The sequence below is a fragment of the Gilliamella sp. B2838 genome, from assembly GCF_026536185.1.
Lineage (GTDB): Bacteria > Pseudomonadota > Gammaproteobacteria > Enterobacterales > Orbaceae > Gilliamella.
On record NZ_JAFNOO010000007.1, the window covers coordinates 57,672 to 150,692 of the forward strand.

The window sequence follows — 93,021 nt, forward strand, 5'->3', positions numbered from 1 at the left end:
ATCAAACGATATAGAATGTTTGTCTTTTGTTTTTTCACCCATTTTATCAAAATATCGCCACATACCATATTGGGCTTTCATATCTGATAATTTATGATTTGCGTATTCGGTACCAAAACGAACAAAATTGTTCTCACTAATTGGAAAACCTAAATTAGCTGCGGCTCCCCATGTTTTACTCGAATATTCTGATTCATCTTTATCATCATCAGCTTTATAGGTATTATAATAAATACTTCCACCTAAACTAACACCATCCACCGTAAAATATGGGTCAACAATTGAGATAGATGCAGTTTTGTCAGTATCTGTAGTATTCACATCAAACGATACACTGTTACCTGTACCTAACCAGTTATCTTGTGAAATACCAGCATTGAAACTTATTCCACTATCTGAGCCAATACCAACACCAAATTTGATACTACCCGTATTGCGTTCACTCACTTTATAAATGATATCAACTTGATCATCAACGCCCGGAACGCGTTCAGTGTTTGCTTCGACTGTATCAAAAAAGCCAAGTCGATTTAATCGATCTTTACCTAGTTCCACTAAACCGTTACTTAACCAAGCCCCTTCCATTTGACGAAGTTCACGACGAACAACACTCTCACTAGTAACAGTGTTACCAACGATTTTAATATTACGAACATAATAACGTTGGCCTACATCAACCATGACAGTTAATTTGACCTGATGGTTGGCATCATCCATCTCTGGTTGGATAGCCACTCGGGGATAAGCATAACCAAAATTAGCAAGTAAACGTTTAATGTTATCTTCAACATCGGTAATTTTTTTGCCGTTATACAGCTCACCAATTGTTACGTTTTCTTTTGCTATTTTAGCAATAGCATCTTTATGACCAGCGAAATTGCCTTTAAAATCAAGGCCTGATAGTTTGTACTGCTCACCTTCATGAATATTAATGGTGACGTAAATGCCTTTTTTATCTGGCGTTAAACTTACTTGAGTTGATTCAATATTAAATCGAGCATATCCACGATTGAGGTAAAAACTTTGTAATTCATCTAGATCGTTAGCTAATTTTTGTTTTTGATATTTACGATCACCAAGCATATTCCACCAAGGAACTTCATCTCGCAAAGAAAAACGGGCAATAAGCTCTTCAGAAGAAAAAGCTTTCGCACCGACAATATTGATTTGATCGATTAATGCGGATTTTCCTTCTGCAATAACTAATTTCAGATCAACACGATTTCGAGATAATGGTGTAACAACAGCTTTGATTTTTGCGTTATATTTACCGACACTATAGTAAAAGTCTTCTAGCCCTTTTTCTATTCCTGAAAGCATTGTACGATCCAACGCTTCACCTTCTCGAATTCCAGAACTATCTAAATTCTTTTTTAACATGTCATCTTTGACTGATTTATTACCAGAAAAAGTAATACTTGCAATAGTTGGCCGTTCTTGAACATGAACAATTAATCGATCACCATCACGAGAAACACTAATGTTTTCAAAATTGCCACTCGCATAAAGTGATTTGATGATACGCCCTAGATCGGCCTCATTCACATAATCACCAACTTGAACAGGCATTTCAAGCAATGCCGCTCCCGGAGTAACCCGTTGTAATCCTTCGAATTTAATATCCTTTACCACAAAATCATCAACACAAAATGCGTTAGAACTGTATACCGCTGTGGTACTAAACAGCAAAGATGCTATAAGTAATTTATTTATTTTCATTGTAAATGTTTATAACCTCATCCCATCACAATCGTAAAACATCATTAAATAGTGCAATTCCCATTATTACCATTAATAATAAAAACCCTATACGAAATAATCGTTCCTGAGTTATATTAGATAAAGCTTTTCCCTTAATCTTTTCACATAATAATAAGACAAGGTGACCGCCATCTAGCATTGGTAATGGAACAAGATTGATAACCCCCAAACTTACACTGATAAAAGCAAGAAAGTATAAGTAAGGTGTGAAACCATAACTTGCTGTTTGCCCTGCGCTTTTTGCTATCGTTATTGGTCCAGATAAATGCTTAAGCCCAATAACACCTGTCACTAGCTGATAAAGTGAACCTACAGTTAATTTTGTTGTTAATACTGTTTGCTCAATGCCTTTACCTAATCCTTCAAAAAAACCATACTGCTTAACTACCGCGTTTGAAGAAGGATATAAACCCGCTACACCCTCTCCATTTTTTTGAATGGTCGGTGTAAGAAGCAGTTCAACATCATGATTCTTCCGTTCGACCTTCAATGTTAGTTTATTTGCTTTTTTTATCTCAGCTGAAAAATCATCCCAATTAGTATAAAGTTTATTATTATAACTGATAATTTTATCACCAATTTGTAATCCTGCTTTTTCTGCTGCAGATTCTGGCACAATTTTACTCACAATTGGATAAATTTCCAACGCTTTAGGAATAAAACCAAATGTTGTAATTGCTGATTCTTTCTCTACATCAAATCGCCAATGGCTAATATCGACAGTTTTTCTAATTTCGTCTGTACTATTTTTGGTTGATACTAAGTAAATTAAAGACACATTATGTTGCCCCATAACCGACATCAGAGCTAGATTTACATCATTCCAACTGTCTATCTGAATATCATTTACTTTTTTCAACTCTGCATCGACCGGTAGATTTATTGTCGATGCTGGCGTATTGGGTATCGTTTCTTTAATTTTGACAGGATAAACTGTCACACCAAGTAAAAAAATACCCCAATAAATTACTGCCGCTAGAACAAAATTAGCTATAGGACCTGCAAATACGATTGCAGCTCTTTGCCATAGTTTTTTATTATCAAAAGCCGAGCTTTTATCAATGGTTGCTAATTCTTTCGATCTTCCATCTAGCATTCTAACATAACCACCAAGAGGAATCATAGCAATAACCAATTCAGTTCCACTTGAAAATTTATGCGACCATATTTTTTTTCCAAATCCAATGGAAAAACATTCAACACGAACTCCACATAAACGAGCTACAAAAAAGTGGCCGAATTCATGTATAGTCACTAATATACTGATAGTAATGATAAATAACAACAGTGACCAAAGCAAAATCTATAACCTTTTTATAGTAAATGCAAAGATAATACAGTAAAAATAGGCACCGCAGCTGTTAAACTATCTATTCGATCTAAAAGACCACCATGACCAGGTATCAGATTGCCACTATCTTTTATACCTGCTTCTCGTTTAAACATACTTTCAGTGAGATCACCTAATACTGAAACCAAAATTGCCAATAATGAACTAATAAAAAATACATTAAATTTAATATTAATAAGATTCGAAAAATAAGCAAGAACACTAATAACCACTGCCAGACTTACTCCACCAATAAATCCTTCTACTGTTTTACCGGGTGAAACTTTTGGTGCCAATTTTCTTTTTCCAAAACTTCGTCCAGCAAAATATGCGCCTGTATCGGTAGCCCATACAAGAACAAATACATATAACAACAAAGTCGCTCCTGTATAACAATTTGAACTATAATTGACCGACCTTAACCCCACCATACCAAGGAAAAAAGGCACTAATGTAAAAAAAGCAAACAGTAATTTTAATGTAATTGAATTAAACCAATAATGTGCAGTTTTGGGATAAGTCATAACTAAAATCAGTGCAATTAACCACCAAATAATGGATAATGATAATATTACGCTATAGAGTGTTATTTTTAATTCAATTGGAATTGGAATAAAATAAAGTACAGCCAATATCACTACAATTAGAAGAGCAAATAACAATTTATTTTGTTGGTTAGTAATATGTAAGAATTGAGCCCACTCCCATGCAGCGATACCACCAATTATCATCATAATAACAACAAAAACGGATAATGGAGCAAAAAAAAGTATAATTAACACAAGTGGAATGAGCGCAATTGCAGCCAATAATCGTTGAATTAACATGAATGTTCCTCTGCTTGAATACCACCAAAACGTCGTTCTCGGGTATTAAAAACATCAATTGCTTTATCAAATAAAGCTTGATCAAAATCCGGCCATAAAACATCAGTAAAATAAAATTCTGAATATGCTATTTGCCATAACAAAAAATTACTAATTCGATACTCACCGCCAGTGCGAATAACGAGATCGACATCGGGTAATTCGTTCATACTTATTTGTGAAGCAAAGTATGTTTCGGTAATATCATCTAAAGTGATTTTTCCATCTAAAACATGTTTAACCATTTTTTTCGTTGATTGAATAATATCCCATCGCCCACCATAATTAGCTGCAATATTCAATACTAACCCAGAATTGTCTTTTGTTAGTTGTTCCGCTTTAATGATCATAGTTTGCAATCGTTCATTAAATTGCGAAATATCACCAATAATATTTAACTTCACATTATTATTATGCAGACTTTTCATTTCACGATTTAACGCGTAAATAAAAAGTGAAAGTAATGCTGAAACTTCATTTTGAGGACGCTTCCAATTTTCACTACTAAATGCATATAAAGTCAAAGCTCTAACACCTAAGGTTGATGCATAACTGACAATTTTACGAACAGCTTTTAAACCAGCCCTATGCCCAACTGCGCGTAACTGCTCTCGTTGTTGGGCCCAACGACCATTACCGTCCATAATAATTGCTACATGATTGGGAATAGATCTTTGTTGAATCATGAGACATGCCAATCCATATATAGCTTTTTATAAATGTTTTGATCAAATATAGCCATCATCAATTAACGGGTTCCATAAACCACAATGGTTTTACCATGTGCTGAAATTAAATGTTGGTCTTCTAGCATTTTTAAAATTCGACCAACAGTTTCACGCGAACAGCCAACAATTTGACCTATTTCTTGACGGGTAATTTTGATTTGCATACCATCGGGATGAGTCATTGCATCGGGTTGTTTGGCTAGATTTAATAGCGTTTGCGCAATGCGACCAGCAACATCTAGAAAGGCTAAATTACTCACTTTTTCTGATGTTACTTGTAAACGGCTTGCCATTTGACTTGCAAGTCGCATTAAAATATCAGGATTGACTTGAACAAGTTGCTTAAATTTTTTGTAAGAAATTTCGGCCACTTCACAACTTGTTTTAGCTTTAACCCAAGCGCTTCGTTCTGTACCTTCTTCAAACAAACCTAATTCGCCCAAAAATTGATTTTGATTCAAATAAGATAAAATCATCTCATTGCCTTCATCATCTTTAATTAATACCGCAACAGAGCCTTTTACAATGTAATAGAGAGTTTCTGCTTTTTCGCCTTGATGAATGAGAGTGCTTTTGGCGGGATACTTATGAATATGACAATGCGATAAAAACCATTCTAATGTTGTATCCGTGTGCTGTTTACCAATCATTATTCCTTCCTCTCAATCCAATTTCCAATTTACACACTATAACAAAGTTGAGCGATAAATTATATACTAAGCTATAAGGAATTTAGTGATTATTTAACAAGCTTGATGTCGATCGTTTGGTGCAGTTCAGACCAAAAAATTGCCGCTTTTCCCGCAATCAATTGAGATTTAACATTATCTACTTTTTCTATAAGTGATATTTCTTGCAAACCGTAATCCGTACCTTCACGTAACACAAAATATTCAATTAAATTATTCAGCGTATTTGAATCTAGTTCTTGCCAAGGAATGATCATAATATTATCAAATAAGTGATTGTGATATTTATTCTATAATAGAAATAGCATGCTATAAAGATAGTAACTTACAAAAAACTAATAAAAAAACCACTCATAAGAGTGGTTTTTAATCTGTTAAAAAACAGAACTATATTAATTCAATACGAATAATATTATCTGTCTGTTGCAACTTTCAACAAGTAACCTTGCGCACCAGCTTTGTATTTAGTGTTATAAAGCTCATTATTATTCTTGGCACCGTCTTCACTACCTAAATAGATTGTATCATTCGTACCTGTTGTAGTAGTGGTTCCGGTTAAAGCTTCAGTAGTTACAGCATCCTGATAATCAGCTGTTGCTGCTGGATCATTAGATAGCGTCCAAGTGTATGTATACGAAGATGTTTTCACTAACTCACCTGCATCAGGAATATTGTTTTTGTTTGCGTCGTCCCATACTACAGCACCATATTTTTCGCCATATTTAGGTGTTGGTGCATCGCCTGTCGCAGGTTTAACTGTATAGTTAACAGTTAAATCTAAACTACCGTCAGTACCATATTTGAAAATACCAACTCTATAGCCATCATCGATAATAGGACCTTTACTAGGAGGGGTATCACCAGGACCATGTTTTTCCTCTGAAGGTTTTGTTGGCTGATTATTATCAACTTCAGGTGGCACTTTTGACCAGATATCAGATACGTTCAACCATTTATTCGTATTTGGTAAACCAAATTCTGTCTGTTCTTGTAAGGTGAAACCAATTTCATCAGCACCACTAAATTCACTATTGATCTTGAATATAATTGTACCTTCAGACACACCATTTACATTTTTTGTTGCTGTTGATGTTAAACCTTCAAGTGTATTGATTTTTTTCCAATCACCAAAATTACCAGTAGCATCTTTTTGTCTGACGAAAAAAGTAACTGTTTTTTCAATGTTTTTATTATCAACATCACCATCTTTATCTTTCAAATTATATGAAATTTTAAAATACTGACCAACTTTAACCTGATCTGTATCTGCAATTGGTGTTAGACCTGCGGCATCAGTTGTAATTGTTAAGGACACAGTATGATCTACATCCGCACTTGTCTTTGAAAGTATTGGCGCATTACCGTGAATTGGCGCTGATGTCTCTGCTGTTAGTACAGCAGCAAATGCACTACTTGAAGCATAACCAGCTAATAATAAGCCGAATGCGACTTTTTTTAACGTTAAATTTTTCATGTTTAACTTCCTATTTTATTTCTAAATTAACATGTTGTATTTATATAAATACACCACTTTGGTTGGTGTTCCCAGTAATAGGCTGCCGATTAACTTCGACAACCTAAAATCTATTATTAATTAACAACGACTTGCAATTTAAACCCTTGATCCCCAGCACAAGCTAATGGCGATGCATTAAGTGTTGCTAAATTCAAATAAGTCGGCGCTCCTTCACTCTTTTCAATACTCATTCCAGAAGACGCATAACTTTGTGTTCTTAAACTTCTTAATGTGTAATGAGCATCAACACCCATAGCGACATTAAACCAAGGTCCATTAGGGTTCTTCACAAAATCTGGTAATGCACTTGTTGCCTTACTACCAGGACATGCAAGCTCATTTGAACCCACTAATGACCAAATTATAAATGGATTTTTAATTTCATGCGCTTCATCTTCGTAACCCATAGGATAAGCTTTTACATAATATTCAGAATCAACTTTCCACTCATTTGGACCGCTTGGATCAAATTGAAGAAGATGACCTTCGCTTCTTGCTACTAATACACCATCACTACGATAAACTTTTACTATTCCTGCTTTACCGCCAGAGAAATCTACGATCGCTTTATTGAACGATGTCCCAAACTGATCAATTGTGATAGAAAACTCAACAACACCTTCAATGTTAGAAGCAACATCTAAAAGATAACTATCACCTATGACCTCTGTACCTGCTGCTGTTGCTGACTTGGAAGAAGCTTTTTGTCCCATTTTTACTTTTTCAAACCCTTTAACAATAATACAAGGTTCTTGTGTCGGACAAGAGTTAACATTACCAGAAACACCATTAATTAAACTAATTTTTTTACCATTACTAGTCGCTGTCCAGCCTTTTAATACTGCATCAAAAGTTTCTGGAATACGATTCATTAAATCATCATCACTAAAACCTATTACATCTTGTGCAGAGGTAATTGAACCATTAATAACCTTTGGTTTAACTAACGTTGCTAATACGGTTATTGCACTTTGCCCATCTGCTGGATTCATTGCTAAAGCAGTTTTATTCCCACCTTTATCTACAGCCCAAACTCCAATTTTGCGCATTGAAGGATTAGGCAAAACTTCGAAAGTAACAGAGTTAGATGTCGCCGATTTACCTTTACCATCAGTCACTGTAACAGATAAAGTATATTTACCATTAGTACTGATTGGGTGACGCTGACCGTTTGCATCAACATAATTCGGCGCGACAATCTTCCAATTATTTGTATCAGCAGGAGGCGTCATCCAACTAGAAGCTGTACATATTCCAACAGTAGAGCATAGAAAGCCGCCTCCAGCATCAATTTCCATCATGTCACCAGACCATGAAAGGCTATTTAAACCTTTAGCATTATGTACACCAATAGTAACGCCGTAAGACTCACCTTCAAGTAACTGAAGTGCTTCAAGTCCTAGATCGACGCTCATTTTTTTATCTTTATATTCAAGTACAATATAGTTATTACGATCGACAAGATCATAACGGCTACCTTTAACTGAACGAGCAGCCTGAACCATATCAGGATCCAACTGATCTTTTAAAGGTGTACCAATACGATAGTTCATCGTCAATTCAGCTTTAGTTGCCTTTTTATTATCTTGTCCACGCTTATGTTCAGCTTTGATCGTAAAAAGCGGAACTGGCGTATAATCAATACTAGCCGTGATTGCTCTTGGGTCTTTTTGCAAATTATCTTTTCCAAACAATGCGACTTTATCACCATAGTATTGTTCATACATTAAAGAACCACCAAGATGTGGATATTGAGGTAAATAGCCTTGGAAACGGATATCAAATCCTCTAGCTGCACGTTCTAAATAATCATCAAAGTCTTTAGATTCTTTCCAATCTGATAATGGATGATAATAGTTAACAGCAAACTTCATGTAATCGGTCCAAGCTTCAGCACCTACCCCTAAACGGTTATGAGATCGTTGAAAATCATGGTCGAAAAATACGTTATAACCCAATAACCACTTTTTATCTGCTACATCCCAACGTTGACCTATACCAAAGTTACCAATACGCCGATTATGTTCATATTCTTGAAACGAAAGTTGAGTAAATATCAACGTATCTTCTGTATCCAACCAAGGGCTAAACAATTTAAGATTGACGTTATTAAACGTACCTTTATCGCTTAAATCGAATTGCAATTGCGCAGTACCAAAACGACCTAAAAAGTCTTGTGCTGCACTTTTGATTGGATCAACAACTTGGTTTCTAACACCACCGCGGACATAATCCTCAGCATAATCTTTAGCTTTACTCTTTATATGACCTGACAAACCGCCATTATCTGGAGAGGTTATCTGTTTCCAATCTTGACTTGCTAAAGTTTGAATTGTTGATGCAACTTGGCTGGCTAAAGCACTTCTATCCACTTTAGGATCATATGTATCATCGGATCCTAATTTAGGCAGATTAGCATATTTATTTTGGCTATCAGGATCCACTTTCTTTATTGCTGGTAATAATGGCGAATTTTCAGGAAGAACCAATCGTTCGCCAATCTCAACCACATCTTTCTTGTCATAACGACCAGCGTTCATTGCTCTTAATTCAGCAATAGATATACTACTTAGTAAAGCAATTTGATATAAGCTGCGTTGTTGGTTATTCACCATTTCACGAACTTTAGTACCATCTTTTAACTCAATTATCTTATTGCTATCAACAGCAGTTACTGGGCTAGAAGTGTTACTACCCGTAGCCCATGTTGTTTGACAACCTAGAGCTATAACAATTAGTGCAGAGATAACTTTTAAATTAAGATTGTTTCTCATCTTAATTATTCCTTATATTTCACCGGCAACATTGCTACAAAGTAACAAGTTATTTTTATTCTAAATAAGCATAGTTATAATTAAACCTTGTACACTTACAGTTCAAATTTATTGTTTTTCTATACTTAAATTTATTTAAAGATTGTGGATTTTTTTACAAAACCTCTTATTGGGTAGGATCATATTACAAAACTGTCATTTATCAAAATGATTTTATAATTTTTTTTTGATTTTTTTTTGTAAAAATATTAAATATTGTTTTTTTTCAAGTAATTAATATTATTTAATTATTAAAAGGCTCTTTTACATAAAATTATAATTAATTGATTTATATGAATATTATTTTTATGACTTTTTTGTTATTGAAAAAAATCGAGAGGGAATAATAGAAAATAAATAAAAAAAACAGACAAATTAGCAAAAATTTATCTGTTTTTGAGATGTCTTCAACTGATCAATTATACGATTGATCTTCATTATAAATTTCTAAATTTTCCGATTCCTTTTGGCAAAACACTTTTTTATCATCGTTGCGTTTTTTTTCTAAAAGTGACAAATAAGTATCATTTATACCTTGAGTAATATACTTGCCATCAAAGACCGAACATTCAAAATGAGTAATGTTAGGATTTAATTCTCGTATCGCAGCAATTAAATCATCAAGGTTTTGGAAAATAAGTTTATCTGCACCAATATCTTTAGCGATTTGATCAACGTTACGATTATAAGCAATAAGTTCTCTGGCAACAGGCATATCGATGCCATAAACATTAGGGTGTCTTATTTCTGGTGCAGCCGAAGCCAAATACACTTTTTTAGCACCACAAGAGCGTACCATTTGAAGTATCTTTTCTGACGTAGTGCCTCGTACAATTGAATCATCTACCAGAAGAACATTTTTTCCTTCAAATTCTATACGATTGGCGTTGAGCTTTCTTCTTACTGAAAGTTTACGTGCACTTTGCCCTGGCATAATAAATGTACGACCAATATAACGATTTTTAACAAATCCTTGTCGATAAGGTTTATTTAAAATGCGTGCAATTTCGAGCGCAGCATCACATGAGGTTTCAGGAATGGGAATAACGACATCAATATCGATATCTTTCCATTCTCTCGCTATTTTTTGACCTAACTTTTGCCCCATTAAAATGCGAGATTGATAAACAGATACCCCATTCATTAGCGAATCAGGTCGGGCAAAATAGACATATTCAAAAATACATGGATAATATTGGGGGTTATCTGCACATTGTTGTGCATAAAATTGGCCATCTTGGGTAATGTAAATAGCTTCCCCTGGTTCAACATCACGCATCAATTCAAAATCAAGAATATCTAATGCAACGCTTTCTGACGCAACCATATATTCAGTTTTACCATTATCAAGTACGCGTTTTCCTATCACTAAAGGACGAATACCATATGGATCACGAAAAGCAACAAGTCCATGTCCAATAATCATAGCAACACAGGCATAAGCACCCTGAATAATATTATGTACTTGATGAACAGCCTGAAAGATATTATCAGCCGTTAACGGGTAAGTTGGAAATTTATCCAGTTCATTAGCTAAAATATTTAATAAGACTTCTGAATCCGAATTAGTATTGATATGGCGGCGTGCAAGTTCAAATACTTTATGGCGTAATTGGTCGGTATTAGTCAAATTTCCATTGTGCGCAAGCGCAATACCGTAAGGTGAATTAACATAAAAGGGTTGAGCTTCGGATGGACTAGAACTACCTGCTGTAGGGTAACGAATATGACCTATACCCAGTTTGCCTTGAAGTCGTTGCATATGATGTTCTTGAAAAACATCTTTAACCAAACCATTAGCCTTACGTAGACGAAAGCGATTTTGTTCATCAATAGTAACGATTCCGGCCGCATCTTGCCCTCGATGTTGTAACACCGTTAGAGCATCATAAATTGATTGATTAACTGTACTACATCCTACAATACCAACTACACCACACATATAACAATTACCTCAAATCTAATGCGCTAAAAAAGAAGACGAATTTTGGATATAATCAAAAAACCAACGAATAATAAAATGAAAATGTGGAATAAGCTGAGACTGAGTCCAATATTGAGATTGTGATAAAGGAGTAAAAGTATCAATAAAGAAAAGTACTGCAGCAACGACTAAAATACCACGTAACACACCAAAACAAATTCCTAAAACGCGGTCTGTACCTGATAACCCCGTTTTTTGAACCAACTGACCAATAATATAAGACACTATAGTACAAACTAATAATGTAGCAATAAACAAAATAGCAATAGCAACCGCAATTTTAACCACATCACTATCAAAATAGGTCAAATACTGGGTAATATGAGAATAAAATCGGCTAGCAATAAAAAAAGCAAGTATCCAACTGATAAGGGATAACGCTTCTCGAACAAAACCTCGAACAATGCTAATTAATGCAGAAAAAACAATGACCCCAATAATCGTAAAATCAACCCAATTCATCATCATAATCACTCACAATCTTATGTTAAGAATTTATTTTATTATAGTTACTGTATTTAGTTAGCCACTATAATACCTTTAAGTTTTGTCAAAGTATCTAGATCAACAATAACTTGTTCTGCTTGTTCTCTTTTAGCGTAAGGCCCAATCTGCAATTTAATAAGCTGGTTGGGTTCAGGATTTTTGGGAATTAGCCTAACGTTATAGTTATTTAATCGTAATAAAGCTACAAGCTCTTCTATTTTTTGTCTATTTTTTAACGCAGTAAGTTGAATCATGTAAGGTTTAGTTTCTTGACTTGATACAACTGACTTATTATTTACTGATGAAACACTATCATCATTTGTTGAAATATTATTTGAAGATAATGTATTTGAATTTTGGTCATCTTCCGGAATATAAGGAATATCAGCAACCTCATTATTTGGATTACCAAGTTGGCTTCCAGATTCAGTTGGTGATGTCATAACTTGATTTTGCTGGTTAACAATTTCAGGTTGTAAAATAGGCGTTGAAGAAATGGGTAAATTGGATTTATCGGTTAAAATCGATGGCGCTACTGCTGCTAAAATTAACAATAAAGTAGCAAAACCGACCCATCGATTTCGAACCCTATTTGGAGTGCTATTATTATTTTTTTTATTTTCCATAAAATTAATCATCAATTTCAGCTAAGACTGCAGATACCGTATGAAAAGATCCACATACCACAATAATATCATTTTTTAGAGCATCTTGAAGTGCTGCTCGGTAAGCATCACAAACATGATCAAATGTTAAAACGTTTTGGGCATTATTCTCGACTAAATATTGTTTTAATACATCACAACCACATCCTCGATCGCCATAAAGTGATGCACAATACCAAGCATCTCCATTTAATAACGACAATGTACCTTTGATATCCTTATCTTTCAACATGCCAATTACAAACATGACTCGACCAATATCCTTATTTTCGGTTTTTAAAGAATTTAACTGATTAGCTAAATAATGAGCTGCATGAGGATTATGTGCAACGTCTAAAATAACAAGTGGATGAGTTTTTACAATTTGAAATCGTCCCGTTAGGCTTGCTTTACCTAATCCTTCATTTATTTGTTGCTCAGCAATCTTAAATGATGAATAATTTAGGGCTGCAATAGCAGTGGCTGCATTTGCTAACGGCACATGAGGAGTCACTAAAGATGAATATTGATATTTGTCAGAATAAAATTCCCAAACATTTTTATCTTTTTGCTCATAAGACCAATTTTGGTTTACCGCATATAAAGGACAATCGACAGTATTTGCCACATCAAAAATTGATTGAGGAATGTCTGGCTCCCCAACAATAGCAATACTTTTAGGCTTAAATATACCTGCTTTTTCTCGACCAATGCTTTCACGAGTATTACCTAAATAATCGACATGATCTATAGCTATCGAAGTAATAATAGCCACATCAGCATCAACAATATTAGTCGCATCAAAACGCCCACCTAACCCGACTTCTAAAATAACAACATCTAAATTGGCTTGCTTAAATTGATATAAAGCCGCAAGTGTTGCAAATTCAAAATAAGTCAGTGATATATCACCTCGAGCATTTTCAATTTCAATAAATGCATTTATTGTTTCTGCCTCGGTCGATTCTTGATTATTGATTCGTACGCGTTCAGTAAAACGTAAAAGGTGAGGAGAACTATACACACCTACTTGCATATCTGCTGCAAGCAATATCATTTCAAGTGTTTTACACGTTGTGCCTTTACCATTTGTTCCTGCAACAGTAAATACATAAGGAGCTGGTTGTAATAAGTTAAGCCTTTGAGCAACGGCTCTAACACGATCTAACCCCAAATCAATGGTCAATGGGTGTAGTTGCTCTAAATAACTAAGCCATGATTGTAAATCAGACTTAGCATTAGGTTTCGTATTTTGTATGCTCACTTAATTTGTCTCATTATTGGTGACATCATAAAAAGGGCTTGGTAATTTCATTAATTTAGCTAATAAACTGGCAATTTTAGAGCGCATGTCTTTACGATGAATGATCATATCTAACGCGCCTTTTTCAAGTAAAAATTCGCTACGCTGAAAACCTTCAGGTAAGGTTTCACGTACAGTTTGCTGAATGACTCTGGGACCAGCAAAGCCAATTAATGCCTTAGGTTCAGCAATATTAATATCACCTAGCATAGCTAAACTTGCTGATACGCCGCCCATAGTAGGATCGGTCATCACCGAAATATAAGGTAAACCTTCATCTTGCATTTTAGCTAAAATTGCACTTGTTTTTGCCATTTGCATGAGTGAAAAAAGTGCTTCTTGCATGCGAGCACCACCACTAGTTGAAAAACAAATTAATGGGCATTTATCAGCAATGGCTTGTTCTGCTGCACGTGTAAATAAAGCTCCTACAACAGAAGACATTGACCCACCAATAAAAGCAAATTCAAAACAAGCTACCACAACAGGAATCCCCAATAAAGTGCCTTTCATTACAACCATAGCTTCTTTTTCGTGCGTTTCTTTTTGAGCCGCTAATAAGCGATCTTTATACTTTTTAGTATCTTTAAATTTTAGAATATCTTTAGGCGCTAATTCAGATCCAATTTCAACATCAGAACCTTCATCTAAAAACCGATATAATCTTACACGTGCAGGAATATGCATATGATGATCGCATTTAGGACATACCTCTAAGTTACGATCTAATTCAGCTTGATAAATAATTTGCTCACAGTTACTACATTTGGTCCAAACACCACCAGGAATATTCGCTTTTTTATGATCTGACGATATATTATTTTTACTTAGAATTTTCTCAATCCAGCTCATTATGATTCTCTCATTTGATACGCTTTTAGAAATATCGGGGTATTGTATAATATTTTGGAATAATTCTTAATAGTTGTTTTAACTTTTATCTTTTTAATCAATTTTTTTCGAAAATTATCTGCATTTAAATATAAAAATAATCAAAATAAAAGCTATAAAAAATAAATATATCTATCACAGCATAATGACGAAATAAAATCACCATACCATCGTAACAACATTAAAAATATAATTAATATGATCTTGAAAAATTATTAGTATATAATTGCCTTTAATATATTTTTCCATTTTTTTGAAATAAGGGGTTACAGATGGACAAGGAAAAAGCAAGCGCACCATCGTTTCAAGATGTTTTAGAGTACATTCGTCTATCACGTCGATTAAATAAATTAAAACGTGAAATAGCAGACAACGAGAAAAAGATTCGTGACAACCAAAAACGCGTTCTATTACTTGAAAACTTAAGTGAATATATTAAGCCTGATATGACATACGAAGAGCTTCAAGCGATTATTGCTAACATGAAAAGTGACTATGATGATCGTGTTGATGATTATATTATCAAAAATGCTGAAATTTCTAAAGAACGCCGTGATATTAGCAAAAAAATGCGAACATATCGCTCAAATTAATTGCAATTAAATAACTCCCACAATGGGAGTTATTTTTTTAGCTAATAACGTTAACCACCTGCTAGTTTTACCTTAAAACCTTTTTCTTCTAACAATGTTTTCAGTAAATCTCGTTTATCACCTTGAATCTCGATGGTTTCATCTTTGATAGACCCGCCACAACCACAGCGTTTTTTAAGTTCTGCTGCTAACTTTGATAATTGGCCATCATCCAAATCAAAACCCGAAATCACACAAACACCCTTGCCTTTACGCCCCGAAGTTTGCCGTTGAATACGAATAATACCATCACCTTTATCACGAGATAATTGTGTCTCTTTCGGTTTTATTCGACCTTTATCGGTTGAATATACAACTAGATTATCAGACATGCTTTGCTTAGCTCTTAGTTAAATCAAGTGTAGTTAAAATGGACTGTAATGCCTTAGCAGGATCTTCAGCTTGAGTAATTGGTCGACCAATGACAAGATAATCAGCACCCGCAGCTTGAGCTCGTTGAGGCGTCATGATACGACGTTGATCATCTGGCGTCGAACCGGCTGGACGAATACCTGGAGTAACTAATTTAAAATCACTGCCAAGCCGAGTTCTAAAACTTTGAACTTCTTTCGCCGAACATACGACGCCATCAAGGCCACAATTCTTAGCTAGTATAGCTAATTTTGTCGCCTGTTCTAAAGGTGAAACATGAATACCAATTTCTTGAAGATCAGAAGACTCCATACTCGTCAATACTGTCACTGCAATTAATATTGGTGCTTGTTTACCATAAGGATAAAGTGCATCTTTTGCTGCTTGCATCATGCGAGCACCACCACTTGCGTGTACATTAGTCATCCAAACCCCTAAATCGGCAGCGGCAGAGACGGCTTTAGCTACCGTATTTGGAATATCATGAAATTTAAGATCTAAAAAAATATCAAAGCCTTTATTCATAATTTGTTTAATAAATTCAGGCCCGGCATGGGTAAATAACTCTTTGCCAATTTTAAGACGGCAATCTTTTGGATCAACACGATCAATAAAATTCCATGCTGATTTAACATCAGCAAAATCAACAGCAACAATAATTGGAGATGACATAACTTAGTTATTCCTTTTTAGTCTTAAATTTTGTCTATTTTTTTTGTACAAAGTCATTCAAATCAGCATAAAACATTCGAGCACTCTCTTTATAACCTTGTAATGTTTGATGAACTAAATCTGCACGAGCCAGTCCCCGCTGTCGCCACTCTTTAACTGCAAATTTACCCCCCATTGCCAGTTGCCAATCCCAAAATAATGTCTTTTCGGATTTAGCGACTTGTCTTTGAATATTTTTAATTGTTGAAAAAGATTTCGGGGTATCTTTTTCATTCGCCATGGTATCTGGAGGTGACATTAATAAAATCGTTGCATCAGGCAAAGATTTACGAATTTGTCTTATACTATTCACTAAATTTTTGCGATAAGCAGTAGGATCTAACGTTTCATCAAAACTCTCATTTGTCCCATATTCAAGAATCACTAAATCAGTTTTTGATAAAGCTAATTCTTTAAACCAATTAGGGCTCCATTTTTGCCATATGGTTTGCTTAGCGCCATTAGTGGCTATAGCCGATACAACTACGCCAGGTTGTTGATAACGCGTTAACCATATTCCACCGAGTTCAACATCATTTTGCCCTTTTATCATTAAAGGCATTTTCGACACAATAGAAGCCGTTTGCCACACATTCGCTTGAGGCACATAATTAAAATTAATCTTTTTATTATTAACATCATAAATTCCAAATACATTAGGCGTATTTTTTGATGTTTTAAAAGTGAATTTTACTTGCCAATCTTTATTGGCTAATGATTTTGGTGAAATTTGTATTACAGCAGAATCCTTCAACGGTTTGGCAATAAACCCCCCCATAGGAAAATCTAAATTGCTTAGTGTTCTACTACTTAATACATCCCAATTTTTATTTTTCCAGGTAACCGCTGCATGGCTTTGTCCTTTAATTGCAACAGGCGTTATCCAGCCAATACCCGCATCACCATATTTGCCTTGCATTAACGTTCTAAATTCACCAGTGAAAAAATCTGCTGCGGTATGCGAATCACCAAATTGGGTTATATTAACAACATCATCGCTATTTCTGTTCGCTGCTAACGATTTTAACCGTGTTGCAAATTGTTTAGCGTTGGGATCGCCAAAATCAATAATCCCCGATACAGTTGTTGTGGTCGTACTTTCTGCTACACTACATCCAACAGTGAATGTCACCGCAATAATAGCTAGAATATACTTTAAAAACTTAATCACTATGGGTACCCTCTAATTCTTTAAAAATTATTTTTTCCATAATGGCCTTTGCCAGAATTTTTTGGCCAGTTGGTGTAAAATGAACCCCATCATCCACCCTTACTTTTATTTTTTCATTATTTGTTTCAATAAAACTATTGAATTTTTCGTATGTACAACCAAGTAACTCATTGGTTGTTAAAAAATGCTGTTGCGTTTTGTCAATCTCAGATTTATATAATGTATTAAGGTAAACCATGCCATCATTTAATTTAGGTTTACGCATACATGGTGCAGCTAGCCAAAGCACTTGTATATGATGTTCACGAGCATTACTCAAAATATTGGCTATACGTAAACGGTATTGTTCTTCCCATAATTCAGATTTGAATTTCGCGTATTTAGCGTATCCTTTAACGGGAAAATCCCAAGGGTCATTAGGCCCTAAAAAAACCACAAGCAGCTTTATTGTAGGATCGTCGGCTAGTGTATCACTAATAGTTTTTGGCCAATCAAAAGCATTGGGATAAGCAAGTCCGGTGCTTTGTTTACTCAAATCTATACTTTCTATTTTATACTGTTTGAATAACATTTTTTTAACATATGGTGCAACACCTTGCATTAATGAGTCACCCGCAAAAAAAACCTTATCATTTTCAGTTAAAACAATTGGCAACGGTTGATGAATCAACGGGACATCATGTATTTGAACTTTTGGTAATTCATCTTTTTCTTTTGCTGGTAATAACGTTGGCGCTTTGTTAGATTTTTCAAGTGGTTTTTTAATACTACTTTCAACCTGTTTATTTTTATCTGATAATGATTTATCTTTTGGTAAGATTTCATCTTTAATCTTATCTTTACTTAATCGTTTAATCGCATCAGGTTGAATAATTATAGGTTTAACAGGATGGCTTTGCTCTATTGGATTTACATTTTTATCAACTTGTGGTTCATGTTTACTATCTTTTGTTATAGTTGAATCTTGGGTTTGAGCTATAGCATCTTCACTCGATTCTTCACCTTGTTCTTCTGGAAAAGAGTCTTGTATTAAAGTATTAGAATGAAATAGATCAGAATGGTAAGTTTGCTGCCAATAAATCAGTATTGATTTATAATAAAGCACCATTAAAGCTATTCCAGTTACAAACAATAAAATAAAAATATATCTTGCTGATAAACAAGTATTGATATTTACCGCAACATCTCTCTTTTTATAAGACTTATTAGCTACTTCTTTTTTATTGATCGTATTATGACGTCGCCGTTTCACATTCGATCTGTTTTTTTTCTTATTTTTAGAAAACGATTTCTTATATAGCATAATGAATTAACATCATAATTAAAAGTTAGCATAAATAAAGTTTGGCACACCTGATGGTGCAATATATATAGTAACCCACAATATCAAAATAAAAATAAAAGGCAAATACCATGGTTTTATTTTACCTAATTGCAAAGTAAACCAATCAGGAATATTTTTAAACAATGGATAAGTAAAAAATATAATACATATAAATAAAAAAGCACCAATATAATTGGGTTCAATAAAGAAGTTATGTGTTAATGCAGTTAAATAATCGATGGCATCAGGCAAACTTTCACTATTAAAAAATAGCCATGTAAAGCAGACATAATGCCAAGTAATTAACCTTGCTATTATTGGTGAACGTGCAGTTATCCAATTTCGACCGAAATAACGATCACCAATATTAAGGGCAATAATACCTATGCCATGACACGCACCCCAAATGATAAAGTTAATGCCTGCTCCATGCCATAACCCAGATAATAACATCGCTAACAAGACATTTATTTGTGTGCGAATAAATCCTTTTCGACTACCACCTAGTGGTATATAAATATAATCACGAATCCAATGCGATAAACTGATGTGCCAACGTTCCCAAAATTCACGTAAATTCAGAGCTAAATAAGGAAAGTTGAAATTGATTGGTAAACGAAAACCTAATAATAAAGCTATTGCTGTCACTAAATCAGTATAACCAGAAAAATTCAAATAGATTTGCATTGCATAACCATAAAGACCCACTAACAAATCAATAACATTAAATTCCAATGGATTAGCAAAAATTGGTTTTACCCAGTTTTCACTAACTAAACCACCTAAACAATACACTTTAATCACGGCTAAAATTATTAAAGTAAAAGCTCGAAACGGTTGTAATATTTCACGAGGTTGACTCACCGCAATTTGAGGCAGGAAATCTTTAGCACGATTAATTGGACCGGCAATAATACTAGGAAAAAAAGACAAAAACAGAGCAAAATCCCAAAATTTAGCTACAGGTAACGCTTTTTTTTGCACCGATACTAAGTAACTTACAGAATGAAAAGTATAAAATGAAATTCCGATTGGAATCAGTACGGTGATAACGGGTAATAAAATAGGTAAATGGCAAAAATTCAGTAATGCTTGTAATTCATATCGGAAAAAATCAAAATATTTAAATAAAGCTAAATTAATTATCGATACACACAAAGCCAAAATTAGCCATCGCTTTGCATGACGTTGTGATGAGGCAATAGCAAGTGAAAATAGATAAATAATGCAGGTGTAAACAAGCAAAATTAGCGCGAACAGCCAACTATAACTAGCAACAATCAAATAGCTTGCTATTAATAGTAATTTATTTTGTAAATTAGGTGAAAAACAGCATCCCCAATACAAAGCAAAGAAAGCAATAAAAAGTAGGCCAAATTCAATAGATAAATAACTCACAGTTATCCTTTTAACTTAAACATACATCAAACTAAAATGTAGTTACAAAATATAATTAGCTTATCATTGACTAATTAATTCCGATTGAGCAAGCACATTATAAACCATTAATTCTTTATTCAAACCTGTAACCGATAATAATAATATTCTTGCCTGCAACCATAAATCATAAAGAGCTAGAATTTTTTCATTATCCATTCTCGCCAATAACCTTACCAATGGCACCTGATCGCGATTAATAATAAAACGTCCCGCTTTTTGCTGTGCTTTTAAAGCATCACTTAACAAACTTGAAAACCAGATTATATATTCAATCACTTGCTCATTATTAAGTGTTTTGGCCAATTGCCAATAATCATTTTGTGGTAAAACGTTTAATAACTGCTCACAAAAAAGTTTTCGTTGTTGCCATTTTTCAGGCGCTAATAACGCTTCAGCTGTTATTGGTGCATTTTCGCTCAATAACAATGCACAGGCAAGTTCATTATCATTATACGGCTGAATGTGTTGTTTTTTTAACCACAAAACAGATTGTTCTAATTCAGGAACAGGTAAAAAATAACGAAAACACCGACTATGTATAGTCGGTAATAAATGACTATTATGCTCACTACTTAAAATAAAATAAGTATTTTCAGGGGGTTCTTCTAGCGTTTTTAATAATGCATTTGCTGCGGCCTCTGTCATTAATGCCGCATTCTCAATCCAAATAACTTTATTACCACCCTGTTGCGATTTTTCATAAATTTTAGTGGTAAGCGTTCGTATTTGATCGATACCGATGGATTGCTTACCTTGCTCATTAGTGACTATATAAAAATCAGGATGATGCTGCGATAAAAATAATCGACAACTGTGACAGTTTAAACATGGTTCTAACTGATGTGACGATTGACACAACAAACGATTAGCAAGCAAACTAACAAACTTATCTTCGCCACTGCCTTGTACATAATTGATTAACCAAGCATGATGAGCTCGCTGATGTAAAATACTATCAGCTAATTGTTGATAAGGTAAAGAAAGCCAAGGATAATCATTAAAAATCATATATATATCAAACCTGTGTTGACAACCATTGAGTTAATACTGTTTCAATCTGTTTAGTCACTACTTCAATTGATTGTGAAGCATCAATTGTTACAATAGTATTATCTTGTGCCGCAAGTGTTAAATAACGCTCGCGTATTCTATCAAAAAAAGATAAAGACTGTTGTTCAATCCGATCGAGTTCACCTCTCGATCTTGCTCGTAATAAACCAATTTTAGGTTCAATATCCAAATATAGCGTCAAATCCGGTTTAAAATTGCCAAGCACCTGATCTTTTAATGTTTTAATAAAAACATCATCTAATTGACGACCACCACCTTGATAGGCTTGCGTCGACAAATCATGTCGATCACCTATCACCCAATTCCCCAATTTAAGTGCAGGCTTAATCACATTTTCAATAAGTTGAATGCGTGCAGCATATAACATCAATAATTCGGCTTTATCTGTCAAAGGTTCATTATCTAAACCATTTTTAATAATATTACGTAGTGCTTCTGCAATTGGCGTTCCACCAGGTTCACGAGTAAATTGAATATCGCCAACGTTATGCTGACTTAAAATATGAGCAACAGTATCAATTGCAGTGGTTTTACCAGCCCCTTCCAGTCCCTCGATGACAATAAATTTACCTGTCATATTCATTTCCTACTATATTAATGAACGTTTATTGAATAATGACTATTGTACGCTATTTTTTAATTTTCGTTGAATTCAATTGTGATCGGTATCGAGTATGGCATCTGCAATATCCTGATCAGTTGTAATTCCCAACTGTGATTGCTCAATAAGTTGTTTTAACGTTTCACAGTCTGATTCATACTCGTTAGCAATCATTGGCACAAATTCAACTAATGTTAATGTTGGATCGATATCAAACATTTCAGCATCAGAGGTAAATTTCATTTTAATAAAAGAGTAAATAGCCAGCATTGGGCGATTGATAAAATTGACATCAACATTTCGTAATGTACGTTCAACAATAACATATAAACTATCTCCTCGTTGATCTTTTATTGAAGGATAGCGTGATGACAAATTAACTAAATTTTGTTGCTCCATTCTAGTTGCAATTAATTGTACATATTGTTCAACGTGCATGTCGACTTTAAAACCAATATTTAAATCGATACGAAAAACTTTATATGGCACTAAAACTTCAACTTGATACTCAAATTTATAGGGTTCATCCATGCGATTAATTGAAACAAACCAATATGTATCAGCACGCTTAGGTTTTCGTTCAAATAACGAGTAAGTGATTTTACTTTCAACTGCATGTAACCCTTGTGCTCGGGTTAAGTAAAAAAGATGGGTTGCGGTTTTATCAATAGTTTTATCATGGCTAATTGCTACAATTTTAGATAAATATTCAGCATCTAATTTGACAAATGAATTATGCTCACGTTTCAAACGACGCCCAGTAAACCATGAGTACATAATAATAAATATAAAACCAGCAATTAAAATAGAGGCAAACCCACCATGGAAGAATTTTTGGATATTAGCGACAAAAAAACCAATTTCAATTACCATAAAAAATAATGTCAATGGGACACTATACCAAAGTGGCTTATTATTTTTCATAAAATAGAAGAATAACAATACAGTGGTCATCAACATGCTAAGAGTAATGGCTAATCCATAAGCCGCTTCTAAATTAATTGAGGATTGGAAGCTTATTACCATCAATGCAGAAAGGGTAAACAATATATAATTAATTGATCTTATATACATCTGGCCTTTAATCAAAGTTGGATATTTTACCCGCACATTTGGCCATAAATCCAATGAAATAGCTTCGCTAATTATGGTAAAGGCACCGCTGATTAAAGCTTGACACGCAATAAACGCAGCCAATGCCGACATAATAATTCCCGTTAATCTAAACCACTCTGGCATCATCATAAAAAATGGATTGACTTCAGGACCAATTATTTGCGGATGAGAAATCACCCACGCCGCTTGCCCCAAATAATTGATAATCAAGCAGCTCTTTACATATCCCCAAGAAATACGAATATTTTTCAGTCCGCAGTGGCCTAAATCAGAATAAAGTGCTTCAGCCCCTGTTGTGCACATAAAAATAGCACCTAAGATAACTAGTGCATCGGGCGCTTCAATAATAAATCTTATCGCATACATAGGATTAAAAGCGGCTAACACATTCAAATGCGGCAATAATCGATACAGTCCTAAAATACCCAATGTTGAAAACCAAATCAGCATGCCAACGCCAAAAAATCGTCCTAAGGAGCCCGTGCCAAAAGGTTGGATAAAAAATAGTACTGCAATTAAAAGTAAGGTGACTGGAATGATTGGAATACTAGAATAAATAACATTTAGTCCTTCAATTGCAGTGATAATGGTAATAGCAGGTGTGATAGCGCCATCGGCTAGTAACGCTGCTGCCCCAATAATTGCAATAATAAATGTCCACTGGTAACGCCGCCGAATTAAAGCATATAAGGATAAAATTCCTCCTTCACCTTTATTATCAGCTCGCAATGTGATAATCACATATTTTAAGGTAGTTTGAATAGTCAATGTCCAAATTACACAAGACACGGCGCCCAAAATATAGAAAGGGTTTGCCCATTGATTATTAGGTAAACCATGAATGATAGACTTTAGCACATATAGCGGCGATGTACCGATATCCCCATAGACAATACCAATGGCACTAATAATACCCACAATTCCGACCGGAATTTTATGACTTGAGTTGTTCATTTTCGTTTAAATCAAAACATCCTTGTTATAACTAGCATAATATCGAGGATGCAAATAATATCGCGTTAGTAAGTTTTGTTGCTATATTATTCAATTATCCAAAAAATACAAATAATAATTAACCGTTGCATAAAATTTGTGACAGTTAATACTAAATTACATCTATCCTTAAAATAATTAACTATATCTTTATGAAAACATTTGATATTTTCTAAATTATTAATTCTAATAATCATCATTAATACAGATATTTTATTGGTGCAACTATATGAATAATAATGGTTGTTTTTTTTACCTCTATTATATCTGTTTAGGAAAAAATTAAGTAAATCGAAATAGTTTAGTATTCTGCTTTGTGTCATCTGACAAGATGTTTTCCATCTAGCTTTTATCAAATGAATAAAAGAATCTGTGTTTTTAATAACACAAGTTAAACGCACGATTCAATAACTTGTATTTGCGGCACGATATGCCAAGCCTAATCATAGTGAAAATCGCTATGATAAATAAGCTTAAATTAACGACATGAATTGGATTTACGATTATAATGAATAATCCAACTTCAAATTACACCAACATAATAAATTACCTAGTTTAAAATAGGCAATGTAAAGAAATTTATGAATAAAAAAAATAACAATCAATATCCTATAGAAAGTTATCTTAATAATCTATCACCAAAACCAAATTGGCTATTATCTATCATACAAAAATTGGTCCCCTTTTCTATGATTTGGGTAAGTCTTGTATTAATGTACGGGGTCATTTGTATGTACACCAATATGATGGGGCAAGATGAGTTTTATCGTTTTATCTTTTTTTTACAAAGTCCTTTTGTGATTGTACTTAATTGTATTGCCTTGCTAGGAGCAATTTACCATTCAATACACTGGTTTAATTTAGCCCCAAATGTAGTTTTTTCGGCTAATTCAACTAAAACAACCAAGTGTTACCTACTTACAGCAGGTTTATGGTTCGTTTCGATCATCATTTCAATTTGCTTACTGTTATTTATTTTAAGATAAACGGTCTTTACATCATGAAAAATCAACAAATCCAAACACAGCACTTAGAACAAAAAAAGCAAGGAAAAGTAGCAAAAGGATTGTTTGCTTTAGGAGGAATATGGGCAGCAATTTTTTCGCCAGTGATTATTATCATAATGGCTTATATTATTCCTTTTGGTGATGCAACAACGCGTTCTTATATCTTAAAAATAGCAAATACAGAAGTAGGAAAACTATTCTTATTTTTGATGATATCTCTACCTATTTGGTGTGGATTACAACAGATATTAACGATATTACATCAATTTAATATTTACCCAAAACGTGAAAAAATACTAACTTATGGGCTAGCTCTTGCCTGGACTTTACATGCAATTTATATTCTTTTTATACGAATATAAATCAAATAAAATTTTTATAATTAATAAAAAGGGTTATTTAATAAATAACCCTCAGTTAGAACGGTAAAGATCAGTAATAACTAATTTGCCTACTAATTTGAGTTTGTTTATCACTTTGATCGACTTTCACTTTACTGGCTGTAATCCAATCGTTTTTATCATTAAACGTTAAAAAATGAGTCATATAATTTGCAACATTCTTACCACTTGACCAATAAGAAGTTTGTATTGAGCTTAAACGGTGATTATTATCAAACTGATATAAAAAATCATTTTCATTTTTCATATTGTTACTAAATTGATACAAAACTTTAGCCACTTGCTGTTGCTGGTAAGCAAAAGTATAAGATGAACCACCATTTTGATCTACACCAGTAAATTTTCCTTTTTCATCAACACCTTTAACTTTCCATTGTACATTTTTACTAATTAGACAATTATTCGCATCATACTGATAGCTGTCAGTTTCAATAAAGATAAAATCAACTGCTTTTTTGGCTTGTTGCGATTCAACAATTTTACCTTGGCTATCGGTTTTAAATTGAATGATACTATTTGTTCTATCTTCCACATCTTCAATAATATTTTCCCATCCAACATTGGTTTTTTGCAGATGTTCTGAATAAACGCGTTGATTTTCGTTTGAAAACAGCTCATATTGACTCTGTGTTATCAGTCCATTCGAGTCATAATCTAAGGTATGCTTAGCAGTAGAACTGATACTATTTCCCTTATCAAGTTTAGTTGCTATAGTGCGTATTTCTTGCTTAATACCTTTGGTTGGCAAATCAATATAATCTAAAATTTGAAAAATATAGTTATTGGCTGAAACCAAATTCTCAGCAGGATTATCGTTACAAGTCAAAGCGGTTGCATTTAACGAAATCAACGATAAGCATGGTGTGAATAAAAAAGGTAAAATATATTTATGCATGATTATCCTATAAAATGAATTAATTTATTAATCGTGTTATCAACTTGAAGTAATTTAATTATCGACATAGCGATGACTTTTTCCCATTAATAAAGCATCGGTCCAATCGACTTGTTCTTCTACTTTTGCCTCATTTTTATCTTTATTATTTACCATATCTGCATGAATAAATGTTTTATTTTTAGGTTTAAGTGGTTTATCTAAAAACGAAAGTAACGTTTTGGTATATTCATTTTGCGCAGAATAAAAGATCTTCTCTCGCGAGCCTTGCTCGACAATTTTACCCTCTTTCATCACAACCACTTGATGACACATTGAATAAACTAAGGCTAAATCATGACTAATAAATAGATAACTAAGCTGGTGCTTTTGCTGTAATGATTTGAGTAAATGAATTATTTGTTTTTGAATCGTATGATCTAAAGATGACGTAGGCTCATCTAGAATTAACAATTCAGGTTTTAAGATTAAAGCTCGCGCAATCGCTATTCGTTGACGTTGTCCCCCAGAAAACTCCGTTGGATAGCGGTATCGCATATTAGGATCAAGCCCGACTTCTTGCATTATATCGATTAATGCCTGCTCTTGTTCTGCTTTAGTCAATTTTTTATGAGTCGTTAAACCTTCACAAATAATCTGTTCTATATTAAAACGAGGATTGAGTGACGAAAACGGATCTTGGAATACCACTTGGATTCTGCTACGAAATGGCAGTAATTTTTTTCCCGTCAAATGTTGTATTGGATAACTATCAAATAAGATATCACCGTGTGATTTTATCAAACGCAACACCGCTAATGCGGTAGTTGTTTTACCCGAACCTGACTCCCCAACAATGCCAACTGTTTCACCTTGATGCACAGTAAAACCAACATTGTCGACAATTTTCTTTTTCTGGCTACTTAAAAGTCGTTTTTTAGTAGTCACTTCAACATCAAGATGATTAACATTCAATAATATTCCGGGTGTATCAGGTAATGGAACAGGATCGCCACTCGGTTCTGAATTAAGTAATGTTTGCGTATATGCATGTTCCGGCCGTAAAAAAATACGCTGCTTATTATTATATTCAACAATGTCACCTTGCTGCATAACAGCAACTTTATCGGCTAATTTTTTGACAATACCTAAATTATGAGAAATGAATAACATACTCATGTTTAACTCATTTTTTAGCTCTTTAAGTAACTGAATGATCTGTGCTTGTACTGATACATCTAATGCGGTTGTAGGTTCATCAGCAATCAATAATTTAGGATGAGTCAAAATTGCCATCGCAATCATTACTCGCTGCCGTTCGCCGCCAGACAATTGGTGGGGAAGAGCTGACAATTTATTTTTTGGATCTTTTATTCCAACTCGATCAAGGTATTGTAAAATTTCGCTTCGAGCAGCATTAGCGCGCATACCCCGGTGCAAAGATAACACTTCGTACAACTGTTTTTCTACCGTGTGTAGTGGGTTAAGCGATACCATGGGTTCTTGGAAAATCATACTGATTTGATTGCCGCGAATCTGACGAAGTACTTTATCAGGTGCATGTAGTAAAGATTGATCTTCAAACACAATATCACCAGTAGGGTAAGACACTAAGCTTTTAGGTAGCAAACGCAAAATAGACAAAGCGGTCACACTTTTACCCGAGCCTGACTCGCCGACTAATGCTAGGGTTTCTTGCTCGTGAATATCAAAACTTATATTATTTACCACTTGCAATAATGTGTTACTTTCATGTTTAAAAGCAATACTTAAATCCTCAACAGATAGTAAAGGAGAACTCATCGATACCCTCCTTTGTTAGGATCGAATGCATCTCTAACTGCTTCTCCAATAAAAATAAGCAGCGAAAGCAAAGTAGCAATAATCAAAAATGAACTAATACCAAGCCATGGAGCCTGCAAGTTATTTTTTCCTTGTAACAATAAACGCCCAAGTGAAGGGGAATCAATAGGCAAACCAAATCCCAAAAAATCAAGCGAGGTTAAAGTAGTAATTGAACCACATAAAATAAAAGGTAAAAATGTCAATGTTGCTACCATTGCATTAGGAAGAATATGACGAAACATAATTTTAACATCACCGACTCCCATGGCTTTAGCTGCACGTACATAGTCAAAATTACGTGTTCGTAAAAATTCAGTTCGTACAATACCCGATAAAGCCATCCAACCAAATAGTACCGTGATGGCCAATAACCACCAAAAATCAAGGGGCAAAATACTGGCAAGTAGAATAATGACAAACAACTCTGGTAATCCACACCAAATTTCAATAAAGCGTTGTCCGATTAAATCAATTTTACCGCCGTAATAACCTTGTATTGCACCAATAATTACCGCAATAATTGTAGTAAAAACGGTCAGTAAAATGGCAAAAAACATCGAAATACGAAAACCATATAAAATATTAGCAAGCACATCAAAACCTGCATCAGTTGTCCCTAACCAATGCGACGCTGAAGGTGGGGTTGGAAACGTCGTTGGCGTGTCATAAATTAACGTATTATAACTATAGCGAAAAGGTGCCCATAAAATCCAACCATTAGATTCTATTTTTTGTTGTACTTTTGGATCTAAATAATTTGTTTGAGTGCTAAATTGTCCACCAAATTCAGTTTCGGGATAAAAGTGAAAAATAGGCGAATAATAGTTATCTTGGTATTTGACAAAAATCGGTCTATCATTGGCGATAAAATCAGAAAACAAGCTAATAACAAACAACAAAGAAAACAGCCAAAGCGAATAGTATCCACGTCGATTATGTTTAAATCGTTGCCAACGTTGCTGATTAATAGAATAATGGCTGTTCATCAGTTGCGTGCCTCAAAGTCAATGCGTGGATCGATTATCATATAAGATAAATCAGATAACAGTTTGGCAATTAGCCCAATTAACGTAAATATATATAGTGATCCAAAAATGACTGGGTAATCACGTTGAATAATGGCTTCATAGCCTAATAGCCCAAGCCCATTGAGTGAAAAAATAATTTCGATCAATAACGAACCGGTAAATAAAATGCCAACAAAGGCAGCAGGAAAACCTGACACAATTAATAGTGTCGCATTACGAAACACATGTTTATATAAAATTTGTCGTTCACTTAAACCTTTTGCTCTTGCGGTAAACACATATTGTTTACGAATTTCATCTAAAAATGAATTCTTAGTTAGCATAGTCAGTGAAGCAAAACCACTAATAACCATCGCAATAGTCGGTAGGCAAATATGCCATGCGTAATCTTTTACTTTTCCCCAAAAATCGAGTTGCTCAAAATGCGTTGAAACTAACCCTCGCAATGGAAAAAGATCCCAATAACTACCGCCCGCAAATAATATTATTAACAATACAGCGAGTAAAAAAGCAGGTATTGCATATCCTATAATGATTAATGTACTTGACCAAAAATCAAATACCGAGCCATCTTTAACAGCTTTTTTAATACCTAAAGGAATTGAAATAAGGTAAACAATCAACGTGCTCCAAAGACCAAGCGAAATCGAAACCGGTAAACTTTTAGCAATTAAACCTAATACCGATTCACTTTTAAAAAAGCTGTCACCAAAATCAAATAACACGTATTTTTTTAAAGTATCAAAATAACGTTCAATAATGGGTTTATCAAAGCCATACTGTTTTTCAATCATTGCAACAATTTGTGGATCAAGCCCGCGTGCCCCGCGATAATTAGACTCATTTTTATGCTGTGATAATTTTACCGCTGCATTATCCCCCCCCGGTAATAATGCTTGACCAGAATCTGGACCATTTTCAATCATCGCTAGTGCTTGATCGACCGGACCACCAGGCGCAATTTGTACAATGAAAAAGTTGATCGTTAAAATCACAAACAACGTTGGAATAATCAATAATAAACGACGAATAAGATAATTGAGCATATTAATGTTTCCGATTCTTTGTCAGGTTAGCTGCTTTGTCAGCATCGTACCACCAACTATCGACACCAATAGCGTAAGTTGGCTGAATCGCTGGCTGCCCAAATTTGTTCCAATAAGCATAATAGGTTTTACTGTTATACCACATTGGAATCATAGGATACTCTTGCGTTAAGATGCGATCTAGCGCTCGACCAAGCGAAATTAACTCAGCTTGATTACCAACATTCTTAGTTATTTCATCAATAATACTATCGATTGCTTGGTTATGTAGTCCTGAACCATTCCATGATGAATTGAGATACTCACTACCCCATAAAATCATCAAATCTGATGTTGGATAATTAAACGCATTATAAGTCCGTGGCATCATATCGTAATCGCGTTCACGTAAGCGACGAGTCACTTGAGTGTAATCAAGTGAAACAATCTTCATGGTAATACCTAAACGGGCTAAATTTTGCTGAAAAGGAATAGCATATTTAATATCATCGCCAAGATAGGTAACCAATTCAAACTCAAAAGGCTGATTGGTTGTTGTATTCACTAGTTGACCATTTTTGATGATCCATCCCGCTTGTTTTAATAATTCAGCTGCAGTTAATAAATTATTGCGATTAAAACCCTGACCATCACTTTTAGGCACATAATAAGCATCACCAAACACAGCATCGGGAATAATGTTTTTATACGGCATTAACCACTTTAATTCTTGTTCGCTTGGCTTACCAATCGCTGCATAAATGGTATTTTCGAAAAAACTATAAGGCCTTTTATAACTATCGTAATAAAAAGCGTGATTTAACCATTCAAAATCAAATGCCAGCGTAATGGCTTTACGTACATTAATGTCTTTAAACAGATCTTTTTGTAAGTTAAACGCTAACCATTTGCTATCGGTTGCTGTTTGTACAGATTTTTCTTGTTTGATAATATCCTTGGCATCAAAATACTGCCCCTGATATTGGGTAAACCAATTTTTGGGTTGGCCTTCTCCACGAAAATCATACTCACCGGCTTTAAATGCTTCTAACGAAACACTGCTATCCATATAATACTCAATACGTTTTTCATCAAAATTATTCATTCCCCTATTTACCGGTAAATCCACAGCCCAATAATTAGGGTTACGTTTATACACAACAAATTGCCCCATTTTATAATCGCTAATAAAATAAGGACCACTGCCAACTGGAGGAATAGTTAATGGTTCTGAAAAATTACGATCTTGCCAAAAATGTTTTGGAATAACCGGCAGATTACCAACGAAGGATAGCAATTTTTCACGATCGCTTGCTGGTAGCTCAACGCGCAAATGATAATTATCAATAGCGTTAACACTAATGCCCTGATTATATACTCGATACTGTGGAACACCTTCTGTCATAAATTTATGAAAGGTAAATTCAACATCTTGTGCGGTGATAGGTTTTCCATCTTGAAAACGTGCCTTGGGGTTAATTGAAACTTCAGCCCAACGATATTTGTCGGAATAAGTAATCGAGGTAGCAATAAGCGGATAAAAACTTGTAATATCATCAGCTAAATTTGTGAACAAAGTATCATATAATGATCCTGAGTTTTTTTCGGGGGCTCCTCGACTAGCATAACGATTAAAATTATCAAAAGTACCAATTTCTGCTAATTTAATTATGCCACCTTTTGGCGCATAAGGATTAACGTAATTAACATATTGAAAACCATCGTGATATTTAGGTTCACCTAATAGCGAAAAAACAGTTTGGTGATAAATTTTTTCAGTTACTGGCTTTGGACCAACAAAATCTATTAAGTTATTGTCATTAGATTCATTTATTGAAAGTACATTTGGTGCAGCGTTGCTTTGGGGTATATTTTGTTGATTTTCTTGAGCATTAACCGCTAACGAACACATGACCAACCCACTCATACAACTTGATACAAGTATTGTATATAATTTTTGTTTGATTTGGTTGATCATCCTAATGCTATTCCTATTCAATTAGCTTAATAAATAGTTTTAAGCTTAACACTTTTATCAAAATTATAGAGTTAATATGCTATTGATAATAATGTTACCTATTTTGCCAAACTTCCATTAAATGAGCAAAATTAAATTATTCAATTTAATCATAAATGCCGACAATAACATCAATCAATTTTCGTTATCATGATAACGTCGCTATATTAAGTTTATTTAGTTAGCACTGAAATTAAATAGGGTGTTATATCTTGTGCTATAGCAGTATTTAAATCTCATTATGCATGATCAACCGTAATAATTGATAAAGTTAGCCATAGTACATAATAATTAAAATAACATTTGAAATTAAATAATATTATAGATACAGGTGAAAAGAGTATGTATTTGCCGGAGTCTATTTAGATTGTTAACAATATCAATTGAAATATGTTAATAAGAATAGACGAATCTTTAGTGCGCAAATAACAATAACATTTTGTGCAGTTATTTAACACTAATTTAGTGAGCAACCACAACAATGATAAAAATGATAAGATATTCTATGCAGCTAGATGCGTTATAAAATTTAACAATATGCTCAAATACTCAATATAAAAAATTTCGATATCAAAAAATTTCGCGTAAGTTAATATAATTAAAGATTAAAAAATTAGATTTATTAAATTTCATCTACATTATATTAACTTAACGACCAACCAATAAAATGAACCGGTAATATTATTAATAAAGACTTAAATCAGATTGCCAAAGAATATAGGGATCATAATCATCATCACCATTCGGTAAAGCACCTGTCAGTGGCGTTTGTAAAAAGTCAGTTTCATTTAATTGATTACTATCAATATATTCAATCTTCCATATCAGTAAATCTTTTCTATTTTCGGGTTTATCTAAATTACTTGTGATATGAGATAAAGCGTTGTGATAAATGATTTGCCGCCAACACTCATCAGTATTTTTAATACAATATTTAATACTAATTGGTTGGTATTTTTTACCCTCTTTGATTAAAACAGGAACCGCTTTTTGTTCTTGATCATCAACAAAAAAAGACAAAAATAAATCATTAGCTAATTGAGCTTTATATTCAGTAAATTTAGGATTACTGGAGGATGAAGGCTGTTTTTTAAAACTTTCTTGTAGTGAATCAGCATAACTATAACTAATACATGTCATAAACAAGAAAAATACTGATATGAATTTTTTCATAAGATATTCCTTTTGTTAGATTAGTAAAATAATTGAAGGTCAGCGAATAGATAATTAATGTCGCGAAATTATAACATAATTACACTTTACCAAGATTAAAATTTAAAAAGGTAGTTCACTAATTATAATCATTATAGAAAAACGACTAAATAATTTTTAAGCATTGTCCACTAAAATAAGCATTAAAATTTCACAAAATAATGAGCAACAAGATTAAATGCTATGAAATTGCTCGTGTACTGACTCTCAATGAATAAATCTACTCGCAAAAAAATAATTTTATCGAATAAGCTTTAATTTTTTTGATCCCAAAATGGGATTGAACGGTTACCGGTTAATTTCAAGCATACAACAATACATTCAATTCTATATAAATAAAATTAAATATTTTATAACGTTATTTACTAAAATTAGTTATTGCAAATTCTTTTAAAAAAAGTAATTATTTACTTGGTTTAGATAATCACTATCGAATAATACTTAATAATAAGTGTATAAAAGGACCCAAAAATGGCGAACAAATTATTCCCACTTATCAATCAACTTGGTGAAGGGTTATTGAATGAATTAACGGGAGAGGTGAGCCACAATCGCTACACCTTAACGGTGGATAACCTAATTTCGCCTATTTCTGTTTTACGCGTTCAAGGGAATGAACAGCTTAATCAACCATGGCATTACACCATTGAATTCACTAGCATTGATAAAACCTTATCACCCGATACGTTACTTAACCAAAATGCGTCATTTTCTTTTAATCCTGCTATTAAAAACATGCTGGGAACAGCAATTCGTTCCTTAAGTGAGCTACCTGTTCAAAGTGACTTACGTAAAATTTATGGTGTTATTACCCGTTTTAGTTTGTTATCGGTAAGTAAAGAACAGGCACATTATCAGATAGTGTTGTCTCCCCGTTTAGCAAAATTAGCACTGAATCGTAATAATGCGATATACCAAAACCAAAGTGTGATTAGTGTGGTTGAAGAAGTGCTACACAGTCACGGTTTTACTGGCATTGATTATCGGCTAGAATTAAACAATCGCTATCCTGAACGTGAATTTATTACTCAATGGCAAGAGAGTGATTTAAGCTTTATACAACGTCTGTTAGCCGATGTTGGTGTTTGGTTTCGTTTTGAAACCCATGCCGAACACAATTGTGATGTGATAGTTATCGGTGATTACGAACAAGGTTATGAGCAAGTCAACAACATTGATTATCGATTACCCAATGGCACATTAGATGGCGGAACAGAAAGTATCTGGGATATTCAGTTACGCAGTCGGGTTGTGGAGTCATCGGTTAAGGTTCAAGATTACAACTACCGTGACGCCAAAGCCAATTTACTGGGTTATGTCAATACTCAACCCAATGACAGCACCACTTATGGAATTGATTACCGTTATGGTGAGCACTACAAAGGGTCAAGCCCGAATATTCAAGAAGATAAACAACGTGGCGATAAAGATAACGTCAAAAACCAAATCGAACAACACTATTTTATTGAAAGCGGGCAATGGTATGCCCAAATTCGACATGAACAGGCAATTAGTCAAAAAATAGTAATTAGCGGAAAAAGCAATCGTGCAAATTTGACACCGGGACAACGTATTCAGATTAACGGCAGTCCGCTAGTTGATATTGATGATGGTGTAATTATTTTAAGCGTGGAAGGTAAAGGCAATCGCACAGATGCTTACGAACTAAGTTTTACCGCCATACCATATCAGGTATTAAAACCATACCGCCCTGCGCCCTTAATGTGGCCACAAATCATGGGCTCTTTACCTGCACGGGTGACCAGCCCAGACAATGATACTTACGGCTATATTGATACCCAAGGACGGTATCGGGTTAAATTTAATTATGACCTAAAAGAGTGGAAAAAAGGTTGTGAAAGTTTATGGGTCAGACTGGCAAAACCGTATGCAGGTGGCACCTATGGTTTCCACTTTCCGCTAATAGACGGCACGGAAGTTGCCATTGCGTTTATGGACGGTAATCCAGACCGCCCGTATATTGCCCATGCCATGCATGACAGTACGCACCCCGACCATGTAACTACCATAAACAAACATCGCAATGTGATTCGTACACCAACCAATAATAAATTACGCATGGATGACAAACGAGGGCAAGAGCATATCAAGCTGGCGACCGAATACGGCAAAACACAACTCAATATTGGACATCTTGTTAACAATAACAAAGAACAACGGGGTGAAGGGTTTGAGCTACGTACCGATGAATGGGGGGCAATTGCGGCGAACCGAGGATTGTATCTGACCAGTCAAACCGAGCCGAAAGCACAGGGCAATCAACTAGACATGCAAGGTGCGATTACACAACTAGAAAACGCCTTATCGATAGCCAAAGCACTGCAAAATGCTGCCAATCAATCCCAAGCACACAGTGCAGACACCGACAGTCAAGACCAGCTCAAGGCAAATTTAACCAACTTAACCCTCAGTGGCATTCTCGCATATGCACAAGAAGGCATTGCGTTAACTAGTCCGGAAAATATTCAATTATCGACGGATAACAGTGTGACGGTCACGACAGAAAACCAAACCGACATCACGGCATTAAAAAACATCACATTATCATCGGGTGAAGCGATAGGATTATTTGCCCACAAATCGGGGATGAAAGTATTTGCTAATCAAGGCGATATTAACGTACAAGCCCAAAATGCCAATCTAAATATGGCGGCTAAACAAGATATTAAAATTGATAGTGTTGACGGTAATGTTGAGTTTACAGCAACACAAGAAATGACATTAATATGCGGTGGTTCGTACATAAAAATCAACGAAGCAGGTATTGAGTTAGGTTCGCCAGCTAATGCCTATTTTAAATGCAATGCGATGCAAAAAATGGGAACAGCGCAAACAAATATTCAAAATGAATTGCCTCCAATTTGCAATGGAGTCAAGCAGGACGAAGCTGAAAAACATGCAATTGTTGTGGAAAGGCAATAATGATTGAACTCATACCAGAACAGGAAATCAATAAAATAATCGCAAAACAAATTCAGCGATTTGGACAAATACATTTTTTAATTGATCCACAAATTAATGACAATTTTTTTTGGGAACATAATGTTGAATTCGATTCAATAGTACCAATCAGAGACAGGCAAGACACCGTATCCTCTGATCATGAATGTTTGCAATTATGCACAATAAAAAAAGGGTCTGCTGATATTAATCCACTAGTAGCGGAGTTAAAAAACAATCAAACATCACTAATCGCATTGATCGCTTCACCTTATACGATTAAAGATATACAACAACACATTAGCAATGCAATGTTTATGTCATATCAGGCAAATTATTTTATATTACGCTTTTATGATCCGCAGGTTCTTAGGCATCTAGTTAATATTTTTGACAAACAACAAATAAGCAAAATGTTAGGTTGTGTGCAATATTGGTACTACTGGCAAGATAATTATGTGCAATTACACCATAAGCCCGAATTAATACTGTGGGATATCAACTATAAAATAACGACCATACAATGGCAACAAATCAAACTAGCACAACACTATAACGCTTACGAACATCAAACAGTAAAAAAGCAAAAAAACCATTAACTAATAATCAGAAAAGCACACTTTGGCAGTTACTGGATTGGATTTACTCGGTAACATTTAATAAACCTGATCAGCAAAAAATGGATTATATAGTCAACTATTCAATGGTTAAATCAGAACACGTTTTCCAACAAATTGATCATGATTTATTTATCGATCTAATCAGAAATCAGACAGTTAGCCAATTGGAACAATATTTTAATAGTTTAGATAAGGAACATGAAGATGCCAGCAATTGATCAATTATTATATACAATATTAATGGCAAAAGCCTACGAAAATAATTCTGGCAAACGCTGCCCAAAATGCCAAGAAAAAGAAGGCGATTTAATTGTTCTACCAACTCGGTTATCAATCACAGGCTATTTAGCCCAAAATAAGGTATTAAAAGATGGTTCTGAGGCAAAAATAGAATTGCCTCAGTTACCTGATTTTGCCAAAAAAATGGTGTCAGACATACCATTAGAACACTCTAATTATTGTCTACAAATATTACGTCAAGGGTATTTATATGTGCTTGTAGATTTTAAAAACGGGCAAAAAAAGTGGCGAATATTTTCGTCCAGCTCTGAGGGTTGCTTAACGGAATATAGCGACAACAACACCATACCGAATATTCCCCCCACATATAACTGCAACATTGCAACTGACGGCGCCGATGCATCATATATTAGTTTTAAAAACAGTAAAGACATCTTTAAAATCTATTTTGTATTCAGTCCAAATAAAATCAGTAATGCCAGATTAGAACTTTATCAAGATACCCCAGAATTTGAACTGTCAGGCATGACACCAGACCAGATTCGTAATGGCCAAACTTCGTTAAAAACCCAAGATATTCTGACAAATATTCTCGAAATATCAACAGCAATTGATATAGCTAAGCAAGAAGCGTTTTTAAACAGCAAACCCGTGTTTGAATTTAGAACAGGGGAACGAGATGCCGCAAATAGGCAATTACAAGTTATCCAATATATTTATACTACTCGCACCACCTATTATGATAAAAATATACTACGAACTTACATACGCTATATATCGCTATATAACAAGTTAAGAAAGCGTCAAGGTGTGGCAATAGTCGTTAATGATGCAATTGGCATAACCCAAAGTTTAAATAATCGATATCATCAAGCACTTGAAAAAGAGATGAAACCTTGGATGGAAAGCAAAGATTCGGAAGGCATATCCAACGAACACCGCTTAATTATCTTAAGACAGCTATTAGGTTTTAAAGAATCATTTCGAGAAAGACGCATTAAAGAAATGATAAACAAACAAGAGCAATATTATGATTACCTTATAACATCTGGTGATGACGCTGAATTATCAGATGAAATGAAAGAAGCTCTAAATAGAGGAATTGAAAAAGACAGAAAACAGTATGTTGAAAATATTGATAACGTTTATACCCAAAAGCTATCAGAAGATGAATTTAAAGAAAAATATTGGAATCGCTTATCACAAGATAAGCTTAAAAAATTTGAAGAAGAATTCAATAAACACAGCAAGTTCGCCGAACAACTTGCCGAAAAGCGTATCGATGATTACTTAAAATGGTTAAAATCACAGCAATTACTCTCGGCTTTATATTTATATGATGATACCATTCCTTTAGACGGAATTATGTTTCAATTACAAATGGGAGTTTGCCTGTGTGGTGCAAATAGTTCATCAAAAGTCAGAAAAGTTTTGGACGAATGGTGGCTTGAACCGCAAATAACCCCTACAAATTTAAGTATGCGAGCCTATCTTTTTAATAATAAAACCTTAATCGCCGATATTAACGAGTATCTGGACATCCAACAAAATATAGCAATTAACGAATATGACAATAAAGGACATCTGCCGGATGTGGATATAGCCATTAACCTACTTAACAAATTGACAGAACATGTTAATCAGACAGGCCCGCTTATAGAACAATTAGCGAAACGAGGCTTTCCCATAGCGTTATTATCGGTTACTTTTGCTGATTTAGTCAGAAGCTTTTTAAGCGTCACAACTCAAAAATTTAATCAAAATATTAAAAACCGCTTAGGTAACCTAATTTTTGCACATATTAGTGATAAAGCTTTGGAGATGTATGACTCGGGCTATAATATCAATGGTCATTCTTTTAAAGCCACACCTAAACGGGGGGCTTCACAAATAACACGAGTTGCGCGTGAAAATTTTAATAATGCCGATTTAGTTAATACCAAAATTGCCATGATGATATTTGCATTCAGTAGTTACGAAACACTCAAAAAAATAATCAATCGTGAATGGAAGAATACCCGGGAATTAGCCGAACTAAGCGCATCCCTAATGGCAACTACAGCAGCAGGCGCGCAAATCCTGACCAGTGCAATAAAGTGCTGTATCGAAAACAAACCAACATCAAAAACCGCTACCGTCACCTATACTGCTTTTGGGCGATTATTTTTATGGTCGGCAAGTTTATCGTTAATTGCAGGAGGAATATCGGCGGTGTTGGATATTTCTGATGCGATTAAAGAAAAAAATAAAATTATCATTATTGCTTATTCTACTAGGGCTCTAGCTACAATATTATTTAGTATTTCCCAATTTTTAGTTACTCTAGGGGCATTAGTGCCTTGGTTAGATAATATTATCACAACCAGTATCGAACGGACTATTTGGGTAAAAGTGGCTGAAATCGGGTTAGTCATCGGTCGCTTTGCTATCGGTCGAGCAATGGCAGCGGCGCTGGCATTAATCAGTTTTTACGTTTCGATGATTATTATTGTGGTCAGTATCTACCTGATTATCGTTGATATTAATGCTATGCAAAAATGGTTTGATCGCTGCTGTTTTAGTGACAAACTTAAACGTAAAAAATTTGATGATCTCGGCGAAGAACTTACAGAATGGCATCAAGCCATACAGGAGACTTTTTAATATGTACGTAGGCGAATTTTTATTATGGTTTGGAAACGCCATGAAATCCGAAACCCGTAAAAAATTGAAAATGGGTTATATCAATGCCGATATGACACTCAAAGAGGTGCAAAAAGACTATACCCAAGAATCGGTCAGTGATAATCCCAGACCAATAGGACCTTACTACGCGTATAACGATCGCTATTTAGAAATTCGAGGCGGGATGTTTGAAAATTTTCGGGGAATTCTGACTTGGATTAGTTTATTTGTTTTTCTAATTCCTTTTCATGTATTTTATATAGGATTAAGTGTTATTTCCGAATTAATTGATCATGAATCAAATGATATTGTATCGGATATAATTGTACTAATATATTGCATAATTGTTTTTATTGTTTCAATGTATCTAATTATCCGCTATTTCCGTTATATTTACCGTTTTGAACTTTTTACCATACGCCATATTCGGGTCCGCTTTAATCGGGTGACAAAGCAAGTCTATATTCAGCGCCCTAAATACTGTGGTGGCACAGTGGTATTTAAATGGGAACATATTATGCCATCTAACTTTGGCGAGAGCGGCTCGGATATGGGCGGCACCAATATGGTCAACCTAATGACCTTTCACCCGTATAAAACCGGCTTTCCGGTAGCGCACTCAGTGGGCATTGGTAAAAACACCTATAACGGTCAAGACTATAAAGACGAATGGGAATTTATCCGCCGTTATATGGAGCACGGACCGGACAATCTGCCTAAACCCCGTTTAAGTACCCATTTACCTATACCTTTTCACGGTTTAGAAGGGCATATCAAACCGATGATACACGCAGCAAAAAATGCCCCAACATTTTGGATGTATATTTTATTAATCCCAGTATTTTTAATTTTATTGCCCTTTTATACCGTAGGTTACTTTATTTCGGAGTGTTTATGCTGGCAACCTCGTTGGCCTAAGGTCATTCGACAAGCAGGCAGAAAAGGCAAACCGATTCCGAAAGAAACCACCTTATCGGACTATTCCCCAAAAGTACAACAGGCCATATTAGAGAGCCGTTTAGAATGGGGTGTACGAGATGAAAAAACAGGTAAATGGGTTGATTATGGTAATTCTTAAAATAAAAACATAATGTTTAAAAAGAAAAATAGGATATAAGGTAAATGTACGTAGGCGAATTTTTATTATGGTTTGGAAACGCCATGAAATCCGAAACCCGTAAAAAATTGAAAATGGGTTATATCAATGCCGATATGACACTCAAAGAAGTGCAAAAAGACTATACCCAAGAATCGGTCAGTGATAATCCTAGGCCGTTAGGTCCCTACTATGCGTATAACGATCGCTATCTAGAAATTCGAGGCGGGATGTTTGAAAATTTTCGAGGTATTTTAGCATGGATTAGTTTACTTATATTTATGATACCTGTGAGTTCTGCTTATAATTCTATATATTGTTTTATTTTATTGTATAATCATAAAACAGATAAAATTGCTGGTTATACAACAGCTTTTACATTTTTTACATTTATATTTTTAGTTTCAATTTATTTATGTATCCGCTATTTCCGTTATATTTACCGTTTTGAACTTTTTACCATACGCCATATTCGGGTACGCTTTAATCGGGTGACAAGGCAAGTCTATATTCAGCGCCCTAAATACTGTGGTGGCACAGTGGTATTTAAATGGGAACATATTATGCCGTCGAACTTTGGCGAGAGTGGCTCGGATATGGGCGGCACCAATATGGTCAATTTAATGACCTTTCACCCCTATAAAACCGGTTTTCCGGTAGCGCACTCAGTGGGCATTGGTAAAAACACCTATAACGGTCAAGACTATAAAGACGAGTGGGAATTTATCCGCCGTTATATGGAGCACGGACCGGACAATCTGCCTAAACCCCATTTAAGTACCCATTTACCCATGCCTTTTCACGGTTTAGAAGGGCATATCAAACCCATGATACACGCAGCAAAAAATGCCCCAACATTTTGGATGTATATTTTATTAATCCCAGTATTTCTAATTTTATTGCCCTTTTATACCGTAGGTTACTTTATTTCGGAGTGTTTATGCTGGCAACCTCGTTGGCCTAAGGTCATTCGACAAGCAGGCAAAAAAGGCAAACCGATCCCAAAAGAAACCACCTTATCGGACTATCCCCCAAAAGTACAACAGGCCATATTAGAGAGCCGTTTAGAATGGGGTGTACGAGATGAAAAAACAGGTAAATGGGTTGATTATGGTAATTCTTAAAATAAAAACATATTGATCACGCTGTCAGTAGGTAGTATTACCCTAGTCTTTTAAACTTATGATTTGATTTGATGTGTTTTGCTGGGTTTAAAAAGAATATTTCGAAATATTGAATTGGTGGAGCCAAGGGGGATCGAACCCCTGACCTCAACGCTGCCAGCGTTGCGCTCTCCCAGCTGAGCTATGGCCCCATATAGAAAGGGATAAAAACTGGTGGTAATGATATGCAACTAGACCATAGGTGTCAATCTATTTGATGTTAATTGTTAAAAAAACAATCAAATAAAGCCCTTTCAATATGTGAAAGAGCTTTATATAACTAACGTAAAATCGATGGTTGATCTGCGCCTTCAACTTCCACTTTTGGTGGCATAAAATGTTCGCGTTTTATACCTAATTTAAGTGACATATAAGCAGCAACATAAATTGATGAAATTGTCCCTAAAATAATACCAACGCCTAATGTTTCAGAAAAACCTTTTAACATTGAACCGCCAAAAATATACAGGATAATCACAACTGCAAGTGTTGTTCCTGAAGTCATCAGAGTGCGGTGTAAAGTCTGGGTTAACGAAATATTAATGACATCATAAGGAGAAGCTCGACGAATTTTTCTAAAGTTTTCACGAATTCGGTCAAATACAACAATGGTATCGTTAAGAGAATAGCCAATGATGGATAACATTGCAGCAATAATCGTTAGATCTAATTCACGTTGAAATAACGATAAATAACCAGCAGTTATCACAACATCATGCGCTAATGCAACTACTGCACCCGTACCAAATCGCCATTCAAAACGAAACGCGATATAGATCAAGATACAAATTAACGCAGCGCAAATCGCTAAGATACCATCTTGTGCTAATTCAGCACCAACAGTCGGACCTACAAATTCAATACGTTTAATCTGCGCATCAGCATCAATATCTTTATGGATTAAATTAGAAATTTTACTGCCTAACGCATTATCAATAACAGATGATACCGTACCGTTTTCTTGTTTAGCCGCAGCCAATCGAATGATAATATCTTTACTGCTACCATAGTATTGCACGACGGGCTCATGATAACCGGCGTCCCGTAAACTATTACGCAGATCATCAAGATTAACTGCTTTTGTCACCGTAATTTCAACGGTTGTACCGCCGGTGAAATCTTGTCCAAGATTAAAACCCTTAACAAAGATAACGACAACTGATGCGACTACGAGTAGCATTGAAATCACAAAAGCGATAAAACCAAATTTTAAAAAGTCGAGCACTCTGCGTCCATGATTTAGTTCTCTAACATCATGATTTTCTTTTTTATCAACAGTCACAATAAACCTCTAAATTGATAACTTATTAACGCGACGACCGCCATAAATCAAATTAGCTAATGCTCGAGTACCTACGATCGATGTAAACATCGATGTTACAATACCGATACCCAAGGTGATAGCAAATCCTTTAATCGAGCCAGTACCCACAGCATAAAGAATAACCGCGGTAATTAATGTGGTAATATTCGCATCGAAAATACTACTCCAAGCCCCAGCATAACCTTCATTAATGGCATGTTGTACACCGCGACCATTACTGAGCTCTTCTTTAATTCGTTCATTGATAAGAACGTTAGCATCAACGGCCATACCTACTGTTAATACAATCCCTGCAATACCTGGCATACTTAATGTTGCGCCTGGTAATAATGACATAGCGCCCACAATTAGTATTAAGTTGGCAACCAACGCAAGGCTAGCAAACACACCAAATAGACGATAAACAATGAGCATAAAGAAGACAGAAATAAGTAGTCCCCAAACACAAGACTCTAAACCTTGTGTGATATTCTCTTGTCCCATTGATGGTCCAACTGTACGCTCTTCGATAATTTGAATCGGTGCAATTAAGGCGCCAGCTCGTAATAGTAGGGATAGATTTTTAGCTTCATCAACACTACTTATCCCTGTCACCTGAAAACGATCACTAAAAATACCTTGAATTGTCGCAACATTGATTACCCGCTCTTGTTTTTCAAGAATAGGTTTATCATTTTCGTCACGTTTTCCTGTATCTTTATATTCGACAAATAACGTTGCCATCGATTTTTTGAGATTTTTCTGAGTAAAATCTAGCATCGTTTTACCACCAGAACTATCAAGCGTAATAGCAACTTCTGGTTGGCTATATTCATTGACTCTGAATGAAGAATCAGTAATGTGATCACCAGTTAGTACTACACGTTTATAGAGCAAAACAGGGCGCCCGTTTTCCATATATTTGATTTCAGAACCATATGGTACGCGCATATCGCCTTTGATAATAGCGGGTAAATTAGGGGTGTTATCTTCATTTACTTGTCTAAACTCAAGGGTGGCTGTAGCCCCCAAAATACGTTTAGCTAAAGCAGTATCTTGAATACCCGGTAATTCCACCACAATGCGATCTGAACCTTGACGCTGCACAATAGGCTCGGCAACACCTAATTGATTTACACGATTACGTAAAATAGTGGTATTTTGTTGAACAGCATCATTTTTGGCTTGTTGTAAACGCTGTTCACTGATATTGATAGTAATACTATTTTCAGTTTGTGAGGTAAGTTTGTAATCTGGTAAACCATTAATTTTAGTGATAGCTTTATTACGATCTTCAATATTCGCAAATTGCACAACAATTTGTTGATTGCCCTCTTTATTGATGGCTGCATAATTTAATTTGCTATTTGTTAACTCAAATTTTAAATTTTCAGTCGATTGTTCAATGAGCTTACTGAGTGCTGTTGTCATATCAACTTCCATTAAGAAGTGAACACCACCACGTAAATCAAGACCAAGTTTCATTGGTTCGGCACCTAAAGCCGTTAACCAAGCTGGAGTTGCTGGTGCTAAATTGAGTGCAACAATATAATCATTCCCTAACTCTTGTGATATTAACTCTTTGGCTTTGAGCTGAGTATCATTATCACCTACACGAATTAAAATAGATTTATTTTCAAAGACAAATGATTTAGGTTCTATATGATTATCAGTCAAGAGTTTTTTAATTTTATCTTGGGTAGCAACATTAATTTCAGCAGTATTTGAACCGGAAATTTGTATAGCGGGATCTTCACCATAAATATTTGGAAGTGCATAAAGTAGGCCGGCGAGAATAACGACGACCAACATAATGTACTTCCACAAAGGATAGCGATTTAACACGACATATTCTCTTGTGGAATTAGCTAATTAACACAATGAACTATAACAGCTTTTGCTATTATAGTGACTTCATTGTCCCTTTTGGTAAAACAGATGTGATAAAGTCACGTTTGATAACAACCTCTGTTGTATCATTTAACTCTAACGCAATATAACCATTGTCGTTAACTTTAGATACACGACCAATAAGTCCACCATTGGTTAACACTTCGTCACCTTTTGAAATCGAAGCCATAAGTTCACGATGGGCTTTAGCACGTTTTTGTTGTGGGCGCATAATCATAAAATAGAAAAACAGACCAAACACAACCAACATGATAGGTAAAAAATAAGGATTGCTTTCAGCCGCAGCCCCTTCAGTTGCATAAGCATTAGAAATTAAAAAGTCCATATAGGTCCTCTTGATTCAAATAAAATATTAAAGGTCGGAATTATAACACAATAACTAAATCTATTATTAACTATTTCTTGTCAAAATGTTTAAGGTAACAGATATTTTCTAATATAAAAAAGACCCAAGTACATTGTTCAAATCAATTTCAATCTAACTGTAAAAACTTTTTAAGGCGAAAAACGCTTATTAAGTCGTCAGATATTGCGCCATACTCACTAAATTAAATAGCCATTTAGGATAAATACCACAAATAAGAATTAATAAGGCAGACAACGCAATAATGAGTTCGCTTATTTTAATATCCTGCCATTTTAGTTTGATAATAGCACTATTTAATATCTGATCGTCTCGACAAGAAGGCCTAATATAAAGATTAATAATTAAGCGTGCATAAAAATATAAACCTAGAGCGCTACCAATTACCACTGCAGCAATTAACCACCATAATTCAGCAGTTACCCCCAACAGTACTAATAGAAAACGACCAACAAACCCTGCTGTAAGGGGGACTCCAGCTAACGATAATAATCCAATGGCCATCGTTAATGCTAAGATAGGTCTACGCCAGAATAATCCCGATAAATCCACTTCGTTTTCATGATCTTGCAATTCATCAGAATGTGATTCTAAACTAATCACACCTAATATGCAGATATTGGCTAAAATATAGCTAATTAAGTATACCCCAATTGTTTCTAAAGCTAATACTTGATATTGCACAGCAATTAAGGCAATGAGTAAATAACCAAAATGTGCAATGGAGGAATACGCTAATAGCCGTTTTAGACTACTTTGCATTAAAGCAATTAAATTTCCCCATAGTATTGATAATAGTGCCATGATAACAAGTATCATTCGAATGGTTTCATTATTAACAATCGGTGCCAATAAAAACAACCTTGCAATAGCACAAAATAGTGCGACCTTTCCTACTGTTGATAATAATAGAGCAACAACTGTCGGTGCACCTTGATAAACATCGGGCAACCATAACTGAAAAGGCACTAATGAAAGTTTAAAACCAATCCCAACTAACATTAAACAAACGCCCATTAGTAATAAATTACTTGGGTAAGACATAGTTGAAAGTTGGTAACTTAACCCGCTAAAAGTTAGCTCGCCAGTTGTTGCATAATAAAAGGCAATGCCCATCAATAAAAACACACTAGCCACAGCGGATAAAATCATATATTTAACGGCAGCCTCTAAGGAGTGAGTTTGTATATATTGATAGCCAATTAACCCAACAAATGGAATTGAAAGTAATTCAATGCCAACAAAAAAAGAGATCAAATGGCTAGCATAGACTAGTGTAACGCCGCCTAATGTCATAAAGAGTAAAATAACATAAAACAAACCATGAGCAATTCTTTCATGGACAAACCAACGATAGGCTAAGCAAGATACTGTAATTGCAATGATTAAAATTAAACTGGTATAAAGCAATCCATAACCATCACAAGTAAATAAGGCAGTAATTTGATGCGCTTTCCATTCTTCCATTGAAGGATCTGTGTTCGATTTATCTTCAATATTTCCATTATTAGTATCTGAGGTTGTGTTGGAATTAACATCAGTTTGATTGTTTTGTTGAGCGTTATCATCAGCCTTTGTTTCGGGCTCAGTGGGCACAGCATCAACAGCAATCGTTTCCTCATTATTTGGTACAGAGTCTGCTTTGGTTGTTACATCCGAATTTAAAGATATTTGCATATTATCGCTGCTTATATCTGTTATCATCTGAGTATTGAACGATATTTTGTAACCAATCATAGAAGAACATAGCAATGCACAAACTAAACCACACACGGTTAAAAAAGCACACCCTTTTGTGTTCATTTTCAGAAAAAATAGGGCAATAAGCAAAACAATGATAGTAAAGCTTAAAACAAATATCGGCGATAAGGCTATCATAAGTTATTACTCTCCCGCGCGCTCTGCTGTAATGTATTGTTGGGTTTGGTTGACAACAGAATATGACATATCCAACACTATTTGTGGGTATAAGCCAATAAAAACTAATACCATTAATACACTAGTTAATAATGAAATATCTTTTCTACTAAGGTGATATTTAGCTGAATGATTTCTTTCTACAACACCATAAAAAATTGGTTGCATGCGAATAATCAATGAAATTGACAATAAGAGTAAACCAATCACTAACAAAATAGTGTAATAAGAGAATGATGTATAGCTACCAAGTAACATCATATAGTTGCCAACAAAATTAGCAGTACCTGGAATACCTAAAATAGCCAAAATAAAAAATAAGGTAAATGTAGAAAGATAACGAACTTTCTGTTTAAGACCTGTAAATTGATTAATATTACGCGTTGAGTAACATTCAACTAACAGTCCACTAATTATAAACATGCCAACGATAACTAAATTAATGGCAATCATTTGTATCACAATACCTTGATAAGCAATCACTGAACCACTGTAGATAATTGCTGTCATATAGCCCATTAAAGCAATATGTACATAAGCAATTAACTTTTTGATATCAGTTTGATTAAACGCTAATAGCGCTGCATAAACCAAAGTAAATAATGCTAATATTAAGATTAATGGCATAATCATAACTGAAGCATTTGGAAACAGAGGAATCACAATTCTAAATAGCCCAAAGGTAGCTGTTGTCAGAAGTAAACCACTAATCATCATTGATCCCGAAGTGGATGATTCAATATGGGCATCAATAAACCAGCGATGAAATGGTACAAAAGGGATGCGTACAATAAAAGCGGCTAAAAAACCGAGCATTAGTAAAAATTCAGTATAGCTAGAAATGGGGGTTTTGGTTAAAACTTGATAATCAAAAGTCCAATGACCCGTTAAATTCCAATTAATTAACGCTAATGACACAATGGATATTAACATTAACAAACTACTAATTTGAGTATAAATCAAAAATTTGCTCGCACCATTAAAACGCAATTGGGAACTTGAGTCGCGACGCCCCCATAAAGAAATGATAAAATAAATAGGAATTGCTACCGCTTCCCAAAAAAAGAACATCAAAAACAGATCGGTGATAACAAATAACATCATAATAGCTGATGTCATAAATAAAATGCATAAATAAAACAAACCAAAATTATTCAAACTTTCTTTACTGGAATAAACAATTGTCAGTAATACAATAAAAAGTGTGGAAGCAATTATCACCAACGATAAGCCATCTAATACCAAATGGAAATGAATATTTAGCAAAGGAATCCATTCAATATTCACTTCTTCAAGCCAGTTATTACCTTGTTGTAATACCGTTAATCCATCTAACCATAAGATTAAAGCAAGCATTAACGTAATTAAAATTGTCAGAAATGCAATGATCATTGGTAACTTATACCAACGCGATGGTAGATAAGAAGTTCTAACAATTCGCAATAAAAAAACATGGCATAACCAACTAATAAATCCGCCTATTACAGGTAAGAATACAAGCGATAACAACATGAAAGATTACACCTTTATTAAATAAAAACGAGTAACATTAATATAATAATGCTTCCCATGACAATTGAAACCATATACCACCTTATATGCCCATTTTCTAAGCTGACAATATATGAGTTAACTTTCTTTATCCCTAACATTATCCAATTATCCCATAATGCTAAAGGATCTTGTTTAAGTAGGTTAGCTAAAAATAGATAAGGTTTAACAAATAGGTAACTGACAACATAATCAAAACGCCAATCGCCATTACATAATCGCGCAAAGAATTTAATCATTGGTGTATTAAGTATTTCTTGCACTTCACTATTCGGATGTGCGTACAAAATATAGGCGATAAGAAAACTCAATAATGTTACAGCAGCGAGTAGTAATTGAAACGATAACTGACCGTTAGTATCAAGTTCAGCAATAGGAATAAGCCCTTGAACAGGTAGCGGGAAATAGATAAAAATTGCTGTTGTAAAAATCAATAGGATAAAGGCTGGACAATAACTTATCCACATAGTTCTATTAAAGTCAAAAATCTTTGGTTTATGATAAAATGCGGTAAAAATTAGTCGCCAAATACTTAAGCTTGATAACAAAATACCTAATAAACCGATAGTACCAGCCATGAGATGATCTTTAGCCATTAGCCCCCAAATAATATCACCTTTGATATAAAAAGAGGCGGAGATCCAAGGCATGGCACTTAATGACAACATAACAAGCAAAAATATGGCATACAACATTGGGAATGATTTGACTAATCCACCAAGCTTATTGATATCACGCTCACCATGACATTTTTTAATTAAAATCGCAGAGGCAAAAATGAGTAAAGAGCTGGTTACCGCATAATTGATTAAACAATTGAGTGATAAATTCCAACTTTGTGTGGAAAACGCATAAAATAAGTAACTAAGCTGAGCAAGGTTAGTAAAAGTGATTATACGCTTAATATCACTTTGAACTAGAGCAATTGAACTAGCAAATAATACGGTTAACGAAGAAATAATTGTCATAATGGCTAACGTATCACTCGACATCATAAACAAATTACTTAAACGTAGAACCAAATATACCCCTGCTAAAATAACCGTAGATGATTGCAGCAAAGCCACTGCTGGCATAGGTGCTAATGTTGTTTCAACAAACCATGAGTGCATAGGGAATAGTGCAGATTTACTTATTGCCCCTAAAAATAACATCAATGTTATCCAAAAAATAACATCTGAATCGATAGCTAGATTATCATGAGCTTGAGTTAAAATGTCACGAATATTTAACGTATCTAAAGTTTGATACAGTAAAAAAATACCAATAATAAGAAAGATATCGGTTAAATGCATGATAACAAAGGCTTTAACAGCAGCATAACCATTACGCACCTGCTTATAATAAATACCAATAAGTAAGTAAGTACTTAAACTTACCCCCTCCCAACCAATTAACATAACTAAGAGATTATCAACTAGTACAATAGTTAGCATACTAGCAATTAATAAATTACTATACGCATAAAAATTATAAATATCTTTTTTTGAGGTTAAATAACAGGCTGCAAAAAAATAAATTAATAGACCAAAAAAGGCAATTAACACCAGAAAAGTAAGCGATAAACCATCTAGCGTTAAAGATAAAGGAACAACAAAATCACCGACTGAAAACCAATTCCAAAGTGGTCGGCTATAGACTAACGTCATATCAGGTACAGTATTTTTACTAAAATCAATACATGAAAATAGCGTAATAAGAGCAACAATTAGCATTGTGCTAAAGCCAATAATCATGACATTAATTGACCGAATATGTCTCCCTAGACAAACTAATAATAAAAAAGAGACTAAAGGAACAATAATAGTTAAATAAAGTAAGTTCATCCTTTCATTTCACTCAATGAGTCAATATTAAATATTTTACGGCGGTATATTAATTTCATCAGCAACGCAAGCCCAACACACGCTTGCGCTAATACAGTAATGACAGCTAAAATAGCCAGAATTTGTCCTTCTGGCTGTTGCCAATAACTACTAGCAGCAACCACAGCGACGATAGCGCCATTATTCATAATCATAAGGCTTAATAGTAGAAAGTAAAAATTACGTCGAATCATCACCCCTAATAAGCCAATTACAAATAATACAGACGCAAGAATAAGACAATGCATTAAAGGAATCATATTATTTCTCCGACAATAGCCGATGCATAAAATGATAAGCAATAACAACTGCACCTAACAACAAAAAAACAGCCAATTCAGACATTAAAATGTAAGCATATACTGACATTTCATGCATTAACTCATGTGACTCTTTAATCTGAGAATAGTCAGTACTCACTACTCCATAAATCAGTACGACTAATAAAATAAAAGCTAAAACTAATGGGCCTAGCCAAATTTTAGGACTGATGCCTCGCTTTTTATTCTCAACATTGTCGACACGAATTCGTAGAATAGTTGCAACAGATAAAAATAACATCACTGTGCCACCAATAAATAAAATAATGTATAAAACAGCAGAAAAATACGTATCGAGTAAAATAAATATTAAAGCTGAAGCGAAAAGCGCAATAATAAGGTATAAAATGGCTTTATCAACACGTAAGCAACTAATCACTTTTATACTGGCAATAACAGTAATAATCGACGCAATATAGAAAACAATAAGCATCAAATAACAATCCAATATACATTAATCATTGCCTTAGTATATACCCAAATCCTATTAAGATACAGTTTACAGACAATCTGTTAACAGAAAACAAGCATTTAAAAACATAATCTGACTAAAAAATACGCTTAATTAATTTTTTTATCTATTTAGATAATGATGAGAATATAATTAAAACAATTAAAACAATAAAGAATATAAAATTTTATGATTTAAATTCAATGTGGTATTGTTATAAAGTATATATCTTAAACAAATTAGCAATGACTTATATCTTAGCCTTTAAATTGTAATAATCGTTTTACAGTTTAAAGTTTAGTTAGCCATAATTATGAAAATGAGAACAGAATGAACAGTGAATATTCCTCAATGAGAAGCAACGTCAATATGCTAGGGACTTTACTCGGTGATGCAATTAAACGCGCCACTGGTAATGAAACATTTGATTTAGTGGAAGAAATAAGACAATTATCGAAATCAGCACAGCAAGGTAATAAACAAGCCCATAATGAATTACTTAAATTGATTGAAAATTTAAATGATGAAGATTTGTTACATGTTGCTCGAGCATTTAATCAATTTTTAAATTTGGTTAATACTGCCGCCGAATATTATGGTATTTCTCCTCATGGCGAAGCATCGAGTAGCCCTAAAAAAATGACGGAATTATTTAGTACATTAAAAAAACTCAATTTTTCAAATCAAACCATAACACAAGCTATTAATGATCTTTCGATTGAACTCGTATTAACAGCTCATCCAACCGAAATTAATCGCAGAACAATGATTAATACCTATACGGCTATTAATAATTGTTTATCTCAATTAGATCATAGTGATTTAGCTGATTACGAAATAGAACGGATCATGCGCCGTCTTAAACAACTTGTCTGCCAAGCATGGTACACCGATGAAATCCGTAAAAAACGCCCTACACCGCTTGATGAAGCAAAATGGGGATTTTCAGTCATTGAAGATAGTTTATGGGAAGGGGTGCCACTGTTTTTACGTGAATTTAATGATCAATTAGTTGATGCATTTAACGAACAATTATCGGTTGATCATGTTCCAATTAAATTTACCTCATGGATGGGGGGCGACCGTGATGGCAACCCAAATGTAACAGCTAAAGTGACAGAAAAGGTCATGTTACAAGCTAGGTTAAAAGCAATTGAGTTATTTTTAGCTGACATTCAAATACTGGTTCGTGAATTATCGATGAGTGAATGTAGCCAAGCGGTTATCAACTTGTTAGATGAAAATAATAAATCTGCCTCTGAACCTTATCGAGCAGTGATGAAACAGTTACGAGCTCGACTAGTGAAAACCCATAGTTATATTGTTTCATTACTGAATAATGAACAAGTCATCCCCCCTACAGATATCTTAATTAAAAATGAACAACTGTGGACACCACTTTATACCTGCTATGAATCATTAATTGAAAATGGCATGTCAACAATAGCACATGGTCCACTACTTGATACGTTACGACGTATAAAAAGCTTCGGTTTACAATTAGTCAGGTTAGATATTCGCCAAGATAGCGCTGTCCATACTGAAGCACTAGATGCATTAACTAAAGAGCTGAACCTAGGCAGTTATGCCCAGTGGTCTGAAGATGAAAAACAGGCATTTTTATTAACAGAATTGCAATCAAATCGCCCTTTATTACCTTACCGCTGGCAACCACCAGAAATGGTACAAGAAGTTTTAGACACTTGCCGTGTTATCAAAAAGGCAGGACAAGAATCGATTGCATCTTATGTTATATCAATGGCCAAAGCGCCTTCAGATATTTTAGCGGTTTACCTACTCTTAAAAATGGTCGACTGTCAAAAAAATATCCCTGTTGCTCCATTATTTGAAACCTTAGATGATTTAAATAATGCCAAATCTGTCATGCAAAAACTTCTGGATATTCCTTGGTACCGTGAAAAGATTCAAGGTAAACAGATGGTCATGATTGGTTATTCTGACTCTGCTAAAGATGCAGGTACGCTCGCTGCATCGTGGGCACAATATCGTTCACAAGAAGAGTTGGTTCACCTATTTGAAAAATATAATATCAATCTTGTGCTCTTTCATGGGCGAGGTGGATCGATAGGTCGAGGCGGTGCACCCGCACATGCGGCATTACTTTCACAACCACCAGGATCGTTAAAAGGTGGTCTTCGCGTGACAGAACAAGGTGAAATGATCCGCTTTAAACTGGGTTTACCGGAAGTAGCACTAAGCAGTTTGATGCTATACGCATCAGCCATTTTACAAGCTAACTTATTACCTCCACCAGAGCCTAAACAAGCATGGCGTGATATTATGGATGAAATGTCTGATATATCATGTCGTTGCTATCGAAGTTATGTACGTGAACGTGCCGAATTTGTCGATTATTTTAGAGCAGTAACGCCAGAAGCAGAGCTTGGACGATTACCACTTGGTTCTCGTCCACAAAAACGACGAACAGGTGGCGGTATTGAAAGTTTACGCGCCATTCCGTGGATTTTTGCTTGGACACAAAACCGTTTGATGGTGCCATCTTGGTTAGGTGCCGGTAGTGCACTTAAACAAGTGATTGAAGAAGGAAAAAAAGATTTACTTAAAGACATGTATCATAATTGGCCGTTTTTTAATGCACGTTTAGGTATGTTAGAAATGGTTTACGCTAAAGCAGCACCAAATATTCATGAATATTACGAGCAAAGACTTGTCGATCCGATTTTATGGCCGTTAGGTGAAGAATTAAGAAATTTATTAACTCAAGACATTAACACCGTACTAACTATCACCGATGATATTAGCTTAATGGCTGACTTGCCTTGGATTGCTGAATCGGTTGCATTACGTAATACATATATCGAACCGTTAAACTTATTACAAGCTGAATTATTGAGACGTTCGCGTAATCGCAGTGAAGAAGAAAATACAACGGTTGAACAAGGATTAATGATTACTATATCCGGAATTGCTGCTGGTATGCGTAATTCAGGGTAACGGATCATCAAAAAATAAAAAGAGCAATTTGCTCTTTTTATTTTCCCGATAATAACTGATCTAAATAAGCTTTAGCATCTTTGTCACCTTGCTCGCTTGCTTTAGTAAACCAATAAATCGCCCGATTGGTATTTTTTTCAGTCCCTTCGCCTTCAAGGTACTTTATACCTAAATTATATTGCGCATCAACACTACCTTGTTCTGCGGCTTTAATGTACCATTCTACAGCCTTCTTGGCATCTTTTGGTACGCCGCCACCAACTTCATACATCACGCCAATATTGTATTGTGCATCAGCATTACCCGCTTCAGCCGCTTTAGTAAACCAGTATGCAGCTTTGGAATTATCAGATTTTGTGCCAGTTCCTGTTGCATACATAATGCCCAAGTTATACATCGCCAGTACATGCCCTCGTTCTGCGGCTTGAGTATAAAAATAAGTAGCAGCGACATAATCTTTAGTTAAACCATCACCATGTTCTGACATCAAACCTAAATAGTATTGCGCTTCTGGATTATTATTTTTAGCGGCCTTACTAAACCAATCTGCCGCAACCATTTTATCTTCTTTTACACCATCGCCAAAAAAATACATGATACCTAAATTAAGGTAAGCATCTAAAACGCCTTGCTCGCCAGCTTGAGTAAAATAATCAATTGCACTTAACGTATTTTTAGTTGTCCCTTCACCATTTTTATACATTAACGCCAAATTATATTTAGCTAAGGCATAATTTTGGTCTGCTGCGCGTTTATAATATTGAAATGCCTGCACAAGATCAGCTGTGGTACCCAAACCATTTTGATACATATAAGCCAGATTATTTTGCGCTTTAGCTAATCCTTGATCCGCTGCTTTTTTATACCAAAAAAAAGCTCGAATATCACTAACATCAACGCCTAAGCCTTGCTTGTAAATAGTTCCCAATGAGAATTGAGCTTGGGCATCACCTTTTTCAGCTGAAACCCGTAAAGAAGGGATTAATGAACCAGGATCTGCAACCTTCAGTTCAGTATCTGCCTGAGTTTTCGTTTCACTTGCCAAGACACCATAAGAAAACCAAAACATAAGCGCCAATAAAATTCGAAATTTTTTCATAATTATTTAATTGCCATAACATGGGTAATAATTATACATAAATGCATAAAAAGGTGATAGTTTTTGTTTATTTTAAGTAAATTTATGTAAAAGATATTGTTTATCAAACATTGTTATCAACTGGCTACACGCCAAGTTTATCCCAAATCTCATCAATATAAGCAACGACCTGAGGATCTTTTTTAATTATTTTGCCCCACTCTCGGTTAGTTTCTCCTGGCCATTTATTTGTGGCATCCAATCCCATTTTAGATCCTAAGCCCGAAACCGGAGAAGCAAAATCTAAATAATCAATCGGAGTATTATCAATGAATGTGGTGTCTCGATGAGGATCCATACGTGTTGAAATCGCCCACATAACATCTTTCCAATCGCGTGCATTAATATCATCATCACAAACAATGACAAACTTGGTATACATAAACTGTCGTAAGTAGGACCAAACCCCCATCATGATACGTTTAGCATGCCCAGGGTACTGCTTTTTGATAGTCACAACAGCTATTCGATATGAACATCCTTCTGGCGGTAAATAAAAGTCTACAATCTCGGGAAACTGCTTTTGTAAAATAGGAATAAATACCTCATTTAACGCGAGTCCCATAATAGCCGGTTCATCGGGTGGCCGTCCAGTATAAGTTGAATGATAAATAGCATCTTTGCGATGAGTTAAATGGGTCACAGTAAAAACAGCAAAATGTTCAACTTCGTTATAATAACCGGTATGATCACCATAAGGCCCTTCCGGTACCACTTCATTCGGATTAATATAACCTTCTAAAATAATTTCTGCTGTGGCTGGTAAATCTAAGTCATTAGACAATGCTTTAACTACCTCGGTTCGACCTTGCCTTAATAACCCTGCAAATGCGTATTCTGGTAAAGTATCGGGTACGGGTGTAACTGCGGCTAAAATTGTTGCAGGATCTGCACCAATAGCCACTGCCACTGGAAATTTTTCGTGAGGATGAGCTTGTTGCCATTCGGCAAAATCAAGCGCACCACCTCGATGTGATAACCAGCGCATCACTAATTTATTTTTAGCTAATAATTGCAATCGATAAATACCCACATTTTGCCTTTCTTTATAAGGACCTTTAGTAATAGTTAATCCCCAAGAAAGTAACGGAGCTACATCCTCTGGCCAGCAATGCATAATAGGCAATTGTGTTAAATCAACGTGTTCATCTTTTAATACTACTTCTTGACAAGGGGCCGATGATCGGCGCTTGACCGGCATATTCAATATCTGCTTATATTTCGGTAAAACATTAAAAAATTGTCGAATACCTTTTGGCGGTTCAGGTTCACGTAAAAAAGCTAAAAGCTGCCCGATTTCACGTAATGCCGAGGGATCGTCTTGCCCCATTGCCATTGCAACTCGTTTTGTTGTACCAAATAAATTACATAGTACAGGCATCGTATAACCAATAGGGTTTTCAAATAATAATGCGGGACCTTGTGCACGTAAAACTCTATCGGCAATTTCGGTCATTTCAAGATAAGGACTAACAGGATAAGTAATGCGTTTTAATTCACCTTGTTGCTCAAGATAAGTTAAAAAATCACGAAAATTAGAAAAATTCATTCACTATTACTCCCTGTTACTTTGATACCCAATCCAAAGGGGTTTTGTTTATTAAATGAGGTTTGGCTTCTGTCTTGGATTAATCTTCATCAAAATTTTCACTATAAATGGGCGTTTGTTTATTCTGATTGCATTCAATAATTTTAGGTAATAAGGTTTGAAATTGTTTTTGATCAACTTCTATAAACTTTTCTGGTTCAACTTGAAAGAATAAATATTGCGTCGTGTTATCGTCAAATTGAAAAGAAGCTAACCAGTAATTTCGATTTTCACTATTATCATTAGCAAATATTTTAATAATACTACTTGCTCGTTTTTCAGGTTGATCATGTAATTTATAATCAATTATCTTCTCTGCAATTTGAGTATCATATTCATCAAAAATCATGTATTGATTTTGGTTAATCTGACACTTTGGTATGTTTATTTCAGCATAACTGTTTAGGGTAAAAAAAGATAAACAAATTGACATAATATAACGATTTAATTTCATGCCTGACCTCTTAACTGAATTTTAATAATTTACAATCTTCTTGATTGCCTCTCGATTATTAGGCGATAAGGTCAAATTAGCCGCATCTTGAATTGACATCCATTGATAGGCTAAATGTTCACTCAACATAGGTTTTACCTCTGTGGTCAGAGGCAGATAAAACCAATGTTCTTTATTTATCTTAACCTGTGGTGCATATCGATGTCTAAACTGTGGAAAAATTTCAAATTCAACAACATGTTTAGCATCGACTAACGACAAATTACTACCAACAATATCAATACCTGTTTCTTCATACACTTCACGAATTGCCGTTTCAATTGGCAATTCGTTATTCTCTAAACTGCCTGTTACTGACTGCCAAAAATTAGGATCATCTTTGCGTTGCATCATCAAACAACGCAAAGTGGTTTGGCAGTAAATAACAACTAACACCGATTCAGGTTTTTTAAATGTTTGCATTTAACATTTCGCTATTTTTTGCAAACTTCGATTCCTAGTTCTACTAATGCTGCTGGATTTGCCGGGCTCGGTGCATCAGTCAATAAACAGGTAGCAGCTGTGGTTTTCGGAAATGCAATCACATCTCGAATATTATCCGTGCCTGTTAATAGCATAGTTAAGCGATCTAATCCGAATGCCAGTCCAGCATGAGGCGGGGTTCCATATTTTAAGGCATCAAGTAAAAAACCAAATTTTTCACGTTGATCATGTTCATTAATACCTAAAATTGAAAATACCGCTTGTTGCATTTCACTGCGATGAATACGCACTGAGCCGCCCCCTACTTCATAACCATTAATGACCATATCATAGGCATTAGCAACCGCTGTTTCAGGACTGTTCATTAGCTGCTGAGGGGTAAAATCTTTTGGAGAGGTGAATGGATGGTGCATGGCACTAAGTCCTTCATCTGTTTCTTCAAACATTGGAAAATCCACAACCCAAAGAACAGCCCATCTATTTTCATCGGTTAAGGCTAAATCCTTACCAACTTTTAAGCGTAATGCACCTAGCGCATCACTAACAACTTTGTAGCTATCAGCACCAAATAGTAATATATCGCCATCTTTAGCATTAGCTCGATTAAGTAATGCTTCCATTTGTGTCTGATTAAAGAATTTTGCAACAGGGCTTTGTACACCATCTAGTCCTTTGCTACGTTCATTAACTTTGATCCAAGCCATACCTTTGGCACCATAAACTGAAATAAATTGCGTATAATCATCGAGCTGTTTTCGGGTTAATTGCGCGCCATTAGGCACACAAAGTAATGCAACACGCCCTTTTGGATCATTAGCAGGCGTTGAAAATACTTTGAAATCGACATCTTTAACCAAATCCGCTACATCAATAATTTCAAGCGGGTTACGTAAATCCGGCTTATCACTACCAAAACGTCGCATTGCTTCTGCAAAGGTCATAACAGGGAATTTGCCTAAATCAACATTTTTAACATGCAACCAAAGTTCACGAATCATTTGCTCCATGATTTCACGCACTTGCTCTGCTGTCATAAATGAAGTTTCAACATCAATTTGGGTAAATTCAGGTTGGCGATCTGCGCGTAAATCCTCATCACGAAAGCATTTAACAATTTGATAATATCGGTCAAATCCTGACATCATTAAGAGTTGTTTAAATAGTTGTGGAGACTGAGGTAAAGCATAAAATTCACCGTTATGAATTCGGCTAGGCACTAAATAATCACGCGCACCTTCTGGTGTGGCTTTAGTTAACATAGGTGTTTCGATGTCTAAAAAACCATGTTCATTCATAAACGAACGCACAAAAGCAGTCACTTTAGCGCGTGTTTTGAAAATTGCCGTCATCTCCTGACGACGAAGATCAATGTATCGATATTTTAAACGCTGCTCTTCACTATTATTTTGATTAAAGTCTAATGGTAAAACATCACTTCGATTAAAAATAACAAGTTCAGTTGCTAAAACTTCAACTTCACCAGTTGCCATATCTTTATTGATTTGGCCTTCTGGTCTAGCCCTTACTTTACCTTTAATTTGAATACAAAACTCATTGCGTAGTTCACCCGCTAACTGATACGCCTGCAAATAATCAGGATCAAAAAAGACCTGTACAATTCCTTCGCGATCACGCATATCAATAAAAATCATACCACCTAAATCTCGGCGTTTATTAACCCAACCACATAAGGTAACTTCTTGATTAATATGAGATGAGTTTAACTGACCACAATAAATCGAACGCATAAAATATCCTGTTAAAATTTCAAGCTATAAAAATTGTCTGTATTATAAATCAAATAAAGGGCTTATAAAGGCATTTATTGATATTTATTATTGAATTGTTTTTAATCAGCTCATCAAAAAGGTAATCTTGAGTATGATTTCAAATTAACAACAGTTGTTTATTGACGGTAATAATCAAGGTTATGTATATTAAATATGCAATGCAAATACTGACTATGATTCTAGATATCATGGATAGTGATTATTGATAAAAACTATTAGAGGTTTATAAGGATGGAAATTATTAAAGACTATAGAGTGCATTTGTTAGCACTGATAGTCGTTCTGATCTGTGAGTTTATTGGTAAACAATCTATTTGGATTATTACTTTATACCCCATGCTATATGCTATGATTATTGGCGGAATCATAAGCCTTCCTAAGCTCAAAATATTAAACATAAAAAATATGAATCATGCAAGTGCCGTTATGATTGTCACATTAATGCTACTTGTTGCCAAATTGGGCGTTGCCGTTGGTCCTAAAATCGATATGATTTTAAAAGATGCAAAATTGGCACTCATTTTTCAAGAACTCGGTCACTTTGCCGGTACCATTTTATTAGGATTACCTTTAGCAATGATGTTAGGTATGAAACGTGAAGCGGTTGGCGCCACTTACTCAGTTGCACGTGAACCTAATATTGCCATTGTTGCAGATAAATACGGTTTAGATTCAGCCGAAGGACGCGGTGTGATGGCTATGTACGTTTGCGGCACACTTTATGGTGCGATTTGGATGAGCATCTTAGCGAGTATTATGGCTAAATTAGATATTCTTCATCCCTATGCTTTAGCGATGGGCGCGGGTGTTGGTAGCGGAAGTATGATGGCTGCGTCACTAGCACCAATTAGCGATCTGTATCCAGATCTGGCAAGTGAAATTAAAGCCTATGCAACAACAGCAAATCTAATGTCCAGTATAGTTGGTATCTACATTTATACACTATTTTCATTACCTTTTGCTTCTTTTTTATATAACACTTTTGCTCGTTTTCGTCGTAATTAAGGAAGGATTGTTGTAATGAAAAGTTTAGAAACGCTATTTTTACTCATTTTAGTCGCTATCATTATGGCAGCAGGTAACACTGTCGGCTATAAAGTTGATTTTATGTTATCGTTACAAGCATTAGCCATTTTAGTGGTTATATCAATTGTTGGATACTTTGTTGGCAAAGTACCTTTACTCAATAAATTTCCAGTAATTTTATGGGTGTCAGTAGTTGCAGCCGTTGCCTCATCCCCTATATTTCCTTTCCACGAACAAGTTGTTTCAATTACGGACAATGTATCATTACTTGCAGTTTGTACACCGGTACTTGCCTACGCAGGGCTTGCTATTGGCAAAGATTTAGCATTATTTAAAAGTATCTCTTGGCGAATTATCCCTGTTTCGCTAGCGGTGTTTTCGGGTACGTTTATTTTTGCCGCAATCATTGCACAAATTACGTTACATTGGGAAGGTGTTATTTAACTGGAGTAGGAATTAACTCATGAATAAAGAAGAACTTAAACAACAGGTTTGCCTTGCTATTGCAAACCGAAAAGCAGACATAAAAGCCATTGCTGAAGCTATTTGGGCTGAACCCGAACTTGGTTACAAAGAACACAAAACCGCAAAAAAAGTAGAGCAAACATTTGAAAAATTGGGCGTACCCTATAAAAATAAATTAGCGTTAACCGGTGTTAAAGGCCGGTTAAAAGGCGGAAAAGGCAGTAAATATAGCATCGCAGTTATTGGTGAACTTGATGCCATAATTTGTGCAGATCACCCTGCTGCTGATGAAACCTCTGGCGCAGCTCATTGCTGTGGGCATAATGCACAAATTGCGAATATGATGGCTGTGACGATGGGACTAATCGATTCTGGCGCAATGCAATATTTAGCGGGTGATGTGGTTCCTTTTGCAGTACCAGCTGAAGAATATGTGGAAATCACTTATCGAAATCGGCTTATTGAAGAAGGTAAAATCAAATACATCGGGGGTAAGCCTGAACTCATTTCCCGAGGTGAATTTGATGATGTCGATATGGCGCTGCAAATCCACTTAACTAGTGTACCAAATGAACGTAAAGATGGTTTTATTGAAATATCAACAACCAGCAATGGATTTATTGGAAAACTAATCAAATATAAAGGTGAAGCAGCTCACGCAGCAGCAGCCCCACATGCAGGCGTTAACGCATTAAATGCAGCTATGATGGGATTGATGGGTGTTAATGCAATTCGTGACACATTTCAAGAAAAAGATTATATCCGATTCCACCCAATAATTACTCAAGGTGGCGATTTGGTCAACGTCGTACCCAGTGATGTAAGAATGGAAAGTTATGTGCGCGCAGGTAACGTTCCTGCAATGATTAAAGCCAATGAACGGATTAATCAAGCCTTACAAGCGGGGGCGATGGCTGTTGGGGCTAGTTGTGAAATCAAAGATTTACCAGGTTATCTACCTTTACATAATAATGCCACGTTAAATGAACTTTTGAAGCATAACGCTGAAAAATTAATTGGTGAAGAAAATGTTTCAGTTGCGCCACATATGACTGGTAGTACTGATACAGGTGATTTGTCGCACATTATGCCAGTAAGTCACCCATGGATCGGATCTGTGAGAGGCGTGTTGCATGGAAAAGATTATGTCGTATTTGATGAAGAAATGGCTTATATTCGCCCTGCACAAATGATGGCGTGTACAATTATCGATTTACTTTTTGATGATGCAAAATCAGCACAAACCCTCATATCAAATTACAAACCACTCATGACCAAAGAAGAATATCTCACCTTTTTATCTGGTTTTGACAAATAATCTTAACAGCTTGGCGCCGTAAGGCGTCAAGTGTCTGCTATAATATAGCAATTTACGATGAACAATTATCTATTATGCAAGCGCTAACTGATCAAGAATTATTTCGTTACGATAGGCAAATAACTTTGCATGGTTTTGATATTGAAAAACAGCAAGTGTTAAAAAATAGTGCGGCACTAATTATTGGTTTAGGCGGACTTGGCTGTGCAGCTTCGCTTTACCTCACAGCGGCTGGCGTTGGAAAGTTAACCTTAGTTGATTTTGATACCGTGACAAAATCAAATTTAAACCGGCAAATTTTATATACAGAAAAAACAATCAATCAATATAAAGTTGAAGTTGCAAAACACACGCTAAGTAAACGCAATGCAGATACTATCATAAATACAGTGAATCAAAAACTGGATGATAGTCGCTTACTTTCACTTATCAAACATCATCAAATTGTGATTGATTGTAGCGACAATCTAACCACTCGAGAACAAATTAATCGTTGCTGTTTTCAAACTAAAACACCACTAGTCTCTGGTGCAGCCATTCGTATGGAAGGTTTATTAACTGTATTTACTTATCAGCATGATGAACCTTGTTACTATTGCCTGAGTCGTTTATTTGGCGACGATCAATTGAGTTGCGTTGAAACTGGGGTAATGGCCCCTTTAGTGGGAATGTTTGGCTCAATGCAAGCATTAGAAGCAATAAAAGTGCTTACTCATTATGGCACACCGTTATCGGGTCGACTACTAATGGTTGATACAATGAGCATGCAATTTAATCAAGTTAAGCTGACAAAACAACCTAACTGCTCAATCTGTGGTAATGAACAAAATAAGCAGGCACGACAATGAAATTCAATCGTATCATCTTAGCACCGATGGAAGGCGTGTTAGATTATAATGTGAGAAAAATCTTAACTCAAATTAATCAATTTGATTATTGTGTGACAGAATTTGTCAGAGTGACTCATCATAAATTATCTAACCGAACATTTTACCGTCTATGCCCTGAACTTTACCATGATGGAAAAACAGCGTCCGGTACGCCTGTGCGTGTGCAAATTTTAGGGCAATCACCACAATGGATGGCAGAAAATGCGGTTAAAGCTATTGAGTTGGGTTCGTATGGAATAGATATCAATTTTGGTTGTCCTGCTAAAACAGTCGTGGGCAGCCACGGCGGCGCTTACTTATTACAATACCCAGAACAAATATTTAATATTGTTGAACAAACAAGACTCGCTATTGGCACAACGGCAAAACTATCAGCCAAAATTCGTTTAGGGTGGACAGACAAATCTTACTGTTTAGACATTGCTAACGCGATTGAACAGGCAGGAGCAAATGAAATTGTCATTCATGGAAGAACAAAAACTGACGGTTATCAAGCTGACAAAATCGATTGGCAAACAATAGGAAAAATTAAACAAAAATTAAATATTCCAGTTATTGCTAACGGCGAGATTTTTTCCGTTAAAGATGCGCAAAACTGTCTTATCCAAAGTCAAAGCCAAGACATTATGCTTGGACGTGGTATTTTAACGATCCCAAACTTAGCCAATATGATTCGTTTTAATGATGCAGAGTTACAGTGGCAACAAATTTTAGAAATTTTAATCAATTACGCTACAACAACTATCGAAGAGGTTAAACCGCTTTATCATTCAGCGCGCATCAAACAATGGCTAGCTTACTTAAAATCGCACTATTTTCAAGCGGCACAAGTATTACAAAATATTCGAACATTAAAAACACAACAGCACATTGCCGATTCACTTAAGCAACAACAAACAACACTATTATAACGTTAAGCTATACCCAGTGTTTCGATAAAAATAGTACTGGGTAACTTTACGCACAATCAAACAAGATAAAATAAACGAGATAGTTGCTAGTGCTATTTTTAATACTAACGCAGTGTAATCATGTAAAGTGATTTGGCTAACAGTCAAGTCAAATAAGCTTTCAGCAATGCTAAAAAGAGTAAAATTAAACACAAAAATAAACAGATTCGAATAAACCACACTTTTCACAATTCTATCAATCTGTAATACCATAAATACTTGAGTAAACATGTTTTTGCAAACAACTATAACAACACAGAAAGTCAACACATAACAGATAAAAGGGAAAGCAATATGGCGGCCAATCGAAATAAGATAATGATCTTGTTGGATCAAAATATCTAAAATAAAAGACGGGAAACCAATCAAAGTAAAAAAGAAAAAGACTAAAAATAAAATAAAATGAATTTTACAGCTATTAAGCGTATTAAGTTCAAAAACTAACGCACTCTTTTCAAACTGATTATTTAATCCCCTAATGCAATAATAAGTCAGTAAACCTGCACACAAATAAAATAGACTATCAGGAATAATACTTAGCACTAAAATAAATAACCATGAATCAACATCGATATAATTGATGAATATTTCATCAAACATTAAATCGGCTATAACACTTAATAAATAACCAATAGCACAAACAATCAGTACATTTATTATAATAAGAATAATATTTTTTAAGGTCACTAAATGAACGTTAATTCGATAAAATGCAATTGCAGATACCCCAAATAAAAGTAGACATTCGGGAATTGAACGTAGCAATTGATAAGGGGTAAGTTTATACAGTGAAGACCATAAATTTTTATAGTCATGAAAAGTAGCAAGAAAAGTTATACCAAATCTAATGTTGAAAATAAAAGCACTTGAAATAAGAAATAGTGTTATAAAAATAAAGGGCAACTTAAAAAAGGATAATTTGTACATTAGTCTATCTAAAACCTGTTAATTCTCTATTTTTTTATAAAAATTTTAATGATAACAAATAGATGGTAAGTTAATTTAACAGATTAATTTGCACGTTAAACAAGCAATGATATCAAATTTGCAAAATCACCAAAATATTTGCACAAAATACCACAAGGTGGCGCTATTACCAACTAGAATATCATTCATCACAAGGTGAATCACAAAAATAAAATGAGAAAAGTGATTAAACCATAATTTAATATAGTTTCATTTTTTCAATAGGTTATATTTTAAAAAAATGCCTCACCACCCAAAAGGTGATGAGTTAAACATAAAATATCAATAGCATTTCGATTTTAATCAAGTGAAGAAAAAAGCGGGAAATTAGCCTGCTGAGCAATAGCCTTTAATCGTTGCTGTGCTAGGATGATATTATCTTTCCAATGATCATCATTAGCCCACATTTCGATAACCAGTGGCGCACAATAATTAATTAATTTCAATGTGTTAAATACTGCGGCAAAATCAACTTCTCCTTCACCAATAACTAAATCCCTAAATTGCCCGGCATAATTGGGTTTAACTTTATAGGTATCTTTTAGGTGTATTTGAACAATATGATTGCGACTGAGTAAAAGCTCAGTACTAATATCAAAGTTCCATCCCGATATATTACCCACATCAGGATAAGCCATAAAATAAGGTGAGTTGATTTCTGCCTTTAGGATTTCAAATTTACTTAACGAGTTAAGATAATTAGTATCCATAATTTCTACAGCTAACATCACGCCTGCTTTTTCTGCTTGTTTCGCGCACCATTGCATACCCGCAATAAATCGTTGATGGGTTTGTAAGTCAGCAGGTTCATAATACACATCATAACCCGCTAATTGAATTACTCTTACACCTAATTTATAAGCAAATGAAATTGCTTTAAGCATAATCATTTTGGCTTGTTCGCGGATCGTTGGATCCGCTGATCCAAACGGATACTTACGATGTGCACTTAGGCATATCGAATGAAAAAAAATGCCATTTTTTTCACATAAATGTCGTAAGGCATAAATGTCATCGTCACACCAATCTAGCCTTGCTTGACGCTCTTGAGATTCATCAATAGACAGTTCAATAAAATCAAAACCTAAAGACTTTGCTTCAGTCATTTTTTGTTGCCATGAAAGTTGATTAGGCAACGCTTTTTCATAAATACCAATACTAGGCGCGTGTTTAACAAAATTTATTGTTTGTTCAGTCATAATTTATGATCCAATAACATGAGGAAAAACAAAAACAGTCGATTACTCGACTGCAATGTAAAATTACCAATATTTAGCAATTTGCTCCCTCAACGCTTGGGCTGTTTGCTGTCCATTTTCATTGGCTAACGCACGACCAGCAATAAAAGCTTTAGTTTTTATTCCAGCAAACAGATGAATATCTTCAGGAACAATGCCGCCAGTGATGGAAAGTTCTAAACCTAAATCAGAAAGTTGACGCATTTTAATCAAATCTTCTTCACCCCAACCAACTCCAGCTAATTCGGCATCACGAGAACGATGATAGATAGCTTGTTTAATACCTAATTTACGCCATGCTTTAGCATCATCGAAAGTCCAATGACCATATAGTTCAATTTGAATTTCACCCCCAAATTCATCAGCCACTTTTTTACACGCCTCAATGGTGGCAATATGCGCTGCTGCCGATACTGTCAGCCAATCGGCGCCTGCTGAAAACGCCATCTTAGCTAAAATTGCACCGCCATCAGTGGTTTTTAAATCACACACTAAGATATGATTTGGATGCTTCTCTCGTAAAGTTTTTACCCCGTTAATTCCGGCACCAAAAGCCAAGATGGTACCCACTTCAATGATATCAACAAATCCAGCAACATTATTGGCGACAGCTAAAGCGGGTTGCAATTCAGTTTGATCTAATGCGATTTGTAGTTTTGGTTTTGTCATTTTATTTTCCTCTTATAAGAACTATTTTTGCCCATAATAAGCATTTGCACCATGCTTACGGAAATAGTGTTTATCTGACAACGCTTGTTGAATTTTAATTGTTTTATTGAGTTGACGAGTGGCAATAGCCATCATGGCGACTTCTTCAAGGACAACCGCATTATGTACAGCATCAAAAGCATTTTTACCCCAACAAAATGGAGCATGACCTGAAATCACAGCACCAGGCATTGCCATTGGATCGAGTCCTCGACGTTTAAACTCTTCAATAATAACCAGACCGGTATTTTTTTCGTAATCAGAGGTAATTTCGCTATCAGTAAGTCGACGGGTACACGGAACATCACCATAAAAGTAATCAGCATGAGTGGTCCCTAACGCTGGCACATCTAACTCAGCTTGAGCCCAGACGGTGGCATAACGAGAATGGGTATGGACAATACCACCAATATGTTCAAACGCTTTGTAAAGCTCAATATGTGTTGCAGTATCACTAGAAGGATTTAACTTACCTTCCACTGTTTCACCGGTTAATGACACCACCACAATATCCTCAACTGTCATATTGTGATATTCAACCCCAGAAGGTTTAATAGCAATGACACCTTTTGCTCGATCAATTTCTGAAACATTACCCCAAGTAAAGGTCACCAAATGATATTTGGGTAATGCTAAATTGGCCTGTAATACTCTCTCTTTTAAAGCTTGATACATAGAATTAACCCCCCAATAAAGCTTTATCAATCACAGCATAAACATCTTCTTTATTGTTACATGCTCGTAACTTATCTAGATCGATGCCGGTAGGGCTATTTTCATCTTCTAAAATTTGGGTGACCTCCATTAAGCCTTGCATATGTTCATCAGAAGTACTGCCTGCTAAGGTCACTAATACATCGACAGGTTCTTCTTCCCCTTGAAAATAGACTGGTTTATTTAGTGTGACTAATGCAAAAGCAGTTCGGTTAACGCCATCTTCAGGTCTGGCATGAGGCATAGCAAAATTAGGGGCAATAATGATGTAAGGTCCCATAGTGTTCACACAGCGAATAATCGCATCATAATAAGAGGGTTGAATTGCTTTAGATGCGACCAACATATCAGTACCTAATTTAACAGCTTCTTGCCAGGTTGCGGCATTTGCGTTAAGTAAAATAGAGTTGTTTTCTATCAATGATTCTTTCAAAGCCATGTTGTACTCCCTTTTTATTCAATAAATTATTTAGCAAGCACTTTGTTAATCAGTTCAATAAGTTCATCACCAAATGTTTGCGGATTTAACATATTTTGTACCCCCAAAGCGTGCTGACCTTCATTAACCTCAATTTCATTAATTAAGTGTTTAGAAGCCACAATAATGTCAACATTCGGCAATCGTGATTTGTAATCAGTCACCGCACACGAATCCATAACATTAGCAATGCCTTTTTTATCAAGATAATTGGCAATTTTCATTTTCATCATCATCGATGAACCTTGACCACTACCACATACCGCAAGAATACGTATTGGACGTCCTTCGCTAATTGCTACCTCATCCATTTTTTCAACGACTTGTTCATTAAAATCTTGCTGGGTATCATTCGTGTCGGCTTGTATTTTTTGATTGGCTTCATCGCGTCGTAATTGTTTAGCGGCAAAGAACATATACACTAAAGCCAAAGCAATAATGAGATAGATAAATAAGTGAGAAATTGATAGACCTTGTAAAATAGGTGGGAATAAAATTGCCCAGTCAGCCATGCCCATCCAAGAATCGATTGGTGTGCCATTTTGTGCAAAAATATGAATAACCCAAGCTGAACCAAATACTTCAACCATGCCCATGGCAAAACAAATCTTCATTACCGCTTTCCAACCGCCAAAGTGGTTTGCAAACACCCCAATAGTGGCATTAGAAAAGAACATCGGAATAAAACCTGGAATAATCATAATCGGCGATTTAAATACCAGTAATAAAGCAATTGCTAAAAATTGCCCTAATGCACCCCAAATAAAACCAAACACCATTGCATTAGGTGAAAAAGCATAAATTGCCGCACAATCGATCGCTAATACTGCATTAGGAATAAGTTTTTCAGATATTCCTTTAAACGCTTCAGACAATTCAGCAACAAACATTCTTACGCCACCAACAATCACTTGGATTGCTACCGCGAATTTAAGCCCTGTTTCTAAAATATAGATTGTCCAATGCGTTGAACCGGCCATGGTTTGTAAGTTATCTAAACCAAATGACAGTAAAATAATGCCAAAAAAGAAGGTCATCACAATAGCTGTAGCCGCGATACTATCGTGAAAAATATGTAACCATTTTGGTAATTTTAAATTATCAACAGAATCATTTTTATCCCCAAGCTTAGGGGCTAATTTAACGGCAATCCAAGAGCCTAACTGTTGCTGATGACCAATAGAAAACCCTGCCCCACCTGTTACTGCTTCAGTTGGCTTAAACATCATGTTGGAAAATATTCCCCAATATAAAGCGGTAATAATTGCGGAGTAGATGATGGTTTCCCACATACCGTAACCAAACAGAAAATAAAATAAGGTAATAAGTCCTACTTGTTGGAACATAATATGACCGGTTAACATAATGGTTCGAATACCGGTAATACGTCGAAAAATAACCAAAAGGATATTGATAGCCAGTGCCAGTAATACCGCATATCCGACCCAAGAGTAATGTTCTCCCATACCATTTTCAACAGCAACCATCGAAGCATAAGTATCAATAATCGATCCTTTAATGCCATGATATTCCGCTAACTTGGCAATAACGGGTTTAAATGTTGAAACCAATACACCCGAACCGACTTGCAATAACATAAAGCCGACAATTGTTTTGATGGTTCCTTTTAAAATTGTGGTAACGTCTTTACCTAATAGGCAGTACCCCAGCATCGTTACTAACCCTAGTAATAAAGGCGCTTTGGTCATGACTTGACTATAAAAAATATAAAATACGTTATAGATTACTTCCATATGCCCCTCTCATTGATTATGGGCATTTTTTAAATTGAAAGTTGATACTACGCTTACAATTTATAGATAAACTTTATCCTAATGCCCTTTATATGGTTGTTCACTATTAAGTGAATCTTTGAGCTTAATTAATACGGTACGTTGTTAATCAAATTTATTTAATTAACGCTTGCTATATTCCATAATCATAATGAATCACACAATGATTATTTATGATTATTTTGATTGAGATCACTTTTCCCAATAACCAACAGCAATATCTGTGATCAATTTCACATTACAATGAAAAATAATGACAATAAATTAAATCTATATCTATACTTACCAATATTAAATTTAGATTTAAACAAATAAATCAATGAAGATAATTGACAAGTTTTGCAATGATAATTATTATCAAAGTAATCAAATTTGATCAAATCATTAAGGAACATAAATGAATGAAATAACGCGACATAACGAAATCGTCGCTTTAGTTAATGAAAAAGGTGAAGTGAAAGTGACAGAATTAATTGATCACTTCGGTATATCACCGGCAACAGCTAGACGAGATATCACCAAGTTAGATCAGGAAGGTCGAGTTAAAAAAGTACGTAATGGCATTATGCGTTTAGAGGAGCAAAAGCCTATCTGGGCACCAATAGCCAACAACAATACTGATCATTATCACGAAAAAGCGCGAATTGCTATTCGAGCAGCTAAATTATGTGGTAACGATGAAAATGTCGTGATTAATTGTGGTTCAACCGCATTTTTATTAGGTCGGGAATTATGTGGAAAAAATGTCTCTATCATCACGAATTACTTTCCACTCGCTTGTTACTTAATAGAACATGATCATGAAAACGTCATTATTATGGGCGGTTTATATAACAAAACCCAAAATATTATTCTTAATCCAATCGCAAGCATTACCGATTCTTATGCAGCTAAATGGATGTTTACTAGCGGTAAAACATTAACACCCACCGGTCTTTACAAAAATGAAATTTTAAGTGCAGTAGCCGAGCAACAAATATTAGAAAAAGCCGAAAAATTAGTGGTTGTCGTTGATAGTTCAAAAATCGATACCAAAGCAAACTCTGGCATGCTTTTTTGCCCAGTAAACAAGATTGATATTTTAATTACAGGCACACAAGCGAATAAGGAAGTGATTGAATGCATTAAGAAGCAAGGAGTTGAAGTGATATTAGTCTAACTATTAAATAAGGAACATAGTATGAGTAAAGTAAACGAAATTACCCGTGACTCTTGGATTTTAAATACATTCCCTGAATGGGGAACTTGGCTCAATGAAGAGATCGAAGCGACCGAAGTTAAGCCCAATACCTTTACCATGTGGTGGCTTGCCTGTACAGGAATTTGGTTAAAATCAGCAGGTAATACCAATATTTGTATCGATTTTTGGTGCGGTACGGGTAAAAAAACCCATGCTAATCCATTGATGAATAAGCAACATCAAATGATGCGAATGGGGGGAGTACGTGAATTACAACCTAACTTAAGAACCAGCCCATTTGTGTTGGATCCTTTTGCAATTAAAGAAATCGATGCAGTTATGGCAACGCATGATCATGCTGATCATATTGATGTTAATGTTGCAGCAGCCGTGATTCAAAATTGCTCACCTAAAGTTAAATTTATTGGGCCTAAAGCTTGTGTTGAGTTATGGAAAAGCTGGGGCGTGCCAGAAGATCGTTGTATTGTGGCTAAAGTGGGTGACACAATCACTGTAGGTGATATCACCATTAAAATACTAGATTCTTTTGATAGAACTTCACTTGTTACTCTTCCTAAGGGTGTTTCATCAACAGATAAAGCCATTTTAGATGGTATGAACGATCGCGCAGTTAACTACCTATTTGAAACATCAGGGGGCTCACTTTATCACTCTGGTGATTCACACTACTCTAACTATTATGCTAAACATGGTAATGATCATAAAATTGATGTTGCCTTACTCTCGTATGGTGAAAATCCTCGTGGTGTTACTGATAAGATGACATCTGCTGATATTTTACGTGCAGCAGAATCGCTTAACACCAAAGTTGTGATTCCTTTTCATCATGATATTTGGTCAAACTTCCAAAGTGATCCGCGAGAAATTGAAGTGCTTTGGCAAATGAAAAAAGATCGACTTGAATATCAATTTACACCATTCTTTTGGCAAGTTGGTGGTAAATATACTTACCCGACCGATAAAAATAAAATGCATTATCAACACTATCGTGGATTTAGGGATATCTTTACTGATGAACCAGAATTACCTTATCGTTCATTTTTGTAACAAAAAATACACTATTGATTACAGGGATAAATATATCTAATTACATTGAAAATAAGTTTATTCAGACATAAAAATAGGACCGAATATTTATCGGTCCTTTCTTTATAAAACCATTATTTTGTTCATTTAATCTTATATATCTAAATCTACATCTTTTTTTGAAAATAACGCTTAGTTGTTTTTTTCATAACGAAACAAATGATAAGTGCAATTGATATAAAAAAAAGAAGATTGCGCCCTAAATTAACAAATTGAGTTTCCTTGAAAAAAGGATTGTACGGTCTAGTGAACATAAAATAAAAATCAATAACAATACCGATAAAAATAATGATAGATGAAACAAATAGACTTTTAATAAGTTCATCTATCTGAATTTTATCATAATATATTTTGAAACTGGCTTTAGATAAACAAATTGCCAAAAATACAACTGCAATATAAACACAATTTAATAACTCACTTGAAATACGAATATCCATTAAGTTAAATGTAATAAGAATAACTCCATATCCCTTAAGTAAAATAAAACTAATAAAGGTTGAAAATAATATAAAATGAATATTGGAACTATTTTTATCAGTAAGCATAAATGGTTGCTGAGTTTTTATGAAATATTTTTCAGATAACTGAATCAAATAATAAACTAAAAAAGCATGTATTGAGAGATAAAAGATTATCCACAAAATATTTATTACTATCCTGGTTATTGGTAATAAATCATCTAAAAATAAAGCTGGATTTTCAGGTATAAATGCAACAATTATTGAGAATATTGTTACGATTATAATCAATAATATTATGTTTCCCTTATTAACAAAATGTATATTTCTATAATGAAGAATAAGCGATAATATTCCAAAAAACCAAAAAGTATCAATGAAATAGTATCTAAAAAAATAACAAATGAAATCTATACAACTATATTGTATATATTCGTAAAAATTAATGTTTTCCATTCTTTTAAATACAGCATAAAATCGAGAAAAAATATTCAAAAAAAGATATACAAAACTACCAATTATCGGCAAAGTAAAAAAAGCGATTTTATTCATTCCTTATTCCTATAAATTTATTATTAACATTATGTTTTATTATATTTAATGCTAGTCAATACGTTTAATAAAATGCTTTAATTTAAAACCCATTGCAATAAGTGATGCAAAATAGACAAAAACGCCAACAATGACTAGTAAAAATAATCGTGCCACACGCATTAGCATTGAACCCGTTGACCAATCAGGTAATAGTTGTGCGCCAAACCATAATACTATAGACATTAAAATGACTGCGATAATAACTTTAGTTAAAAATTTATACCATCCTGGTTGTGGTTGATATAGTTGTTTTTTACGTAGCTGCCAAAACAATAACCCTGCATTAAAACATGCCGCTAAACCAATTGATAACGATAAACCAGCATGTTGTAGTGGACCAATAAACACTAAATTCATCAACTGCGTTAAGATAAGCGTAATAATGGCTATTTTAACTGGCGTTTTAATATCTTGTCTAGAATAGAATGCGGGGGCTAACACTTTAATTAAAATTAGACCAAGTAAACCAATGGAATAAGCAACTAATGCACGTTGTGTCATTAACGTATCATTTAAAGTAAATTGTCCATATTCAAAGAGTGTTGAAATCAACGGTCGTGAAATAACCCCAAGCGCCACAGTACTTGGCAATGCCAATAAAAAACATAATCTTAATCCCCAATCCAACAATTCTGAATATTGTTGATGATGACCTTTCGAAAAGCTTTTAGCTAATGAAGGTAACAAAATTGTACCAAGAGCAACGCCAAGTACACCTGCTGGAAATTCCATTAAGCGGTCAGCATAATACATCCAAGAAACCGAACCAGAAATTAAAAATGAAGCGAAAATAGTATTAATAATTAACGAAATTTGTCCAACAGAAACCCCTAAAATTGCCGGCCCCATTTGTTTTAATACACGCCAAACACCGCTATCTTTAAAACTAATACGCGGTAAAACTAGCATGCCAATTTTTTTTAAAGCAGGAAGTTGATAAAGTAATTGTAAGATGCCACCAACGACTACCGATACAGCTAATGCTAACACCGGTGGATTAAAATAAGGCGTTAAAAATAGCGTAAATATGATCATGCTAACATTGAGTAAAGTTGGCACAAAAGCGGGGACAGAAAAGCGATTCCAAGTATTAAGTATTGCACCAACAAGTGACGCAAGCGAAATAAAAAAGATATAAGGGAAAGTAATTTGTAATAAGCTGGTGGCCAGTTCAAATTTTTCGGTAGATTCTTGCATAAAACCAGGTGCGGTTAACATAATGACAAAAGGTGCAGTTACTATGCCGATTAATGTCACTATAGCTAATACTAATGTTAGTAATCCTGCAACATAAGCAACAAATGTACGAGTAGCGTCAACACCTTGTTGGTTTTTATATTCAGCTAAAATTGGTACAAAAGCTTGTGAAAAGGCACCTTCAGCAAAAATACGTCGAAGTAAATTAGGCAATTTGAAAGCAACAAAAAACGCATCGGTTGCCATTCCTGCCCCAAAATAACGGGCAATAATAGCATCACGTACAAATCCTAATACACGCGATACCATTGTCATAGAGCTTACGGCAGCTAAAGATTTTAAAAGATTCATATTCGATTTATATACAAAGTATATAACTTAACACTGACAATGAAACATAGTCTACAAACTATTCGTTTAAAGCACCATGCTTTTTTCAATAAACTTAGTTTTGAAGAAAATGCTATTTTTGCAAACAATGACGAAGTTAATTTATAAAAAAGTCGAAGTAACATCATACTTATGTAAAAGTGATTAAGGTTAACATAATGTTTAAGTATAAAAACCATACGTTTTTGCTTATTTGCCTGCACTATAAATATGTGATAAATTGACGCCCCGAACAACATTTACACTAATTTTTTTATGAATCAAACAACAAATCCGTCACCTATAAAAACGGGCGGCTTTTTAAATACTATTGAACGAATAGGCAACAAAATCCCCGATGTAACAACACTTTTCTTTTATGCTTTAGTTATCTGCTTTATTGCCTCTTTATTACTTTCTTTTGTCAGTTTCGATTACATCAACCCTGTTACCAAAGAAAAACTAGTTGTCGCTAATATGCTAGCACCCGATCATTTAGTAACTTTTTTTACTAAAATGGTCCCAAATTTTGTTAGCTTTCCACCTCTTGGTATTACTATCGTTGCCACATTAGGTATTGGTATTGCTGAAAGTAGCGGCTATATTCATGTGTTACTCAAAAAGTTATTGGCAGTTACACCTAAAAAATTGGTCACTCCATCAGTCATTTTTGTTAGCATGGTTTGTCATATTGCGTCAGACTCAGCTTATGTTATTTTAATGCCGGTATCAGCCATGATGTTTTATGCCACTGGTCGTCATCCTCTTGCGGGCATTGCTGCCGCTTTTGCGGGATTAGCCGGTGGTTTTAGCTCTAGTTATACACCCTCAATTATCGATCCTATCATGCAAGGCTTTACCCAAAGTGCTGCACAGATCATCGATCCATCTTATCAAGTTAATGTGCTTTGTAACTATTTTTTAAGTTTTGGCGGTACTTTTTTTGTTCTACTAGCTTGTTGGTTTGTTACCGATAAAATCGTTGAGCCCCGCTTAAAGGCCAATATGCCTATAAATACTGATTTACAGTTAGATAACCTTGCTGATTCACCAGCAATCACCCCTATTGAAAATCGAGCATTTAAAGTTGCATCAATCGTATTTTTAGTCATCGCTGCTGGTTTGGTACTTTTATTATTACCACAAGACTCTTTATTACGTGCACCTGATGGCAGCTTAACAAGTAATAAAGCACCAATTATGCAAATTATTGTGCCATTATTATTTGTGTTTTTTGCAATTCCGGGCTTGATTCACGGCTTTATTACTGGGGCATTTAAGTCTTCTCGCGATATTGTTAAATCGATGGAAAATATCACTAAATCACTTATTCCTTTTATTGTTTTTGCTTTCTTTTGTGCGCAATTTTTATATGTGTTTTCCAATTCTCAAATAGGCACATTGATTGCAATTGGTGGCGCTGAGTTTTTGAAAGCGTTACATTTACCTTCGGTGGTAACAATATTTGGTGTGATCATTTTAACCAGTATGTTAAATGTGTTAATTACCTCTGCTTCATCTAAATGGGCTATTTTGGCACCAATTTTTGTTCCTATGTTAATGTCTGTGGGTATTTCGCCTGAATTAACGCAAGCCGCTTACCGTATCAGTTCGGCAGTGAACGTAAGCACACCTATGTTTGCGTTTTACCCGCTAATTATTGCCTATTGCCAGCAATACTGCAAAAACACAGGAGTGGGCACATTAAGTTCTATGATGATTCCTTATACTGCCGCGCTGCTTATTGCATTAACTGTAAACTTGTTACTCTTTTGGTTCTTAGGTCTACCAATTGGGTTTGATAGTGGTTACGTTTATCCACCCGTAAATAATTAGTACCAATAAGAGGTCATTTTATTATGAATATTACTGAACAATTAGTTGAACGTTTTTTGCGTTATGTTAGTGTTCCAAGTCAAAGTGTAGTTGGATCTGCGCAAGTACCTTCTACTCCTGGACAAACCGAATTAGCTAAATTACTTAAGCAAGAATTGATTGAACTGAATTTGCAAGATGTACATCTTGATGAGCACAGTATTGTTACGGCTAAATTACCGGGCAATAATCCACATGCCCCTAACATTGGTTATGTTGCTCATTTAGATACGGTGGATGTAGCCTTATCAGATAAAATTCACCCTCAACGCGTTACCTTTAATGGTGAGGATATTTTATTAAATAAAGATAAAGACATCTGGTTTAAAGTTAATGAACACCCTGAATTAAATAAATACCTTAATCAAGAGTTGATTGTCACTGATGGCACAAGTGTTCTAGGTGCAGATAACAAAGCCGCAATTGCAATAGTTATGACGATGTTAGATCAGTTACAAAAGCAAAATTGTACTCATGGTGATATCTATGTAGCTTTTGTACCTGATGAAGAAGTCGGTTTAAATGGCGCTAAAAAACTTGATTTGAACCGTTTCAAACCTGACTTTGCTTATACTATTGATTGTTGTGAGTTGGGTGAAGTGGTGTACGAAACATTTAATGCTGGTTCAGCAATCATTGATATTACAGGGGTATCTGCCCACCCAATGTCAGCTAAAAATGTATTAATCAATCCTATACGCGTTGCAAATGATATTATTAATTGTTTTGATAGTTTCGAAACGCCTGAACACACAGAAGGTAAAGAAGGCTATTTTTGGTTTAATGATATCGTTGGTAACCAAAGTACTACGACACTAAAAATGAGTATTCGTGACTTTGATTTAGCAAAATATCAAGCTCGTAAAGCATATATTCAAGACGTAGTAGACTTTATTAGTCGTAAATATCCAAGAGCTAAAATTGAATGTAAAATTACAGATACTTACAGTAATATTGCCAACTATTTAGGTGATGATCGTCGCTGTATCGATTTAATTTATCAATCATTTGAACAATTGAATATTGAGCCTAATACTATTGCTATGCGTGGTGGTACTGATGGTTCGGCACTATCAGCAAGAGGATTAACCACACCTAATTATTTTACAGGTGCTCATAACTTTCACTCTTGCTTTGAATTTTTACCATTATCATCGTTCCTTAAATCGTTTGAAGTAACAATGAAAATCATCGAATTAGCAAATAAAGTTTGATCATCTAATGAAAGAGGGAAATTATTCCCTCTATTTAAATTATACATTGTATCAATGAGTTACAGCTTTCTGCTTCCAACTTTAATTTGAATTGAAATCTATCATACATTTAGCAAGCTACAGCACTCTAGATTTATAACTTACCGTCATAACAAAGGTGCACGGCTTACCAGACATACGACTTCACCGCCAATATTCTTTATATAACAAATTAGTTAAAGCAAACAAGGCTTATAAAAATTGCGATAAATAAATCTACCATTCTCATTTTACACTGTAAATCCAGAGCATTTAGATTGATTATTATCATTATTATTTATCAATCTTTATTATTAATTTCTAATTCTGTAAACCAATTTGCATGAGCTAGATAACAAATACCAAAGTAACCTCAATTTTTAGTGACATCAAATAAGTATTTATCTTTATTAATAGTTTTTTATCGTTATAAAGATGAATTAAGATCATAGAAAAATAGGTCATGTGGTTTAGTTAGGTGATTACTCAAAAAATACTATTTTTAGTAATTTTTTAGCTTGCAGGATAATTTCATTAAATAAAAATGTTTGCTTTAGCTATTCAAGTCTAATACTAAGTAAAGTTGAAATCTATTCTAAACTAATTAATATCGAACTAACTTACTTGAGTTTAATATCTTTTAAATTGGTCTGTTTTGATATTTGAAATATGAAGAGAAGGATGGTGGGTCGTGAGCGATTCGAACGCTCGACAAACGGATTAAAAGTCCGCTGCTCTACCGACTGAGCTAACAACCCATTTTAGATAAGAATTGCAATGTCCTTAAGAATTAAAGTTACAAGCAATTTCGGGTTGCTATATTACTTACTATTATCAAGCAGTGCAACCCTTTTCTTGCTTTTTGCATCCAATAGCTGGTTATTTATACATTTTACTAAAGTGATGCTAATTTTTTATTAGCAAGATCAACGGTATTTTTATCTTTAGGATATTTACTGACAACTTGTTGAAAAACGGTTTTAGCAGTTTTTTTATCGCCTTTGTCCAATAAGATTATACCAACCTTATAAAGGCTGTCTGCTGCTTTAGGAGAAGCTGAAAAATCTTTTACGACTGTCGCATAATAAAACGATGCTTTATCTTTTTTCCCTTCTTTATAGTAAAGTTGACCTAGCCAATAATTTGCATTAGCTAGGTAACTTGACTTTGGGTAAGCTTCAATGAACTTTTGAAAAGCAGCGATAGAATCACTGTTTTGTTTACCCTCAGAGACATGCTGCATGATAAAGTTATAATCTGCTTTATCGTTACCTGATGTTGTCCAACTTGATAAGTCTGAAGATGGCGTAGCTGATTGAGAATCAGTAGATGGAGCAGGTGCAGGTGAAGACGAATTATCTTGTGAAGAATTAGTATTTGATGAGAATCCTGAACCACCAACCATTTGTTGAAGAATCATCTTTTGACGTTCTATAGTTTGGTTGAGTTGGTATTTAGTTTCTTCCAATTGACCACGAAGTGTATCCAAATCTGATTGTAAATCACTAATTTGTTGCTGATTTTGTATTAATAATTGACCTTGAGCTTGAACTGTTCTATCGAGCTCAGAACTACCAGCGGCACAACCATAACCGGTAAACAAAAGAAATAAGAACAATATGAGTGTTTTTTTATACATATTATATACTCGGCGTGAACTTTAAAATAAAACGGCTGAATTATCAGCCGTTATCACAAGCTATTAATAACCAGGGTAGGTTACTACAGCACGACGGTTTTTAGCATAAGCTGCTTCGTCATGACCTAATACAGCTGGTTTTTCTTTACCATATGATACTACTTGTACTTGTGAGCCAGAAACACCATTACCTTGTAGGTATGATTTAACTGCGTCAGCACGACGTTCACCTAAAGCGATATTGTATTCTGGTGTACCACGTTCATCGGCATGACCTTCAACAACTACGTTTACAGAAGAATTTGCACGCATAAATTCTGCATGTGCATTTAATAATGTAGTATATTCAGATTTAACATTATATTTATCAAAATCAAAATATACAGTATTAGTTTGTTGTAATCTGTGAAGTTGTTCTAAAGCTTCTTTTGACAAAGAACCGTTTGCACTACCGCCAGCATTGCTGCTTTTGCTTGATGAACATGCAGTAAGTGCGATTAATGGTAAAGCAACCGCAGCTACTTTAAGAAATTTAGAAAATTGCATTGTATTAACTCCTTTGTGTTTGAATAAATTATTATTTATATTTTATTTATCTGACTACTCAGTAACAATTATTACTAATTAGTCAGATTAGCGCTATATATTATAACGACCTAACATTTTGTACAATTTTAATATTCATAATATCGATTAAATTTTAATCTCTTCTTATAAATAAGGTGACCAAGCAGGGAATTTCACCTGTCCGTCAGTCGCTGGTAATTTAGCTTTGAAGTTACCATCAGTTGAAACTAAATTCAAAATTGTACCTAATCCTTGTGTTGAACTATAGATGATCATAGTACCATTTGGTGCAATACTTGGTGTTTCATCTAAGAATGTATCGGTTAAACGTTGATAAGTACTTGTTGACATATCATAACGAGTAATATGTTGTTCACCATTGTTAGTTGAAATCATTGCAATGAAAGAACCATCTGGTGCAACGCGCGCATTTTGATTTTGGGTATTATCCCATGTTAAGCGTTGTGATGTTCCACCATTAATATTGATACTATAAAGTTGAGGTCTACCTGCCTGATCTGATGTATAAACAATAGTTTGACTATCTGGCATCCATGATGGTTCAGTATCATTACTGCGACCTGATGTAATTTGTGTGATTTTTTTAGAGCCCAAATTCATAACATACAAATTCAAACTCCCATCTTTAGATAAGGCGAACGCTAATTTACTACCATCAGGAGAAAATGCAGGCGCACCATTATGTTTAGGGAAAGAAGCAACAGTTTCAGAAGCTCCACTATCTAGCGTTCTGATTACTAATGATGAATGACCACCCTCAAAAGTTACATACGCTAATTTTTTTCCATCTGGTGACCAAGCTGGTGACATTAATGGTTCCTTAGAACGATGTACTGTCATTTGATCAAAGCCATCATAATCAGATACTCGCAATTCGTGAGTAAACGGTCCTTTAGTTGTTTTTACAACATAAGCTATACGCGTTCTAAATGCACCTTTGATACCAGTTAGTGATTCGAAAATTTCATCACTAGCTGTATGTGCAGCATAACGTAACCAACGTTTTTCGATAGCGTATTGATTTTGAGCTAATACCGCACCCGGGCGAGTTACGGTATCGATTAATTGGTAACTGATAAGATATTTTCCAGAGGCATCAGGTTGAATAGTGCCCACAACGACAGCAGAAACACCTAGTTTACTCCATAATGCAGGGTTAACTTCTGAAGGTGATGTTGGTCTTTGTGGCATGCTGCTCACATCAATAGGATTAAATTTACCACTATTACGTAAATCTGAAGCAACGATGTCTTCTATAAATTGTGGAGGCTCGCCCGAACCCGTCCATTTAAAAGGCACCACAGCTATTGGTTTAGCAGTACTAACACCATCGGTAATAATAATGCGAACTTCTGCATTCGCAATCATTGTATAAAATAACACAAAAAAAGTTATCAAAAAGCGAGAAGCAAATTTGATCATCTTAGATTCCTTAATAAAAACAAAATAAATTGCGTTAAAAATAAATGCAAACAAGAAATAACGCGCAAGAAAAATCCGTGATTTTTTAATATATTACAATCATTTAGTACTATATATTAAACTTTATAAAAGATTAAAACTTTTACAGTCAGAAAGATAGCCGATATCGCGTAACAAGTCCATACTCTTCAAAATAAAAAGATTTTCAAAATATTAACTTTTTACCTACTCGCTATTATCAATACATTTAAGATTAACAATTATGACTAAGTGATTAGTTGTATATACTAATCCGATTTTATTAAGGTTGAAAGAGGAATAATATACAATATTTAGACAAAATTATTTGATTACCCAGTACAAATATATCAGTTGTTACATACAAACAACAAAAACATAACATTATGATTTATTTTTATAAAATTATTATTTTTGGCATATCTCACAATAAAATGTATTACGTTGCCCTATTTTTTGTGATTTTATTTCGGTTTGGCAAAGATAACATTTTTCGCCATCTCGACCATACACTTGCAGTTTTTGAGCAAAATAGCCAGGTTTACCATCTGATTGAAGAAAATCTTTAAGGGTTGTACCACCTTGTTCAATCGATTTAGCCAAAACATGTTTAATAGCTATCACTAACTGTTCAAATTCGAATAAAGATAAAGTATTTACTTTACGATTAGGGTTTATTTTTGCCATAAACAGTGATTCTGATGCATAAATGTTACCAACCCCCACTACTATAGGGTTATCCATAATGAACGTTTTAATTGGCACATGACGATTTTGAGCTTTTGAGAATAAATATTTGGCAGTCAATTCATCACTTAATGGTTCAGGCCCTAGATGCTGTAACTGAGTAACGTGGTCAAGGTTTTTTGCCCAAAGCCAAGAACCAAAACGCCTTGGATCGGTATAACGTAATATCACACCATTTTCAAGAATTAAGTCTACGTGATCATGTTTAGCGGCTTGTTGAGGATTTAATAATACCCTTAAACTACCAGACATACCTAAATGAATAATAATCCAATTATTAGGTAACTGGAGCAACAAATACTTTGCCCGTCGTTTTACATCTAAAATTTCTTGGCCATGAGCGTTGAAAATAGCTTCACTGATAGGCCAACGCAATTTAGATTGCCGAACAATAATTTGCTTAATGGTTTGTCCTTTAAGATAAGGCAGAATCCCTCTTTTGGTTGTTTCAACTTCAGGTAATTCAGGCATATTTAGTTACTCAATTATTTAACATATCAGTGACCCAAGTGGGTGCTTGCTGTCCTTGCATGGATTGATTATTACCCGAACACAAACTCTGAGGGTTGATAGTCCAAGCAGGTAATGTTCTACTACCACTGCCGTCACATTGCCATTTGCCATTACTATCAATAGGTATCATAAAAATATTTTGTGGCATAGGTAATACCAATTTTTTCGGAGGATTATTTTGTAAATACTCACTATAAATCTTCAATGCACCCGTTGCCCCGGTTAATTTCATCGGGGAATGATCATCAAGTCCAATCCAAATGACAGCAACATTTTTACCATCAATACCAGTAAACCAGCTATCACGCGAATCATTACTTGTCCCTGTTTTTGCAGCTAACTTAAATCCACTATATTTTGTTTTTAGCGATCGCGCAGTACCGGATTCAACAACTTGTTGCATAGCATAAGTTGTAAGAAACGCTGATTGTTGAGAAACCGCTTGTAACTGTTGAGGGTAACTTTGATAGACCAATTCACCTTTATCAGTTAATACGTATCTTAAAATGGTAAGCGGAGAACGTTGTCCATTGTTAGCAATAGTTTGAAACATCTGCGCTGTTTCTAAGGGAGTTAACTCCAAAGCACCAAGTAATCGTGATGGTAGATTAGGAATACGATCTGACGGTATACCTAAGGCTTCTAATGTATTTTTACTTGCATCTAATCCCAAGGCCATCCCTAAATTAACAGTGGGCACATTAAGTGAGAGCGCTAATGCATCAACTAACATCACTCTATCACGGAATTTACGATCATAATTTTTAGGTTCCCAATACGTGCCATTATCAAGTTTAATTGATATTGGTGTGTCATTGAGCCAACTATTTAGTTGATAGCGATCAGGTTGACCTAGTGCTGTTAAATAAGTGGAAGGTTTAGCTAAAGAACCAATTGCTCGCCTTGTTAACCAAGCGCGATTATAACCTGGGTAACGAGGCTCTGCACTACCAATAATGGAACGAATTTCGCCGGTTTCTCGACTCACAACGACCATCGCTGTTTGTAAATCTTTATTCGTTGATTTACGCAAAGCATCTATTTCGTTAGTAACAGCTTGCTCCGCAGCAGCTTGAGCAACAGGATCAAAGGTGGTAAAAATCTTCATGCCTGATAGGTGATCAGCTTTATCACCTAATTGTTTTCGTAATTCGCTACGAACGACTTGCATAAATGCAGGTTGAGGAGAAATAACCCCGCCCTTAGGTAAAACTGAAAGTGGACGCTGACTTAATAAATTATAAAGCTCATCATCTATAATTCCTTGTTGTTCAGTCAGTTTTAAAACAACATTTCGACGTTCAATCACTTGCTGTGGCTGTGTCCATGGATTATACAGTGATGCGCCTTTTACCATACCCACTAAAACAGCTTGTTGATCTAAAGTTAATTCATTAACGGGGCGACCAAAATAGTAAAGACTTGCTAACGGAAAACCATGAATCTCTTCACTGCCAGCTTGCCCAAAATAGACCTCATTTAAATAGAGTTCTAATATGCGTTCTTTACTGTAGCGAGCATCTAAAATTAGTGCCATATACGCTTCTCGTATTTTTCGAGATAAACTGCGTTCATTAGTCAAAAAAAGATTTTTAACCGTCTGCTGGGTTAAAGTACTTCCGCCTTCAGTACGTCCTGTAGTGAGGTTAACAAAAATTGCTCGTCCAATCGAATACAAGCTAACACCGTGATGATCATAAAAACGTTTATCTTCTGTGGCGATTAATGTTTGCAGCAAAGAATCAGGAAATTCTTTTAATGGAACAAACAATCGCTGTTCTCCATTTGGAGAGTGCATCATGGTAATTAATTTTGGATCAATGCGTAGTAAGCCAAAATCACGCCCTGTATCTAAATTAATAATACGATCAACGCGGTTTTCATAAAACGTTATTTTGACACGAAATGCTTGTTCTTCACCATCTGGAAAAGTAAAAGGTCGACGGTAAATTTCAATAGAATCATTACTAACAATAAATTCACCTGGGCGGGTGGCTTTAGTATCTTGCTGACGATACTGCGCGCCCACTAACATACTAACGACATCACTTAAACTATATTCACTATCAGGTTCAAGATCAATGATCTGACCATAAACTGCCGCTGGTAATTCCCATACGTTACCATCAATTCTCTCTTTTATTTGTTGATCAAGATAGATACCGTAAAGAACGGTCACTGCAGCAAAAATAAGAAAAAGTTTAAACAATAACGACCAAAGTCTTCGCTTTAGTGTCATCTTATTTTTTTTAGCTTTTTTATTGGCTCGTTTTTGAGTTGATGTATTCAAACTGCACCTAAAATTTAGATTTTATGAAACTCGTCATATAATAACATATTTTTTAGCCGATATTATGGCATTGTTTGTGTAAAGAGTTTGAAGTAAGTATTCAGTTTAGTAGTTAAAAAATCACAAGCTTTAAAAAACAAGTTGGGATTTAATATCTTTAACTTTTTCTATGAATGCTTTTTTAGATTTACCAGTCAATCCTTCCGAAATTGGTAAACTTGCAGTTAACGGATTAACGGGTTTGTTATTAATATGTAATTCAAAATGTAAATGTGGACCTGTTGAACGACCAGTATTACCAGATAATGCTATTTTTTCACCTTGTTTTACTTGTTGACCTGGTTTGACTAAAATCTTGTCTAAATGCATATAAGTGGTCATATATTGCCGACCATGGCGGATAGCCACATAATTACCTGCTGAACCACTATATTTGGCAATCACGACCTCACCATTACCAACAGATAAAACAGGCGTACCGCGAGAGACAGCAAAATCAACACCATTATGAGGCGTAACAATACCTGTAACAGGATGTAAACGACGAGGATTAAAATTGGACGATACCCGCGCTTGCTTAGCTAAAGGATACCGAAAAAAGCTTTGTGATAAACTGCCACCAGTTATATCATAATACTTACCATCATCAGCTAATACGGCATAATAATCTTTACTACCATTTTTAATTCTAACGCCTAATAGTTGACTGTTAGATAAACGTTTACCATGCATTTCTCTCGATAATACTACCGAAAATTTATCACCGACTTGCAATCGTCTAAAATCTAACCGCCATTGTAACGCTCGGGTTATAATGCCTATTTCACTACTGGTTAAACCACTTTTACGCGCATCGGCGACAAAATTAGCTTTAATTTCACCTTTAATAACCACATTTTCTGGAACGGCTTCTGCCGTTTCAGAACTTTCAATAAATTTATCGCCTGATTTTTCATATATACGAATATTGTTACTAGAAATGGTCCAAGTAAAACTTTGTAGATTATGATCATCATCAGTTGTCCAACTAACTTGTTGACCTATTCTTAAATTTGCTAGTTGTTTGAATTTAGTGGTTAATTGATAAACATCATTTTTATTAACATTATAGCGTTGCAAAATATCATGCAAAGTATCGCCGCGCGCAATAGTATATTGCACGGTGTTGTCTTTATCATCAATAATGTCATCTAATTCATCTTTAACAATCTCATCTTCGGGAACATCTGATGATTCAGTAACCTCTTCATTTTTAGATTTTCCACCGACCACTTCTATTCGACCATCACCTACAACAACAGGAGAATTTACGTCATCGGTGACAGTCGTTTCTGCTTGAGGAGTTAAAGGAACATATTCCGTACGATCCAAATTAAGTGGTCGCCATAATATGGTAAATAAAATAACAATAAGAAGGACGCCTAATACTGAAAAATAGGGAGTTTTAAATTTATTTTTTTCAATACTAGGGGATTCAATCTTTCGTGCCAAAATTAACCTTAACTATTTATTATCTAAACTAATTCTTATCTAAACAATCCAACAGTTGCTGTGTTAATCTCAATAAAAATTGTGAATAGGCATTTTTTGATAAAGCGATATCTGTACCTAAGGGATTCAATTCCCCAATTCGAACATCAGTTCCATTCACTAATTTTTGAATAACTGCAGGGCTAAACTGTGGCTCTCTAAATACACATACTGCTTGATGTTCTTTCAACTCTTGTTTAATCGCATAAACCGTTTGAACACCGGGCTGTACTGCTGGATTTATGGTAAAACTTCCTAGGTTTTTTAATCCGAACTGTGACTCAAAATACCCGTAAGCATCATGAAACACAAAATATCCGCTATTTTGTACGTTAATCAGTTTTTTTGCAATGTTTTGTTCCGTTTCTGCTAGTTTAATAGTGAATTCGTTTAGATTTTCATCAATTAAATCTCTTTTATCAGGATATAAGTCGATAAGCTTATCGTGCACAGTCTTTGCAATGATTTTCGCTATCTGTGGAGAAAGCCATATATGCTCATCATATGAACCATGATGGTCATGTTCATCATCGAAATCCAACTTGCCATGTTCATGATTTTGAGTACCCGTTCTAAGTAGTTTTTTGATGTCTGGTATCGCCATTAATTCTATCTGTTTGTCTTTATCTATTCCTTTTAAAACGGTCGGCATAAAAGCTTCTAAATCCTCACCGACCCAAACTATTAATTGTGCTTGTTTGATTTTAACTAAATCAGAAGGTTTTAAAGAATAAGTATGGGGAGAAGCGCCATCGGGTAATAAAATATCTGTCTCGGTAACACCATAAGTTATAGCTTGAGTTATAAAACCAATAGGTTTGACTGAAGTTAAGACATTGGCATTGGCACGAATAGCAATACTTTGTGTGATAAATACCAAACTTAGTAGTATCAAAATCCGCCATAACTGTTTAAAATTTAGTGATATATATTTTTTCACATTATTACCTTATATTCATAAAATATGATATTATAGATGCATTAATTGTTATAATATAACATAACATGTCAGTGAGCAAGGATTTACACTAATATGACACAGCTAATTTCACTTGATAGGGTTTCGGTTGAACTTAACCAACAAAAGATATTAGATAATGTTTCATTTACTATCAGTACGAATCAAATCGTCACCTTACTAGGACCAAATGGCGCAGGTAAATCAACATTAGTCAAAGTTATCCTTGGACTAACCCCTTATTCTTCAGGAAGAATCAATCGTTCCGACAATTTAACAATTGGGTATGTTCCTCAGTCCATTAAATTAAATCCAACTTTACCCATTACTGTAAAACGGTTTATGCGGCTAAATAAACGACTTAATAATGAGGATATCCTAAAAGTCTTAACAATGGTTAAAGCAGAATATTTAATCGATAAATCAATGCACCAGCTATCAGGTGGCGAATTACAACGCGTTTTACTTGCGCAAGCCTTAGCTAAACGTCCACAATTATTAATTCTGGATGAACCTACGCAAGGCGTAGATGTTAACGGACAAGTGCTATTATATGATCTCATTATTAATGCCAAAAATGAGTTTAATTGTGGTGTATTAATGGTTTCCCATGATTTGCATATTGTTATGGCAAAGACAGATGAAGTGATTTGTTTAAATCACCATGTTTGTTGTTCAGGAACGCCTGCTATTGTTTCTAACGATCCTGAATTTATTTCTCTTTTTGGTCAACATGGCGCATCACAAATTGCCGTTTACAAGCATCATCACAACCATCAACATGATCTTTGTAAGCAAGATGATGATCATCATAATAATTGCGTTACATGCTCTAATTAGGACATAAAACTATGATTGAGTTATTATTACCTTCATTGTTAGCTGGTTTGTGTCTGACAACAGTAACCGGACCATTGGGTACTTTTGTTGTTTGGCGCAGAATGTCATATTTTGGTGATACTTTATCCCATGCAGCTTTACTTGGTATCGCTTTTGGCTTTTTACTGCATATTAATTTATTCTATTCTGTTATTTTCATTACGCTTATTCTAGCTTTAGGTTTACTTTGGTTAGAAGCACAAAAACAATTACCAATAGATACATTGCTAGGAATATTAGCCCACAGCGCACTTTCTCTAGGCTTAGTCGTAATTAGTTTAATGGATAATATCCGTATCGATTTAATGGGATACTTATTTGGCGATCTTTTATCAGTGACGTTTATTGACGTCTATCAAATTATAATTTGTGTTGCATTAATAGGCATTTTATTATTATGGCGTTGGAATGATTTTCTCTTTATTACCGTTAGTGAAGAATTGGCATTTAGTCATGGTATTAACATTCAATTTACAAAACTGCTTTTAACGTTATTACTAGCTTTAACAATCGGTATTGCAATGAAGTTTGTTGGGGCGCTAATTATTACATCTTTACTGATAATTCCTGCTGCAACAGCAAAATACTATTCTAAAACACCGGAATCAATGGCACTAATTGCCATTATCATTGGAATGTTATCGATCATTTGTGGGTTATTATTCTCATTAATTTATGACACACCAACAGGACCATCAGTTGTATTAAGTAATACTTGTTTATTTTTTATATCATTGCTTATTTCAAAATTATTTTTAGGTGAAAAAACGAGTAAAATTTGAAAAAATTAAACATTTTTTGTGACTAAAAACGAATTAATTAAATCGATTAATTTAAATATTACGCATAGTAATTAAGGTAATAACACAAATTAATTATTTAATTAAAGTCAATACTATGTCACTTGCAATTATTTATACTCGAGCATCAATAGGCATACAAGCACCTCAAATTAATGTCGAAATTCATATCAGTAATGGATTACCTGGATTTGTCTTAGTTGGTCTTCCTGAAGCAACGGTTAAAGAAGCAAAAGATCGCGTCAGAAGTGCAATTATTAATAGTGGTTTTACTTTTCCTTCCAAAAAGATCACAGTTAACCTGTCCCCTGCGGATCTTCCAAAAGAAGGCAGTCGCTTTGATTTACCTATTGCTATCGCAATTCTTGCAGCTACCGCACAAATTCCAACCGATAAATTGCTACATTATGAGTTTTTAGGTGAACTTGCTTTAACTGGCGATATTCGAGCAGTAAAAGGCGCAATTCCAGCAGCCATTTCATCACAAAAGAAAAAACGCACACTAATTATATCCGCAGAGAATCAATCTGAAATCTCGTTGATACATCAAAGCAACACCTTAATTACAAATAATTTGATAGAAGTTTGCCAACATTTATCAAATCAAACTAGTTTATCTTCAGTAGAATATCGGGAATATGAGAGTAATTATAACACCGATAGGAATTTAGAGGATATTATTGGACAAGAGCATGCTAAAAGAGCACTAGAAATAGCAGCAGCTGGTGGGCACAATCTCTTGTTTATAGGACCGCCAGGAACAGGTAAAACAATGCTAGCAACAAGGCTTACATCACTATTACCGCCACTCTCAGATGAAGAAGCCTTAGAAAGTGCAGCCATAACAAGTTTAGTTAGTGCAAATGGAACAATTAAAAACTGGCGTCAAAGGCCTTTCAGAGCGCCTCATCATAGTGCTTCAACAGCGGCTTTAGTTGGTGGTGGTTCAATTCCTAAACCAGGTGAAGTGTCTTTAGCACATAACGGCGTGCTATTTCTAGATGAATTACCTGAATTTAATCGAAAAGTTCTAGATGCGTTAAGAGAACCAATTGAATCAGGAGAAATTATTATTTCTAGAGCTAATGCTAAAATCAAATTTCCAGCAAGGTTTCAACTTATTGCTGCGATGAATCCAAGTCCTACCGGTCATTATCAGGGAACGCATAATCGTACAACACCACAACAAATTATTCGTTATCTGAATCGTCTTTCAGGACCTTTTTTAGATAGATTTGATATTTCAATAGAAGTACCGCTTTTACCTAAAGGAACCTTAAGTAAGAAAGTAACAACAACGGAAACAACCGAAATTGTCAAAAAAAGAGTGTTAGAAACCAGAAACAGGCAATTAAAAAGAAGTCATAAATTAAATAATCAACTAAACCCTAACGAAATTCAATGCTATTGCCAGTTATCGGAAGAAGATAATGAGTTTTTAGAACAAGCTTTAATAAAATTAGGACTATCAGCAAGAGCGTGGCATAGAATTTTGAAAGTATCACGTACAATTGCTGATTTAGATTTGTCTGATACCATAAAACGAAAACACATTTCAGAAGCACTGAGTTATCGTTCTATGGACAGGTTATTAATTCAATTACATAAAAACATTGGCTAATGATATTAATCATCAGTATCAACAAAATCATCAGTGACATCTACTTGTGGTTTGCCACCTGATAATGTGTGAAAACGTTTTGGCTTATTAATACGGGATAGATATTTTAACCAAGCTTTTTCAAATTCAGTGGAAGGTTCTTTTTTTCCTTTACAGACAGCAACAAATGATTTTTCTTCAGCTGTAACAGGCTTTCTGATTTCCGTATCTAGATCTTTAAAAGCACAGCCATGCTTTTCTAAAATTTGAGCCTCTTTAATTGTAAAATCTCCGTGGCGAGAAAATCCTCTAGGATAATTTTTATTATCAAAAAAACGTTGTTGACTTATAAAACTTTCAGCCATCTTATATCCTCTAAGTTGTAAAAGTAGTTGGGCGGGAATTATAATTAACTAAGTTAATCTGTAAACAAAATTTTTTTATTTATACTTGTAAAAACGACTGAACGGCTAAAATTAAGGCAAAACAATTATTTTGGCAGGGGCGGAGAGTCTCGAACTCCCAACACCCGGTTTTGGAGACCGGTGCTCTACCAATTGAACTACGCCCCTAAATAAGGTGGCGGAACGGACGGGGCTCGAACCCGCGACCCCCTGCGTGACAGGCAGGTATTCTAACCAACTGAACTACCGCTCCACCGTATTTGGTGTGTCTATAAAGCTAAAATTTAAAAGTCTGGCGGCACCCTACTCTCACATGGGTAATACCCACACTACCATCGGCACTACGGCGTTTCACTTCTGAGTTCG

At 34.9% G+C, this 93,021-nt stretch carries 77 protein-coding genes, 4 tRNA genes and 1 pseudogene (1 of these 82 cut by a window edge); 22 read left to right on the forward strand and 60 right to left on the reverse strand.

Features of this window, described 5'->3' with window-relative positions:
- The 13 genes from bamA to accD all read right to left on the reverse strand — a co-directional run.
- Positions 1-1,719 carry the 5' portion of an outer membrane protein assembly factor BamA gene (gene bamA / locus J3U63_RS08700; protein WP_267371292.1) on the reverse strand. It extends 705 nt beyond the left edge of the window, so the window shows 1,719 of its 2,424 coding nt (coding positions 1-1,719); the start codon lies at positions 1,717-1,719; its stop codon lies off the left edge, out of view.
- Positions 1,720-1,744: 25 nt separating this feature from the next.
- The gene (gene rseP, locus J3U63_RS08705) at positions 1,745-3,061 is read right to left on the reverse strand and encodes an RIP metalloprotease RseP (RefSeq protein ID WP_323849525.1); all 1,317 of its coding nucleotides are present in this window, start codon (positions 3,059-3,061) and stop codon (positions 1,745-1,747) included.
- Positions 3,062-3,075: 14 nt separating this feature from the next.
- Positions 3,076-3,918 carry a phosphatidate cytidylyltransferase gene (locus J3U63_RS08710; protein WP_267343987.1) on the reverse strand — a complete coding sequence of 281 codons (843 nt, stop codon included), beginning with the start codon at positions 3,916-3,918 and terminating at the stop codon, positions 3,076-3,078.
- A complete protein-coding gene (locus J3U63_RS08715; RefSeq protein ID WP_267333620.1) occupies positions 3,912-4,643 on the reverse strand; it encodes an isoprenyl transferase in 732 nt (243 codons plus the stop codon). Before J3U63_RS08715 ends, J3U63_RS08710 begins: the two co-directional genes overlap by 7 nt.
- A 62-nt stretch (positions 4,644-4,705) precedes the next feature.
- Positions 4,706-5,335: a cAMP-activated global transcriptional regulator CRP gene (gene crp, locus J3U63_RS08720; RefSeq protein ID WP_416379580.1), complete on the reverse strand. Its 630-nt coding sequence runs from the start codon at positions 5,333-5,335 to the stop codon at positions 4,706-4,708.
- Between the two features lie 89 nt (positions 5,336-5,424).
- Positions 5,425-5,631: a YheU family protein gene (locus J3U63_RS08725; protein WP_065634209.1), complete on the reverse strand. Its 207-nt coding sequence runs from the start codon at positions 5,629-5,631 to the stop codon at positions 5,425-5,427.
- Positions 5,632-5,786: 155 nt separating this feature from the next.
- The gene (locus J3U63_RS08730; RefSeq protein WP_267343988.1) at positions 5,787-6,848 is read right to left on the reverse strand and encodes a hypothetical protein; all 1,062 of its coding nucleotides are present in this window, start codon (positions 6,846-6,848) and stop codon (positions 5,787-5,789) included.
- Between the two features lie 116 nt (positions 6,849-6,964).
- Positions 6,965-9,664 (reverse strand): inverse autotransporter beta domain-containing protein, encoded by a 2,700-nt coding sequence (locus J3U63_RS08735; protein ID WP_267347539.1) that lies wholly within the window; start codon positions 9,662-9,664, stop codon positions 6,965-6,967.
- Positions 9,665-10,118: 454 nt separating this feature from the next.
- Positions 10,119-11,645 carry an amidophosphoribosyltransferase gene (gene purF, locus J3U63_RS08740; RefSeq protein WP_267343990.1) on the reverse strand — a complete coding sequence of 509 codons (1,527 nt, stop codon included), beginning with the start codon at positions 11,643-11,645 and terminating at the stop codon, positions 10,119-10,121.
- An 18-nt stretch (positions 11,646-11,663) separates the two neighbouring features.
- The gene (locus tag J3U63_RS08745) at positions 11,664-12,149 is read right to left on the reverse strand and encodes a CvpA family protein (protein WP_065634277.1); all 486 of its coding nucleotides are present in this window, start codon (positions 12,147-12,149) and stop codon (positions 11,664-11,666) included.
- Positions 12,150-12,205: 56 nt separating this feature from the next.
- Positions 12,206-12,799 carry an SPOR domain-containing protein gene (locus J3U63_RS08750; protein ID WP_267343991.1) on the reverse strand — a complete coding sequence of 198 codons (594 nt, stop codon included), beginning with the start codon at positions 12,797-12,799 and terminating at the stop codon, positions 12,206-12,208.
- 4 nt (positions 12,800-12,803) lie between these two features.
- Positions 12,804-14,075 (reverse strand): bifunctional tetrahydrofolate synthase/dihydrofolate synthase, encoded by a 1,272-nt coding sequence (gene folC, locus J3U63_RS08755; RefSeq protein WP_416381306.1) that lies wholly within the window; start codon positions 14,073-14,075, stop codon positions 12,804-12,806.
- A 6-nt stretch (positions 14,076-14,081) separates the two neighbouring features.
- Positions 14,082-14,972: an acetyl-CoA carboxylase, carboxyltransferase subunit beta gene (gene accD, locus J3U63_RS08760; RefSeq protein ID WP_065634214.1), complete on the reverse strand. Its 891-nt coding sequence runs from the start codon at positions 14,970-14,972 to the stop codon at positions 14,082-14,084.
- A gap of 311 nt (positions 14,973-15,283) precedes the next feature.
- Here accD and tmaR point away from each other — a divergent pair, with 311 nt between their 5' ends.
- Positions 15,284-15,604: a PTS system regulator TmaR gene (gene tmaR / locus J3U63_RS08765; protein ID WP_065634215.1), complete on the forward strand. Its 321-nt coding sequence runs from the start codon at positions 15,284-15,286 to the stop codon at positions 15,602-15,604.
- Between the two features lie 50 nt (positions 15,605-15,654).
- Here the strand turns inward: tmaR and yciH are convergent, their stop codons facing one another.
- The 8 genes from yciH to J3U63_RS08805 form a co-directional block, all read right to left on the reverse strand.
- Positions 15,655-15,975 carry a stress response translation initiation inhibitor YciH gene (gene yciH / locus J3U63_RS08770; RefSeq protein WP_267371296.1) on the reverse strand — a complete coding sequence of 107 codons (321 nt, stop codon included), beginning with the start codon at positions 15,973-15,975 and terminating at the stop codon, positions 15,655-15,657.
- Positions 15,976-15,982: 7 nt separating this feature from the next.
- The gene (gene pyrF / locus J3U63_RS08775) at positions 15,983-16,687 is read right to left on the reverse strand and encodes an orotidine-5'-phosphate decarboxylase (RefSeq protein WP_065634217.1); all 705 of its coding nucleotides are present in this window, start codon (positions 16,685-16,687) and stop codon (positions 15,983-15,985) included.
- A gap of 34 nt (positions 16,688-16,721) precedes the next feature.
- Entirely contained in the window at positions 16,722-17,897 is a 1,176-nt protein-coding gene (locus tag J3U63_RS08780) for a GDSL-type esterase/lipase family protein (protein WP_267333627.1), read from the reverse strand.
- Positions 17,890-19,149 carry a DUF459 domain-containing protein gene (locus J3U63_RS08785; protein ID WP_267347533.1) on the reverse strand — a complete coding sequence of 420 codons (1,260 nt, stop codon included), beginning with the start codon at positions 19,147-19,149 and terminating at the stop codon, positions 17,890-17,892. The genes J3U63_RS08780 and J3U63_RS08785 overlap by 8 nt, the downstream gene beginning before the upstream one ends.
- 69 nt (positions 19,150-19,218) lie before the next feature.
- The gene (locus tag J3U63_RS08790) at positions 19,219-20,619 is read right to left on the reverse strand and encodes an MBOAT family O-acyltransferase (protein WP_267371297.1); all 1,401 of its coding nucleotides are present in this window, start codon (positions 20,617-20,619) and stop codon (positions 19,219-19,221) included.
- Between the two features lie 63 nt (positions 20,620-20,682).
- Positions 20,683-21,669, reverse strand: a complete 987-nt coding sequence (holB, locus tag J3U63_RS08795) for a DNA polymerase III subunit delta' (RefSeq protein ID WP_267343995.1) — start codon at positions 21,667-21,669, stop codon at positions 20,683-20,685.
- Positions 21,670-21,676: 7 nt separating this feature from the next.
- Positions 21,677-22,309, reverse strand: coding sequence for a dTMP kinase (gene tmk, locus J3U63_RS08800; protein WP_065634222.1), 633 nt, complete (start codon positions 22,307-22,309; stop codon positions 21,677-21,679).
- A 75-nt stretch (positions 22,310-22,384) separates the two neighbouring features.
- On the reverse strand, positions 22,385-24,403 hold the full coding sequence (locus J3U63_RS08805) for a KUP/HAK/KT family potassium transporter (protein ID WP_267371300.1): 2,019 nt from the start codon (positions 24,401-24,403) through the stop codon (positions 22,385-22,387).
- Between the two features lie 620 nt (positions 24,404-25,023).
- Between J3U63_RS08805 and J3U63_RS08810 the strand changes: the two genes are divergently transcribed.
- Both J3U63_RS08810 and frdD read left to right on the forward strand, forming a co-directional pair.
- On the forward strand, positions 25,024-25,428 hold the full coding sequence (locus J3U63_RS08810; protein ID WP_267371302.1) for a hypothetical protein: 405 nt from the start codon (positions 25,024-25,026) through the stop codon (positions 25,426-25,428).
- A gap of 14 nt (positions 25,429-25,442) precedes the next feature.
- A complete protein-coding gene (frdD, locus tag J3U63_RS08815) occupies positions 25,443-25,811 on the forward strand; it encodes a fumarate reductase subunit FrdD (protein WP_267333633.1) in 369 nt (122 codons plus the stop codon).
- A 70-nt stretch (positions 25,812-25,881) separates the two neighbouring features.
- On the opposite strand, the gene J3U63_RS08820 is transcribed toward frdD, so the two are convergent.
- The 6 genes and pseudogenes from J3U63_RS08820 to J3U63_RS08845 all read right to left on the reverse strand — a co-directional run bounded on the left by J3U63_RS08820 (position 25,882) and on the right by J3U63_RS08845 (position 33,812).
- Positions 25,882-26,745, reverse strand: coding sequence for a hypothetical protein (locus J3U63_RS08820; RefSeq protein ID WP_267371305.1), 864 nt, complete (start codon positions 26,743-26,745; stop codon positions 25,882-25,884).
- A gap of 207 nt (positions 26,746-26,952) precedes the next feature.
- Positions 26,953-28,527 (reverse strand): annotated as a pseudogene (gene yejF / locus J3U63_RS08825) (microcin C ABC transporter ATP-binding protein YejF); the annotation flags it as partial.
- Positions 28,524-29,555, reverse strand: a complete 1,032-nt coding sequence (locus J3U63_RS08830) for an ABC transporter permease (protein ID WP_267371306.1) — start codon at positions 29,553-29,555, stop codon at positions 28,524-28,526. The pseudogene yejF and the gene J3U63_RS08830, both read right to left, overlap by 4 nt.
- The gene (locus J3U63_RS08835; RefSeq protein WP_267371308.1) at positions 29,555-30,643 is read right to left on the reverse strand and encodes a microcin C ABC transporter permease YejB; all 1,089 of its coding nucleotides are present in this window, start codon (positions 30,641-30,643) and stop codon (positions 29,555-29,557) included. Before J3U63_RS08835 ends, J3U63_RS08830 begins: the two co-directional genes overlap by 1 nt.
- Position 30,644: 1 nt before the next feature.
- Complete coding sequence (locus tag J3U63_RS08840) at positions 30,645-32,600, reverse strand: extracellular solute-binding protein (RefSeq protein ID WP_267371310.1); 1,956 nt, start codon at positions 32,598-32,600, stop codon at positions 30,645-30,647.
- Between the two features lie 723 nt (positions 32,601-33,323).
- Entirely contained in the window at positions 33,324-33,812 is a 489-nt protein-coding gene (locus J3U63_RS08845) for a hypothetical protein (RefSeq protein WP_267371311.1), read from the reverse strand.
- A 510-nt stretch (positions 33,813-34,322) separates the two neighbouring features.
- Between J3U63_RS08845 and J3U63_RS08850 the strand changes: the two genes are divergently transcribed.
- The 6 genes from J3U63_RS08850 (at position 34,323) to J3U63_RS08875 (ending at position 42,556) form a co-directional block, all read left to right on the forward strand.
- Positions 34,323-36,794, forward strand: a complete 2,472-nt coding sequence (locus J3U63_RS08850) for a type VI secretion system Vgr family protein (protein ID WP_267371314.1) — start codon at positions 34,323-34,325, stop codon at positions 36,792-36,794.
- Positions 36,794-37,411, forward strand: coding sequence for a DUF4123 domain-containing protein (locus J3U63_RS08855; protein WP_267371316.1), 618 nt, complete (start codon positions 36,794-36,796; stop codon positions 37,409-37,411). Before J3U63_RS08850 ends, J3U63_RS08855 begins: the two co-directional genes overlap by 1 nt.
- 80 nt (positions 37,412-37,491) lie before the next feature.
- Entirely contained in the window at positions 37,492-37,650 is a 159-nt protein-coding gene (locus tag J3U63_RS08860; RefSeq protein WP_267371318.1) for a hypothetical protein, read from the forward strand.
- Positions 37,637-40,315, forward strand: a complete 2,679-nt coding sequence (locus J3U63_RS08865; protein ID WP_267371320.1) for a T6SS effector BTH_I2691 family protein — start codon at positions 37,637-37,639, stop codon at positions 40,313-40,315. Before J3U63_RS08860 ends, J3U63_RS08865 begins: the two co-directional genes overlap by 14 nt.
- A 40-nt stretch (positions 40,316-40,355) precedes the next feature.
- The gene (locus J3U63_RS08870) at positions 40,356-41,414 is read left to right on the forward strand and encodes a DUF6708 domain-containing protein (RefSeq protein ID WP_267371322.1); all 1,059 of its coding nucleotides are present in this window, start codon (positions 40,356-40,358) and stop codon (positions 41,412-41,414) included.
- 83 nt (positions 41,415-41,497) lie between these two features.
- Complete coding sequence (locus tag J3U63_RS08875; protein ID WP_267371324.1) at positions 41,498-42,556, forward strand: DUF6708 domain-containing protein; 1,059 nt, start codon at positions 41,498-41,500, stop codon at positions 42,554-42,556.
- Between the two features lie 115 nt (positions 42,557-42,671).
- Here J3U63_RS08875 and J3U63_RS08880 read toward each other — a convergent pair.
- From J3U63_RS08880 to J3U63_RS08920, 9 genes are all read right to left on the reverse strand, one after another.
- Positions 42,672-42,747 (reverse strand) — tRNA-Ala (locus tag J3U63_RS08880).
- A 128-nt stretch (positions 42,748-42,875) separates the two neighbouring features.
- Complete coding sequence (gene secF, locus J3U63_RS08885) at positions 42,876-43,877, reverse strand: protein translocase subunit SecF (RefSeq protein ID WP_267334435.1); 1,002 nt, start codon at positions 43,875-43,877, stop codon at positions 42,876-42,878.
- Positions 43,878-43,886: 9 nt separating this feature from the next.
- Positions 43,887-45,743 carry a protein translocase subunit SecD gene (secD, locus tag J3U63_RS08890; RefSeq protein ID WP_267334437.1) on the reverse strand — a complete coding sequence of 619 codons (1,857 nt, stop codon included), beginning with the start codon at positions 45,741-45,743 and terminating at the stop codon, positions 43,887-43,889.
- 58 nt (positions 45,744-45,801) lie between these two features.
- Entirely contained in the window at positions 45,802-46,134 is a 333-nt protein-coding gene (gene yajC / locus J3U63_RS08895) for a preprotein translocase subunit YajC (protein WP_267334439.1), read from the reverse strand.
- A gap of 189 nt (positions 46,135-46,323) precedes the next feature.
- The gene (locus J3U63_RS08900) at positions 46,324-47,850 is read right to left on the reverse strand and encodes an NADH-quinone oxidoreductase subunit N (RefSeq protein ID WP_267371327.1); all 1,527 of its coding nucleotides are present in this window, start codon (positions 47,848-47,850) and stop codon (positions 46,324-46,326) included.
- Between the two features lie 207 nt (positions 47,851-48,057).
- Positions 48,058-49,602, reverse strand: a complete 1,545-nt coding sequence (locus J3U63_RS08905; protein WP_267371328.1) for a complex I subunit 4 family protein — start codon at positions 49,600-49,602, stop codon at positions 48,058-48,060.
- A gap of 17 nt (positions 49,603-49,619) precedes the next feature.
- A complete protein-coding gene (locus J3U63_RS08910) occupies positions 49,620-51,467 on the reverse strand; it encodes an NADH-quinone oxidoreductase subunit L (RefSeq protein ID WP_267334445.1) in 1,848 nt (615 codons plus the stop codon).
- On the reverse strand, positions 51,464-51,766 hold the full coding sequence (nuoK, locus tag J3U63_RS08915; RefSeq protein ID WP_267344003.1) for an NADH-quinone oxidoreductase subunit NuoK: 303 nt from the start codon (positions 51,764-51,766) through the stop codon (positions 51,464-51,466). Before nuoK ends, J3U63_RS08910 begins: the two co-directional genes overlap by 4 nt.
- A 1-nt stretch (position 51,767) precedes the next feature.
- Complete coding sequence (locus J3U63_RS08920) at positions 51,768-52,259, reverse strand: NADH-quinone oxidoreductase subunit J (RefSeq protein WP_267334449.1); 492 nt, start codon at positions 52,257-52,259, stop codon at positions 51,768-51,770.
- Positions 52,260-52,607: 348 nt separating this feature from the next.
- Between J3U63_RS08920 and ppc the strand changes: the two genes are divergently transcribed.
- Positions 52,608-55,253 carry a phosphoenolpyruvate carboxylase gene (ppc, locus tag J3U63_RS08925; protein ID WP_267344004.1) on the forward strand — a complete coding sequence of 882 codons (2,646 nt, stop codon included), beginning with the start codon at positions 52,608-52,610 and terminating at the stop codon, positions 55,251-55,253.
- Positions 55,254-55,290: 37 nt separating this feature from the next.
- Here the strand turns inward: ppc and J3U63_RS08930 are convergent, their stop codons facing one another.
- From J3U63_RS08930 to aspS, 5 genes are all read right to left on the reverse strand, one after another.
- On the reverse strand, positions 55,291-56,352 hold the full coding sequence (locus tag J3U63_RS08930; protein WP_267344005.1) for an SEL1-like repeat protein: 1,062 nt from the start codon (positions 56,350-56,352) through the stop codon (positions 55,291-55,293).
- A 124-nt stretch (positions 56,353-56,476) separates the two neighbouring features.
- A complete protein-coding gene (gene ubiD / locus J3U63_RS08935) occupies positions 56,477-57,940 on the reverse strand; it encodes a 4-hydroxy-3-polyprenylbenzoate decarboxylase (RefSeq protein WP_267371329.1) in 1,464 nt (487 codons plus the stop codon).
- A gap of 79 nt (positions 57,941-58,019) precedes the next feature.
- Entirely contained in the window at positions 58,020-58,433 is a 414-nt protein-coding gene (locus J3U63_RS08940; protein WP_267334457.1) for a hypothetical protein, read from the reverse strand.
- Between the two features lie 21 nt (positions 58,434-58,454).
- Complete coding sequence (nudB, locus tag J3U63_RS08945) at positions 58,455-58,895, reverse strand: dihydroneopterin triphosphate diphosphatase (protein WP_267334459.1); 441 nt, start codon at positions 58,893-58,895, stop codon at positions 58,455-58,457.
- Between the two features lie 11 nt (positions 58,896-58,906).
- Positions 58,907-60,664, reverse strand: a complete 1,758-nt coding sequence (gene aspS, locus J3U63_RS08950) for an aspartate--tRNA ligase (RefSeq protein ID WP_267371331.1) — start codon at positions 60,662-60,664, stop codon at positions 58,907-58,909.
- A 273-nt stretch (positions 60,665-60,937) separates the two neighbouring features.
- Between aspS and J3U63_RS08955 the strand changes: the two genes are divergently transcribed.
- The 5 genes from J3U63_RS08955 (at position 60,938) to dusC (ending at position 65,316) form a co-directional block, all read left to right on the forward strand.
- Entirely contained in the window at positions 60,938-61,711 is a 774-nt protein-coding gene (locus J3U63_RS08955) for a DUF3100 domain-containing protein (protein WP_267334463.1), read from the forward strand.
- Positions 61,712-61,726: 15 nt separating this feature from the next.
- The gene (locus J3U63_RS08960; RefSeq protein WP_267334465.1) at positions 61,727-62,176 is read left to right on the forward strand and encodes a hypothetical protein; all 450 of its coding nucleotides are present in this window, start codon (positions 61,727-61,729) and stop codon (positions 62,174-62,176) included.
- Positions 62,177-62,195: 19 nt separating this feature from the next.
- Positions 62,196-63,515 carry an amidohydrolase gene (locus J3U63_RS08965; protein ID WP_267334467.1) on the forward strand — a complete coding sequence of 440 codons (1,320 nt, stop codon included), beginning with the start codon at positions 62,196-62,198 and terminating at the stop codon, positions 63,513-63,515.
- 74 nt (positions 63,516-63,589) lie between these two features.
- Entirely contained in the window at positions 63,590-64,363 is a 774-nt protein-coding gene (locus tag J3U63_RS08970; RefSeq protein ID WP_267371333.1) for a molybdopterin-synthase adenylyltransferase MoeB, read from the forward strand.
- Positions 64,360-65,316, forward strand: a complete 957-nt coding sequence (dusC, locus tag J3U63_RS08975) for a tRNA dihydrouridine(16) synthase DusC (RefSeq protein WP_267334471.1) — start codon at positions 64,360-64,362, stop codon at positions 65,314-65,316. Before J3U63_RS08970 ends, dusC begins: the two co-directional genes overlap by 4 nt.
- On the opposite strand, the gene J3U63_RS08980 is transcribed toward dusC, so the two are convergent.
- The 6 genes from J3U63_RS08980 to J3U63_RS09005 form a co-directional block, all read right to left on the reverse strand.
- Positions 65,311-66,282 (reverse strand): hypothetical protein, encoded by a 972-nt coding sequence (locus J3U63_RS08980; protein ID WP_267347513.1) that lies wholly within the window; start codon positions 66,280-66,282, stop codon positions 65,311-65,313. The two genes, dusC and J3U63_RS08980, sit on opposite strands and share 6 nt — an antisense overlap.
- A gap of 338 nt (positions 66,283-66,620) precedes the next feature.
- The gene (locus J3U63_RS08985; RefSeq protein WP_267371335.1) at positions 66,621-67,520 is read right to left on the reverse strand and encodes an L-ribulose-5-phosphate 3-epimerase; all 900 of its coding nucleotides are present in this window, start codon (positions 67,518-67,520) and stop codon (positions 66,621-66,623) included.
- Positions 67,521-67,583: 63 nt separating this feature from the next.
- Positions 67,584-68,228: a 3-keto-L-gulonate-6-phosphate decarboxylase UlaD gene (locus J3U63_RS08990; protein WP_267334477.1), complete on the reverse strand. Its 645-nt coding sequence runs from the start codon at positions 68,226-68,228 to the stop codon at positions 67,584-67,586.
- Positions 68,229-68,249: 21 nt separating this feature from the next.
- Positions 68,250-68,942: an L-ribulose-5-phosphate 4-epimerase gene (locus J3U63_RS08995; RefSeq protein ID WP_267334479.1), complete on the reverse strand. Its 693-nt coding sequence runs from the start codon at positions 68,940-68,942 to the stop codon at positions 68,250-68,252.
- 4 nt (positions 68,943-68,946) lie between these two features.
- A complete protein-coding gene (locus J3U63_RS09000) occupies positions 68,947-69,420 on the reverse strand; it encodes a PTS sugar transporter subunit IIA (protein WP_267334481.1) in 474 nt (157 codons plus the stop codon).
- A 26-nt stretch (positions 69,421-69,446) separates the two neighbouring features.
- Complete coding sequence (locus J3U63_RS09005; protein WP_267347509.1) at positions 69,447-71,213, reverse strand: PTS ascorbate-specific subunit IIBC; 1,767 nt, start codon at positions 71,211-71,213, stop codon at positions 69,447-69,449.
- Between the two features lie 436 nt (positions 71,214-71,649).
- Here J3U63_RS09005 and ulaR point away from each other — a divergent pair, with 436 nt between their 5' ends.
- A complete protein-coding gene (ulaR, locus tag J3U63_RS09010) occupies positions 71,650-72,411 on the forward strand; it encodes an HTH-type transcriptional regulator UlaR (protein ID WP_267334485.1) in 762 nt (253 codons plus the stop codon).
- Between the two features lie 21 nt (positions 72,412-72,432).
- Positions 72,433-73,500, forward strand: coding sequence for an L-ascorbate 6-phosphate lactonase (gene ulaG, locus J3U63_RS09015; protein WP_065634263.1), 1,068 nt, complete (start codon positions 72,433-72,435; stop codon positions 73,498-73,500).
- A gap of 146 nt (positions 73,501-73,646) precedes the next feature.
- On the opposite strand, the gene J3U63_RS09020 is transcribed toward ulaG, so the two are convergent.
- Positions 73,647-74,552: a hypothetical protein gene (locus J3U63_RS09020; RefSeq protein ID WP_267371337.1), complete on the reverse strand. Its 906-nt coding sequence runs from the start codon at positions 74,550-74,552 to the stop codon at positions 73,647-73,649.
- A 51-nt stretch (positions 74,553-74,603) separates the two neighbouring features.
- Entirely contained in the window at positions 74,604-76,142 is a 1,539-nt protein-coding gene (gene murJ, locus J3U63_RS09025) for a murein biosynthesis integral membrane protein MurJ (RefSeq protein WP_267371339.1), read from the reverse strand.
- A 294-nt stretch (positions 76,143-76,436) separates the two neighbouring features.
- Here murJ and J3U63_RS09030 point away from each other — a divergent pair, with 294 nt between their 5' ends.
- Both J3U63_RS09030 and pepT read left to right on the forward strand, forming a co-directional pair.
- Complete coding sequence (locus J3U63_RS09030; RefSeq protein ID WP_267334490.1) at positions 76,437-77,996, forward strand: AbgT family transporter; 1,560 nt, start codon at positions 76,437-76,439, stop codon at positions 77,994-77,996.
- A 23-nt stretch (positions 77,997-78,019) separates the two neighbouring features.
- On the forward strand, positions 78,020-79,249 hold the full coding sequence (gene pepT, locus J3U63_RS09035) for a peptidase T (protein WP_267334492.1): 1,230 nt from the start codon (positions 78,020-78,022) through the stop codon (positions 79,247-79,249).
- 700 nt (positions 79,250-79,949) lie between these two features.
- Here the strand turns inward: pepT and J3U63_RS09040 are convergent.
- The 8 genes from J3U63_RS09040 to znuA form a co-directional block, all read right to left on the reverse strand.
- Positions 79,950-80,025 (reverse strand) — tRNA-Lys (locus J3U63_RS09040).
- 137 nt (positions 80,026-80,162) lie between these two features.
- The gene (ybgF, locus tag J3U63_RS09045) at positions 80,163-80,906 is read right to left on the reverse strand and encodes a tol-pal system protein YbgF (protein ID WP_267344014.1); all 744 of its coding nucleotides are present in this window, start codon (positions 80,904-80,906) and stop codon (positions 80,163-80,165) included.
- A 63-nt stretch (positions 80,907-80,969) separates the two neighbouring features.
- Positions 80,970-81,452, reverse strand: coding sequence for a peptidoglycan-associated lipoprotein Pal (gene pal / locus J3U63_RS09050; RefSeq protein WP_065634268.1), 483 nt, complete (start codon positions 81,450-81,452; stop codon positions 80,970-80,972).
- A 165-nt stretch (positions 81,453-81,617) separates the two neighbouring features.
- A complete protein-coding gene (gene tolB / locus J3U63_RS09055) occupies positions 81,618-82,913 on the reverse strand; it encodes a Tol-Pal system beta propeller repeat protein TolB (protein WP_416379616.1) in 1,296 nt (431 codons plus the stop codon).
- Positions 82,914-83,342: 429 nt separating this feature from the next.
- A complete protein-coding gene (gene mutM / locus J3U63_RS09060; RefSeq protein WP_267334498.1) occupies positions 83,343-84,152 on the reverse strand; it encodes a bifunctional DNA-formamidopyrimidine glycosylase/DNA-(apurinic or apyrimidinic site) lyase in 810 nt (269 codons plus the stop codon).
- Between the two features lie 10 nt (positions 84,153-84,162).
- Complete coding sequence (mrcB, locus tag J3U63_RS09065) at positions 84,163-86,484, reverse strand: bifunctional glycosyl transferase/transpeptidase (RefSeq protein WP_267334500.1); 2,322 nt, start codon at positions 86,482-86,484, stop codon at positions 84,163-84,165.
- 129 nt (positions 86,485-86,613) lie between these two features.
- On the reverse strand, positions 86,614-87,975 hold the full coding sequence (gene mepM / locus J3U63_RS09070; RefSeq protein WP_267334502.1) for a murein DD-endopeptidase MepM: 1,362 nt from the start codon (positions 87,973-87,975) through the stop codon (positions 86,614-86,616).
- Between the two features lie 28 nt (positions 87,976-88,003).
- On the reverse strand, positions 88,004-88,954 hold the full coding sequence (gene znuA, locus J3U63_RS09075; RefSeq protein ID WP_267334504.1) for a zinc ABC transporter substrate-binding protein ZnuA: 951 nt from the start codon (positions 88,952-88,954) through the stop codon (positions 88,004-88,006).
- Positions 88,955-89,047: 93 nt separating this feature from the next.
- Here znuA and znuC point away from each other — a divergent pair, with 93 nt between their 5' ends.
- The 3 genes from znuC (at position 89,048) to J3U63_RS09090 (ending at position 92,272) form a co-directional block, all read left to right on the forward strand.
- A complete protein-coding gene (gene znuC / locus J3U63_RS09080; RefSeq protein ID WP_267334506.1) occupies positions 89,048-89,812 on the forward strand; it encodes a zinc ABC transporter ATP-binding protein ZnuC in 765 nt (254 codons plus the stop codon).
- Between the two features lie 11 nt (positions 89,813-89,823).
- Positions 89,824-90,633, forward strand: a complete 810-nt coding sequence (znuB, locus tag J3U63_RS09085) for a zinc ABC transporter permease subunit ZnuB (RefSeq protein ID WP_267334508.1) — start codon at positions 89,824-89,826, stop codon at positions 90,631-90,633.
- Positions 90,634-90,748: 115 nt separating this feature from the next.
- Positions 90,749-92,272: a YifB family Mg chelatase-like AAA ATPase gene (locus J3U63_RS09090; protein WP_267334510.1), complete on the forward strand. Its 1,524-nt coding sequence runs from the start codon at positions 90,749-90,751 to the stop codon at positions 92,270-92,272.
- 5 nt (positions 92,273-92,277) lie between these two features.
- Here J3U63_RS09090 and J3U63_RS09095 read toward each other — a convergent pair whose 3' ends face one another.
- From J3U63_RS09095 to J3U63_RS09105, 3 genes are all read right to left on the reverse strand, one after another.
- Complete coding sequence (locus J3U63_RS09095) at positions 92,278-92,616, reverse strand: DUF413 domain-containing protein (protein ID WP_267334512.1); 339 nt, start codon at positions 92,614-92,616, stop codon at positions 92,278-92,280.
- A gap of 131 nt (positions 92,617-92,747) precedes the next feature.
- A tRNA-Trp gene (locus J3U63_RS09100) sits at positions 92,748-92,823 on the reverse strand.
- Between the two features lie 8 nt (positions 92,824-92,831).
- Positions 92,832-92,908: transfer RNA gene (locus tag J3U63_RS09105), tRNA-Asp, on the reverse strand.
- Between the last annotated feature and the right edge of the window lie 113 nt (positions 92,909-93,021).

Bases quoted from the DNA above. Each gene is read 5' to 3' on its own strand.
- J3U63_RS08710 (WP_267343987.1), bottom strand. From the start codon at position 3,918: ATGTTAATTCAACGATTATTGGCTGCAATTGCGCTCATTCCACTTGTG.
- J3U63_RS08715 (WP_267333620.1), bottom strand. From the start codon at position 4,643: ATGATTCAACAAAGATCTATTCCCAATCATGTAGCAATTATTATGGAC.
- crp (WP_416379580.1), bottom strand. From the start codon at position 5,335: ATGATTGGTAAACAGCACACGGATACAACATTAGAATGGTTTTTATCG.
- J3U63_RS08725 (WP_065634209.1), bottom strand. From the start codon at position 5,631: ATGATCATTCCTTGGCAAGAACTAGATTCAAATACGCTGAATAATTTA.
- J3U63_RS08730 (WP_267343988.1), bottom strand. From the start codon at position 6,848: ATGAAAAATTTAACGTTAAAAAAAGTCGCATTCGGCTTATTATTAGCT.
- J3U63_RS08735 (WP_267347539.1), bottom strand. From the start codon at position 9,664: ATGAGAAACAATCTTAATTTAAAAGTTATCTCTGCACTAATTGTTATA.
- purF (WP_267343990.1), bottom strand. From the start codon at position 11,645: ATGTGTGGTGTAGTTGGTATTGTAGGATGTAGTACAGTTAATCAATCA.
- J3U63_RS08745 (WP_065634277.1), bottom strand. From the start codon at position 12,149: ATGAATTGGGTTGATTTTACGATTATTGGGGTCATTGTTTTTTCTGCA.
- J3U63_RS08750 (WP_267343991.1), bottom strand. From the start codon at position 12,799: ATGGAAAATAAAAAAAATAATAATAGCACTCCAAATAGGGTTCGAAAT.
- accD (WP_065634214.1), bottom strand. From the start codon at position 14,972: ATGAGCTGGATTGAGAAAATTCTAAGTAAAAATAATATATCGTCAGAT.
- tmaR (WP_065634215.1), top strand. From the start codon at position 15,284: ATGGACAAGGAAAAAGCAAGCGCACCATCGTTTCAAGATGTTTTAGAG.
- yciH (WP_267371296.1), bottom strand. From the start codon at position 15,975: ATGTCTGATAATCTAGTTGTATATTCAACCGATAAAGGTCGAATAAAA.
- pyrF (WP_065634217.1), bottom strand. From the start codon at position 16,687: ATGTCATCTCCAATTATTGTTGCTGTTGATTTTGCTGATGTTAAATCA.
- holB (WP_267343995.1), bottom strand. From the start codon at position 21,669: ATGATTTTTAATGATTATCCTTGGCTTTCTTTACCTTATCAACAATTA.
- tmk (WP_065634222.1), bottom strand. From the start codon at position 22,309: ATGACAGGTAAATTTATTGTCATCGAGGGACTGGAAGGGGCTGGTAAA.
- J3U63_RS08805 (WP_267371300.1), bottom strand. From the start codon at position 24,403: ATGAACAACTCAAGTCATAAAATTCCGGTCGGAATTGTGGGTATTATT.
- J3U63_RS08810 (WP_267371302.1), top strand. From the start codon at position 25,024: ATGAATAAAAAAAATAACAATCAATATCCTATAGAAAGTTATCTTAAT.
- frdD (WP_267333633.1), top strand. From the start codon at position 25,443: ATGAAAAATCAACAAATCCAAACACAGCACTTAGAACAAAAAAAGCAA.
- J3U63_RS08820 (WP_267371305.1), bottom strand. From the start codon at position 26,745: ATGCATAAATATATTTTACCTTTTTTATTCACACCATGCTTATCGTTG.
- J3U63_RS08830 (WP_267371306.1), bottom strand. From the start codon at position 29,555: ATGAACAGCCATTATTCTATTAATCAGCAACGTTGGCAACGATTTAAA.
- J3U63_RS08835 (WP_267371308.1), bottom strand. From the start codon at position 30,643: ATGCTCAATTATCTTATTCGTCGTTTATTATTGATTATTCCAACGTTG.
- J3U63_RS08840 (WP_267371310.1), bottom strand. From the start codon at position 32,600: ATGATCAACCAAATCAAACAAAAATTATATACAATACTTGTATCAAGT.
- J3U63_RS08845 (WP_267371311.1), bottom strand. From the start codon at position 33,812: ATGAAAAAATTCATATCAGTATTTTTCTTGTTTATGACATGTATTAGT.
- J3U63_RS08850 (WP_267371314.1), top strand. From the start codon at position 34,323: ATGGCGAACAAATTATTCCCACTTATCAATCAACTTGGTGAAGGGTTA.
- J3U63_RS08855 (WP_267371316.1), top strand. From the start codon at position 36,794: ATGATTGAACTCATACCAGAACAGGAAATCAATAAAATAATCGCAAAA.
- J3U63_RS08860 (WP_267371318.1), top strand. From the start codon at position 37,492: ATGGATTATATAGTCAACTATTCAATGGTTAAATCAGAACACGTTTTC.
- J3U63_RS08865 (WP_267371320.1), top strand. From the start codon at position 37,637: ATGCCAGCAATTGATCAATTATTATATACAATATTAATGGCAAAAGCC.
- J3U63_RS08870 (WP_267371322.1), top strand. From the start codon at position 40,356: ATGAAATCCGAAACCCGTAAAAAATTGAAAATGGGTTATATCAATGCC.
- J3U63_RS08875 (WP_267371324.1), top strand. From the start codon at position 41,498: ATGAAATCCGAAACCCGTAAAAAATTGAAAATGGGTTATATCAATGCC.
- yajC (WP_267334439.1), bottom strand. From the start codon at position 46,134: ATGGACTTTTTAATTTCTAATGCTTATGCAACTGAAGGGGCTGCGGCT.
- J3U63_RS08900 (WP_267371327.1), bottom strand. From the start codon at position 47,850: ATGCAAATATCTTTAAATTCGGATGTAACAACCAAAGCAGACTCTGTA.
- J3U63_RS08905 (WP_267371328.1), bottom strand. From the start codon at position 49,602: ATGTTGTTATCGCTTGTATTCTTACCTGTAATAGGCGGATTTATTAGT.
- J3U63_RS08910 (WP_267334445.1), bottom strand. From the start codon at position 51,467: ATGAACTTACTTTATTTAACTATTATTGTTCCTTTAGTCTCTTTTTTA.
- nuoK (WP_267344003.1), bottom strand. From the start codon at position 51,766: ATGATTCCTTTAATGCATTGTCTTATTCTTGCGTCTGTATTATTTGTA.
- J3U63_RS08920 (WP_267334449.1), bottom strand. From the start codon at position 52,259: ATGCTTATTGTTTTCTATATTGCGTCGATTATTACTGTTATTGCCAGT.
- ppc (WP_267344004.1), top strand. From the start codon at position 52,608: ATGAACAGTGAATATTCCTCAATGAGAAGCAACGTCAATATGCTAGGG.
- J3U63_RS08930 (WP_267344005.1), bottom strand. From the start codon at position 56,352: ATGAAAAAATTTCGAATTTTATTGGCGCTTATGTTTTGGTTTTCTTAT.
- ubiD (WP_267371329.1), bottom strand. From the start codon at position 57,940: ATGAATTTTTCTAATTTTCGTGATTTTTTAACTTATCTTGAGCAACAA.
- J3U63_RS08940 (WP_267334457.1), bottom strand. From the start codon at position 58,433: ATGAAATTAAATCGTTATATTATGTCAATTTGTTTATCTTTTTTTACC.
- nudB (WP_267334459.1), bottom strand. From the start codon at position 58,895: ATGCAAACATTTAAAAAACCTGAATCGGTGTTAGTTGTTATTTACTGC.
- aspS (WP_267371331.1), bottom strand. From the start codon at position 60,664: ATGCGTTCGATTTATTGTGGTCAGTTAAACTCATCTCATATTAATCAA.
- J3U63_RS08955 (WP_267334463.1), top strand. From the start codon at position 60,938: ATGGAAATTATTAAAGACTATAGAGTGCATTTGTTAGCACTGATAGTC.
- J3U63_RS08960 (WP_267334465.1), top strand. From the start codon at position 61,727: ATGAAAAGTTTAGAAACGCTATTTTTACTCATTTTAGTCGCTATCATT.
- J3U63_RS08965 (WP_267334467.1), top strand. From the start codon at position 62,196: ATGAATAAAGAAGAACTTAAACAACAGGTTTGCCTTGCTATTGCAAAC.
- J3U63_RS08970 (WP_267371333.1), top strand. From the start codon at position 63,590: ATGCAAGCGCTAACTGATCAAGAATTATTTCGTTACGATAGGCAAATA.
- dusC (WP_267334471.1), top strand. From the start codon at position 64,360: ATGAAATTCAATCGTATCATCTTAGCACCGATGGAAGGCGTGTTAGAT.
- J3U63_RS08980 (WP_267347513.1), bottom strand. From the start codon at position 66,282: ATGTACAAATTATCCTTTTTTAAGTTGCCCTTTATTTTTATAACACTA.
- J3U63_RS08985 (WP_267371335.1), bottom strand. From the start codon at position 67,520: ATGACTGAACAAACAATAAATTTTGTTAAACACGCGCCTAGTATTGGT.
- J3U63_RS08990 (WP_267334477.1), bottom strand. From the start codon at position 68,228: ATGACAAAACCAAAACTACAAATCGCATTAGATCAAACTGAATTGCAA.
- J3U63_RS08995 (WP_267334479.1), bottom strand. From the start codon at position 68,942: ATGTATCAAGCTTTAAAAGAGAGAGTATTACAGGCCAATTTAGCATTA.
- J3U63_RS09000 (WP_267334481.1), bottom strand. From the start codon at position 69,420: ATGGCTTTGAAAGAATCATTGATAGAAAACAACTCTATTTTACTTAAC.
- J3U63_RS09005 (WP_267347509.1), bottom strand. From the start codon at position 71,213: ATGGAAGTAATCTATAACGTATTTTATATTTTTTATAGTCAAGTCATG.
- ulaR (WP_267334485.1), top strand. From the start codon at position 71,650: ATGAATGAAATAACGCGACATAACGAAATCGTCGCTTTAGTTAATGAA.
- ulaG (WP_065634263.1), top strand. From the start codon at position 72,433: ATGAGTAAAGTAAACGAAATTACCCGTGACTCTTGGATTTTAAATACA.
- J3U63_RS09020 (WP_267371337.1), bottom strand. From the start codon at position 74,552: ATGAATAAAATCGCTTTTTTTACTTTGCCGATAATTGGTAGTTTTGTA.
- murJ (WP_267371339.1), bottom strand. From the start codon at position 76,142: ATGAATCTTTTAAAATCTTTAGCTGCCGTAAGCTCTATGACAATGGTA.
- J3U63_RS09030 (WP_267334490.1), top strand. From the start codon at position 76,437: ATGAATCAAACAACAAATCCGTCACCTATAAAAACGGGCGGCTTTTTA.
- pepT (WP_267334492.1), top strand. From the start codon at position 78,020: ATGAATATTACTGAACAATTAGTTGAACGTTTTTTGCGTTATGTTAGT.
- ybgF (WP_267344014.1), bottom strand. From the start codon at position 80,906: ATGTATAAAAAAACACTCATATTGTTCTTATTTCTTTTGTTTACCGGT.
- pal (WP_065634268.1), bottom strand. From the start codon at position 81,452: ATGCAATTTTCTAAATTTCTTAAAGTAGCTGCGGTTGCTTTACCATTA.
- mutM (WP_267334498.1), bottom strand. From the start codon at position 84,152: ATGCCTGAATTACCTGAAGTTGAAACAACCAAAAGAGGGATTCTGCCT.
- znuC (WP_267334506.1), top strand. From the start codon at position 89,048: ATGACACAGCTAATTTCACTTGATAGGGTTTCGGTTGAACTTAACCAA.
- znuB (WP_267334508.1), top strand. From the start codon at position 89,824: ATGATTGAGTTATTATTACCTTCATTGTTAGCTGGTTTGTGTCTGACA.
- J3U63_RS09090 (WP_267334510.1), top strand. From the start codon at position 90,749: ATGTCACTTGCAATTATTTATACTCGAGCATCAATAGGCATACAAGCA.
- J3U63_RS09095 (WP_267334512.1), bottom strand. From the start codon at position 92,616: ATGGCTGAAAGTTTTATAAGTCAACAACGTTTTTTTGATAATAAAAAT.